The sequence below is a fragment of the Shinella pollutisoli genome, from assembly GCF_024609765.1.
GTDB classification, from domain to species: Bacteria; Pseudomonadota; Alphaproteobacteria; order Rhizobiales; family Rhizobiaceae; genus Shinella; species Shinella pollutisoli.
The window spans coordinates 1-98,147 of sequence record NZ_JANFDG010000022.1 but is presented as its reverse complement, the minus strand read 5'-3'; the positions used below and the strand labels follow the sequence as shown (position 1 = coordinate 98,147).

The 98,147-nt window shown below is 67.8% G+C and carries 90 protein-coding genes and 2 pseudogenes; 38 read left to right on the top strand and 54 right to left on the bottom strand.

Annotation, left to right across the window (positions count from 1 at the left end; translation table 11 throughout):
- Positions 1-109: 109 nt before the first annotated feature.
- From NNZ72_RS17905 to NNZ72_RS17890, 4 genes are all read right to left on the bottom strand, one after another.
- Positions 110-985: a cytochrome c1 gene (locus tag NNZ72_RS17905; RefSeq protein WP_257316797.1), complete on the bottom strand. Its 876-nt coding sequence runs from the start codon at positions 983-985 to the stop codon at positions 110-112.
- 26 nt (positions 986-1,011) lie between these two features.
- On the bottom strand, positions 1,012-2,271 hold the full coding sequence (locus NNZ72_RS17900; RefSeq protein WP_257316796.1) for a cytochrome b: 1,260 nt from the start codon (positions 2,269-2,271) through the stop codon (positions 1,012-1,014).
- A gap of 14 nt (positions 2,272-2,285) precedes the next feature.
- Positions 2,286-2,864, bottom strand: a complete 579-nt coding sequence (gene petA / locus NNZ72_RS17895) for a ubiquinol-cytochrome c reductase iron-sulfur subunit (protein WP_257316795.1) — start codon at positions 2,862-2,864, stop codon at positions 2,286-2,288.
- A 263-nt stretch (positions 2,865-3,127) separates the two neighbouring features.
- Positions 3,128-4,996: an ABC transporter ATP-binding protein gene (locus NNZ72_RS17890; protein WP_257316794.1), complete on the bottom strand. Its 1,869-nt coding sequence runs from the start codon at positions 4,994-4,996 to the stop codon at positions 3,128-3,130.
- A gap of 111 nt (positions 4,997-5,107) precedes the next feature.
- On the opposite strand from NNZ72_RS17890, the pseudogene NNZ72_RS17885 reads away from it, so the two are divergent.
- Positions 5,108-5,415 (top strand): annotated as a pseudogene (locus NNZ72_RS17885) (type II toxin-antitoxin system RelE/ParE family toxin).
- A complete protein-coding gene (locus tag NNZ72_RS17880) occupies positions 5,408-5,698 on the top strand; it encodes an addiction module antidote protein (RefSeq protein ID WP_257316793.1) in 291 nt (96 codons plus the stop codon). Before NNZ72_RS17885 ends, NNZ72_RS17880 begins: the two are co-directional and overlap by 8 nt.
- A 35-nt stretch (positions 5,699-5,733) precedes the next feature.
- Here NNZ72_RS17880 and NNZ72_RS17875 read toward each other — a convergent pair whose 3' ends face one another.
- Positions 5,734-7,587: an ABC transporter ATP-binding protein gene (locus NNZ72_RS17875; RefSeq protein ID WP_257316792.1), complete on the bottom strand. Its 1,854-nt coding sequence runs from the start codon at positions 7,585-7,587 to the stop codon at positions 5,734-5,736.
- A gap of 348 nt (positions 7,588-7,935) precedes the next feature.
- Here NNZ72_RS17875 and NNZ72_RS17870 point away from each other — a divergent pair, with 348 nt between their 5' ends.
- Positions 7,936-8,400: a tRNA (cytidine(34)-2'-O)-methyltransferase gene (locus NNZ72_RS17870; protein ID WP_257316791.1), complete on the top strand. Its 465-nt coding sequence runs from the start codon at positions 7,936-7,938 to the stop codon at positions 8,398-8,400.
- Between the two features lie 6 nt (positions 8,401-8,406).
- On the opposite strand, the gene NNZ72_RS17865 is transcribed toward NNZ72_RS17870, so the two are convergent.
- Complete coding sequence (locus tag NNZ72_RS17865; protein WP_257316790.1) at positions 8,407-9,687, bottom strand: hemolysin family protein; 1,281 nt, start codon at positions 9,685-9,687, stop codon at positions 8,407-8,409.
- Positions 9,688-9,777: 90 nt separating this feature from the next.
- A complete protein-coding gene (locus NNZ72_RS17860; protein ID WP_257316789.1) occupies positions 9,778-10,032 on the bottom strand; it encodes a hypothetical protein in 255 nt (84 codons plus the stop codon).
- Between the two features lie 152 nt (positions 10,033-10,184).
- Between NNZ72_RS17860 and hemF the strand changes: the two genes are divergently transcribed.
- The 3 genes from hemF (at position 10,185) to NNZ72_RS17845 (ending at position 11,782) form a co-directional block, all read left to right on the top strand.
- Positions 10,185-11,096, top strand: a complete 912-nt coding sequence (gene hemF / locus NNZ72_RS17855) for an oxygen-dependent coproporphyrinogen oxidase (protein WP_257316788.1) — start codon at positions 10,185-10,187, stop codon at positions 11,094-11,096.
- Positions 11,097-11,195: 99 nt separating this feature from the next.
- Positions 11,196-11,447, top strand: coding sequence for a hypothetical protein (locus NNZ72_RS17850; RefSeq protein WP_257316787.1), 252 nt, complete (start codon positions 11,196-11,198; stop codon positions 11,445-11,447).
- A 143-nt stretch (positions 11,448-11,590) separates the two neighbouring features.
- Complete coding sequence (locus tag NNZ72_RS17845; RefSeq protein WP_257316786.1) at positions 11,591-11,782, top strand: DUF1059 domain-containing protein; 192 nt, start codon at positions 11,591-11,593, stop codon at positions 11,780-11,782.
- 43 nt (positions 11,783-11,825) lie between these two features.
- Here NNZ72_RS17845 and NNZ72_RS17840 read toward each other — a convergent pair whose 3' ends face one another.
- Genes NNZ72_RS17840 through NNZ72_RS17830 form a run of 3 tightly spaced genes read right to left on the bottom strand, consistent with a single transcriptional unit; the run spans position 11,826 to position 14,328 of the window.
- Positions 11,826-13,085, bottom strand: a complete 1,260-nt coding sequence (locus NNZ72_RS17840; RefSeq protein ID WP_257316785.1) for a CCA tRNA nucleotidyltransferase — start codon at positions 13,083-13,085, stop codon at positions 11,826-11,828.
- Positions 13,082-13,714 carry a CoA pyrophosphatase gene (locus NNZ72_RS17835; protein WP_257316784.1) on the bottom strand — a complete coding sequence of 211 codons (633 nt, stop codon included), beginning with the start codon at positions 13,712-13,714 and terminating at the stop codon, positions 13,082-13,084. The genes NNZ72_RS17840 and NNZ72_RS17835 overlap by 4 nt, the downstream gene beginning before the upstream one ends.
- Complete coding sequence (locus NNZ72_RS17830; RefSeq protein ID WP_257316783.1) at positions 13,711-14,328, bottom strand: DUF1285 domain-containing protein; 618 nt, start codon at positions 14,326-14,328, stop codon at positions 13,711-13,713. The genes NNZ72_RS17835 and NNZ72_RS17830 overlap by 4 nt, the downstream gene beginning before the upstream one ends.
- A gap of 178 nt (positions 14,329-14,506) precedes the next feature.
- On the opposite strand from NNZ72_RS17830, the gene NNZ72_RS17825 reads away from it, so the two are divergent.
- The 5 genes from NNZ72_RS17825 to NNZ72_RS17805 all read left to right on the top strand — a co-directional run bounded on the left by NNZ72_RS17825 (position 14,507) and on the right by NNZ72_RS17805 (position 22,197).
- On the top strand, positions 14,507-15,520 hold the full coding sequence (locus NNZ72_RS17825; protein WP_257316782.1) for an AAA family ATPase: 1,014 nt from the start codon (positions 14,507-14,509) through the stop codon (positions 15,518-15,520).
- Between the two features lie 10 nt (positions 15,521-15,530).
- On the top strand, positions 15,531-16,451 hold the full coding sequence (locus tag NNZ72_RS17820; RefSeq protein WP_257316781.1) for a DUF58 domain-containing protein: 921 nt from the start codon (positions 15,531-15,533) through the stop codon (positions 16,449-16,451).
- Positions 16,448-19,249: a DUF4159 domain-containing protein gene (locus NNZ72_RS17815; protein WP_257316780.1), complete on the top strand. Its 2,802-nt coding sequence runs from the start codon at positions 16,448-16,450 to the stop codon at positions 19,247-19,249. The genes NNZ72_RS17820 and NNZ72_RS17815 overlap by 4 nt, the downstream gene beginning before the upstream one ends.
- A gap of 1 nt (position 19,250) precedes the next feature.
- Positions 19,251-21,323, top strand: coding sequence for a hypothetical protein (locus NNZ72_RS17810; RefSeq protein WP_257316778.1), 2,073 nt, complete (start codon positions 19,251-19,253; stop codon positions 21,321-21,323).
- A 337-nt stretch (positions 21,324-21,660) separates the two neighbouring features.
- On the top strand, positions 21,661-22,197 hold the full coding sequence (locus NNZ72_RS17805) for a glyoxalase superfamily protein (protein WP_257316777.1): 537 nt from the start codon (positions 21,661-21,663) through the stop codon (positions 22,195-22,197).
- 178 nt (positions 22,198-22,375) lie between these two features.
- On the opposite strand, the gene NNZ72_RS17800 is transcribed toward NNZ72_RS17805, so the two are convergent.
- A complete protein-coding gene (locus tag NNZ72_RS17800; protein WP_257316808.1) occupies positions 22,376-22,876 on the bottom strand; it encodes a GNAT family N-acetyltransferase in 501 nt (166 codons plus the stop codon).
- 289 nt (positions 22,877-23,165) lie between these two features.
- Here NNZ72_RS17800 and NNZ72_RS17795 point away from each other — a divergent pair, with 289 nt between their 5' ends.
- Positions 23,166-24,152 carry a glutathione S-transferase family protein gene (locus tag NNZ72_RS17795; RefSeq protein ID WP_257316776.1) on the top strand — a complete coding sequence of 329 codons (987 nt, stop codon included), beginning with the start codon at positions 23,166-23,168 and terminating at the stop codon, positions 24,150-24,152.
- Positions 24,153-24,160: 8 nt separating this feature from the next.
- Here NNZ72_RS17795 and NNZ72_RS17790 read toward each other — a convergent pair whose 3' ends face one another.
- Complete coding sequence (locus NNZ72_RS17790) at positions 24,161-24,661, bottom strand: NUDIX domain-containing protein (protein ID WP_257316774.1); 501 nt, start codon at positions 24,659-24,661, stop codon at positions 24,161-24,163.
- Positions 24,662-24,759: 98 nt separating this feature from the next.
- On the opposite strand from NNZ72_RS17790, the gene NNZ72_RS17785 reads away from it, so the two are divergent.
- From NNZ72_RS17785 to NNZ72_RS17770, 4 genes are all read left to right on the top strand, one after another.
- Positions 24,760-25,662 carry a metallophosphoesterase family protein gene (locus NNZ72_RS17785; protein ID WP_257316773.1) on the top strand — a complete coding sequence of 301 codons (903 nt, stop codon included), beginning with the start codon at positions 24,760-24,762 and terminating at the stop codon, positions 25,660-25,662.
- Positions 25,663-25,767: 105 nt separating this feature from the next.
- Positions 25,768-26,373 carry a hypothetical protein gene (locus NNZ72_RS17780; protein ID WP_371747780.1) on the top strand — a complete coding sequence of 202 codons (606 nt, stop codon included), beginning with the start codon at positions 25,768-25,770 and terminating at the stop codon, positions 26,371-26,373.
- 174 nt (positions 26,374-26,547) lie between these two features.
- Complete coding sequence (locus NNZ72_RS17775) at positions 26,548-27,066, top strand: RNA polymerase sigma factor (RefSeq protein ID WP_257316772.1); 519 nt, start codon at positions 26,548-26,550, stop codon at positions 27,064-27,066.
- A 1-nt stretch (position 27,067) separates the two neighbouring features.
- Complete coding sequence (locus NNZ72_RS17770; RefSeq protein WP_257316771.1) at positions 27,068-27,916, top strand: anti-sigma factor family protein; 849 nt, start codon at positions 27,068-27,070, stop codon at positions 27,914-27,916.
- A 173-nt stretch (positions 27,917-28,089) separates the two neighbouring features.
- Here the strand turns inward: NNZ72_RS17770 and leuA are convergent, their stop codons facing one another.
- Both leuA and NNZ72_RS17760 read right to left on the bottom strand, forming a co-directional pair.
- On the bottom strand, positions 28,090-29,796 hold the full coding sequence (leuA, locus tag NNZ72_RS17765; RefSeq protein WP_257316770.1) for a 2-isopropylmalate synthase: 1,707 nt from the start codon (positions 29,794-29,796) through the stop codon (positions 28,090-28,092).
- A 475-nt stretch (positions 29,797-30,271) separates the two neighbouring features.
- Positions 30,272-30,850 carry an ATP-dependent Clp protease proteolytic subunit gene (locus NNZ72_RS17760; RefSeq protein ID WP_257316769.1) on the bottom strand — a complete coding sequence of 193 codons (579 nt, stop codon included), beginning with the start codon at positions 30,848-30,850 and terminating at the stop codon, positions 30,272-30,274.
- A 229-nt stretch (positions 30,851-31,079) separates the two neighbouring features.
- Between NNZ72_RS17760 and NNZ72_RS17755 the strand changes: the two genes are divergently transcribed.
- Positions 31,080-31,649, top strand: a complete 570-nt coding sequence (locus NNZ72_RS17755) for a HupE/UreJ family protein (RefSeq protein ID WP_257316768.1) — start codon at positions 31,080-31,082, stop codon at positions 31,647-31,649.
- A gap of 3 nt (positions 31,650-31,652) precedes the next feature.
- Here the strand turns inward: NNZ72_RS17755 and NNZ72_RS17750 are convergent, their stop codons facing one another.
- The 4 genes from NNZ72_RS17750 to NNZ72_RS17735 all read right to left on the bottom strand — a co-directional run bounded on the left by NNZ72_RS17750 (position 31,653) and on the right by NNZ72_RS17735 (position 36,894).
- Positions 31,653-32,558: a cation diffusion facilitator family transporter gene (locus NNZ72_RS17750; RefSeq protein WP_257316767.1), complete on the bottom strand. Its 906-nt coding sequence runs from the start codon at positions 32,556-32,558 to the stop codon at positions 31,653-31,655.
- A 156-nt stretch (positions 32,559-32,714) separates the two neighbouring features.
- Positions 32,715-34,007, bottom strand: coding sequence for a calcium-binding protein (locus NNZ72_RS17745; RefSeq protein WP_257316766.1), 1,293 nt, complete (start codon positions 34,005-34,007; stop codon positions 32,715-32,717).
- A 143-nt stretch (positions 34,008-34,150) separates the two neighbouring features.
- Positions 34,151-36,340, bottom strand: coding sequence for an anthranilate synthase (locus tag NNZ72_RS17740; RefSeq protein WP_257316765.1), 2,190 nt, complete (start codon positions 36,338-36,340; stop codon positions 34,151-34,153).
- A 107-nt stretch (positions 36,341-36,447) separates the two neighbouring features.
- Entirely contained in the window at positions 36,448-36,894 is a 447-nt protein-coding gene (locus NNZ72_RS17735; RefSeq protein ID WP_257316764.1) for a hypothetical protein, read from the bottom strand.
- Here NNZ72_RS17735 and NNZ72_RS17730 point away from each other — a divergent pair.
- Positions 36,847-37,332 (top strand): extensin-like domain-containing protein, encoded by a 486-nt coding sequence (locus tag NNZ72_RS17730; RefSeq protein ID WP_257316803.1) that lies wholly within the window; start codon positions 36,847-36,849, stop codon positions 37,330-37,332. The two genes, NNZ72_RS17735 and NNZ72_RS17730, sit on opposite strands and share 48 nt — an antisense overlap.
- A 145-nt stretch (positions 37,333-37,477) precedes the next feature.
- Here NNZ72_RS17730 and NNZ72_RS17725 read toward each other — a convergent pair whose 3' ends face one another.
- From NNZ72_RS17725 to NNZ72_RS17680, 10 genes are all read right to left on the bottom strand, one after another.
- Positions 37,478-39,157: a formate--tetrahydrofolate ligase gene (locus NNZ72_RS17725; protein ID WP_257316763.1), complete on the bottom strand. Its 1,680-nt coding sequence runs from the start codon at positions 39,155-39,157 to the stop codon at positions 37,478-37,480.
- Between the two features lie 171 nt (positions 39,158-39,328).
- Entirely contained in the window at positions 39,329-40,456 is a 1,128-nt protein-coding gene (locus tag NNZ72_RS17720; RefSeq protein ID WP_257316762.1) for a DUF2333 family protein, read from the bottom strand.
- A complete protein-coding gene (locus NNZ72_RS17715; protein ID WP_257316761.1) occupies positions 40,449-41,750 on the bottom strand; it encodes a DUF6638 family protein in 1,302 nt (433 codons plus the stop codon). The genes NNZ72_RS17720 and NNZ72_RS17715 overlap by 8 nt, the downstream gene beginning before the upstream one ends.
- An 18-nt stretch (positions 41,751-41,768) precedes the next feature.
- On the bottom strand, positions 41,769-42,038 hold the full coding sequence (locus tag NNZ72_RS17710) for a type II toxin-antitoxin system RelE family toxin (RefSeq protein ID WP_257316759.1): 270 nt from the start codon (positions 42,036-42,038) through the stop codon (positions 41,769-41,771).
- Positions 42,022-42,255 (bottom strand): type II toxin-antitoxin system RelB family antitoxin, encoded by a 234-nt coding sequence (relB, locus tag NNZ72_RS17705; RefSeq protein WP_257316758.1) that lies wholly within the window; start codon positions 42,253-42,255, stop codon positions 42,022-42,024. The genes NNZ72_RS17710 and relB overlap by 17 nt, the downstream gene beginning before the upstream one ends.
- Before the next feature lie 69 nt (positions 42,256-42,324).
- Positions 42,325-44,235, bottom strand: a complete 1,911-nt coding sequence (locus tag NNZ72_RS17700; RefSeq protein ID WP_257316757.1) for an AAA family ATPase — start codon at positions 44,233-44,235, stop codon at positions 42,325-42,327.
- A gap of 120 nt (positions 44,236-44,355) precedes the next feature.
- Positions 44,356-45,504, bottom strand: a complete 1,149-nt coding sequence (locus NNZ72_RS17695) for a hypothetical protein (RefSeq protein WP_257316756.1) — start codon at positions 45,502-45,504, stop codon at positions 44,356-44,358.
- A 166-nt stretch (positions 45,505-45,670) separates the two neighbouring features.
- A complete protein-coding gene (locus NNZ72_RS17690) occupies positions 45,671-46,759 on the bottom strand; it encodes a GumC domain-containing protein (protein WP_257316755.1) in 1,089 nt (362 codons plus the stop codon).
- Positions 46,760-46,884: 125 nt separating this feature from the next.
- The gene (locus NNZ72_RS17685) at positions 46,885-47,262 is read right to left on the bottom strand and encodes a c-type cytochrome (protein ID WP_257316754.1); all 378 of its coding nucleotides are present in this window, start codon (positions 47,260-47,262) and stop codon (positions 46,885-46,887) included.
- 25 nt (positions 47,263-47,287) lie between these two features.
- The gene (locus NNZ72_RS17680) at positions 47,288-47,875 is read right to left on the bottom strand and encodes a thymidine kinase (RefSeq protein ID WP_257316753.1); all 588 of its coding nucleotides are present in this window, start codon (positions 47,873-47,875) and stop codon (positions 47,288-47,290) included.
- A gap of 241 nt (positions 47,876-48,116) precedes the next feature.
- Between NNZ72_RS17680 and NNZ72_RS17675 the strand changes: the two genes are divergently transcribed.
- From NNZ72_RS17675 to ade, 8 genes are all read left to right on the top strand, one after another.
- Positions 48,117-49,049: a choline ABC transporter substrate-binding protein gene (locus NNZ72_RS17675; protein WP_257316752.1), complete on the top strand. Its 933-nt coding sequence runs from the start codon at positions 48,117-48,119 to the stop codon at positions 49,047-49,049.
- A gap of 70 nt (positions 49,050-49,119) precedes the next feature.
- Positions 49,120-49,995, top strand: coding sequence for a choline ABC transporter permease subunit (choW, locus tag NNZ72_RS17670; RefSeq protein WP_257316751.1), 876 nt, complete (start codon positions 49,120-49,122; stop codon positions 49,993-49,995).
- Positions 49,992-51,032, top strand: coding sequence for a choline ABC transporter ATP-binding protein (choV, locus tag NNZ72_RS17665; protein WP_257316750.1), 1,041 nt, complete (start codon positions 49,992-49,994; stop codon positions 51,030-51,032). The genes choW and choV overlap by 4 nt, the downstream gene beginning before the upstream one ends.
- A 221-nt stretch (positions 51,033-51,253) precedes the next feature.
- Positions 51,254-52,018 carry a HugZ family pyridoxamine 5'-phosphate oxidase gene (locus tag NNZ72_RS17660; RefSeq protein ID WP_257316748.1) on the top strand — a complete coding sequence of 255 codons (765 nt, stop codon included), beginning with the start codon at positions 51,254-51,256 and terminating at the stop codon, positions 52,016-52,018.
- A gap of 165 nt (positions 52,019-52,183) precedes the next feature.
- On the top strand, positions 52,184-52,525 hold the full coding sequence (locus NNZ72_RS17655) for an ArsR/SmtB family transcription factor (RefSeq protein ID WP_257316747.1): 342 nt from the start codon (positions 52,184-52,186) through the stop codon (positions 52,523-52,525).
- Positions 52,526-52,701: 176 nt separating this feature from the next.
- Entirely contained in the window at positions 52,702-54,027 is a 1,326-nt protein-coding gene (aptA, locus tag NNZ72_RS17650; protein WP_257316745.1) for an omega-aminotransferase AptA, read from the top strand.
- A 103-nt stretch (positions 54,028-54,130) separates the two neighbouring features.
- On the top strand, positions 54,131-55,015 hold the full coding sequence (locus tag NNZ72_RS17645) for an aldose 1-epimerase family protein (protein ID WP_257316743.1): 885 nt from the start codon (positions 54,131-54,133) through the stop codon (positions 55,013-55,015).
- Positions 55,012-56,706 (top strand): adenine deaminase, encoded by a 1,695-nt coding sequence (gene ade / locus NNZ72_RS17640; protein ID WP_257316742.1) that lies wholly within the window; start codon positions 55,012-55,014, stop codon positions 56,704-56,706. Before NNZ72_RS17645 ends, ade begins: the two co-directional genes overlap by 4 nt.
- A gap of 4 nt (positions 56,707-56,710) precedes the next feature.
- On the opposite strand, the gene NNZ72_RS17635 is transcribed toward ade, so the two are convergent.
- Genes NNZ72_RS17635 through bglA form a run of 3 tightly spaced genes read right to left on the bottom strand, consistent with a single transcriptional unit; the run spans position 56,711 to position 58,966 of the window.
- A complete protein-coding gene (locus NNZ72_RS17635) occupies positions 56,711-57,007 on the bottom strand; it encodes a type II toxin-antitoxin system RelE/ParE family toxin (RefSeq protein ID WP_257316741.1) in 297 nt (98 codons plus the stop codon).
- A complete protein-coding gene (locus tag NNZ72_RS17630) occupies positions 57,000-57,263 on the bottom strand; it encodes a type II toxin-antitoxin system ParD family antitoxin (protein ID WP_257316740.1) in 264 nt (87 codons plus the stop codon). The genes NNZ72_RS17635 and NNZ72_RS17630 overlap by 8 nt, the downstream gene beginning before the upstream one ends.
- A 59-nt stretch (positions 57,264-57,322) precedes the next feature.
- The gene (gene bglA, locus NNZ72_RS17625; protein WP_257316739.1) at positions 57,323-58,966 is read right to left on the bottom strand and encodes a beta-galactosidase BglA; all 1,644 of its coding nucleotides are present in this window, start codon (positions 58,964-58,966) and stop codon (positions 57,323-57,325) included.
- A gap of 148 nt (positions 58,967-59,114) precedes the next feature.
- Here bglA and NNZ72_RS17620 point away from each other — a divergent pair, with 148 nt between their 5' ends.
- Together NNZ72_RS17620 and NNZ72_RS17615 are read left to right on the top strand one after the other, a co-directional pair.
- Entirely contained in the window at positions 59,115-60,122 is a 1,008-nt protein-coding gene (locus NNZ72_RS17620; protein ID WP_257316738.1) for an Ldh family oxidoreductase, read from the top strand.
- A gap of 10 nt (positions 60,123-60,132) precedes the next feature.
- Positions 60,133-61,047 (top strand): sugar kinase, encoded by a 915-nt coding sequence (locus NNZ72_RS17615; protein WP_257316737.1) that lies wholly within the window; start codon positions 60,133-60,135, stop codon positions 61,045-61,047.
- Positions 61,048-61,338: 291 nt separating this feature from the next.
- Here NNZ72_RS17615 and der read toward each other — a convergent pair whose 3' ends face one another.
- The 3 genes from der to NNZ72_RS17600 all read right to left on the bottom strand — a co-directional run bounded on the left by der (position 61,339) and on the right by NNZ72_RS17600 (position 64,126).
- A complete protein-coding gene (gene der / locus NNZ72_RS17610; protein WP_257316735.1) occupies positions 61,339-62,766 on the bottom strand; it encodes a ribosome biogenesis GTPase Der in 1,428 nt (475 codons plus the stop codon).
- 13 nt (positions 62,767-62,779) lie between these two features.
- Positions 62,780-63,454 carry a tetratricopeptide repeat protein gene (locus tag NNZ72_RS17605; protein ID WP_257316734.1) on the bottom strand — a complete coding sequence of 225 codons (675 nt, stop codon included), beginning with the start codon at positions 63,452-63,454 and terminating at the stop codon, positions 62,780-62,782.
- An 87-nt stretch (positions 63,455-63,541) separates the two neighbouring features.
- A complete protein-coding gene (locus tag NNZ72_RS17600; protein WP_257316732.1) occupies positions 63,542-64,126 on the bottom strand; it encodes an NnrU family protein in 585 nt (194 codons plus the stop codon).
- A gap of 130 nt (positions 64,127-64,256) precedes the next feature.
- Here NNZ72_RS17600 and NNZ72_RS17595 point away from each other — a divergent pair, with 130 nt between their 5' ends.
- Positions 64,257-65,249 (top strand): polysaccharide deacetylase family protein, encoded by a 993-nt coding sequence (locus tag NNZ72_RS17595; RefSeq protein WP_257316731.1) that lies wholly within the window; start codon positions 64,257-64,259, stop codon positions 65,247-65,249.
- A gap of 199 nt (positions 65,250-65,448) precedes the next feature.
- Here the strand turns inward: NNZ72_RS17595 and sbmA are convergent, their stop codons facing one another.
- From sbmA to glpK, 7 genes are all read right to left on the bottom strand, one after another.
- Positions 65,449-66,714, bottom strand: coding sequence for a peptide antibiotic transporter SbmA (gene sbmA, locus NNZ72_RS17590; protein WP_257316730.1), 1,266 nt, complete (start codon positions 66,712-66,714; stop codon positions 65,449-65,451).
- 119 nt (positions 66,715-66,833) lie between these two features.
- A complete protein-coding gene (map, locus tag NNZ72_RS17585) occupies positions 66,834-67,586 on the bottom strand; it encodes a type I methionyl aminopeptidase (protein ID WP_257316728.1) in 753 nt (250 codons plus the stop codon).
- Positions 67,587-67,633: 47 nt separating this feature from the next.
- Positions 67,634-68,686, bottom strand: a complete 1,053-nt coding sequence (locus NNZ72_RS17580) for an LLM class flavin-dependent oxidoreductase (protein WP_257316726.1) — start codon at positions 68,684-68,686, stop codon at positions 67,634-67,636.
- Between the two features lie 210 nt (positions 68,687-68,896).
- Positions 68,897-69,376, bottom strand: coding sequence for an SRPBCC family protein (locus NNZ72_RS17575; protein ID WP_257316725.1), 480 nt, complete (start codon positions 69,374-69,376; stop codon positions 68,897-68,899).
- A gap of 71 nt (positions 69,377-69,447) precedes the next feature.
- Positions 69,448-70,701, bottom strand: coding sequence for an RNA polymerase sigma factor (locus tag NNZ72_RS17570; protein WP_257316724.1), 1,254 nt, complete (start codon positions 70,699-70,701; stop codon positions 69,448-69,450).
- Positions 70,698-71,072, bottom strand: coding sequence for a YciI family protein (locus tag NNZ72_RS17565; RefSeq protein WP_257316723.1), 375 nt, complete (start codon positions 71,070-71,072; stop codon positions 70,698-70,700). Before NNZ72_RS17565 ends, NNZ72_RS17570 begins: the two co-directional genes overlap by 4 nt.
- 79 nt (positions 71,073-71,151) lie before the next feature.
- Complete coding sequence (gene glpK, locus NNZ72_RS17560) at positions 71,152-72,645, bottom strand: glycerol kinase GlpK (protein ID WP_257316722.1); 1,494 nt, start codon at positions 72,643-72,645, stop codon at positions 71,152-71,154.
- 203 nt (positions 72,646-72,848) lie between these two features.
- On the opposite strand from glpK, the gene NNZ72_RS17555 reads away from it, so the two are divergent.
- From NNZ72_RS17555 to guaD, 3 genes are all read left to right on the top strand, one after another.
- Complete coding sequence (locus NNZ72_RS17555) at positions 72,849-73,622, top strand: 3-hydroxybutyrate dehydrogenase (RefSeq protein WP_257316802.1); 774 nt, start codon at positions 72,849-72,851, stop codon at positions 73,620-73,622.
- Positions 73,623-73,692: 70 nt separating this feature from the next.
- Positions 73,693-74,925, top strand: a complete 1,233-nt coding sequence (locus tag NNZ72_RS17550; protein WP_257316721.1) for a urate hydroxylase PuuD — start codon at positions 73,693-73,695, stop codon at positions 74,923-74,925.
- 4 nt (positions 74,926-74,929) lie between these two features.
- Positions 74,930-76,237 carry a guanine deaminase gene (gene guaD / locus NNZ72_RS17545; RefSeq protein ID WP_257316720.1) on the top strand — a complete coding sequence of 436 codons (1,308 nt, stop codon included), beginning with the start codon at positions 74,930-74,932 and terminating at the stop codon, positions 76,235-76,237.
- An 82-nt stretch (positions 76,238-76,319) separates the two neighbouring features.
- Here guaD and NNZ72_RS17540 read toward each other — a convergent pair whose 3' ends face one another.
- From NNZ72_RS17540 to puuE, 4 genes are all read right to left on the bottom strand, one after another.
- Entirely contained in the window at positions 76,320-78,689 is a 2,370-nt protein-coding gene (locus NNZ72_RS17540; RefSeq protein WP_257316719.1) for a cadherin domain-containing protein, read from the bottom strand.
- Between the two features lie 289 nt (positions 78,690-78,978).
- Entirely contained in the window at positions 78,979-79,479 is a 501-nt protein-coding gene (locus NNZ72_RS17535; RefSeq protein WP_257316717.1) for an ureidoglycolate lyase, read from the bottom strand.
- 1 nt (position 79,480) lies between these two features.
- Positions 79,481-79,978, bottom strand: a complete 498-nt coding sequence (uraD, locus tag NNZ72_RS17530) for a 2-oxo-4-hydroxy-4-carboxy-5-ureidoimidazoline decarboxylase (RefSeq protein WP_257316716.1) — start codon at positions 79,976-79,978, stop codon at positions 79,481-79,483.
- A complete protein-coding gene (puuE, locus tag NNZ72_RS17525) occupies positions 79,975-80,904 on the bottom strand; it encodes an allantoinase PuuE (protein ID WP_257316715.1) in 930 nt (309 codons plus the stop codon). The genes uraD and puuE overlap by 4 nt, the downstream gene beginning before the upstream one ends.
- A gap of 141 nt (positions 80,905-81,045) precedes the next feature.
- Between puuE and NNZ72_RS17520 the strand changes: the two genes are divergently transcribed.
- Positions 81,046-81,414: a PRC-barrel domain-containing protein gene (locus NNZ72_RS17520; protein WP_257316801.1), complete on the top strand. Its 369-nt coding sequence runs from the start codon at positions 81,046-81,048 to the stop codon at positions 81,412-81,414.
- A 6-nt stretch (positions 81,415-81,420) separates the two neighbouring features.
- Here NNZ72_RS17520 and NNZ72_RS17515 read toward each other — a convergent pair whose 3' ends face one another.
- Positions 81,421-82,590: an NAD(P)/FAD-dependent oxidoreductase gene (locus NNZ72_RS17515; protein WP_257316714.1), complete on the bottom strand. Its 1,170-nt coding sequence runs from the start codon at positions 82,588-82,590 to the stop codon at positions 81,421-81,423.
- Here NNZ72_RS17515 and mnmC2 point away from each other — a divergent pair.
- Positions 82,589-83,323, top strand: coding sequence for a tRNA (5-methylaminomethyl-2-thiouridine)(34)-methyltransferase MnmC2 (mnmC2, locus tag NNZ72_RS17510; RefSeq protein ID WP_257316713.1), 735 nt, complete (start codon positions 82,589-82,591; stop codon positions 83,321-83,323). The two genes, NNZ72_RS17515 and mnmC2, sit on opposite strands and share 2 nt — an antisense overlap.
- 4 nt (positions 83,324-83,327) lie before the next feature.
- On the opposite strand, the gene NNZ72_RS17500 is transcribed toward mnmC2, so the two are convergent.
- From NNZ72_RS17500 to NNZ72_RS25540, 3 genes are all read right to left on the bottom strand, one after another.
- Positions 83,328-86,909: a PAS-domain containing protein gene (locus tag NNZ72_RS17500; protein ID WP_371747779.1), complete on the bottom strand. Its 3,582-nt coding sequence runs from the start codon at positions 86,907-86,909 to the stop codon at positions 83,328-83,330.
- 139 nt (positions 86,910-87,048) lie between these two features.
- A complete protein-coding gene (locus NNZ72_RS17495) occupies positions 87,049-87,498 on the bottom strand; it encodes a host attachment protein (RefSeq protein ID WP_257316712.1) in 450 nt (149 codons plus the stop codon).
- A gap of 3 nt (positions 87,499-87,501) precedes the next feature.
- Positions 87,502-87,612 carry a cytochrome c3 family protein gene (locus NNZ72_RS25540; RefSeq protein WP_371747781.1) on the bottom strand — a complete coding sequence of 37 codons (111 nt, stop codon included), beginning with the start codon at positions 87,610-87,612 and terminating at the stop codon, positions 87,502-87,504.
- A gap of 319 nt (positions 87,613-87,931) precedes the next feature.
- Here NNZ72_RS25540 and NNZ72_RS17490 point away from each other — a divergent pair, with 319 nt between their 5' ends.
- Entirely contained in the window at positions 87,932-89,296 is a 1,365-nt protein-coding gene (locus tag NNZ72_RS17490) for a DEAD/DEAH box helicase (RefSeq protein WP_257316711.1), read from the top strand.
- A 185-nt stretch (positions 89,297-89,481) separates the two neighbouring features.
- On the opposite strand, the gene NNZ72_RS17485 is transcribed toward NNZ72_RS17490, so the two are convergent.
- The gene (locus NNZ72_RS17485) at positions 89,482-90,372 is read right to left on the bottom strand and encodes a DMT family transporter (protein WP_257316709.1); all 891 of its coding nucleotides are present in this window, start codon (positions 90,370-90,372) and stop codon (positions 89,482-89,484) included.
- A 288-nt stretch (positions 90,373-90,660) separates the two neighbouring features.
- On the opposite strand from NNZ72_RS17485, the gene NNZ72_RS17480 reads away from it, so the two are divergent.
- The 3 genes from NNZ72_RS17480 to NNZ72_RS17470 are packed head-to-tail and all read left to right on the top strand — an operon-like array spanning position 90,661 to position 93,834.
- On the top strand, positions 90,661-92,070 hold the full coding sequence (locus NNZ72_RS17480; protein ID WP_257316708.1) for a circularly permuted type 2 ATP-grasp protein: 1,410 nt from the start codon (positions 90,661-90,663) through the stop codon (positions 92,068-92,070).
- A 4-nt stretch (positions 92,071-92,074) separates the two neighbouring features.
- A complete protein-coding gene (locus NNZ72_RS17475; protein ID WP_257316707.1) occupies positions 92,075-93,016 on the top strand; it encodes an alpha-E domain-containing protein in 942 nt (313 codons plus the stop codon).
- Positions 93,013-93,834, top strand: a complete 822-nt coding sequence (locus NNZ72_RS17470) for a transglutaminase family protein (RefSeq protein ID WP_257316706.1) — start codon at positions 93,013-93,015, stop codon at positions 93,832-93,834. Before NNZ72_RS17475 ends, NNZ72_RS17470 begins: the two co-directional genes overlap by 4 nt.
- Positions 93,835-93,868: 34 nt before the next feature.
- Here NNZ72_RS17470 and NNZ72_RS17465 read toward each other — a convergent pair whose 3' ends face one another.
- The 4 genes and pseudogenes from NNZ72_RS17465 to NNZ72_RS17450 form a co-directional block, all read right to left on the bottom strand.
- Positions 93,869-94,570, bottom strand: coding sequence for a hypothetical protein (locus NNZ72_RS17465; RefSeq protein WP_257316705.1), 702 nt, complete (start codon positions 94,568-94,570; stop codon positions 93,869-93,871).
- A 193-nt stretch (positions 94,571-94,763) separates the two neighbouring features.
- Positions 94,764-96,509, bottom strand: coding sequence for an L-arabinonate dehydratase (gene araD, locus NNZ72_RS17460; RefSeq protein WP_257316704.1), 1,746 nt, complete (start codon positions 96,507-96,509; stop codon positions 94,764-94,766).
- 50 nt (positions 96,510-96,559) lie between these two features.
- Positions 96,560-97,993, bottom strand: a complete 1,434-nt coding sequence (locus NNZ72_RS17455) for an aldehyde dehydrogenase family protein (protein ID WP_257316703.1) — start codon at positions 97,991-97,993, stop codon at positions 96,560-96,562.
- Between the two features lie 18 nt (positions 97,994-98,011).
- Positions 98,012-98,147: pseudogene (locus NNZ72_RS17450) on the bottom strand (GguC protein); the annotation flags it as partial.

Sequence of the window (98,147 nt, the reverse complement as noted above, 5' to 3'; positions counted from 1 at the left end):
CTCGACCACGATGTAGAACTCGTCCAGTCCTCCACCGGAGGTGGAGGTTTACTTTGGTTACAAAAAAGGCGGCCCGGAGGCCGCCTCGATTGCCGAGCGGGAAGGCCGCTCAGTGTTCCTTGCTGGCGTAGACCGACTTCTTGGTGAGGTAGATCAGGCCGGTGAAGATCACCAGGAAGACCATGACCATGAAGCCGGTGCGCTTGCGCTCCTCCAGATGCGGCTCGGCGGCCCACATCAGGAAGGCGGAGACGTCGCGGGCGTACTGGTCGAGCGTCTGCGGCGTGCCGTCGTCGTAGGTCACCTGGTCGTCGGAGATCGGCGGCGCCATGGCCAGCGAGGCCGACCCGGCGAAATACGGGTTGTAATAGGTGCCCTCGGCGACCTCGATATGCGCCGGCGGCTCCTCTTCGTAGCCCGTCAGCAGCGAGTAGATGTAGTCCGGCCCGCCTTCCTGGTACTGCGTGAAAATGTCGAAGACGAACTGCGGGAAGCCGCGGGTGATGCCGCGCGCCTTGGCGATCAGCGAGAAGTCCGGGGGGGCCGCACCGTTGTTGGAGGCGGCGGCCGCCTCGTGGTTCGGATAGGGCGACGGGAAGTGATCGGACGGCACGGCCTTGCGGGTGAACATCTCGCCGTCGCCGTTCGGGCCGTCCTCGACCTCGTAGTTGGCGGCGAAGGCCTTCACCTGCGCTTCCGAGTAGCCGAGGCCTTCCAGCGTGCGGAAGGAGACGAGGCTCATCGAATGGCACGCCGAACAGACTTCCGTATAGACCTTGAGGCCGCGCTGCAGCTGCCCCTTGTCGTATTTCCCGAAGGGGCCGGCGAAGGTCCAGTCCTGCTCCTTCGGATGGTGGAGCGGGTAGTGCGGGGTGGCGTGCTCCGCTTCCGCGCCGGCGGCCTGCTCGTCCTGCGCGGAGGCGAGCGAGAGACCGAGGCCGGCGGCCAGGGCGAGCGAGAGAAGACCTGCAACAAGCTTTTTCATTGTCATTGTTCCTTTCATCGCTCGCTTCAGGCCTTGGCGTTCTTCTGTTCCAGAACCGCTTCCGTGATGGAGTTCGGAATGCGTTTCGGGGTCTCGATCAGGCCGAGGAGCGGCATGATGACGATGAAGAAGCCGAAGTAGTAGAGCGTGCCGAGCTGCGAAAGGATGACGTAGATGCCTTCGGCGGGCTGGGCGCCGAGCCAGCCGAGCATGATGGCGTTCGCCACGAAGATCCAGAAGAACAGCTTGTACCACGGACGGTAGACGGCCGAGCGGACCTTCGATGTGTCGAGCCAGGGCAGGAAGAACAGGATGATGATCGAGCCGAACATCACCAGAACGCCGCCGAGCTTGGAGTCGATCGGGCCGACGTTGAAGGTGATGGCGCGCAGCATCGCGTAGAACGGCAGGTAGTACCATTCCGGAACGATGTGGGCGGGGGTCTTCAGCGGGTCGGCCGGGATGTAGTTGTCCGGATGGCCGAGATAGTTCGGCATGTAGAAGATGAACCAGGCGAAGACGATCAGGAAGACCGAGACGCCGAGCGCGTCCTTGATGGTGGCATAGGGCGTGAAGGCGACCGTGTCGGTCTTCGACTTCACCTCGACGCCGGTCGGGTTGGTCTGGCCGGTGACGTGCAGCGCCCAGATGTGCAGGACGACGACGCCGGCGATCATGAACGGCAGCAGGTAGTGCAGCGAGAAGAAGCGGTTGAGCGTCGGGTTGTCGACCGCGAAGCCGCCGAGCAGGAACTGCTGGATCCACTCGCCGACCCACGGGAAGGCCGAGAAGAAGCCGGTGATGACGGTAGCGCCCCAGAAGGACATCTGGCCCCAGGGCAGCACGTAGCCCATGAAGCCGGTCGCCATCATCAGCAGGTAGATGACGACGCCGAGGATCCAGAGGATCTCGCGCGGCGCCTTGTAGGAGCCGTAGTAGAGGCCGCGGGCGATGTGGAGATAGACCGCGATGAAGAAGAAGGACGCGCCGTTGGCGTGCATGTAGCGCAGCAGCCAGCCGTGGTTCACGTCGCGCATGATCTTCTCGACCGAGTTGAAGGCGACGGTGGTTTCGGCCGCATAGTGCATGGCGAGCACGATGCCGGTGAGGATCTGCACGACCAGCATCACCGACAGCATGGCGCCGAAGGTGTAGGCGTAGTTCAGGTTGCGCGGGACCGGGTAGGAGACGAAGCTGTCATGGATCATGCGCGGCAGAGGCAGGCGCGAATCGACCCATTTTTCGATGCCGGTCGTCGGCTGGTAGGTTGAATGATCAGCACTCATAATCAGTAGTCCCCTCAACCGATCTTGATAACTGTGTCGGAAACGAACGAGAAGGTCGGCACGGGCAGGTTCTCGGGCGCCGGGCCCTTACGGATGCGGCCGGCGGTATCGTAGTGAGAACCGTGACAGGGACAGAACCACCCGCCGAAATCGCCGGCCTGGCCGAGCGGCACGCAGCCGAGATGGGTGCAGGAGCCGATCATGACGATCCAGTTCTCCTTGCCCTCGCCGGCGGAGCGCTCGAGGTCGGTGGCCTGGGCGTCGGGGGCGACGTTGGCGTTGCGGGCGACCGGGTCCTTGAGATCGGAAAGCGCGACGGCCTTGGCCTCCTCGACTTCCTTGTCGGTGCGGTTGCGGATGAAGACCGGCTTGCCGCGCCACTTGGCGGTCAGCGACATGCCCGGCTCGAGGCTGGAGACGTCCACCTCGATCGACGCGAGCGCGAGCGTGGAGGCGTCGGGGCGCATCTGGTCGATGAAGGGCCACGCGAAGGAGCCGACGCCGACGACGCCCGCCATCCCCGTGGTCAGGTAAAGGAAATCGCGGCGAGTGGGCTCGCCCTGGGATTCGCTTAATGTCTCGTGTTCGCTCACGGCTAAACCATCCTCTCACGCAAAGTCTCGCGGAAACCGCAACGCCCCTTGGGAACCGGCAACATCCGGACACAATACGGCCATAGATTCCCCGTCAATCCGGCGCGTTCTAAGCTTGATCGCAAATTATGTCCAGCCTTGGCAAGGGGATGTGGGCACAATGTCGCGGGAAAACGCGCCGTCATCCGCCGAGGCGGCGGATCGCCTTGAACATCAAGCGCTTCGCGGCGAAGGAAGGCAATCGCCGGCAGGGCTTGACAAGCCTATTGCGCGGCCTCCTCGTGACCGAGGAAACCGCCCGACTGGCGCGACCAGAGATCGGCGTAGAGCCCGCCGCGGGCGACGAGCGCGGCGTGCGTCCCCTCCTCGACGATGCGGCCCCTGTCCATGACGATCAGCCGGTCGAGCGCGGCAATGGTCGACAGCCGGTGGGCGATGGCGAGCACGGTCTTGCCGCGCATCAGCCGTTCGAGATTGGCCTGGATCGCCGCCTCCACCTCCGAGTCGAGCGCGGAGGTCGCCTCGTCGAGCACGAGGATCGGCGCGTCCTTCAGCATGACGCGGGCAATGGCGATGCGCTGGCGCTGGCCGCCGGAGAGCTTCACCCCGCGCTCGCCGACATGGGCGTCGTAGCCGGTGCGGCCGCGCTGGTCGGATAGCGCCGCGATGAAATCGTGCGCCTCGGCCCTTTTCGCCGCCTCGATCATCCGCGCCTCGCTCGCATCCGGATTGCCGAAGAGGATGTTGTCGCGGATCGAGCGGTGCAGCAGCGCCGTGTCCTGGCTGACCATGCCGATATTGGCGCGCAGGCTCTCCTGCGTGACGGTGGCGATGTCCTCGCCGCCGACGAGGATGCGCCCGCCTTCGAGGTCGTAGAAGCGCAAGAGCAGGTTGACGAGCGTCGACTTGCCCGCGCCCGAGCGGCCGACGATGCCGACCTTCTCGCCCGGCCGGATCGTCAGCGTCAGGTCGTCGATGACGCCCCCGGGGCGGCCGTAATGGAAGCGGACCTTCTCGAAGCGGATCTCCGGCCGCGTCACGCGCATCTCGGTGGCGTCCGGCCGGTCGACGAGGCCGATCTCCTGCGAGATGAGGTCGGCGGAATTCTGGATCGTGCCGATGTTGCGCATGATGCTGTTGAGCTGCGTCATCAGCCGGCCGAGCAGGAAGTTGAGCCGCAGCACCAGCGCCATGGTGAAGGCGACCGCGCCCGATGAGATGAGCCCGCCGAGCCAGAGATGGATGCACAGCACCGCCATGCCGGCGATCATCAGGCCGGAAAGGAAGGCCATCGAGGCGCGCACGCTGGTGAGCAGCCGCGTGAAGCGCAGGATGGTCGACTGGAAGATGTCGAAGCCGTCGCGGATATAGCGGTCGTTCGCCTCGTCGCGGCCGAACAGTTTCAGCGTCTGGATGTTGGAATAGGCGTCGACCATGCGGCCGTTGATCATCGAGCCTGCCTCGGCGGATTCGCGCGAGTGCTCGCGGATGCGCGGCACGAAATGGCGCGCGAGCACGGCGAAGAGCGTGAGCCAGCCGATGACGACCGCCGCCAGCCGCCAGTCGAGGCCGCCGATCAGCACCAGCGTCGAGACGGTGTAGATCGTCACGAACCAGACGCTCTCCATGAAGGAGGTGATGACGTCGCCCGTCGCCTGGCCGGCCGACCAGACCTTGGTGACGATGCGGCCGGAGAAGTCGTTCTGGAAGAAGGAGAGCGACTGGCGCGCGACATGGACATAGGCCTGCCAGCGCACGAGATTGTAGAAGCCCGGCGTGATGACCTGCTGGTCGACGAGCGCGGTGAGGGACGCGACGACGAAGCGCACGAGGCCGATCAGCACGAGCATCGTCAGGAGCTCGGGCCCGTGCGCCGAAAGCAGGCCGCTCCACCCCGCGCCCGGCTCGACGGTGGCCAGCATGTCGACCACCCGGCCGACGAACCAGAAGGTCGCCGCCTCGATCCCCGCCGTCAGCCCGCCGAGCACCAGCAACGCCACGAAGGGCATCTTCGCCTGCCGCACGTAGAACCAGACGAAGGAAAGAAGCCCGCGCGGCGGCCGGAGATCGTCCCGTCGCGCGAAGGGCTGTATCCAGTTCTCGAACCAGGAGAAGAGCGGGCGGAAGATCATGTCCCCCGATATAGGCTGTTTTTGACGGGGGGCAAATTAAAGATCGGAAAGGTGGGCCCGGGCAATTCGCGCTTGATTTTCGACCATTGTAATATTAAAGTCACAACCTATATGGCGCTCACGATCAAGCAGACCGAGACATTCCGGAAATGGGAGCGCTCGCTTGGCGATGGACGGGCTCGCGCCATGATCGCCGGCGGATCAACCGCCTCGCCTACGGCCTCGTGGGCGACGTCAAGCCGGTTGGCGAGGGCGTCAGCGAGATCCGCATCCACTACGGCCCGGGATACCGCGTCTATTTCACGCTGAAGGGCAATGCGGTCATCCTGTTGCTGTGCGGCGGCGACAAGGGATCGCAGAAACGGGACATCGCCGCTGCAAAGGCGCTCGCCGCCAGACTGGACGACCGACATGACTGAAACGCTGCATGCCTACGACCCCGCCGAAGCCCTGACGTCCGACGAGGCGGCCGACCTCTTCATGAAGGACGCCTTCGAGACCCGGGATGCCGGCTATATCGCTCATGCGCTCGGCGTCGCCGCCCGCGCGCGAGGCATGAGCCGGATTGCCGAGGAGACCGGGCTCGCGCGGGAAGCGCTCTACCGGTCGCTTGCCAATGACGGCAACCCGACGCTCAAGTCGATGCTCGCCGTCATGCAGGCGCTCGGCCTCGAACTGACGTCGAAACGAGCGGGCACGTAAAAAGCCTCCCCGCCGAAAGACGGGAAGGCTTTGTCTCACTCCGCCGCCGCTTCCGCCTCGGCGTCGTCGGCGATGAAGCCGCCGGACTGGCGGGACCAGAGGTCGGCGTAGATGCCGCCCTCAGCGACGAGCTCGGCGTGGGTGCCGGTCTCGTGGATGCGGCCCTTGTCGAGCACGACGAGGCGGTCCATCTCCGTCAGCGTCGAAAGCCGGTGGGCGATGGCGATCACCGTCTTGCCCTCCATCAGGGCGAAGAGGTTCTCCTGGATCGCCGCCTCGACCTCGCTGTCGAGCGCCGAGGTCGCCTCGTCCAGCACCAGGATCGGCGCGTCCTTGAGGAAGACGCGGGCAATCGCGATGCGCTGGCGCTGGCCGCCGGAAAGCTTTACGCCGCGCTCGCCGACCTGCGCGTCGAGGCCGGCGCGGCCCTGCTGGTCGACGAGACCCTCGATGAAGTCCCAGGCGTTCGCCTTCTTCGCCGCCTCGATGATCTCCGCATCGCTCGCCTCCGGCTTGCCGTAGGCGATGTTCTCGCGGATCGAGCGGTGGAGCAGCGAGGTGTCCTGCGTGACGACGCCGATCTGCTCGCGCAGGCTGTCCTGCGTGACGGCGGCGATGTCCTTCCCGTCGATGGTGATGCGGCCCGCCTCCAGGTCGTAGAAGCGTAAGAGCACGTTCATCAGCGTCGTCTTGCCCGCCCCCGAGCGGCCGACGAGGCCGACCTTCTCGCCGGCGCGGATCGCAAGCGACAGGTCCTCGATCACGCCCTTGTTCTTGCCGTAGTGGAAGCGGACGCGGTCGAAGACGATCTCGCCCCCGGCGCGCGGCAGGGCTTCGGCGCCCTTGCGGTCGGTGATGTCGTGCGCCTTGGTCATCATGCCCATGCCGTCATAGACCGTGCCGATGCTCTCGAACAACGCCGTCACCTCCCACATCACCCATTGCGACATGCCGTTGATGCGCATGGAGAGGCCGACGGCGACCGCGACCGCGCCGACCGACACCGTGCCGCCGATCCAGAAATAGATGCCGATGGCCGCCGTCGCGAAGATCGCCAGCACGTTGTTGATGTCGATGGCGATGTTGAACAGCGTGATCTGCCGCATCTGCCGGTAGACGGTGACGAGGAACTCGTCCATGCCGTCGCGCGCATAGGCCTCCTCGCGGCCGGCATGCGAGAACAGCTTGACGGTCGCGATATTGGTGTAGCTGTCGACGATGCGGCCCGTCATCGTCGAGCGGGCGTCCGCCTGCTCGCGCGAGATCCGCATCAGCCTCGGCACGAAGTAGCGCAGGATCAGCACGTAGACGACCAGCCAGACGAGCAGCGGCGTCACCAGCCGGAGGTCCGCCGAGCCGATGATCGCGATCATCGAGACGAAGTAGCTGATGACGTAGACGAAGACGTCGATGATCTTCATCACAGTCTCGCGCACGGCGAGCGCCGTCTGCATCACCTTGGTCGAGACGCGGCCGGCGAACTCGTTGGCGAAGAAGGCCATGCTCTGGCGGATGAGATAGCGGTGCATCTGCCAGCGGGCGATCATCGGGAAATTGCCGGCGAGCGCCTGGTGCATGGTGAGCGTGTGCAGCGCGCCGAAGCCCGGGATGACGAGGAGCAGCAGCACCGCCATCCAGACGAGCGTGGTGCCCTCCCGTTCGAGGAACGTGGCCGGATCGCTGCCCGAGAGCCAGTCGATGATGTTGCCGAGGAACTGGAACAGCACGACCTCGGCGACGCCGAGCACCATCGAGCAGACGCCGAGCAGCGCAAGCCAGGGTGCGGCCGGACGCGTGTAGTGCCACAGGAAGGGGAACAGCCCCTTGGGCGGCAGCCGCGGCGCCTCGGAAGGATAGGGATTCAAACGTCTTTCGAACCAGCCGAACATTGGCTTTCTCCGTGAAATGCGGGGCGGAACCGGCGCGGACGGCGCCAATCGGGCGCGAGCGGATCGGGTTCCGGAATGAAGGCCGCGTGTCGAACATGCGTCACGCGGGCGTGCTGAAAAGGAAATCCTGCAAGGAACAGGTCGGCGAAGCGCCTAGGCGAGAAGGGGCGTGATTCCGGCCGGAAGGCGCATCCGAATCGATATATCCATCGTGAACCTCCCTTTTTCTCGCGTTGCAGATGGCTCTGGTTAGCCCGAAACGGACGAATTGACCAGACACTTCGTCGCACATTCCTCGCTCGGACGCGGCCTGTTGCCTTCCGACCACAGATCGATTAGGCGGCGCTCATGCACTCGCTCCGCATCGCCCTCTACCAGCCCGACATCGCCGGCAACACCGGCACGATCCTGCGTTTCGCCGCCTGCCTCGGGCTTGCCGTCGACGTCATCGAGCCCGCCGGCTTCGACCTCTCCGACCGCAGCCTGAAGCGCGCCGGCATGGATTATCTGACGACCGTGGCGCTGACGCGGCATGTGAGCTGGGAGCGTTTCGAGGACTGGCGCGCAGAGAGCGGCCGGCGGCTGGTGCTCGCCTCGACGAAGGCGGCGACCCGCTACACCGACTACGGCTTCCGGCCGGACGACGTCCTGCTCTTCGGCCGCGAGAGCGCCGGCGTGCCGGAGGCCGTGCACGCGCGGGCAGACGGCCGGGTGCTGATCCCGATGGTGGAGGGCCAGCGCTCGATCAACGTCGCGCTGTCGGCGGCGATGATCGCCGGCGAGGCGCTGCGCCAGACCGACGGCTTCCCCTGAGGAGGCTCAGCCGAGCCGGGCAGCGAGCAGCTTGTCGACGCGGCGGCCGTCCATGTCGACCACCTCGAAGCGCCAGCCCTGCGTCTCGACGATGTCGCCGGTCTTGGGCAGCTTCTGCAGCGCCTCGATGACGAGGCCGGCGGCGGTCTGGTAGCCGCGGCGGCCGGGCAGCGAAAGCCCGAGCCGGTCCGCCATCTCGTCGATTGGCATCGAGCCGGCGATCAGCCACGAGCCGTCCTCGCGCTGGACCGCATACTCGTCGTCGCCCTCCTCGATATCGGCGCGGAAGACGCCGGCGATCGCCTCCAGCACGTCGGCGGGCGTGATGACCCCTTCGAAATGGCCGTATTCGTCGTGCACCAGCATCATCGGCACCGGCGCGTCGCGCAGCGTCTCCAGCACGCGCATGGCGTCGAGCGTGTCGGGCACGATCGGCGCGGGCCGCACGAAGGTGCGGATGTCGAAGGGCTGGCCGGAGAGGATGGCGGACAGGATCTCCCGCTTCTGGACGATGCCGACGATGGTCTCCGGTCCGCCGTCGGCGACCGGCATGCGCGAATGCGGGCTCTCGACGAGCTGGGCGTGGATCTCCTCGATGCTGTCGCCGAGGTCGATCCAGTCGACGTCGTTGCGCGGCGTCATCAGCCCGCGCGCCTCGCGGTCGGAAAAGCGCATGACGCCGGCGATCATCAGCTTCTCGCCGCCCTCGATGACGCCGGCCGCCTCGGCCTCCGCGACGATGGTCTTGATCTCCTCGTCGGTGACGACGCTTTCGGAGACCTCGTGCTGGCCGAGAAGACGGAAGATCAGCCGCGTCGAGGCGTCGAGCACCCAGACCGCCGGCGCGCCGACGCGCGAAAGCAGCGACATGGTCGGCGCCACGAGGACGGCGAAGCGCTCCGGGTTGCGCAGCGCAATCTGCTTGGGCACCAGCTCGCCGATCACGACCGAGAGATAGGTGATGACGGAGATGACGATGCCGTAGCCGAGCGGATCGGCGAGCCAGTCCGGCACGCCCTGCGCAAACAGGATGTCTCGCAGCCGGCCACCCAGCGCCGCACCGGAGAAGGCGCCGGCGAGGATGCCGATGAGCGTGATGCCGATCTGGACGGTGGAGAGGAATTTTCCGGGATCCTCCGCGAGCTTCAGCGCGGAGGCGGCGCCCCGCACGCCCTGCGCGGCGAGCGTCTTCAGCCGCGGCTTGCGCGAGGAGACGATGGAAAGCTCGGAAAGGGCGAAGACCCCGTTGAACAGGATGAGGAAGACAGCGATCGCGAGTTCGAACAAGGGTTCTGAGCCGCGCTTCTGACCCGCAACGGCGCCTTTCTGTTGTTGGCGATGGCCGCAAGATAGAAAACGGCCGGACCGGCGTCAATATCAGTCGGCGCTCGGCAGTCGCCGCATGGTGAATTCGATGACGCCGCCGTCGAGCGCGCGCCAGCTTTCGACCTCGGTCCAGTAGGCGGCCTTCGGCCATTGCTCGAACCATTCGCGCGCCTTGGCGCGGGCCGCCTCCCGGTCGAGGCGGAAGGTCTCGCGCACGAAGCTGCCGCCGTCCGGCTTGCCGAGCCGGTGGCGCTCGATCCGGCGGCGGAGGCCGGTGAGCGGCGGAGGACCTGGAACGCGCGCCATCTGGATTTCCCTGCGGCAAGACCGACCGATGCCGCAAAGATAGGGCCTTGCCGCCCGCTTTGCGAGTCCCGCCGGCGGTTGCCAAACGGCGCAAAGTTGGGAACTGTGGCGAAAATGCGATTCGAGAACACGCTGCCGGAGGCGGGAAACCCATGGAACGACCGGACCTGCCGAAAGGCCTGCCCGAGGATATCGAGGACAAGAAGGCGCGGGCGCGGGCCTGGTTCGAGCAGCTCCGCGACGTGATCTGCGCCGCCTTCGAGGCGACCGAGGACGATCTCGAAGGCCCCCTCTCCGACCAGCCTCCCGGCCGCTTCGAGGCGAGCGACTGGCAGCGCGAGGGCGGAGAAGGCGGCGGCGGGCGCATGTCGATGATGGCCGGCCGGGTCTTCGAGAAGGTCGGCGTCCACACCTCCACCGTCCACGGCGCGTTCTCGCCGGAGTTCCGCCGGCAGATCCCGGGCGCGGAGGAGGATCCGCGCTTCTGGGCCTCGGGCATCTCGCTGATCGCGCATCCCGTCAATCCGAACGTGCCGGCCGTGCACATGAACACTCGCATGGTGGTGACCACCAGCCGTTGGTTCGGCGGCGGCGCGGACCTGACGCCGGTGCTCGACCGCCGCCGCACGATGGAGGACCCGGACACCGCGCTCTTCCACAAGGCGATGGAGATCGCCTGCAACCGCCATGCCGTCGCCGACCACGCGCGCTTCAGGCAATGGTGCGACGAATATTTCTTCCTCAAGCACCGCAACGAGCCGCGCGGCACCGGCGGCATCTTCTACGACTGGCTGCACTCGCCCGAGGAGCTTGGCGGCTGGGAAGCGGACTTCGCCTTCACGCAGGACGTCGGCCGCGCCTTCGCCATGGTCTATCCGCGCATCGTGCGCGCCAACTTCAACCAGGACTGGACGGAGGAGGACCGCGACGAGCAGCTCGTGCGCCGCGGCCGCTACGTCGAGTTCAACCTGCTCTACGACCGCGGCACGATCTTCGGGCTGAAGACCGGCGGCAACGTCGACTCGATCCTCTCCTCCCTTCCCCCGGTGGTGCGCTGGCCCTAACAACTCCGGCCTGCGAGCTTCCGTCGCAGCCTTGTGATTTGGGCGGCGGGCCGCCTTCGTGCTAGATTGCCTGAGCAGGATTTGCACGAGGGAGGTATCATGATGATACATGCGGCAAACGATGCGGCGCATGCGGGCCTTGACCGCAACGCGGACGATTTCCTCGACCGCTTCGCCGAGACGATCCGGGCCGAAAGCGGCGTCGATCTTCCCCATGCCTATTTCGTCGAGGAGGCCCGGCGGCTGCTTGCCGGCGGCGCGGGCCATTCGCCGGCGGACCATCACACCCGGCCGGAGCAGTTCCGCTCCTCCGCCTGCTTCGACGCCTGGGCCCGCGCCGACGCGGCCTGAGGCCGTTTCCATGGCGACGTCCGAACCGCGTTCGGCGGAACGCGGAGGCGTCTTCCTCGTTTCCGACGAGGCCGGCCCGCCGATTTGGTCCGGGCCGCCCGGTCTGCTATACTGGAATTCGTTGAAACGACAGGAGATAGGTCATGAGGCTTTTTGAATGCGGTTCACTCGTCCCGGGATGCGAATGGCACACGCGAGCCAATGACGACGCGGAGATCGTGCGCCGGGTCGTCGAGCACATGCGCACCGCGCACGGCGAGACCATCATCCGGGAAAACATGATCGACAACATCAAGGCGCGCATCACCGACGAGAAGAACGCCAACGCGGCCTGACGCAATTCCGGCGACAGCGCGGAACGCGGTTTTGCAGGAATTGCTAAGATTTATCCGCCAGCGCCTTCAGCCGGGCAAGGAGACTTGCCCGGTCCTCACGGAAGTTCCCCGCAAGCCACGCATCCTCGACCTCGGCCAGTAGCCGCCCCACCGCGGGGCCGGCCGGCACGCCGGCGGCGATCACGTCCGCGCCCGAAAGCGGAAAGGCCGGCCGCTGCCACCCTCCCGCCTTTTCCAGCAGCCGCCCGCACAGTCCCACCAGCGCCAGCGCCTCCGGCTCGGCCTCCGCCCGCTCGCGCGCCCGGGCGAGCATCAGCCTGAGCCGCGCCGAAAGGCCCTGCGGCCCGTGCCGGTAGAGAAGCTGCTCGAAGACCGCGTCGGTGAGCCTGCCGCCGATCTCCGGCGCGCCCGCCCAGGCATCGAGGAAATGCGCCTCCGCCCGCGACAGCCTGAGACGCCGGGCGAGCGCCTTCAGCCGCTCCTCGTCGCGCGGCACGATGGCGGCGAGCCTCAGCAGCGGGTCCGGCTTCCAGCCGAAGGCCTGCTCGGCGGAGACGAGGCCGGGGATCGCGTCGATCCCCCATTTCTCCGTCTCCGGCAGGATCTCCGTCAGCACGCCCGTCTGCCGCATCCAGAGCAGCGCCCGGCCGGGATCGGGGGCGGAAAGCAGCTTCTTCGTCTCCGACCAGACGCGCTCCGCCGAGAGCTTCGCAAGACTGCCCTTCGCCCGGGCACAGGCCCGCAGCCCCTCCGCGTCCGGCCGCCCGCCGCCATAGAGCGCGAAGAAGCGGAAGAAGCGCAGGATGCGCAGGTGGTCCTCGGCGATCCGCCTGTCCGCGTCGCCGATGAAGCGCACGGTGCGCGTCTCGATGTCCCGGAGGCCGCCGACGAGGTCGATCACCGTGCCGTCGGCCGCGGCGTAGAGCGCGTTGATGGTGAGGTCGCGCCGCTCGGCGTCCTCCTGCCAGTCGGTGCCGAAGGCGACCTCGGCGCGGCGCCCGTCGGTCGCGACGTCGCGGCGCAGCGTCGTCACCTCGAAGGGCTTGTGGTCGGCGACCAGCGTGACGGTGCCGTGCTCGATGCCGGTCGGCACCGCCCGGACGCCGGCGGCGGTCGCCCGCGCGACAACGACGTCGGGCGTCAGCGTCGTGGCGATGTCCACGTCGGCGACGGGAAGCCCCATCAGGCTGTTGCGCACCGCGCCGCCCGCCACCCGTCCCTCCCCGCCCTCGGCGTTGAGCAGCGCGAGCACGCGCCGGAGCGCCGGATCGGTGAACCAGGCCTCGTCAGCGACCGATGTCATGCATAGAGCCTTTCGTAGATCACCCGCACGATGCCGGCGGTGATGCCCCAGATGTTCCGCCCCTCGTAGGGCATGCGATAATAGTGCCGCTCGCCGCCGAGCCAGATGCCGCTGCCGGTCTCGTGGTTCCTCGGATCCATGAGAAAGGAGAGCGGCACCTCGAAGACCGAGGCCACCTCCGCCGGGTTGGGTTGAAGCGTGAAGCCCGGCCGCACGACGGCGAGCACCGGCGTGATCGAGAAGCCGGAGAGCGCCTTGTACTGCGGCAGCCGGCCGACCGGCTCGACGAAGGCGCGGTCGAGGCTGATCTCCTCCTCCGCCTCGCGCAGTGCCGCCGTCTCCGCGTCGCCGTCCTCTTCGTCGACCGCGCCGCCCGGAAAGGCGATCTGGCCGGAATGCTTGCGCAGGCTCGCCGTGCGCTGGGTGAAGATCACCCGCGCCTCCTCGCCGGCGTCGACGACCGGCACGAGCACGGCGGCGTCCTTCAGGTGCATGCCTTCGAGATGCGGGATGGTCGCGGGGTTGAGCAGGCCGTCGCCGTGATCGTGCCAGGCAACGTCGGCGAGCGTGCGCGTCTGCGCCTGCGCCCGGCGACGGAACTCCTCGGCGCTGTAGGGCGATGCACTCATCGCGACAGCGCGTCCAGCTCGGCCGCCGGCATGATCGGGAAGACCATCCCGCCCGAGCGCACGGCAAACATCTCGACGCCGTCGATCTCGACCGTCTCGCCGAGCGCCACCAGCTCGTACATCACCGCGCGCGAGACCAGCGCTTCCAGCCGGCCGCGCACGAGGAGATAAGGCTTCAGCTCGGCGTTCCCGCCCTCGATGACGAAGCGCAGCGGGTGCTCCGGCCCGGCCGCCACCACGTCGCCGACATTGGTGCGGAAGGTGAGCACCCTCTCCTCCCCCGCCCCGCCCGCGTCCATCTCGACGGCAAGGAAGGGCGCGTCGACGACGCGGATGCCGACCTTCTCGACCGGCGTCACCAGATAGGTGCGCCCGTCCTCGTCCTTGCGCAGCACGGTGGAGAAGAGCCTCACCAGCGGCGCCCGGCCGATCGGCGTGCCGAGGTAGAACCAGGTGCCGTCGGCGCGGATCTCCATGTCGATGTCGCCGCAGAACGGCGGGTTCCAGCGCTCGACCGGCGGCAGGCCGCGCCCGCCCGTCTCGGCGGCGGCCCGCGAGATCAGCGCGGCAAGGCCGGCCGCGTCGCCGCTGTCGCGAAATTCGCTCGTTGCCATTGTTCCGTCCCGGTTGGCCCCTATCTCCCTCGGGGAATGGGGCATGATCGTTCCTGCCCTCACGAGATAGTCATTTCGCGGTCGCTTGTCAGCCACGAGCGGGCTAATAAGGTTGCAAGAGAGACGGACGGACACGGCAAGACCGCGATTCGCCCCCGAACCGGCACTGGAGACAGCCATGGGCGTTGCCAATTCCCCCGACACGGGCGTGGACGAGAAGGCGGTCATCGCCGCCGCCGAGAGCGCGCTCGCCGACATCGCCGCGATCCGCCGCGAGGTCGCCCGCGTCATCTTCGGTCAGGAAAGCGTGGTGGAGCAGACGCTGCTCGCCGTCCTCTCCGGGGGACATGCGCTGCTCGTCGGCGTGCCGGGGCTCGCCAAGACCAAGCTCGTCGTCACGCTCGGCACCGTGCTCGGCCTTTCGGCGAACCGCATCCAGTTCACGCCCGACCTGATGCCCTCCGACATCCTCGGCTCGGAGGTGATGGATCAGGACGAGAACGGCCGGCGCTCCTTCCGCTTCGTGCCCGGGCCGATCTTCACCCAGCTGCTGATGGCCGACGAGATCAACCGCGCCTCGCCGCGCACGCAATCGGCGCTGCTGCAGGCGATGCAGGAATACCACGTGACGGTCGCGGGCGCCCGCAACGACCTGCCGAAACCCTTCCACGTGCTCGCCACCCAGAACCCGCTGGAGCAGGAGGGCACCTATCCGCTGCCCGAGGCCCAGCTCGACCGCTTCCTGCTGCAGGTCGACGTCAACTATCCCGAGCTCGCCGCCGAACGGCAGATCCTGCTCGAGACCACCGGTGTGCGCGAGGCCGAGGCGAGCCCGGCCATCGACGCCGCGCGCCTCATCGAGATCCAGACCCTGATCCGCCGCATGCCGGTGAGCGAGACGGTTCTCGACGCGATCCTGGCGCTGGTGCGCTCCGCCCGCCCCGGCAACGGCGTCGCCTCCACCGACAGGCACGTCGCCTGGGGCCCCGGCCCGCGCGCCGGCCAGGCGATGATGCTGTGCGCGCGCGCCCGCGCGCTCTACGACGGCCGCCTCGCGCCCTCGGTCGACGACGTCATGGCGCTCGCCGAGCCGGTGCTGCAGCATCGCATGGCGCTCACCTTCGGCGCGCGCGCGGAAGGCATGTCGGTGCGCGACGTCATCGCCGATCTCGTCCGCCAGGCCGGCGGCTGACGGAGGTCCCATGGCGCCCGTCGGAGAGACCGTAAAGCCGACACCGACGCGCGAAGTGCTTTCGCGCGCCCAGGCCCGCGCCGCCCTCATTCCCGACTGCATGGTCGAGGCCCGCCGCCTCGCCAACACCGTCATCGCCGGCTGGCACGGCCGCCGCAAGCGCGGCATCGGCGAGAACTTCTGGCAGTTCCGCCCCTATGTCGACGGCGAGAGCCTGACCAATGTCGACTGGCGCCGCTCGGCCCGCGACGACCACACCTATGTGCGCGACCGCGAATGGGAGGCGGCCCACACCGTCTGGATCTGGGCCGACCTCTCCCCCTCGATGATGTACAAGTCGACGCTCGCGCTCGTCTCGAAGGAGAGCCGGGCGCTGGTGCTGATGCTGGCGCTCGCGGAAATCCTCGCCCGCTCCGGCGAGCGCATCGGCTGCCCCGGCATCATGGAACCGATCGCCGCGCGCAACGCCGCCGAACGGCTCGCCACCGCGCTCATGCACCACGCCGCAACCGGCGGCCTGCCCGACACGCGCATGATCCGCGGCAACAGCGACATCGTCCTCTTCGGCGATTTCCTCGATCCGGTGGACGACGTGATGGCGCGGCTCGGCCCGCTCGCCCGCCGCGGGCTCGGCGGCCATGTCGTCGCCGTCACCGACCCGGCGGAAGAGGTCTTCCCCTATGCCGGCCGCACCGAGTTCACCGATCCGGAGACCGGCGAGCGGATCACCGCCGGCCGCGCCGAGACGCTGAAGGACGACTACGCCCGCGCCTGGGCCGCCAACCGCACGGCGCTCGCCGACAATCTCCGCCATCTCGGCTGGAGCTTCGTTCCCCACCGCACCGACCGGCTCGCCTCGGAGGCGCTGGTTGCCGTCCACATGTATCTCTCCGGCATGCCGGCAACGCTTGCACGGGAGCCGGGACGATGAGCGCCTTCGCCTTCGCCGCCCCCGCAGTGCTCGCCGCCCTCGTGCTGCTGCCGGCGATCTGGTGGCTGCTCCGCCTCACGCCGCCGAAGCCGCTGACGGAGGTCTTTCCGCCCTTCGCCATCCTCGCCGCGATCCTCAAGCGCGAAGAGACGCCGGCGAGGAGCCCCTGGTGGCTGACGCTCGTCCGCATGCTGATGGCCGCCGCCGTCATCTTCGCCATCGCCGACCCGGTCTTCAACCCGCGCGCCAACACGCTCGCCTCCGGCGGCCCGCTGGTGCTGGTGATCGACAACACATGGGCGTCGGCTACCGACTGGCAGCGCCGTGTCGACACCGCCGCCGCGCTGATCGACGATGCCGAGGGCCGCGACCTGCCGATCTCCCTCGTCTTCACCGCCGAGCGCCAGCACGACGCCGGCCCGGTCGATGCGGCAAGCGCCCGCAACCGCCTCGCCGCCGCCGAGCCGCGCCCGCTGCCCGCCGACCGCACCCAGGCGCTCGCCGCACTCCGCACCGCGCTCGACGGCACGCCCCCCGGCACGCTCGCCTTCCTCAGCGACGGCATGGCGGCCGGCGAAGACGACGACACGCTTTCCGCCCTGCAGGCGCTGAATCCCGCCGACTTCCGCCTCGTCACCGGCGACGGGCTCGCCACCGTCGCGGCCACCGCGGCCGTCAACGGCGCGGATGCGCTCTCCGTCACCGTCACCCGCCTCGAAGCCGGCGCGGCGCGCAGCCTGCCGCTCACCGCGCATGACGCGCGCGGCCGCCCGGTCGCCGCCGGCACGGCGGATTTCGCCGCCGGCGAGACGGTGGCGACCGGCACCATCGCCGCCCCCTTCGAGCTGCGCAACGATTTCGCCCGCGTGAGCCTCGACGGTGTCGCCAACGCCGGCGGCACCTACCTGCTCGACGACGGCTTCCGCCGCCGCCGCGTCGCCTTCCTTTCCGGCGAGGTGGTCGACCCGAGCCAGCCGCTCTTGTCGCCGCTGCACTACATCACCCGCGCGCTTGCCCCCTACGCCGACCTGATCGAGCCGAGCGTCGCCGACCTCTCGGTGGCCGTGCCGGAGCTTCTCGACCAGAACCCCTCCGTGCTGATCATGGCCGACATCGGCCGCCTGCCGGAGGAGGCGCAGGACCGCGTGCGCCGCTTCATCGAGGCGGGCGGCATGCTGATCCGCTTCGCCGGCCCGCGCCTTGCCGCCGCCCCCGCCGACGATCCGCTGGTGCCGGTGCAGCTCAGGAAAGGCGAACGCGCGCTCGGCGGCGCGCTCTCCTGGTCGGAGCCGCAGCCGCTTTCGGCCTATCCCGCGTCGAGCCCCTTCGCCGGCATGCGCGCGCCCGACGGCATCCTGATCAAGCGGCAGGTGCTCGCCGAGCCGACGCCGGACCTTGCCGAGCGCACCTGGGCGAACCTCGCCGACGGCACGCCGCTGGTGACGACCGGCCCGCTCGGCAACGGCCGCCTCGTGCTCTTCCACGTCAGCGCCGAGACCGCCTGGTCGAACCTGCCGCTCTCCGGCGATTTCGTCGAGATGCTGCGGCGCACCGTCCAGCTCTCGCGCGGCGGCGGCGTCGCCTCGCAGGCCGGCGGCGCGGAGCAGCAGGCGCTGCCCCCCTACCGGCTGCTGACGGTGAACGGCACGCTCGCCGCCGCGACGGGCGAGGCGAAACCCCTTGCCGCGGACGCCGCCGGCACCATCGCCACCTTCGACAACCCGCCCGGCCTTTACGGCACCGAGGACGGCTACGTCGCCCACAATCTCCTGCCGCCGGGAAGCGCCATCCGCCCGCTCGCCGTGCCGGAGGGAGTGACGGTCCTGCGCGAGGCGCTCGCCGGCAAGGCCGCCTGGTCGCTGAAGCCGGAGCTCTTCACGCTCGCCGCCCTGCTGCTGCTCGCCGATTGCCTCGTCGTGCTCTTCATGGGCGGGGCCTTCGTCGCCGCCCGCCGCCGGCCGCTGCGCGGCAGCGCCGCCGCCGTGCTTCTCGCCGTCATGGTGCTCTCGCTCGCCGCCGCCCCGGCGCTCGCCGACGACGCCAAGCCCGGCGACGAGGCGATCCTGTCGCGGCTCGACACGACGCATCTCGCCTATGTCGTCACCGGCGAGACGGAGGTCGACCGCATCTCCGAGCGCGGGCTGGCCGGCCTCACCGAATTCCTCACCTACCGCACGACGCTGGAGCCCGGCGAGCCGGTCGGCATCGACATTTCCGCCGACGAGCTCTCGCTCTACCCGATCATCTACTGGCCGGTGAGCGCCACCGCCGCCATGCCGTCGAGCGCGGCGATCAGCCGGATCGACGCCTATATGCGGGGCGGCGGCACCGTGCTCTTCGACACGCGCGACCAGTTCGTCGCGCTCGACGGCAGTGCGGCGAGCGCCAACACCGAGCGCCTGCAGGCGATCCTCGCCACGCTCGACATCCCGCCGCTGGAGCCGGTTCCGGCCGACCACGTGCTGACCAAGGCCTTCTATCTGCTCAACGATTTCCCCGGCCGCTATGCCGGCGGCCCGCTTTGGATCGAAGCCCAGCTCGACCGGGCCGAGGACCCCTCCCGCCCGGCGCGGGCCGGCGACGGCGTCTCGCCGATCATGATCACCGGCAACGACTTCGCCGGCGCCTGGGCGATCGACGCCAACGGCGCCGCACTCCTGCCGACCGTCCCCCCGGACGAGCGGCAGCGCAACCACGCCTTCCGCGCCGGCGTCAACATCATGATGTACATGCTCACCGGCAACTACAAGGCCGACCAGGTGCATGTGCCCGCCCTCCTCGAACGGCTGGGGCAGTAGCATGACCGTCACCTTCGCCCCCCTCCTGCCTTGGATCGCCGTCGCGCTGATCGCCGCCTTCGGCCTTGTCGTCGCCGCCCTCGGCCTCTGGCGGGGCCTGAGAGGAGCGGCCGTGCGCGCTCTGGCGCTCGCCCTCCTCGTCGCCACGCTTGCCAATCCCGTGCTGATGCGCGAGGACCGCGAGGCGCTGACCACCATCGTGCCCGTCGTCGTCGACCGCAGCCAGAGCCAGGCGAGCGACGGGCGCACCGCGCAGGCAGACGCCGCGCTGGAAGGCCTGAAGGAACGGCTCGCGCACTATCCGCGCATCGAGCCGCGCATCGTCGAGGCCGGCGACGACGGCACCTCCGACACGCCCTCGACGCGCCTGTTCGAGGCGCTGTCGGCGGCGATCGCCGACGTGCCGCGCTCGCGCATCGGCGGGGCGATCCTGATCACCGACGGGCAGGTGCACGATATCCCGGACGCGAGCGCCTTCTCCGGCTTCGACGCGCCGGTGCATGCGCTCGTCACCGGGCGGCCGGACGAGTTCGACCGCCGCATCGAGGTCGTCAGCGCGCCGCGCTTCGGCATCGTCGGCGAGCCGCAGGAACTGACCTTCCGCGTCGTCGACGACGGCGCCTCGCCCGGCGGCGCGGCGCGCGTCACCGTGCGCCTCAACGGCAACGAGATCGCCGCGGAGACGGCCGCGCCCGGCACCACGCAGCCGCTCGGCTTCACCGTGCCGCGCGGCGGCAACAACATCCTCGAATTCGAGGTGGAGGCGGTGGACGGCGAGATCACCACGGTCAACAACCGCGCCGTCCACGTCATCGAGGGCATCCGCGAGAACCTGCGCGTGCTGCTCGTCTCCGGCGAGCCGCATGCCGGCGAGCGCGCCTGGCGCAACCTCCTGAAGTCCGACACGGCGATCGACCTCGTCCACTTCACCATCCTGCGGCCGCCGGAAAAGCAGGACGGCACGCCGATCCACGAGCTGTCGCTGATCGCCTTCCCGACCCGCGAGCTCTTCGTCGACAAGATCGGCGAATTCGACCTGATCATCTTCGACCGCTACCAGCACCGCGGCGTGCTGCCGATCCTCTACTACGACAACATCGCCCAATATGTGGAGAACGGCGGCGCGCTGCTGATCGCCGCCGGCCCCGAGCATGCGGGCGACGATTCCATCGCCGGCACGCCGCTTGCCGCCGTGCTGCCGGCCACACCGACCGGCGCGATGAACGTTACCGCCTTCTATCCGCGCCTCTCCGAGCTCGGCCAAAAACACCCCGTCACCCGCGGGCTGGAAGGGGCCGGCGAGGAGCCGCCGCACTGGGGCCGCTGGTTCCGCACCGTCGACGTCGCGCGGCCGGAGGGCAATGTCGTGATGGAGGCGAACGGCGGCAAGCCGCTGCTCGTCCTCAACCGCGCCGGCAAGGGCCGCGTCGCCATGCTGCTCTCCGACCAGGGCTGGCTGTGGGCGCGCGGCTTCGAGGGCGGCGGCCCGCACGTCTCGCTCTACCGCCGCACCGCCCACTGGCTGATGCAGGAGCCGGCGCTGGAGGAAGAGGCGCTGACGGCGCGCGCCTTCGGCCGCACGCTGCAGATCGACCGCCAGACGATCGGCGACGCGCCGGGCAAGGCGACGCTGAAGCTGCCCTCCGGCGGCACCGAGGAGGTGACGCTGGAGCCGTTCCAGCCCGGCCTCTACCGCGCCGAGATCCGTACCGCCGAGACCGGGCTCTACGAGATCACCAATGACGACCTTTCCGCCCTCGTCCATGTCGGCGCCGTCGACGCGCCGGAATTCAAGGCGACCGTCTCGACGACGCAATCCCTGAAGCCGCTCGCCGATGCGACCAGGGGCACCGTGCGCCGGCTTGCGGGCGAGGACGGCGAGGCCGTCTCGCTGCCGCCGCTCCTGCCGGTCTCCGGCAAGGTGCGCGCCGCCGATCCGAACCGCCTGTCGCTCAGCCTGACCGACGAGACGGTGCTGAAGGGCATCGATTCGCTCCCCCTCTTCGCCGGCTTCGCCGGCGTCGGCCTGCTGCTGCTCGCCTTCTCCGCGACGTGGTATCGCGAGGGGCGCTGAGGGGAGCCCCTCATCCGGCCTGCCGGCCACCTTCTCCCCGCAAGCGGGGAGAAGGAAACGGGTCGCATCGTTTTCCCGGATCATCGCCGCCTCGCAGGGCAGGTCCCCTCTCCCCGCTTGCGGGGAGAGGGTTAGGGCGAGGGGCGAACCACATTTCCCACTGGCGCCCTGCCTTCCCTTCCGCTATCGTCCCCGCACGGCCGGAGGCGGCCGGCAGCCCGCGCCGCAAGGCATGGCGAACGCCTCCTCACACGCTTTCCTCGACCGTTCACCGTTGGGCGAAGACGTCGGCAATGCGGGCACTGACGACAATTTCGCCGGAACGAGAGGAACGGACATGCGCGACCATCGCGATGCCAAGGCCATGGCGAAGACCCTGCGGGAAACGCTCGCCGCCCGCAACACCGACATCACCCACAGCGAAGCCCTGGAAATCGTCGCCCGCCAGTTCGGCGTCGACACCTGGAACATCCTGTCCGCGAGGATCGAGGCGAAACCCGCACCGGCCGGCATCGCCTTCGAGCAGGCGGTGCCGATCGTGCGCATCTTCGACGTGGCGAAGGCGCACGAATTCTACCTCGGCTTCCTCGGCTTTTCCGTCGACTGGGAGCACCGCTACGGCGACAACTTCCCGCTCTACACCCAGGTCTCGCGCGGCGGCCTCAGGCTGCACCTTTCGGAACATGCGGGCGACGCCACGCCGGGCGGCTGCATGGTCGTCTACATGAAGGGCATCCGCGCCTTCCAGAAGGAGCTGATCGAAAAGAACTACCGCTACATGAAGCCGGGGCTGGAGGACGAAGGCATGCGGCTGGAGGTGACGGTGACCGACCCCTTCCAGAACCGCATCCGCTTCATGGAGCTGAAGGGGTGAAAATGCCCCTCATCCGCCTGCCGGCACCTTCTCCCCGTAAACGGGGAGAAGGGAAACGCGGCGGTGGCTTCCCGTTGGAAAACGGCACGTCATATCCCTTCTCCCCGTTTACGGGGAGAAGGTCGCGGCAGCGGGATGAGGGGCAGCTTCATCCGGACCGCTCTCCGGCTCGCCTGCGTCACTCCCGCCACCCGATGACGCCCTTCAGCCTTGCATGGACATCCGCGGCAAACGGCATGACGAGCACCCGGGCGGGATCGACCGGCCCGGGAAAGAGGAGCGCCTTCCAGGCCACCGTCTCGAAACCGAGCGGCCCGTAATAGGGCGGGTCGCCGACGAGGATCACCGCTTCCGAGCCCTTGCGCCGGGCGGCCTCCGCGGCGATCCGCACCAGCTCCCGGCCGATGCCGCGGTTCTTGTGCGAGGGCCGGACCGCGAGCGGCCCGAGCAGGTGCCCCGCGACGCCGCCGGCGAGGATCGGCGTCATGCGCACGGAGGCGATCGTCTCGCCGTCGTCGGTGCAGATGAAGGAGAGCGAGCGGTCGTGCGGTCCCTGCTCGCGGATGCGCGCGGCGGCGCGCACATGCCGGCCGGGGCCGAAGGCTTCCTCGTTGATGATTTCGATTGCCGCGTCGTGGGAGGCGTCTTCCGTCAGATAAACGAGATCGTGCTTGAGCATGTTCATGAGCATGGGGAACCGGATACGAAACGATGGATGCGGGTGATCGCGCCGCGAGGGGCGCGGGCGTGGAGCATCAGCGTCGTCGTGGGTTTCCCGTGTGGAACATGTCGTCTCTTCCCCCGGACCGGCCGCCTTCGCGCGGTCCATGTCCTGCGCCGATAGCAGAATTTCCGCCCCTGTCAAAGCGCAAAACGCACTGTTCACGAAAATGCGCCTGTCCCGGCCGCCGTCCTGCGCTATCTTCCGGGGCACGACAACACCGCCGGACGGCGGGAAGGAGAAGATCATGGGCATGCTCGTTGACGGCGTCTGGCAGGACGTCTGGTACGACACGGCATCGACGAAGGGCCACTTCAAGCGCTCCGCCGCGCAGTTCCGCAACTGGGTGACGCCGGACGGCTCGGCCGGGCCGAGCGGCGAAGGCGGCTTCGCCGCGGAGGCCGGGCGCTACCATCTCTACGTCTCGCTCGCCTGTCCCTGGGCCCACCGCACGCTGATCTTCCGCAAGCTGAAGGCGCTCGAGGACCTGATCCCGGTCTCCGTCGTCGATCCGCTGATGCTGTCGAAGGGCTGGGAGTTCAAGGGCGAGAATGGCGGCACGGTCGATCACCTCTTCGGCGCCAAGACGCTCGCCGACGTCTATCTCGAGGACGACCCGCACTATACCGGCCGCGTGACGGTGCCCGTGCTGTGGGACAGGAAGCAGAGCCGCATCGTCTCCAACGAATCGGCGGAGATCATCCGCATGTTCAATTCCGCCTTCGACCGCATCACCGGCTCGCGCGAGGATTTCTATCCGGCGGCACTCCGCGCCGAGATCGACGCGCTGAACGACCGGATCTACGACGCGGTCAACAACGGCGTCTACAAGGCCGGCTTCGCCACGACTCAGGGAGCCTACGAGGAGAACGTCACGAAACTCTTCGCCATGCTGGACGAGCTGGAGGAGCGGCTTTCCCACCGGCGCTATCTCACCGGCGACCGCATCACCGAGGCCGACTGGCGGCTGTTCACGACGCTCGTGCGCTTCGACCCGGTCTATGTCGGCCATTTCAAGTGCAACCTGCGCCGGATCGCCGACTATCCGAACCTCTCCGGCTACCTGCGCGACCTCTACCAGGTGCCGGGCGTCGCCGGGACGGTGAACTTCGATCACATCAAGCAGCACTATTACCGCAGCCACACGATGATCAACCCGACCGGCGTGGTCCCCCTGGGCCCGATCCTCGACCTCGACGCGCCGCACGGCCGCGGCCGGCTGGCGGCCGCCTGACGGGCCGCCTACCAGACGTCGGCGAAGGGCACGCGCCCGGCGATCTCGTCGAGGCGTCGGCGCGTCGCCTGCGTGGCGTCGGCCGGCAGGGCGTCGGGCGCGAAGAAGCCGGTCTCGACGATCTCGCGGTCCGGCGGGCGCGGCGCCACCTGGCGCACGCCGTCGCAACGGTAGAGCAGCACGTGGTCGCGCTTGCTGATCTTGCGGTTGAAATAGACGTGCAGCAGGCGCGGCGGCGCGCCGAGTGCGAGGTTGCCCTCCTCGCGCATTTCCTTGGCGAGCGCCTCGCCCGCGGTCTCCCAGCGCTCGATGCCGCCGCCGGGCAGGTACCAGCCGGGCACGTAGCTGTGGCGGACGAGGAAGATCCGGCCCGCCTCGTCGAAACAGGCCGCCCGCACGCCCATGGTCATGCCGCGGGCGACGGCGAAATAGGAGTGCAGCACGCGCGTCGCAAGGCGCGCGAGCAGCGATCGTCTCAGGGCGGCGGTTTCCGCAGTGTCCGGCTCCATCGCCGCACTTGGCCGCAAGTGCCGCGGCAAATCAAGGCCGTCCCCGCGAAACCCAAGGGAATCGTTTCCTCCCGCCGGCTAATGCTCTAAGGAAAGGCATGTTCAGACTTGCCCATATCTCGGACGTCCACCTCGGGCCGCTTCCCGCCGTCACGCTCCTGGAGCTCTTCTCGAAACGCATCACCGGCTTCGTCAACTGGCACCGCAACCGCCGCCGGCATCTCTTCGCCAACACGCTCGACATCGTGCTGGAGGACCTGGAGCGGCGCGACCCGGACCATCTGGCGATCACCGGCGATCTCGTCAACCTCGCCACGCCGCTGGAGATCGCCGCGGTCAAGCTCTGGCTGCCGGAGGTGGGCACGCCGGAGAACGTCTCGATCGTGCCGGGCAACCACGACGCCTATGTGCGCGGCGCCTACGACAAGTCGACCCGCGCCTGGTACCCCTACATGCGCGGCGACGCGGCCCCCGCGGAGTGGCGCGAGGACATGCACGTCTTTCCCTATCTGCGCGTGCGCGGCCCGGTGGCGCTGATCGGCTGCTCCACGGCGGTCGCCACGCCCCCCTTCGCCGCCAGCGGCTATTTCGGTCCCCGCCAGGCGCGCGAGACGGTGAACCTCTTGCGGGCGGCGGGCGAGGCCGGGCTCTTCCGCGTCGTCATGATCCATCATCCGCCGATCCACGGCGCGACGTCGCTGCACAAGCGCATGATCGGCATCCGCCGCTTCGCCGCCACCATCTCCACCGGCGGCGCCGAGCTGGTGCTGCACGGCCATACCCACCTCGACACTATCCACTGGCTGCCCGGCCAGGAAAAGCCGGTGCCGGTCGTCGGCATCGCCTCGGCCTCGCAGGGGCCTGGCGGCCACAAGCCGCCCGCCGGCTACAACATCTTCGACATTTCCGGCGCGCCCGGCCGCTGGAACGTCATGCGCGAGCGCTTCGCGCTGACGCCGGACGGCCTCGCGCTCTCGCTCGCCGAGACGACCCGCTTCTGAGCCTCTCCGAATAAACCCGGCGGATGATCCGTAACGGCTCACAGAGCGTCAAGCCGCTCGAGCCGCGCGCCTTCGGCCGCCGATCTTCGCAAAGGGGGACCATTCATGACGATGCCTCGCCACACCATGCTGCTGACGGCCTGCGCGACGCTCGCGCTGGCGGCGATGCCGCTGGCCGCCGCCCGCGCCGCGGACGCCGACACCACCACGCCGCCCGTCGCCACCGAGACGACGACCGAATGCACCGACGGCAGGATCTGGAACGACGAGAAGAAGGAATGCGTCGAGCCGGAGGCGCTGGCGCCGGCCGAGGGCGCGACCGGGGAGGAAGAGAAGGAATCGCGCCGCCGGATCGACGACATCCTCTACGAGGCCGCGCGCGAATTCGCCTATGCCGGCCAGCACGGGAACGCCATCCGCGCGCTCAGGGCCGCCTCCGACCAGGAAGACCCGCGCATCCTCAACTACATGGGCTACAACAGCCGCAAGCTCGGCGACATGGCGCTCGGCATGGACTACTACCGCCGCGCGCTGGAGAAGGACGAGAACTACATCCTCGCCCGCTCCTACATGGGCCAAGCGCTCCTCGAACAGGGGGACGTCGAGGGCGCCCGCGTCCAGCTCGTCGAGATCCGCGACCGCGGCGGCGAAGGCACCTGGGCCTATCGCGCCCTCCTCGAATCGCTCGGCGGGACGCGGGCGACCTATTGATCCGCCGGCCCGCCGCCGGGCAAAGCGGCGCGCCGGCTGGCCGGCAGCACGGGAAACTGCGCTGCCGGGCGGCTTCGCGCTTGCGGACCCGGGGAAGAATGTTTCATATCATGGCTCGCCGCCCGTCCGGGGTGCGAATAGAGTTTTGATCCAGAACGTCTCCCTGGGAAAGCAATGCGTCCGACGGCAGAAACGAATGAGTTCCGGCGAGAATTGGTCAGTCTGCTGCCGAAGTTGCGCCGCTTCGCCATGACGCTCACGCGCAACAGCAACGACGCGGACGATCTCGTGCAGGAAGCGTGCGAGCGGGCCATAACGCGAAGCCATCTGTGGAACGGTGAAGGCCGGCTGGAAAGCTGGGTTTATGCCATGACGCGCAACCTCTGGGTGGACGAGATCCGCAAGCGAAAGGTCCGCACAGGGTCGGGGACGGTAGACGTCGGCGAGCAGGACAACCTGCATGTCGAGGCGTCGGCCGACAAGGCGGTCTATGCCAAGCAATTGCACAAGCTGATCATGACCATGCCGGAGGGGCTTTCGAGCGTCTTCCTGCTGGTGAACGTCGAGGGGCACAGCTACCGGGAGGCCGCGGATATCCTCGGGATACCGATCGGCACCGTGATGAGCCGGCTCTCGGCGGCGCGCATCCGGCTCGCGGCCATGATCGCAGAACAGACGGAAAGGAGGGCCTGACGTGGAAAGCACACAGGGTCTCCCGCTCGAAGTACGGCTGTCGGCCTATCTGGACGGACAGCTGCCGGAAGCGGAAATGGACGAGATCGACGGCATCCTGGCGAAGGACGACGAGGCCCGCACGGTATTCGAGAAGCTGAAGCGCGGAAGCGAGTTCGGCGCGCGCGCCTTCGACAGGCTCCTGCAGGAGCCGGTGCCGCTCGAGTTGGTGCGCGGCATCAGGCAGGCCGGCCAGGCGGACGACGACGACACGCCGGCCGGCATCGCCGCCATCCCGGCCGCCGCGGGCGCGCCGCGCCGGCGGGTTACGGGCTACTGGCCGCGCACGGTCGCCGCCTCGCTGGCGCTCTTTGCCGCCGGCGGCGCGCTCGGCTATCTGGTCGGCGAGCGGCACGACGCGAGCGCGCCGCTGAACCTCGCCGCCGCCCGCACCTGGCTCGACGACATCGTCGACTACCACCGCATCTATTCGCGCCAGACGCGCCACCTCGTCGAGGTGCCGGCAAGCGAAGGCGCCCATATCGCCGAATGGCTCTCGCAGAGCACCGGCGTCGCCTTCACGCTGCCCGACCTCTCGGGCCAGAAGCTCACCTTCGAGGGCGCGCGCCTGCTGGTCGCCGGCGGCAAGCCGACCGCCCAGCTCATCTATCGCGACGCGGAGGGGGAGATCTTCGCCATCTGTTTCCTGCAGAGCGACATGGCCGGCGGCGAGACGGGGCTGACGGAGACGATGCGCAACGACCTCGGCCTCGTCTCCTGGCAGAAGGGCAACGCCGCCTACGTCGTCGTCGGCCCCTCCGCCGACCCCGACCTGCAGCGGCTGGCGGAGACGGTGTTCTCGACGATCTGAGGGGGCCGCCCCTCATCCCGCTGCCGCGACCTTCTCCCCGTAAACGGGGAGAAGGGGACCGAGGCAAGGGCTTCCTCAAATCCGGAAAATAGTGCGGCATATCCCTTCTCCCCGTTTACGGGGAGAAGGTGCCGGCAGGCGGATGAGGGGCAGCGCCGTCCCTCCCACCAAAATCATCCCCGCGCCTCAAGCACCCGGTTCGCCGCCGAGACGATCGCTTCCAGCGACGCGGTGACGATGTTGGTGTTGATGCCGACGCCGAACAGCTTTCCGCCCGGATGCTCGACCTCGACATAGGCGATCGCCGCCGCGTTGGAGCCCTGCTGCAGCGAGTGCTCCGAATAGTCGACGACCGACATCGGCACGCCGAGATAGATCGACAGCGCGTTGATGAAGCCGTCGATCGGCCCCGTTCCCGTGCCCTCGATGCGCTTGACCTCGCCGCCGTCGGTGATCTCGGCGGCGACGATGCGCACGCCCTTGCGCTCCGGATCGGGATAGGTGTGGTGGTCGACGAAGCGCAGCCGCGTGCCGGGCTGCGTCACGTAGCGCTCCATGAAGCGCGCATGGATGCGCTTCGAGGGAAGCTCCACGCCCTCCTCGTCGGTGATGCGCTGGATGTCCTCGCGGAATTCGACCTGCAGGTTGCGCGGCAGGTTGATGCCGTAGTCCTGCTGCAGGATATAGGCGATGCCGCCCTTGCCGGACTGCGAGTTGATACGGATGATCGCCTCGTAGGAGCGGCCGACGTCGCGCGGGTCGATCGGCAGGTAGGGGACCTCCCACAGCGGCTTGTTGGCCGTCCTGATCGCCTTCATGCCCTTGTTGATCGCGTCCTGGTGCGAGCCCGAGAAGGCGGTGTAGACCAGCTCGCCGACGTAAGGGTGGCGCTCGGGGATCGTCATCTCGTTGGAATATTCGTAGACGGCCTTGATGCGCTCGATGTCGGAGCAGTCCAGCATCGGGTCGACGCCCTGCGTGTACATGTTGAGCGCCAGCGTGACGATGTCGACGTTGCCGGTGCGCTCGCCGTTGCCGAACAGCGTGCCCTCGACGCGGTCGGCACCCGCCATCAGCCCGAGCTCGGTCGCGGCGATGCCGGTGCCGCGGTCGTTGTGCGGGTGCAGCGAGACGATCAGGCTCTCGCGGTTGTCGAGGTTGCGGCACATCCACTCGATCTGGTCGGCATAGACGTTGGGCGTCGCCATCTCGACGGTGGACGGCAGGTTGAGGATCAGCTTGTTTTCGGCCGTCGGCTTGACGATCTCGGCGACCGCGTTGCAGATCTCCAGCGCCACCTCCAGCTCGGTGCCGGTGAAGCTCTCCGGCGAATATTCGAAGCGGTAGTCGCCGCCGGCCTTCGCCGCCATGTCCATGATCATCCGGGCGGCGTCGGTGGCGATCTGCTTGATGCCGGCGACGTCCTTGCCGAAGACCACGCGGCGCTGCAGCTCGCTGGTGGAATTGTAGAAGTGGATGATCGGCTTGTGCGCGCCCTCCAGCGCCTCGAAGGTGCGGGTGATCAGCTCCGGCCGGCACTGCACCAGGACCTGCAGCGACACGTCCTCCGGCACGTCGCCTTCCTCGATGCACCAGCGGGCGAAGTCGAAGTCGGTCTGCGAGGCCGAGGGGAAGCCGATCTCGATCTCCTTGAAGCCCATGTCGAGGAGCAGGCGGAACATGCGCGCCTTGCGGTCGTGGCCCATCGGGTTGACGAGCGACTGGTTGCCGTCGCGCAGATCCACCGAACACCAGATCGGCGCCTTGGCGATGGTCTTGCCCGGCCACGTGCGATCCGGGAGGTTCACCTGCGGATAGGGCTGGTACTTGATGGCGGCTTCAGGCATGCCCTGCCTGCGGGGATGGATATTCGCAGTCATCGCGTCTTCTCTTCGTTTTCCCGGCGTTCGCGACAGCGTCTTAGCGCAACGGACGGCGCTTGGCGACGGCGAATGCTGGCCGCTGGGGCCGGAACAAGCTGGAAAGATGGGTGTACGAGGAGCTATGGCCTGACGGGCTTTTCGGCCGCCGGGCGCTCCTCAGCGGACCCGGCAACCGCGCGTAAGGCCGAGAAGGAGAAGCGAGGTGAAGCCGCGCGAACGCTCGCGGACAGCGGTGCTGCCGCGGGAAACCCGTTCGATGATCTGTGCGCCGGTCTTCAACATGGGTGGGCTTATAGCGGGGGCCGCGGGAAAGCGCAAGGCCGATGCGGCGGATTCGGAAGGTGCCGCCTCTCATCCCCCTGCCGGGACCTCTCCCCGCAAGCGGGGAGAAGGAGGAAAACGGCGCGCCCACCGTTCCTCGCCCCGTTTCACGGGGAGAGGATGCCGGCAGGCAGGTGCGGTGCGAACCGCCTCAGATGTCCGCCTGCGACGTGACGATGCGCGAGACGAGGCCGTAGGCCTTCGCCTCGTCGGCCGAGAGCCAGTAGTCGCGGTCCGTGTCCTTGGCGATCTTCTCGATCGGCTGGCCGGTGGCGTCGGCGAAGATCTTGTTCAGCCGCTCGTTCATCTTGATGATCTCGCGCGCCTGGATCTCGATGTCGGAGGCCATGCCGCGCGTGCCGCCGGACGGCTGGTGCAGGAGGAAGCGGGTGTTCGGCAGGCAGAGGCGGCGCTCCTTCGGCGCGGCGACGTAGATGAGGGCGCCTGCGGAGGCCACCCAGCCGGTGCCGATCATCCAGACCTTCGGCTTGATGAACTTGATCATGTCGTGGATCGAATCGCCCGATTCGACGTGACCGCCCGGCGAGTTGACGTAGATGCGGATGTCGTCGTCGCTGGCGGCGGCGAGCGCCACGAGCTGCGAGCACACCTTCTGCGCCAGTTCCTGGTTGATCGGACCGTAGATGAAGATCGAACGCGACTTGAAAAGGTTCGCCTCCGTTTCCTTGCCCAGCGGCAGTTCCGTTTTCTTTTCGTCCTCGTCGCTCATCCAAAGTCTCCGTAATGATCCTTGTCGCTGTCAGATAATGCGACTCAGGCGCCAAGACAATGCAACAAAACCGCCGCCCGGCGATAGAGCGCGCCCGCCGCCCGCGCAAACAGGGTAAACGGCGACGCCGCGATTGCATATGGACAGGTCCGGCTCCGCCGATCAGGATACGGCCGTCACAGGAAAACGCCGGCCGTCTCCCAAGGGCCCGGCGGAACAGGGGAACATCATGATCAGACGCATCGCGCTGGCTTTCGCCGCGCTCGCCGCCACGACGGCTCCGGCCTTCGCCCATCTCGACCCGCAGGCGCACGGCTCGCTGCTTGCGGGCTTCACCCATCCGCTCGCCGGCCTCGACCACCTGCTGGCGATGGTCGCCGTCGGCCTGTGGGCCGCGCAGGCCGGCGGGCGCGCGCGTCTCCTCGTGCCGGCCGCCTTCGTCACCACCATGGCCGCCGGCTTCGCCCTTGCGGTCTCGGGCGTCGGCCTGCCCTTCGTCGAGCCGGCGATCCTCGCCTCGGTCGTGGCGCTCGGCCTCCTCGTCGCCATGGCCGTGCGGCTCGACCTCGCCCTTTCGGCGGCCGTCGTCGGCGTCTTCGCGCTGTTCCACGGCCATGCCCACGGGGCGGAGCTCGGCGCGGCGGGCGCGGCCGCCTTCGGGCTCGGCTTCGCCGTCGCCACGGCGCTGCTGCATGCCGCCGGCATCGGCCTCGGGCTTGCCGTCGCCCGCCTGCCGCTCGCCACCCGTCTCCTCGGCGGGCTGACGGCCGGGACCGGCCTCGCGCTCGCCTTCGGCTGACGCTTACCCGGACGGCGCGACGCGGACGCGCTCGCCGTGCGCCTTCTCGGTGTCCGGCTCGACATGGATGGCGATCTGGGCGCCCGACTGGACGATGCGGATCGCATCCTCCAGCCGGTCGCAGATGTCGTGCGCCTCGCCCACCGGCATGGCGGCCGGCACGACGAGATGGAAATCGACGAAGGTCGCGGCCCCTGCGCGCCGCGTCTTGAGGTCGTGCACGCCGAGCGAGCCGTCCGCATGGGCAGCGATCGCCGCCTTGATCGCCTCCGCCTCGGCGGGCTCGACCGCATGGTCCATCAGCCCGTCGACGGAGTGCGCAATGACCTTCCAGCCCTGGTAGAGGATGTGGAGGGCGACGGCGACGGCAAGCAGCGGATCGAGCACCGCATAGCCCGTGGCGATCGCCGCAAGAAGACCGACGAGCACGCCCGCCGACGTCACCACGTCGGACAGGATGTGCTGCCCGTCGGCGGCAAGCGCCGGCGAACGGTGGCGCCGCCCCGCCCGGATCAGCACGACGGCCCAGACGGCATTGACGACGCCGGCGAGGACGTTGATGGCGAGGCCCATGACCGGCGCGTCGAGCGGCTTCGGATCCAGCACCGCCGGCACCGCCTCCACGACGATCAGCAGCGCGGCGACGACGATCAGCACCCCTTCCAGCACCGCCGAGAGATACTCCGCCTTGTGGTGGCCGAACGGATGGGTGCGGTCGGCGGGCTTGGCGGCGTAGCTGATCGCCACGAAGGCGACGACGGCCGCCACCACGTTCACCGACGATTCCAGCCCGTCGGAGAGCAGCGCCACCGAGCCCGTCACCCACCAGGCGACGAGCTTCAGCCCCATCACGCCGAGCGACAGCGGAATGCCCCAGAGCGCCAGCCGCCGGACCGTATTGCCGTTCATCACCGTCTCCCGTGCGGATGCAACCGAGTTGCAAAAGCCGCGCCCTTCAACGCAAAACCGCGCGCACGGGAGCGTGCACGCGGTTTTCTTCTCGGGTTTTCTATGGACCGGATCGGCGCCTTTGTCAAAGCGTCGCCGCGCCGCGCGCCGTCCTTGCTAGAGCAGGAAGTCCGCCTTGGCGAAGGTGAGCGAGGCGTCGACCTTGATGGCGAAATCGGCCTTGCCGTCGCCATCGACGTCGCCGGAGACGAAGGTGTCGCCGCCCTTCTTCTGGTAGCGCAGCTCGCCCGCCTTGCCGTGGAATTTCTCCGAGCCGATGAAGGTGAAGGCCTGGTTGCCGCGGGCCGTCGCGTCGGCATCGATCGCCTTGAGGTCGATCCTGTCGCCCTGCTTGCGCGCGAAGTCGTAGATGGTATCGCGGCCGGACGCCGAGACCGTCGAATCCTTGACCGACTTGAAGACGAACGTGTCCCTGCCGCTGCCGCCATGCAGCTTGTCGGCGCCCGCGCCGCCGTAAAGCTTGTCGTTGCCGGCCTCGCCCTTCAGCAGGTCCCTGCCGCTGCCGCCCCAGAGCCTGTCATGGCCGGTGCCGCCGTGGATCCTGTCGTTGCCGGTGCCGCCGTCGAGCACATCGCCGCCCGTACCGCCGCTCAGCTTGTCGCTGCCGGTGCCGCCATAGAGCCGGTCGCTTCCCGCGCCGCCCTTCAGCGTGTCGCCGCCGCCGCCGCCCTTGAGGGTGTTCTTGCCGGCATTGCCGGTCATCACGTTGGCAAGCCCGTTGCCGATGCCGTTGAGCGCCTTCGTTCCGGTCAGCGTCAGGTTCTCGACATGGGCGGAAAGCGCATGGGAGACGGAGGCCCGCACCAGGTCGGTGCCGTCCTTGACATGCTCCAGGACCACGTCGCGCTTGTTGTCGACGAGGAACGTGTCGTTGCCCTCACCACCGATCATCATGTCCTCGCCGCGGCCGCCGTCGAGCGTGTCGTGCCCGTTGCCGCCGCGAAGCGTGTCGTTGCCCGCATAGCCCAGCAGGTAATCCTTCCCGTCCGAGCCGTTGATCTGGTCATTCCCCTGGAAGACCAGGGCGGCCACATAGGCGTCGGCATACCCTCCGGTGAAATAGGAGGAATCCAGCGCTATTCCGCTGATCTCGTGGGAACCGGCATGATATTGCTCCGGATTGCCGTCGTAGTCGTGATAATGCCAGCTGTGCGCGAAGCGGTTGACCTCTCCCAAAAAGGAATCGAGCTGGTAATAGGGGCCGTCGCCCTCGGGGTTGTCCCCGATGAAGAAATCGAACACTCCGCCAAGACTGTTGGAATGCCCCTCGTCGGCATCCCCGTATTCGAAGGTGAAGCCGGTTTCGTGATAAGAATCGACGCCGTAATGGGAGGAATAGTCGTCGACGATCCTGTCGAGATCGAGGATATTGAACGACAGCGTCCGCATATCCTTTCCGTAGGAAGATTCATAGACCGCCATCAACATCCCCCGATAAAGTAACTTTCAATATTCTTTCAGCATATGAATGATTCAGTATATCCGTCAACGCGGAACGTCATGCCCCCGCTCTCGCCGCGGGGGCTGCATCGTCAGGCCGCCTTCACCTTCGCCTTCTTCGACAGGTGGGCGACCACGTTCTCGATCATCCGCATCCCCGCGTCCTGGCCGAGCGTCATGATCGATTCCGGATGGAACTGCACGGCGGCGACCGGTTCGCTCGTATGCTCGATGCCCATGATCGTGCCGTCCTCGCTCTCCGCCGTGATCACGAAGTCGCGCGGCAGCGTCGAGGGATCGGCGAAGATCGAGTGGTAGCGGCCGACCGTCACCTCGCGGCCGAGGCCGGAGAAGACGATGCCGGGCTCCAGCACGCGGATGCGCGAGGGCTTGCCGTGCATGGGGACGGCGAGCTGGCGCAGCTCCCCGCCATAGGCCTCGGCGAGCGCCTGCAGCCCGAGGCAGACGCCGAAGATCGGCAGCTTTCGCGCCCGCGCCTTCCTGATCGTCGCGGTGCAGTCGAAATCCTTAGGGTTGCCGGGGCCGGGCGAGAGCACGACGAGGTCCGGCTCGATGCGGTCGAACACCTCCTCGGCGACCGGCGTGCGCACCGTCGTCACCGTTGCCCCCGTCTGGCGGAAGTAGTTGGCGAGCGTGTGGACGAAGCTGTCCTCGTGGTCGACGAGCAGGATCTTGACGCCCGCCCCCACGGCGGCGACGTCGCGTTTGGAGGCGCCGGCGTTGCCGGCCTTGGCGTCACGGATGGCGGCGATCATGGCGGAGGCCTTCAGTTCGGTTTCGGCTTCTTCTTCCTGCGGGTTGGAATCGTAGAGCAGCGTGGCGCCCGCGCGCACCTCGGCGATCCCCTCCTTGATGCGGATGGTCCTGAGCGTCAGCCCCGTGTTCATGTCGCCGTTGAAGCCGACCATGCCGATCGCGCCGCCGTACCAGGCGCGCGGGCTCTTCTCGTGCGCCTCGATGAAGCGCATCGCCCAGAGCTTCGGCGCGCCGGTGACGGTGACGGCCCAGGCATGCGACAGGAAGCCGTCGAAGGCGTCCATGTCGTCGCGAAGCCGCCCCTCGATGTGGTCGACCGTGTGGATGAGGCGCGAGTACATCTCGATCTGCCGCCGGCCGATGACCTTGACCGAGCCCGGTTCGCAGACCCGGCTCTTGTCGTTGCGGTCGACGTCGGAGCACATGGTGAGCTCAGATTCGTCCTTCTTCGAGTTGAGCAGCTTCAGGATCTGCTCCGAGTCGGCGATCGGGTCGTCGCCGCGCTTGATCGTGCCGGAGATCGGGCAGGTCTCGATGCGCCGGCCGGAGACGCGCACGAACATCTCCGGCGAGGCGCCGACGAGATATTCCTGGTTGCCGAGATTGATGAAGAAGGAATAGGGCGACGGGTTGATGGCCTTGAGGCGTTTTGAGATCTCCGACGGCCTGCTCTCGCAGCGCTCGTAGAATTTCTGGCCCGGCACCACCTCGAACAGGTCGCCGCGGCGGAAGCTCTCCTTGGCCTTTATCACGAGCTCGGCATATTCGCCCGGCCGGTGGTCGCCATGCGGCGGGATGATGTCGACGGTGCGGAAGGGGTCCGGCGCGATCGCCTCCGCCCTGCCCTCGGTCGACAGGCCGTCGCGCGAGAAATCGTAGCGGTCGATCCAGGCCTTGGCGGCATAGTGGTCGACGACGAGGATCTCGTCGGGCAGGAACAGCACCATGTCGCGCTGGTCGTCGGGGCGCGTGAGCTTCAGGTCGATCGCGTCGAACTGGAAGGCGAGGTCGTAGCCGAAGGCGCCGTAGAGGCCGAGGCTCGAATCCTCCGCCGAATGGAAGAGGTCGGTCACCGCGCGCAGCACCGTGAAGACCGTCGGCATCTTCGAGCGCTCCTCCTCGGTGAACACCCGGTCCGGCGCCCTCACCGTAAGATCGAGCCGCGTCGCGCTCCGCGCGCCGAGGTCGAGCTCCGGCACGGCCGCGAGCCGCTCGGCGATGAAGGAGAGCAGCACCTCGCCGCGCCCGTTATGGGCCTCGATCCAGACCGAGCGGCCGAAGGAGGAGATGGAAAGCGGCGGATCGACGATCGCCGTGTCCCACCGGGTATAGCGGCCGGGATACTCGTAGTTGGAGGAGAAGACCGCGCCGCGCCGCTCGTCGAGCCGGTCGACATAGCCGGAGATCGCGTTCTCGTAGTCGGCCGCGCGCCGGCGGCGGGTGACGGTGATGCCGCCCCGCGTCTCGTAGGCTTCCGCGCCGTCTTCCAGGATTCTCGTGGCCATTCCGCACTCTCTCCGTTTCAGGCCCGGTTTTTTTTCGCGCGGCCGAAAATGAAAAAAGCCGCCTCGAAATCTCCGGGCGGCTTGTCGTCTTACTCACGCATGACTGGTCAAGGCCGCCTTCCGCGCGCCCACCACCAGCCGGCCATGAGGATCGTCGTGTTCATGGCCGGAATTGTTAGCGTGAAGCGCGCTCCCGCGCAAGGCCGTTCGGCGGCAACCAAACGGGCCCGCCGCGCGTTTCGTCCGGAAACAAGCCGGAGACCGACCCCATCGACGCCAAGCCGCCCATCATCCTCCTTGCCGCCCTCATCGCGCTGTCCGGCGCGAGCGCCCTGCCGGACACCGGGCCGCTCCCCCTGCCGCGCCCCGCGGAGAAGGCCGGGGACGAAACGCCGGCCGAGCCGGAAAAGCCCGCCGAGGCCCTGCCGCAGGAAAGCGCGGAGGATTTCGAGGCCTGCCGCGCCAAGCTTGCCGCCGCCGGCGCCCGCTTCGAGACGCTTCCCGCGCTGCGCGAGGGGCCGGCCTGCGGCATCGAGCGGCCAATCGCGCTCCAAGCGCTTGCAGGCGACGTCGCGGTCGAGCCGCCCGCGACGCTGCGCTGCGAGACGGCGCTGCAGCTTGCCCGCTGGATGGAGAAGACGGTGAAGCCGGCACTTGCCGTCGCCATGCCCGGTGAGACGATCGCCGGCCTGCGGCAGGCCTCGGGCTATGTCTGCCGCAACCGCAACAATACCGAGGAGGGCAAGATTTCCGAGCACGCCTTCGGCAATGCCGTCGATATCGCCGGCTTCACGCTGAAGAGCGGCAAGACGATCGACATCCGCCCCGCCGAGCGCGATTCCACGCTGGACGGTGCCTTCCAGCGGGCGATCACCGAGGCCGCCTGCCTCTACTTCACCACCGTGCTCGATCCCGGCAGCGACGCCGCGCACGAGAACCACCTGCATCTCGACGTGAAGGAACGCCGCGGCGGCTACCGCTATTGCTGGTGATGCCCGCTCCGCCCCTCATCCGGCCTGCCGGCCACCTTCTCCCCGCAGGCGGGGAGAAGGAAAGATGCCGTATCGGCGTCCGGGATCTCTCCCGTTTTGCGGGGCACGTCCCTTTTCCCCGCACGCAGGGCAAGGAGCGGACGGATCAGAACAGCCCCTCGATATGGCCGTCCGGATTGAGGAAGATCTTCTCCGACGACGGCACCTTGGGCAGGCCCGGCATGGTCATGATCTCGCCGGTGATGACGACGACGAAGCCCGCGCCCGCCGAAAGCCGCACCTCGCGCACCGGCACCGTGTGGCCGGACGGCGCACCGCGCAGGTTCGGGTCGGTCGAGAAGGAATATTGCGTCTTCGCCATGCAGATCGGCAGTTCGCCGTAGCCCTGCTCCTCCCAGACGCGAAGCTGGTCGCGCACCGTCTTGTCGGCGATCACCTCGCCGGCATGGTAGATGTCCTTGGCGATGGTCTCGATCTTCTGGAACAGCGGCATGTCGTCGGCATAGAGCGGCGAGAACTGCGACAGGCCGGATTCGGCGAGTTCCACCACCTTCTGCGCCAGGTCGACGATGCCGGCCGAGCCCTCCGCCCAGTGCCGGCAGAGGATCGCCTCCGTGCCCATGGTCGCGACATAGTCCTTGATCGCCTGGATCTCGGCCTCGGTGTCGGAGACGAAATGGTTGATGGCGACGATCACCGGCACGCCGAACTTCTTGACGTTCTGGATGTGCCGGCCGAGATTGGCGCAGCCCTTGCGGATCGCCTCGACGTCCTCGCGGCCGAGGTCCTCCTTCTTCACCCCGCCGTTCATCTTCATCGCCCGGGCGGTGGCGACGATGACGGCCGCATCGGGCTTCAGCCCCGCCTTGCGGCACTTGATGTCGAAGAATTTTTCCGCGCCGAGGTCGGCGCCGAAGCCGGCCTCCGTCACGACATAGTCGGCGAGCTTCAGCGCCGTCGTGGTGGCGACGACGGAGTTGCAGCCGTGGGCGATGTTGGCGAAGGGACCGCCGTGCACGAAGGCCGGGTTGTTCTCCAGCGTCTGCACGAGGTTCGGCTGCATGGCGTCCTTGAGCAGCACCGTCATCGCCCCGTCCGCCTTGAGGTCGCGGGCGAAGACCGGCGACTTATCGCGGCGGTAGCCGACGATGATGTTGCCGAGCCGCCGCTCGAGGTCCTTGAGGTCGGTGGAAAGACAGAGGATCGCCATCACCTCCGAGGCGACGGTGATGTCGAACCCGGTCTCGCGCGGAAAGCCGTTCGCCACCCCACCCATCGAGCAGACGATCTGGCGCAGCGCCCGGTCGTTCATGTCCATGACCCGGCGCCAGGCGATGCGGCGGATGTCGATGCCCTGCTCGTTGCCCCAGTAGATGTGGTTGTCGATCAGCGCCGAGAGCAGGTTGTGCGCCGAGGTGATGGCGTGGAAGTCGCCGGTGAAGTGGAGGTTCATGTCCTCCATCGGCACGACCTGGGCATAGCCGCCGCCGGCCGCCCCGCCCTTGACGCCGAAGCAGGGGCCGAGCGAGGCCTCGCGGATGCAGGTGATCGCCTTCTTGCCGATGCGGTTGAGGCCGTCGCCGAGGCCGACGGTCGTCGTCGTCTTGCCCTCGCCGGCGGGCGTCGGGTTGATCGCCGTGACGAGGATCAGCTTGCCGTTCGGCCGCTCCGTGAGCGAGGCGATGAACTCCGCGCCGACCTTGGCCTTGTCGTGGCCGTAGGGCAGAAGGTGTTCGGCGGGAATGCCCAGCTTCGCGCCGATCTCCAGGATCGGCTTCTTCTTCGCGGCGCGGGCGATTTCGATATCGGATTTTACGTCGGCCATGCGGTCTCGCTCCCTCAGCGTGGCGACCGCGCCCCAATCTCCCCCCGGATGCGTGGCCGCTTCTCGTTATGCGTTCATTGCACGCCGATTGAGCGTCAAGCCGTCAGGCTTGGTGCGCCGGAACTTGCCGCCGATTCGACCGGAAACGACATCGCCGGGCAAAAATACGTCCTATCGTGCGAGCACGTCGCGAATTTCGACGAGGTTGGAGCGCACCCTGAGGATGTAGAAGCCCATCGTCGCCAGATGCGTCGGCATGATCCAGCCGTCCTCGCGACCGTTGGAGATGATGACCGGCTGGATGCGCAGCGCCGCGGAAAGCTGCTTCAGCGTCTCGCTCCAGAGCTGGGAGATACCGCGCTGGGTGATGACGGAATCGAAATCCGCCCCCGCCGCCGACAGCACGCCGTAGTAGCCGTAGAGCTGGCCGTAGGCGAACCAGAAGCGGTCGTCCGCCCGCATGTCGAACCAGCCGCCGTTGTGGAATTCCGAGCGCTCGCGGATGATCGCCGAGGTGTTGCCGATGTCGTTGGCGATACGGTCGAGGAACTCGATGAAATTGTCCGACCGGCTGTCGAAGGTCGCCTCGCACTTGGCGAGCGAGACGTTGAAGGCGCGCAAATCCCGCATCGCCGCACGGTAGAAGCTCGGCGTCGGCGTCTTCGGGCCGAACGGGCTCCAGCCGAAATACCAGGTCTCCTCGTCGAACTGCATGTTGCCGCGCGCGGCCTGGAGGTTGTTGTTGATGCCGGAGGTGCCGCGCACGCGGCCGAGCGAATCGACGAGCTCCACCGTCGTGCGGCGGACGGCCTGGTTGATGCCGCGCTGGAACGAGGCCTTGTTGTCGAGCCAGGGCGTGTTGTCCCAGTCGGCGCCAAAGAAGCCGAGCTTGTAGAGCAGCATGGAGGAAATCCATGCGTTCTTGTTGACGTTGAGGTCGATGAGGTCGGCCGTCACGTCGACGATGGCCGAGGTCTGGCAGGTGTTGGCGGGCGCCGTCTGCCCCGCCGCCGCCTTCACCGGCTGGCCGGCGTCGTTCTTGCGGGCGGCGAGGTTGTAGGCGTTCACGTATTCGGGATCGAAGCCGCTCCAGACCTGGGTGTTCCAGATGAAATAGCCGTAGCCTATCACCAGCACGAGAAGGCCGATGCCGATCGGCCCCTTGATGATCCAGCTTCGCCCCCGGTACCAGTTGGCGACGGTGACGAAGGGCCACAATATCCAGGCGACCACCAGCCCGATGCCGCGGCCGATCGCCGAGAAGACGCGCTGCACGAAGGCGACGATCGGGTCAAGCATTGGGATTGTCCTCTCTGATGCCGAAGAGTTTCCTGCGGAAGGCAGCCTTGTCCTGCAGATAGGTCCGCGTCAATGTCGCGACAACATAGGCGCGGAACTTTTCGCTGAACTGCTCGTAGGCCGCGTAGAATCCCTGCTTGTCGAAGACGAAGCGGGAGACGAAGTCATGAGGAACCATCTGCGAGAGCAGCCGGTTGACGAGCCACTGGTCCGGATGGTCGGGCGCGGCGCGCACGATGAGGAAACGCCGCTCCGGCGCCACCTCGGTGATCTTGATCTCGCCGGTCGCAGCCACGGTGCGCATCGCCTCCTGCAGGAAGGGATAGGTGCCCTCCTCGGCCACGAGCCCGGCATTGCGGTGCATCCAGGTCTGCAGCCAGATGCGGTCGGCCCTGTCGAGGTCGACCGTCGGATCGGTGCGGTTGACGAGGCCGGCGATGGTCATCTCGGCGCGGTGCTGGTAGAGGCCGGAGGGTTCGACCCAGGAGGCGCGCGGCAGCTCCAGCCGCTTCGTGCTCGCCAGGAAATCGAAGATGCGCCGGTGGTCGTCAAGGGCGATATAGCTCACCTGCCAGGGCCGCGAGCGGCGGAAGCCGGGGGCGGCCGGATCGCAGATCACCGTCGTCGTCTTCTCGTCGAGGAAGACGTAGACGCCGCCGAAATGGTTCGCCCAATAGGCCTCGTGGCGGAAGACGAGCTGGTCGGGTACGAGCGCGTTCTGGCGGATGTCGCCGGTCTGCTTCGCAAGCTCCACCATGCGGTTCAGCATCGCATCGTCGGCCCAGGCGTTGGGCACGGTCGTCAGCCGGTCGACGAGGCTCCTGAGCTCCCCGGCCTTGCCGAGCATGTCCTCCGCCGAGAGCACGCGGAAGCGCACCTCGTTGATCGAGAGCAGGTCGTCGATGTCGTCCACCACGGAGACGGAATCCTCGATCTCGCCGTAGAGCGCGTCGCGGATGGTGATGGCGTTGATCGCCCGCGCATTGGCCTCGAAGAACTCGTGCATCAGCGCGGCGGTGTTGGAGAAGCTCGTGTGCACGACCGGCAGGTTCACCTGCTCCGGCGTCATGACGATGAAGCGGCGGTTCACCCGGTTCGGATCGAGATAGTCGCGGTCGCCGAGCTCGTCGGCGATCTCCGGCGAGAAGCCGGTCATGTCGATGCGGAAGCGGGAAAGCGCGGTGCGGCGGATGCCGAAGCCGTCGAGCGCCTTGTTGTAGCGCTCGATCAGATGCGGCTCCTCGATCGGCAGCAGCCGGCCGTAGATCAGTTCGGCTTCGAGGAGGCGTTTCATGCCGACGCACCTTGGGCTTCACGAATAGATTTCACGCCGATGCCCTACCCGAACGACGACCACGACAAGCCTGCTGTCCTGAATGTCACAAATGATCCTGAAATCGCCGACGCGATAGCGCCAGTAGCTCCCCAGCCGGGCGCCCTGCAGCGCGCTTCCCAAGTGCCGCGGATCCTGCATGGGCGCAAGCCGCTTGACGAGAAAGTCGCGGACGCGCTTCGCCTCGGCATGGCCGAGCTTGTCGAGCTGCTTCTTCGCCCCTTCGGTGATCTCAATCTCCCAGGCCAAGCTCCTTCTCGACCTCCTCCAGCGTATAGATGCGGCTCTCGCCGCGCCGCACGCGTTCCAGCTCCCGCTCGGCGAGGTAGATATCTTCCAGATCTTCCAAGTGCTGCTCGATCGCCTCGCGGATATAGTAGGTCGCCGTCCGCCCCGTTCGCGCGGCCAGCGCCTGCAGGCGTTCGTAGGTCTCGTCGGGGAGCCGGATTGCCGTCTGCCGAGCCATCTTCACCCTCCTTGGGATATTTGTATCCCAAACATATAGCACATGCAGCGGTCCATTTCCACGAGACCGCTACCACCGCCCCTCCGCCTTCATCGCCTCCATCTCGCGGATCGCCTTCTCGCGCTGGCGCTCGCGGCGGATGATGTCGGAGACGGCGGCGTCGTCCGACTTGTCGGTGTAGCGGAATTCCGAATCGGCGTAGCGGTTGATCTCCTGCAGGATCATCTCCATGGTGATCGGCCCGCGCAGCGCCTCGATCATCGCCTTCTTCTCGTCGTAGCCCTTGTGCATGAAGGCCTCGGGCGTCGCGAACCACTCGTCCGGCAGGTCCACGTCCATCGCCCGCATCTTGATCGCGTCGGTGATGTTCTTGATGGCGCGGCCGGTGAAGCGCGGCTCGGCGAGCTTGATGCGGTGGAGATAGGCGCCGATGTCCTCCAGCGTCGCGATCTTCCCGTGCTCCTTCTCGAACCGCTCCCAGACGGCGACGAGCCCCTCCTCCTGCGGCCGCGAATGCTGGTCGTAGGAATTGGAGACGGCGCGCTGGATCTCCTGCCCCGTAAACAGCGTATGCGCGCCGAGCGGGATCGAATGGTTCCTGCCGACCAAGAGCGCGAAGATGTCGATATAGTCGTCCTCGGTCTGCGGTCCGTCGACCAGCCAGCGGGCGCCGGCGCGCTGGCGCAGCGCGTCGTCGACGTTCTCCGGATAGTTGGAGAACATGCCGAAGGTGCAGTTGCCGCGCACCACCGTCGAGGCGCCGGCGAAACTCTCCATCAGCACGGCCGTCACCTCGTGCTGGCCGGCCGACGCCCGGTCGTCGGAGCGTTTGGCGGCAACCTGATCGACGTCGTCGATCGTGCCGAAGCCGATCGCCTTCGGGTTCATGACATTGTTGACGAAGTCCTTGCAGTTCTGGCCGGACTTGCCCTGGTAGGAGGAAATCTGGTCGACGCCGAAATTCTCGTAATGGAATGCGTAGCCGGCGATCTCGCAGTAATCGTTGAGCAGGCCGGCGAGCATCTGGATCAGGATGGTCTTGCCGGTGCCCGGCATGCCGTCGCCGATGAAGGTGAAGAGGAAGCCGCCGAGCTCGACGAACGGGTTCATCTGCCGCTCGAAATCGTAGGCGACGAGCATCTTGGCGAGCTTCATCGCCTGGTACTTGGCGATGTGGTTGCCGATGATCTCGTTCGGCTTCTTGAACGTCATGACGAGCGGCTTGCGGCGCCGGCCGGGCGCGACGTCGAAGCCGTCGAGCGTGAAATCGTCCTGATCGATGCGGATATGCGCGGTCTCGAAGCCGGCAAGCCCGGTGAAGCGCGCCCGCCGCCCGATCAGCCCTTCGAGCGCCACCCGCGAGAAGGCCCGCGCACGGGAGACGAGCGCCGCGTCGTCCGGCGCGCCGGCAAGCGTGCGCTCGAGGCCGGCGACCATGCTCTTCAGCGCGTCCTGCGGCGTGTCGAAGACGTAGTCCGGCTCGCCGCCGTCCTCGACGGGCTCGCCCTCGCCCGGCAGCGTCTGGCCGAGATAGGCGGCGAAGGCGAAGGCGGCGACGTAAGCCGAAGCGGCCAGCAGCGCCTTGAATTGGTTCGCATCGTCGCCGGCGAGCGGCGCGGCGAGGTTGCGCGCCTGAAGGCCCTCTAGATTCGTCTGCCGCGAAAAGGCGTCGGAGACGGCGAGCGCCACCTGCAGTCCGCGCCGGGCGCGGTAGAGCACGGCATGCTGCGGCGGCGAGAGCAGCGGGTCGTCGGCGCGCACCGCCTGCACGGTCTTCGCCAGCTCCACCTCGCGCGTGCGCCGGTTGCCCGCGGTCGACACGGTGGAGACGAAGCGCCGGCCGGTGCCGGCGAGCGGCGTGCCGCCCTTGCCGTCGTCGGTCTCGAGGATGACCAGCCGGGTGACGAGGCTCTGCGCCGCCGCCTGATGCTTGGCGATATCGTCCTCGTGGATCGTCGTCAGACCGGCATTGAGGCTCATCGGCGGGGTCCTTTCGATGCTTCGGCGGCGCAAGGACGCCGAGGGATTTTCATGCTCCGTCAGGAGCGGTTCGGCACCGACATCCGGGGATATCGGCAGGAAGCGCGGCGCGGCAGGCCGCTAGCCCTCGCTGATCACCTGGTTTCCGGAAATCACGTGCACCTTGTAGTCGCCGAAGACGCCTTCGACCTCTCCCGCCGCATAGAGCGCCTGGTAGGCGTCGTGCGGCACCAGCGCATGCTTTTCGTAGGCGCTCACCCCCATGCGCGCGGCCTCCAGATCGTCGGTCTCGATGTGGAATTCCTCCTGCGCCGGCGTGGAGCTCCAGAAGCCCTTCCGCGCCGGCCGCTCCGCCTTGGAGAAGACCTCCTGCACCGTCCAGGTGAGCAGCCAGGCATTCTCGCGCTTGCGCACCCGCGAAAGGATCTCGTTCACCCGTGCATTGTTCTCGGTGATGCCGGCCGAATAGAAGGGGCCGAGCACGATGCGGCGCAGCTGCTTGGGATGCAGCGTCGGGAAATCCTTGTCGAGGTTGGTGGCGATGGTCGCCGGCGTCAGCGAATAGGCGGCGTTCTTCAGCGCGAAGTCGTCGAAGCGGCTGGCGAGGTCCGGGTTGAGCAGCCCGCCGACCGGCAGCGGGATCTCCACGTCCGGGTTGAGCTTGCCGTCCGCCGTCACCAGCATGGCGACGACGTTCTCGCTCGAGTCCTCGATCGTCGCCATGTAGACCATCGGCAGCGTCGCGGCGCCGTCGAAGGCACCCCAGCAGACGACGTAGTAGGGCCGCATCGTCTTGGGATTGACGGCGACGCGGATCGTCTCCGGCAGCACGAAGGGCGAGAAGATGTCGCCCTTGCCGATCTGCTCCAGATAGAGCCGCTCGGCCATGCGCGCCTGCAGCGCCGTGGGAAAGGCCTTCTGCCGCAGGATGAAATCCGCCATCTCGGCACGCAGCTGGTCGGCCGCCGGCATGGCGGCAAGGCGCTTTTCCGCGCTCTGCCGGTCGTTCTCGAGTTCCAGCACGTTCTGGAACACGGGAAAGCCGCTTTCGGCGCGCGAGATGCGGAACTGCTCGATGAAGCCGATGCGGTTCTCCCAGCAGGCGAAGGAGGCCTTCAGCCGCGCGAGATAGGGCACGACGATCTCGCCGACGACGCTGTTGCGGTAGAGCGGCGAGTTGCGGTCGGCGAGGAAGATCTCGAGACCGCCCAGCGCGGAGCGGATGGCGGCGAAATACTGGCCCACGGGGCTTTCGGCGGCTATGTTCATTGCATTCGCCCCTCATCCGGCCTGCCGGCCACCTTCTCCCCGTAAACGGGGAGAAGGCAATATGCCGAGCCCGCTTCCCGAACCTCCCCCCTTTCACAGGGCAAGTCCCCTCTCCCCGCTTGCGGGGAGAGGGTTAGGGTGAGGGGCAAATCCAGGCCTGCAGCCATCACGTCTTCACGTAATTCGCGGCATTGTGCTTGTCCATGACCGCCTGGAACCGACGGGCGAAGGCGTCGTCGGCGAGCTTCTTGCGGCGCTGGATGTCCTGGGTGGCGACCATGTTCTTCTCGTGCATTTCGAGGAGGTCGCCGATATGGCGCTGCGCCGCCGAGCCGATGCCGGCCATGGTCTCCTCCGCCGCGGTGTCGACCTGGCTGCCCAGCGTGTTGATCTTGTGCGCCACGTCCTGCTGCGCCGCCGTCTTCAGCGAATCCTCCAGCGCCTTGTAGAGAACGATGCGCTGCTCGGTATCGATGGTGAGCTTGTTGATCAGCGTGTTCTGCGCGGCGATCTGGTTGTTGAGCGAATCGACGAAGGTCTGGAACATCGAGGTGTAGCGTTCCAGCGTCTGGCTCTCGGCGAGCAGCTCCTGCTCCTTGGCCTGCATCTGGTTGTATTCGGTGGCGAGCGCCGAGCGCTCCCCTTCCAGCTCCGTGCGGGTCTTCTGGTCGGTCGAGGCGGCGATGCGGTTCTCGATATCGAGCAGCAGCGGGTTCAGCTCCTCGATGCGCCGCTGCGTCGCCTCGAGATTGGCCATCGTCGTCTTGCGCCGCTCGATCACGCTGACGAGGCTCGCCTCCGAGGTCTTGTAGCGCTGGTCGAGGATCGCCTTCTGCTCCTTGAGGATGCCGACGATCGTGTCGGACTTGGCGAGCAGCTCCTGCAGGTTGCCGGCGAGCGACATGTTGCGCACGCGGTCGGTGCGCAGGCGCTGCATCTTCTGCTTGGAGAAAATGCCGATGAACTTCTCGTAGCCCGTGTAGCTCTTCATGCTCTCGAACTCGGAGCCGAAGATGTTGGTTGCGTCCTCCAGCCCGATGATGAGGTCGGCGATGTTGCCCTCCATCACCTTCTGCTGGTTTATCACGTCCTGGATGCGCGCGTTCTCGATGTCGAAATTGACGTCGCCGAGCCTGGTGTCCGCCTTGGCGAACTGTTCGAGCACGATGCCGGACTGTTCGAGCTTGCCGCGCATCTGGTTGACGACGCTGCGGGTCTTCTCGATCTCCGCGTCGAAGTTCTGAAGTGTGGCCATTGCTTGTCCCCTGTTCTCAACGGCAGACGTGCCCGTTCACCGGTTTATTCCGCTTGCGCGAAACAAGATGTGGGACGGGAGGGCCATGCCGCAAGAGCGCGGGTGCATTTTTGCGGGGAAAGGGCCTAGCCGCCGCCCGGATTCTTCAGATAGGCGATGAGGTCGGCGATGTCCTGCGGCCTCCTCAGGCCGACGAAGGTCATCCTCGTGCCGGGCACCATCGCCTTGGGCGACATGAGGTATTCGGCAAGCAGCCCCTCGTTCCAGACCTTGCCGCCGTCGGCAAACGCCGTCATGGCGGCGGAATAGCCGTAGTCCCCGACCGAGGCGACCGGGCGGCCGACGACGCCGGCAAGCGTCGGCCCCACCTTGTTGACCCGCTCCAGGGTGTGACAGGCCGCGCACTTGCGGAAGACGGCCTTGCCCGCCACCGCATCGCCCTCGGCCAGCGCCGGCACCGCCAGCCCGAGACAGATAAGCCCGGCAGTCCCGATCCGTCGCATCGCCCGTCCCTCCCCGGCCGCCGCGTCAGTCGGCGTCCATCACGTCTTCCCAATGGCGGCGGCAATAGGAAACATATCTGTCGTTGCCGCCGATTTCCACCTGCGCGCCCTGCTTGACCACCTTGCCGTCCGCGCCGAGCCTGGCGACCATCGTCGCCTTGCGGCCGCAATGGCAGATGGTGCGCACCTCGCGCAGCTCGTCGGCGATGGCGAGCAGCGCCTTCGAGCCGGGAAAGAGCTTGCCCTGGAAGTCCGTGCGCAACCCGTAGGCCATGACGGGGATATGCAGCCGGTCGGCGACGCGGGCGAGCTGCCAGACCTGCGCCTCCTCCAGGAACTGCGCCTCGTCGACGAAGACGCAGGCGATCTCGCCCGCCCCGTCCGCGTTCAGCGCCTCGATGAGGGCGTAGAGGTCGTCCTTCCGGTCGAAGGCGATGGCGTCGGAGGAGAGCCCGATGCGCGAGGAGATGCGGCCGGCACCGGCGCGGTCGTCGAAGGCGGCGATCAGGATCGCCGTGCGCATGCCGCGTTCCTGGTAGTTGTAGGACGCCTGAAGCAGGAGCGTGGACTTGCCCGCATTCATCGTCGCATAGCTGAAATAGAGTTTGGCCATGCTTGCTCTTCGCCCGGCCCCGCCCGATTTTCCAGTGGATGCCGGCGGAAAACCACAGAAAACATCGCGGCCCATCCGTTGCGACATCGACGGGCGGATTTGCGAAACCGCAGAAATTAAATCGCACTTTCAAGGGCCTCCGCCCATGCCAAACGGCTTGAAAGCCTTCCGTTTTGGTGATTGGCTAAAACATCATGCCAAAAGGGGAGCAAAAATGAAGACCGCATCGTCAATCAAACGCATGGCTGTCGCAGCCATCTCCGTCGTCGCGCTGGGCGTGGCCGGTGCCTCGGCCCAGGAAGCGGAGAGCTGCGGCAAGGTCCGCTTCTCGGACGTCGGCTGGACGGACATCACCGCCACGACGGCGACCGCCACCACGATCCTGAAGAGCCTCGGCTACGAGACGGAGGTGACCGTGCTCTCCGTGCCCGTCACCTATACCTCGCTCAAGAACAAGGACATCGACGTCTTCCTCGGCAACTGGATGCCGACGATGGAGGCCGACATCGCACCCTTCCGCGAGGACGGCTCGGTCGAGACGGTGCGCGAGAACCTCGAGGGCGCGAAATACACGCTCGCCACCAATGCCAAGGGCGCCGAGCTCGGCATCAAGGACTTCAAGGACATCGCCGCGCACAAGGACGACCTCGACGGCAAGATCTACGGCATCGAGCCGGGCAACGACGGCAACCGCCTGATCATCGACATGGTGTCCGGCAACACGTTCGAGCTCGGCGGCTTCGAGGTGGTCGAATCCTCCGAGCAGGGCATGCTGGCCGAGGTCGCCCGCGCCGAGCAGGAAGGCAAGCCGATCGTCTTCCTCGGCTGGGAGCCGCATCCGATGAACGCCAATTTCAAGCTCACCTATCTCTCCGGCGGCGACGACGTGTTCGGCCCGAACTTCGGCGGCGCGACCGTGCACACCAACGTCCGCCAGGGCTATGTGGCGGAATGCCCGAACGTCGGCCAGTTCCTCAAGAACCTGAAGTTCACGCTCGCCATGGAAAACGAGATCATGGGCAAGATCCTGAACGACGGGCAGGACCCGGAGACGGCCGCGGCCGAATGGCTGAAGGCCAATCCGTCGGCCGTCGAGCCCTGGCTCGAAGGCGTGAAGACCAAGGACGGCAGCGGCGACGCCCTGCCCGCCGTGAAGACGGCGCTCGGCCTCTGATCGACCGGCACGGGCGGCAGGCCCTCGCCTTCCGCCCGCGCCTCGTCAACCTCAAGCTGGGGCTCCTGCCGTGGATTGGCTCACCGTCTCAAAGATTCCGATCGGCCCGTTCGCCAAGGACGCCGTCAGCTGGCTGACGACCCACGGCAAGGGCGTGTTCGATTTCCTCAAGGTCTTCCTGCAGGCCGGCATCGACGTCGTCCTCTTCCTGCTGCAGGCCCCGTGGATCACCAGCGCCGGCGGCAAGTTCGCCTATGCGCTCGTCCTCATCCTGCTCGTCACCGGCGTGAGCTGGTACTTCCGCCGCTCGCTCACGGTCGCCGCCTTCACCTTCTTCGGGCTGCTGCTGATCGTCAACCAGGGCTACTGGAAGGAGACGACGGAGACGCTGGCGCTGGTTCTCGCCGCGACCGGCGTCAGCATGGTCGTCGGCGTGCCGCTCGGCATCGCCGCCGCGCGCCGCCCGTGGTTCTACGCGATCCTGCGCCCCGTGCTCGACCTGATGCAGACGATCCCGACCTTCGTCTACCTGATCCCGGCGCTCATCCTCTTCGGCCTCGGCATGGTGCCGGGCCTGATCGCCACCGTGATCTTCGCCATTCCCGCACCGATCCGCCTCACCCGGCTCGGCATCATCTCGACGCCGCCCGCGCTGGTCGAGGCCGCCCAGGCCTTCGGCGCGACGCCGGGCCAGGTGCTGCGCAAGGTCGAGCTGCCCTTCGCCATGCCGCAGATCATGGCGGGCCTCACCCAGACGATCATGCTGTCGCTCTCCATGGTGGTCATCGCCGCCCTCGTCGGCGCCAAGGGCCTCGGCGTGCCCGTCGTGCGCGCGCTCAACACGGTCAACATCTCCATGGGCTTCGAGGCCGGGCTCTGTATCGTCATCCTGGCGATCATCCTCGACCGCCTGTTCCGCTCCGCCGACGAGGGAGACGCCCAATGACGGACGCCGTCGTCTTCAAGAACGTCGACATCGTCTTCGGCAACGACCCGCAAAAGGCGCTCGCGCTGGTCGACGCCGGCAAGACCCGCGACGAGATCGGCGCGGCGACCGGCCTCGTGCTGGGCGTCGCCGACGCGACGCTGACCATCACCGAGGGCGAGATCCTCGTGCTGATGGGGCTCTCCGGCTCCGGCAAGTCGACGCTGCTGCGCGCCGTCAACGGGCTCGCCCCGGTGGTGCGCGGCGAGGTGGACGTGAGGACCGGCTCCGGCACGCTCAATCCCTACAGGGCCGCCCCCAAGGCGCTGCGCGAGTTCCGCATGCACACCGTCTCGATGGTGTTCCAGCAGTTCGCGCTGCTCCCCTGGCGCACGGTCGCCGACAATGTCGGCTTCGGGCTGGAGCTCGCCGGCATGGCGGAAGCCGAGCGCAAGGCGTGCGTCGCCGAGCAGCTCGAGCTCGTCAACCTGTCGCAATGGGCCGACCGCAAGGTCAACGAGCTCTCCGGCGGCATGCAGCAGCGCGTCGGCCTTGCCCGGGCCTTCGCCACCGGCGCGCCGATCCTGCTGATGGACGAGCCCTTCTCCGCCCTCGACCCGCTGATCCGCACCCGCCTGCAGGACGAGCTCCTCGAATTCCAGCGCCGGCTGAAGAAGACGATCATCTTCGTCAGCCACGACCTCGACGAGGCCTTCCGCATCGGCAACCGCATCGCCATCATGGAGAGCGGCCGGATCATCCAGTGCGGCACGCCGCAAGAGATCGTGAAAAACCCCGCCAACCAGTATGTCGCCGACTTCGTGCAGAACATGAACCCGATCACCATGCTGACGGCGGGCGACGTGATGCGCGCGGGCGCCTCCAACGGCGCGGGCGTGACGGCGACGGCCAGGCGCGACACGCCGCTCGTCGACGTGCTCGACGCCATGGCCCGCCAGCCCGGCAGCATCGGCGTCGTCGACAACGGCGCCGTCGTCGGCACGATCGAGGCGCAGGACATCGTCAGCGGCCTGACACGGCACCGGCGGCGGGGGTAGCGTACCTGTCCCTTCTCCACTCCCGCGGAGCAGACGAACTGCATATGCGGCTTTGCCCCTCACCCTAACCCTCTCCCCCACGCGGGGAGAGGGGACTTGCCCTGCAAAACGGCGCTGGTCGGGGAAAACCATGCGGCAAACCCCTTCTCCCCGCTTGCGGGGAGAAGGTGGCCGACAGGCCGGATGAGGGGCCTGACACGAACGACGAAAGGAGCCCAACCATGGCACAAGAGGACAAGCCGAGCGTCCTGCGCGAGACCGACGACGACGCCCGCCGGCTCGCCCGCACCCTTCTGCGCTCGGCCCGCAGCTGCGCCCTTGCCGTGATCGAGCCGGAGACCGGCTTCCCCTTCGCCAGCCGCACGCTGACCGGCACCGACACGGACGGCGTGTCGGTGATCCTCGTCTCCGCGCTCTCCGCCCATACCACGGCGCTGAGGGCCGATCCGCGCGCCTCGCTGCTCGCCGGCGAGCCGGGCAAGGGCGACCCCCTCGCCCATCCGCGTCTCACCGTCATCGCCCGCGCCGAGGCGGTGGCGCGCGACGCGCCCGCCCATGCCGCGCTGCGCGAGCGCTTCGTCCGCCGCCATCCGAAGGCGAAGCTCTATGTCGACTTTCCCGACTTCGCCTTCTTCCGCCTCGTGCCGGAGCGCGCCTTTCTCAACGGCGGCTTCGGCAAGGCCTTCCTGCTCACCGCCGACGACCTGACGATCCGCTCGCCCGCCCGCGCCGCCCTCGCCGAAATGGAGACGGGCGCCGTCGACCACATGAACAGCGACCACGCCGAGGCGGCGGGCATCTACGCCCGGCACTATTGCGGCGCCAGGGACGGCGACTGGACCATCGTCGGCCTCGACGCCGCCGGCATCGACCTCGCCAGCGGCGACCGGCTGAAGCGCCTGGAATTCGAACGCGAACTGCGGGAAGCCTCGGAACTTCGGGAAGAGCTCGCGCGTTTGCTGCGCAAGGCGCGCGGGCAGAACTGATCCGGGCAGCCATCCGCTTCTCCGTGCATAGGTCGCGACCAATCGCTATGCGTGCATCATACCCCCATTTCTTGCCCTTGATGGCGACGGGTTTGTTTATATGCTTACAAGCGGATCAATTGAAATAGTTGCGATTTGAAGCGGAAATGCCAGAAGGAGTTGCGTATGGAGAAGATCTCAGAGGCGGAGCACGCGCAGGCGGAAGTTGCATCCGATTTCCTCTCGGCCATGGCCAACCCCCGCCGGCTGCTGATCTTGCGGGTTCTCGTCGGGGGTGAAATCGCCGTGGGGGCGCTCGCGAGCCAGGTCGGCCTCAGCCAGTCGGCGCTGTCGCAGCACCTGTCCAAGTTGCGGGCGCAGAACCTCGTCACCACCCGGCGCGACGCCCAGACCATCTACTATTCCAGCAAGTCGGAAGCCGTGCTGACCATCCTCGACGCGCTCGACCGCATCTACGGCAAGGGCGCATCCGCCGGCGCCGCGCAGAAGAAGCTCCGCATCGCCTGAACGCCGCAAGCCGGCCGTTTTCGACGCCCCGGGCCCCGCCCGGGGCGTTTCGCGTTCCGCTTGCGCTTGACGGCCTGCGGCACCTTGATACTTTGACCGCCGGGTAAAAAATCGACGCCCGATCCGCTTTTCCAACCGGGACCGGCCCCCGCATCCAAAAGGCCATGGAGAAGAGCATGTCCAACCGCCTCAACACCCCCAACGACCTGCGCGCATTCTGGATGCCGTTCACGGCCAACCGGCAGTTCAAGAAGGAGCCGCGCCTCTTCGTCGGCGCCAAGGACATGCACTACACCACCCATGACGGCCGCCAGGTGCTCGACGGCACGGCGGGCCTCTGGTGCGTGAACGCCGGCCACTGCCGGCCGAAGATCACCGAGGCGATCCGCGAGCAGGCGGGCGAGCTCGACTACGCGCCGGCCTTCCAGCTCGGCCATCCCAAGGCCTTCGAGCTCGCCAACCGCCTCGTCGACATCGCGCCGGAGGGCATGAACCACGTCCTCTACACCAATTCCGGCTCCGAATCGGTCGAGACCGCGCTGAAGGTGGCCCTCGCCTATCACCGTGCCAAGGGCGACGGTTCCCGCTTCCGCCTGATCGGCCGCGAGCGCGGCTATCACGGCGTCAATTTCGGCGGCATCTCCGTCGGCGGCATCGTCGCCAACAGAAAAATGTTCGGCACGCTGCTGACGGGCGTCGACCACATGCCGCACACCCATTTCCCCGACAGGAACGCCTTCACCCGCGGCGAGCCGGAGCATGGCGGCGACATCGCCAGCGAGCTGCAGCGCATCGTCACGCTGCACGACGCCTCCACCATCGCCGCCGTCATCGTCGAGCCGGTGGCGGGCTCGACCGGCGTGCTCATCCCGCCGAAGGGCTACTTGCAGAAGCTGCGCGAGATCTGCACGCAGCACGGCATTCTGCTCATCTTCGACGAGGTCATCACCGGCTTCGGCCGCCTCGGCACGCCGTTTGCCGCGCAGTATTTCGACGTCAAGCCGGACATCATCACCACCGCCAAGGGGCTGACCAACGGCGTGATCCCGATGGGCGCCGTCTTCGTCACCTCCGAGATCCACGACGCCTTCATGAACGGGCCGGAGCACCTGATCGAGTTCTTCCACGGCTATACCTATTCCGGCAACCCGATCGCCTCGGCCGCCGCGCTGGGCACGCTCGACACCTATCGCGAGGAAGGCCTGCTCACCCGCGCCGCCGAGCTCGCCTCCTACTGGGAGGACGGCCTGCATTCGCTGAAGGACTGCCCGAACGTCATCGACATCCGCAACGTCGGCCTGATCGGCGCCGTCGAGCTCGCCTCCATCCCCGGCGAGCCGACCAAGCGCGCCTTCTCCGCCTTCCTCAAGGCCTACGAGAAGGGCCTGCTCATCCGCACCACCGGCGACATCATCGCGCTGTCGCCGCCGCTGATCGTCGAGAAGCACCATATCGACGAGATGTTCGGCACGCTGCGCGAGGTGCTGAAGAGCAACATCTGAGGCGCCTGCGCCCGCATCGGCAATGGCGGCCCGCGGGCCGCCATTTTCATTTGCCGCAGGAACCGCGCTACACTCCGGCCGGCTCTGCGCAACGGGGGATTCGATGCCGAACATCGTCCGCATTGAGAATGGCTGTCTTGCCGTCGACGTCTCCACGCTCGGCGCGGAGGCGCAGGCGATCTCCACCCGCGACGGCGCGCAATGGCTGTGGAACGGCGACGCCGCCTTCTGGACCGGGCGCTCGCCCGTGCTCTTCCCGATCGTCGGCCGCGCCCCGGACGACACGCTGCTGATCGACGGCAAGCCCCATCCCATGGCGCAGCACGGCTTCGCGCGCCGCAGCGACTTCACGCTTGCCACCGCGACCGGCACCATGTGCCGTCACGAGCTTGCCGCCTCGGACGCCATGCGCGCAGCCTATCCGTTCGAGTTCCTGCTTGCCATCGAGCACCGGCTGGAGGGCCACGCGCTCACCGTCTCGGCGGAGGTGGCAAACCGCGGCGCGGCCGACATGCCCTTCGGCATCGGCTTCCACCCCGCCTTCGTCTGGCCGCTGCCGCGGGCCGCCGGCAGGCCGCACACGGTGCGGCTCGACAACGAGGGCGAGCCGGCGCGCCGGCCGCTGCGCCAGGGCCTGCTCGCCCCCGAGACGGAGCCCTCGCCCTTCCTCGAAGGCCGCCTCCTGCTCGATCCCGGCCTTTTCGTGGCCGACGCGCTGATCTTCCCGGAAGGGGCCGGCCACGGCCTCACCTATGCCGCCGAGGGCGGCCCGGCGCTGCACTTCCGCTTCGAGAACCTGCCGAACCTCGCGCTCTGGACGAAGCCCGGTGCGCCCTTCCTCTGCGTCGAGCCTTGGCACGGCATGGCGGCCGAAGAGGGCGGCCCGCGCGAGCTGAGGGATCGCCCCTTCACCACCATGCTTTCGCCCGGCGCAAGCGCCCGCTTCGCCTTCACCGTGACCTTCCCCACTTCCGGAGAGACGCCATGACCGACCTGGAACGCCGCATCGACCAGGGCACCGGTCGCGAGCCCGCCGACATCGTGCTGAAGGGCGGACAGTTCTTCGACCTCGTCACCGGCGAGCTCGTCGCCTCCGACATCGCGATCTGCGGCGAGTGCATCGTCGGCACCTGCGGCGACTACGAGGGCAAAAGGGAGATCGACATTTCCGGCCGCATCGTCGTGCCCGGCTTCATCGACACGCATCTCCACATCGAATCCTCGCTGGTGACACCGCACGAATTCGACCGCTGCGTGCTGCCCTACGGCGTCACCACGGCGATCTGCGACCCGCACGAGATCGCCAACGTGCTCGGCACGGAGGGCATCCAGTTCTTCCTCGACAGCGCGGCCGAGACGATCATGGACATCCGCGTGCAGCTGTCGAGCTGCGTGCCGGCGACGCATCTGGAGACCTCGGGCGCCGACCTGCCGGTGGAGCGCCTCGTGCCCTTCCGCCATCATCCGAAGGTGATCGGGCTTGCCGAGTTCATGAATTTCCCCGGCGTCATCCACAAGGACCCCGTCTGCCTCGCCAAGCTGGAAGCCTTCCAGGACGGCCATATCGACGGCCACGCGCCGCTGCTGACCGGCAAGGACCTGAACGGCTACCTTGCCGCCGGCATCCGCACCGAGCACGAATGCACCACGGCGGAGGAGGCGCTGGAGAAGATCCGCAAGGGCATGCACATCCTCATCCGCGAGGGCTCCGTCTCGAAGGATCTCGCCGCGCTGATGCCGCTCTTCACCGAGCGGCTCTCGCCCTTCATCGCGCTCTGCACCGACGACCGCAACCCGCTCGACATCGCCGAGCAGGGCCATCTCGACCACATGATCCGCACGGCGGTCGCCCATGGCCGCGCGCCGCTCGCCGTCTACCGCGCCGCCTCGATCTCCGCGGCGAAGGCCTTCGGTCTTCGCGACCGCGGCCTCGTCGCGCCCGGCTGGCGCGCCGACCTCGCGGTCGTCGACACGCTGGAGAGCTGCCGGGCGGAAATGGTCTTCTCCGCCGGCCGCCTGGTGGACGACGCACTCTTCGCCACCCGCAAGCCGGTCGCCCCCGTCGGCCTCGACAGCGTCAGGGCGCGGCCGGTTCATGCGGCGCATTTCGCCGTGCCCGTCACGGAGGGCGAGGTGCCGGTGATCGGCGTGCTGCCGGGAAAGATCATCACCGAGCACCGCCGCTACCGCCTGCCGGCGAAGGGCAACCAGACGGCGGTCGACCTCGCGCGCGACATCGTCAAGGTCGCGGTCATCGAGCGTCACGGCAGGAACGGCAACCATGCCAACGGCTTCGTCCAGGGTTTCGGGCTGAAGAAGGGCGCCATCGCCTCGACCGTCGGCCACGACAGCCACAACATCTGCGTCGTCGGCGTCGACGAGGAGGACATGACGCTCGCCGCCAACCGCCTCGGCGAGATCGGCGGCGGCTTCGTCGTGGCCGAGGGCGGGAGGATCACGGGCGAGATCGCGCTCCCCGTCGCCGGCCTGATGAGCCTCGACCCCTACGAGAGCGTCCGCGACACGCTCCGCCACCTGCGCCAGGCCGCCTTCGCCCTCGGCGCCACGCTGGAGGAGCCCTTCCTCCAGCTCGCCTTCCTGCCGCTCCCCGTCATCCCGCACCTGAAGATCTCCGACAAGGGCATGGTGGACGTCGACCGGTTCGCGCTGATCGGGTGAAGGGCTACGGCTCGAAATCGTCCTCGCCGATGTCGAGACAGCGGCTCAGGACGCGAACCAGCGTCAGCCGACGGGAATCGTGAAGGTGGAACAGGACGTAGTTGCCGATAACGAAACTGCGCAGCCCGCTCGCCAATTCCGGCCGCTCCCGCCCGGATTGGGGATAGACGGCGAGCTTGCGCGCAACGTCGGCAATCCTGTCGAGCAGGCGATCGGCCGCCGCCTCGTTGTCGTCGGCGATATAGTTCCAGATGGCGACAAGGTCGTCCTCCGCCTGAGGAAGGCGGACGATCTCAAGCACGGCGGGCCTTGGCCCGTTCGGTGCGGGCGCGCACCTTGACCGCATCGATGTCGAGCGGCGCGGCCGGCCCGCTTTCCAGGCCCTGGCCGATGGCATTGCGCAGGGTCGCGATCTTCGCCTCCCGCTGCTTCTCCCGATCCTCCAGCAGGCGCAGGCCGTCCCGCACCACCTCGCTCGCGCTGGCGTAGCGGCCGGTCGCGAGTAGATCGCGGATAAAGGTCTCGTAATGCGTGCCGAGCGTATAGCTGGAGGCCATGGCGACAAATACTCCTCGATATCAGTTTATGATACTGCGAGTATCCTACCGCCGCAAGCTCACACCCGCACGCACACCATATCCAGCCCGCCGAGCTCGATCGCCCCGTCCCTGATCTTCGCGCCGAAGCCGGGAACCGGCACGGGTTCGCCGTGCTTCAGACTCTTGGACGGCATGAAGGTGGCCTTCTCGCGGGTGAGGTTGAAGGCGAAGAGCAGCCTCTCGCCCGCCTTCTCGCGCGTGAAGGCGAGGATGTCCTGGTTGGAGGGCAGGAAGGTCATGTCGCCGTCGCGCAGCACCGCATGCGCCCGGCGGAAGGCGAGCGTCTCGCGATAGTGGTTGAGCACGGAGCCGGCCGTCTTCTCCTGCGTGTCGACGGCGATGCGGGCGTGCTCCTCCGGCACCGGCAGCCAGGGCTTCGCCGTGCTGAAGCCGGCATGCGCCGCGTCGTGCTGCCAGGGCATCGGCGTGCGGCATCCGTCGCGCCCCTTGAAGGCCGGCCAGAAGCGGATGCCGTAGGGGTCGCGCAGGTCCTCGAAGGCGAGCTCCGCCTCCGTCAGCCCCAGCTCCTCGCCCTGGTAGAGGCAGATCGAGCCGCGCAGCGTCGCAAGCAGCGTGATGGCGAGCCGCGCCACGCGCTCGCGCTCCTCCGGCGTGCGGATGAAGCGGCTGACGTGGCGATGGACGTCGTGGTTGGAGAAGGCCCAGCAGACCCAGCCGTCCGTCACCGCCTTCTGGAAGTTCTCCACGCATTTGCGCAGGTGGCCGGCGGTGAAATCCGGCCCGAGCAGGTCGAAGGTGTAGCACATGTGCAGCTTGTCGCCGCCGCTCGTGTAGTCGGCGACCGTCTTCAGCGAGCGCGCCCCGTCGCCCACCTCGCCTACCGTCGTGCGGCCCTCGTATTCGTCGAGCACGGCGCGCAGCCGCCTGAGGAAGGCGACGTTCTCCGGCTGCGTCTTGTCGTAGCGGTGGGTCTGCATGCCGTAGGGATTGACCTCCGGCGCGTCGAGGCCGGTCGCCTCCGGGTCAGGCTCGTGCGGCGGGTTGTCCCTGAGCTTCCTGTCGTGGAAGTAGAAGTTCACCGTGTCGAGGCGGAAGCCGTCGACGCCGCGGTCGAGCCAGAAGCGAAGGGTCTTGAGCAGCGCCTCCTGTACCTCACGATTGTGGAAATCGAGGTCCGGCTGCGAGGTGAGGAAATTGTGCATGTAGTACTGCCGGCGCACCCCGTCCCATTCCCAGGCGGGGCCGCCGAAGATCGACAGCCAGTTGTTCGGCGCGGTCCCGTCCGGCTTTGGATCGGCCCAGACATACCAGTCGGCTTTCGGATTGGTGCGGCTCGACCGGCTCTCGACGAACCAGGGGTGCTGGTCGGAGGTGTGCGAGATCACCTGGTCGATGATGATCTTGAGGCCGAGGCGGTGCGCCTCGGCGAGCAGGGCGTCGAAATCGGCGAGCGTGCCGAACATCGGGTCGACGTCGCAATAGTCCGACACGTCGTAGCCCATGTCCGCCATCGGCGACTTGAAGAAGGGCGAGAGCCAGACCGCGTCGACGCCGAGCGAGGCGATGTGGCCGAGCCGCCGGGTGATGCCCTTGAGGTCGCCCATGCCGTCGCCGGACGAATCCTGGAAGGAGCGCGGATAGACCTGGTAGATGACGGCGCCGCGCCACCAGTCGTCGGCTTTTCTTCTGGAAGTCGGCATGCGGGATCGCTCCATGTCCTGTAGTTCTCCGGCGAGATGTATCGCGCAAAGGGCGAGGCGTAAACGGCCGGACGCAGCCTCCCGCGGTTGACGGATGCCAATCGCGTGCCCAAAGATGCCGCCGACTCCGACAGCCGAGGTTGACCGCATGACCGACGACGTCGCCCTCACCCTCGCCGAGGCCTTCGACCTCGCCAGATCCGCCCTCCAGCGCCTCGGCATGAGCGAGCAGGCCGCCAGGGCGCTCTCGCGGGCGACGGTGGACGCGGAGGCCGCGGGACGGCCCGCCGTCGGCTTCGCGCATCTGGCGGACTACCTGAAGGCGCTCGCCGAAGGCCGGATCGACGGGCGCGCCGAGCCGCTCGTCACCGCCCCGGTCCCCGCGGTCATGAAATGCGACGCGATGGGCGGCGTCGCCCAGTATGGCTTCGAGATTGCCCGCGAGGAGCTTGCCGCCAAGGCGAGGACGTTCGGGCTTTCCGTCTTCGCCGCGCACAACAGCTACACGACCGGCGAGCTCGGCTGGTATGCCGGCCGGCTGGCCGAGGACGGCCTGGTGGCCCTGGCCGCGACCAACGCGCCGGCGATGGTCGCCGCAGCCGGCGGCTCCGGACCGGTCTACGGCACCAATCCGCTCGCCTTCGCCGCACCGCTTTCCGACGGACGGATCCTCCTCGTCGACCAGGCGACGAGCGCCACGGCCTTCGTCAACATCCGTGCGGCGGCAGCGCGCGGCGAACCCATCCCCGAGGGCTGGGCGCTCGACGAAGGGGGCCGTCCCACGATCGATCCCCTCGCCGCCCTCAAGGGCGCGCTTCTCGCCTTCGGCGGCGCGCGCGGCGCCAACATCGCGCTGATGGTCGAGGTGCTGGCCGCCGGGCTCACCGGCGCCAACTGGTCGCTGGATGCGCCGGACTTCCTTTCGGGCAGCGCCTCGCCGGGCTGCGGCCTCTTCGTCCTCGCCCTCGCGCCGCAGGTGCTTGCCGAGAACTTCGCCGGTCGCCTGACGGCGCAGGCCGAGCGCCTTTCAAGACACGGCGTCCACGTTCCCGGCCTCGCCCGCACGGAGGCGAAGCGGCAGGCGGAAAGTCGCGGCATCGTCTTGCCCCGCCAACTCTTTGACAGTATTTCCTCTTTCCGGCGCAATCAGCCTTGAGGAACGGGAAATGGCGGGACGGATGCTCGCGATCGGCGAATGCATGGTCGAACTGATGCAGGCGGACGGCGGCCTGATGCGCAAGAGCTTCGCCGGCGACACGTTCAACACCGCCTACTACGCCCGCCAGTATCTTCCCGCCGACTGGTCGGTCGACTATTTCTCAGCCGTCGGCCGCGACACCATCTCCGACGAGATGCTCGCCTTCATGGCCGGCCACGGCATCGGCACAGAGCACGTCGGCCGCATCGAGGGCCGCTCGCCCGGCCTCTACATGATCCACCTGAAGGACGGCGAACGCAGCTTCTCCTACTGGCGCTCGGCCTCCGCGGCAAAGCTGCTCGCCCGCGACGGCGACCGGCTGAGGGCGGCGATCGAGGCCTCCGACCTCGTCGTCTTCTCCGGCATCACGCTGGCGATCCTGCCGCCGGAGGACGTCGACACCCTGCTTGCGGAACTGCGCCGGGCCAAGGCCGCCGGCAAGCGCGTGGTCTTCGACCCGAACATCCGCATGCGCCTGTGGGATGATGCGGCACGCATGCGCGCCGTCGTCACCGAGGGCGCGCGCGCGGCAAGCCTCGTCATGCCGAGCCTCGACGACGAGACCACCCATTTCGGCGACGCGACGGCGGACGACACCATCGCCCGCTACCGCGGCCTTGGCGTCGAGGGCGTGGTGGTGAAGGACGGCGCCAGGGGCGCGACGCTTGCCTTCGGCGGGACGCGCAGCCACGTCCCCTCGGCCGAGGTCAAGGCTATCGTCGACACGACCAGCGCCGGCGACAGCTTCAACGGCGCGTTCCTCGCAAGGCTCGCCACCGGCGCGACGCCCGAGGACGCCGCCCGCTTCGCCGCGGCGGTGGCGGCCGCGGTCATCCAGCATCACGGGGCGCTGGTGGCGAAGGACAAGCTACCGGAAGGTTGAGGGTGTGATACCCCCCTCTGCCCTGCCGGACATCTCCCCCTCAAGGGCAGGGCGCTGTCGCATATCGAATTCCGGGAGTGCCTTCTGCCCCTTCTCCCCAGCGGGGAGAAGGTCGCGGCAGCGGGATGAGGGGGTGAGCGAAGCGAAATACAGCCCGCTTGCCCCCTCATCCGACCCTTCGGGCCACCTTCTCCCCAGCGGGGAGAAGGGGAAAACCGCAGCGTTGCGCCATAAGCAATAGTGGAGGAGATGCCCGGCAGGGCAGAGCGGGTTCTACGCCCCGAAGACGGCTCAATAAATCTTCCGCGTCTTCTTCGGCTTGAACGGGTTCTCCGACGCCTTGAAGTGGATGCGGATCGGCACGCCGGGCAACTGGAAATCGTTGCGCAAGCCGTTCGTCAGGTAGCGCACGTAGGATTCCGGCAGCGCCTCGGGGCGCGTGCAGGAAATCATGAAGCCCGGCGGGCGGGCCTTCACCTGCGTCATGTATTTCAGCTTGAGGCGACGGCCGGAGACGGCCGGCGGCGGATGCTGCACCTGCTGGGCTTCCAGCCAGCGGTTGAGCTTGGCCGTCGAGATGCGGCGGTTCCAGACGCGGTCGGTGTCGATGACGGCCTGCATCAGCTTGTCGAGGCCGCGGCCCGTCTGGCCGGAGACCGGCACGGCGCGGATGCCGCGCGCCTGCGGCAAAAGCCGGTCCGTCTTCTCGCGCAGCTCGGCGAGCACGGCCTGCGGGTCGTCGATCAGGTCCCACTTGTTGAAGGCGAGCACGGCCGCGCGGCCCTCGCGCAGCACGAGGTCGACGATCTGCAGGTCCTGCTTCTCGAAGGGAATGGTCGAATCGAAGACGATCACCACCGTCTCGGCGAAGCGGATGGCGCGCAGCGCATCGGCGACGGAGAGCTTCTCCAGCTTCTCCTGCACCTTGGCCTTGCGGCGCATGCCCGCCGTGTCGAACATCTTGATCGTCCGGCCCTTCCAGTCCCATTCGACGGAGATGCTGTCGCGGGTAATGCCGGCCTCGGGGCCGGTGAGCAGCCGGTCCTCGCCGAGGAAGCGGTTGATCAGCGTCGACTTGCCGGCATTGGGCCGGCCGACGATGGCGACGCGCAGCGGCTTCGTCTCGTCATATTCCGGCTCGTAGTCCTCGTCCTCCTCCACCGCCTCGGCGCGCACGTCGACGTCGGTGACGGCCTCGTCCTCCTTCGGCGGGAAGGCGCGCTCCTCGCCGATCGCCGCGACGATGGCGTCGCGCAGGTCGAGCATGCCCTGGCCGTGCTCGGCGGAGATCGGCGTCGGCTCGCCGAGCCCGAGCGTGAAGGCGTCGTAGAAGCCGCCGTCGGAGCCGCGCGCCTCCGACTTGTTGGCGACCAGCACGACGGGCTTGCCCTTCTTGCGAAGCATCTCGGCCAGCGCCTGGTCGACGGGCGTCAGCCCGGTCTTGGCGTCGACCACGAAGAGCGACAGGTCGGCCTCGTCGATCGCCGCTTCCGTCTGGGCGCGCATGCGGCCCTGCAGCGTCTCGGGCGCCGCCTCTTCCAGGCCGGCGGTGTCGACGATGCGGAATTTCAGGTCGACCAGGCGGGCGTCGCCCGGCCGGCGGTCGCGCGTGACGCCGGGCGTGTCGTCGACGAGCGCGAGCTTCTTGCCCACCAGCCTGTTGAACAGGGTGGACTTGCCGACATTGGGGCGTCCGACAATGGCGACGGTGAAGCTCATCGGAAAGGTCCGTCTACGAGGAGAGCTTGCCGCTCGCCGTCATCAGGTCGAGCAGCATCTGCGCGCGGTTGGCGACGTTGCGCGGGCTTTCCGCATCGGCGAGGATCGCGTCGAACCATTCCTTGGCGCGGGCGTAGTCCTCATGGCGCCAGGCCGAGAGCCCGAGCACCTCGCGCGCGGAATGGCGCAGCGCGCTCTGCGGCGTGGCGAGCTGCTCGGCCTCGGCCGAGACCTGCTCGTAGGTGCCGGTATCGACCAGCAGGAAGGCGGCGCGAAGCCTTGCTGCATCGCGCAGCGCCTGCGGCACGGAACCGTCCTTGGCGATGGCGCTGAAGGCGTTGACCGCGCCCTCGACGTCGCCGCCCTCGGCCTGAAGAGAGGCGGCGCGCATGCGCGCGAGCACCGGATAGGCGCCGAAGCCGTCCTTCTCCAGCGCCGTCAGCGCCGCGAGCGCCTCCTCGTTCTTGCCTTCGCGGGCGAGCGTCAGCGCGGCGAGGAAGCTGTCGCCGGCGGCCGAGGCCTTGCTGTCGCGCCAGGCGTCGTAGCTCACTTTGCCGATCGTCGCGAGCACGATGGCGACGGCGCCGCCGATCAGGATGCGGCCGAAGCGCCGCCAGATCAGGCGCATCTGGTCGGAACGGAGTTCCTCGTTGACCTCACGGATGAAGCTGTCGTCCTGGTTTACCATTCCCTGCCCGGCTTTTTCTTGCGATTGGATGTCGCGCCTTCTACCCCATTTTGGCGGCGTTGTAAGGGGGCAGCGTCGAAAAGGCCCTTACGGCAGCGGCCGGACCCCGATCAGCCATTCGTGCAGCCAGAACACGATCGCGACATAGAGGGCGGCGCCGAGGACGATGGAAACGAGGTCGTGCTTCGCGGAGACGAAGACCGGCAGCGCCGTCTCGCCCGCCGCGATCCGCTTCTTCAGCGTGATGCGCAGCACCACCGCCCAGGCGAGGATGGTGATGAAGACGAGGACGGAATAGGTCTCGCCGTTCGCGAGCAGGTGCGCGAGCGCCCAGATCTTGATGGCGACGAGGATCGGGAACTTCAGCTTCTGGCGGATATGGCCCGCCGGCAGGAAGCCGGCGACGAGACAGATCGAGGCGATCAGCATCAGCGTCAGCGTGATGTGCGCCATGAAGGCCGGCGGGGTGTAGAGAAGCTCGCCGCCCGTATCCCGCGCCTCGATGAAGCCGTAGACGATCATGACGAGGCTTGCGAGCGAGGCGACGCCGTGCAGCACCATCCAGGCCGGCTTGCCGAGCGTGGCGATGCCGGCCGTGCGCAGGCCCGGCGCGAAGGGCCGCACGAGATGGGTGACGAGGAAGAGAACGAGACCGGCGACGAGCAAAGCCATGGAAATGCCCCTTGATGGATGGATCGGCCGAGGCCGCTGGCCCCTGCAATAGCTGACAATTGCCATCCGATCAAAGGATTGCCGCATTCGCGACCGATAGCGGGCCTCACACAAATTGTCGCGGGGACCCATGTCCGGTCGAATCCTCCCTTCCCTCCTTGCCGCCGCCGTCTGCGCCGCGCCCGCCCTCGCGGAGGAGCCGGCGCCGAAGCGCACGCAGCTCGTGATCGTCTCCTTCGACGGCGCGCACGACAACCTGCTCTGGGAGAAGAGCCGGGCGATGGCGAGGCGCACGAACGCGCATTTCACCTATTTCCTCTCCTGCACCTTCTTCTTTCCGAGGGAGGAACGGGCCACATACCAGGCGCCGCAGGAAAAACGCGGCCGCTCGAACGTCGGCTTCGCGCCGGACCGCGAGGACGCGATCCTGAGGCTCGGCGAGATCTGGCTGGCGAAGCTGGAGGGCCACGACCTTGCCAGCCACGCCTGCGGCCATTTCGACGGCGGCAGGTGGAGTGCGGAGGACTGGAAGGCGGAGTTCGCCTTCTTCCGCGCCGCGCTGAAGGACGGCTGGAAGAACCTCGGCGTCGGCGAGCGCGAGCCCGCAGACTGGCAGCGCTTCGCCACCGAGGACATCAAGGGTTTCCGCGCGCCCTATCTGTCCGCCGGTCCCGGCCTGGTCGAGGCGCTCGAGGCCTACGGCTTCCGCTACGACGCGAGCCTCGTCTCGAAGGGCCCCGCCATGCCCGTCGCGACCGGGGATCTCGCCCGCTTCGCCCTGCCGCTGATCCCGGAAGGCGCGTCCGGCAAGCCGGTGATCGCGATGGACTACAATCTCTACGTCCGCCATTCCAGGGGCAAGGAACGCCCGGAGGAGAGCGAGGCCTTCGAGGAACGCACCCTGAAGGCCTATCGCGACGCCTTCGCCGCGCAATACGACGGCGAACGGATCCCCCTCCAGCTCGGCTTCCATTTCGTCGAGATGAACGCCGGCGCCTACTGGCGCGCCCTCGACCGCTTCCTCGCCGAGACCTGCGGCCGCAAGGACGTCGCCTGCGTCAGCTACGCCCAGGCGCTCGACATCCTGGCGAAGGAACGGAAGCCGGACGGCTCCTCCTTCTGACACGCCCAGGGCCATCGCATCTGGAATGACCAGGGCGCTTCCGGCCTCCTTCTCCCCCCGGGGAGAGGTCGCGGCAGCGGGATGAGGGGGCGCCGTAGGCAAGATGCGGCGAACTTGCCCCCTCATCCGGCCCTCCGGGCCACCTTCTCCCGGCGGGGAGAAGGGGAAGCGGCAACGTCGCATTCATATGCAACAGCCCTTATCCCGCCAGTTCCTCGTTGCCGCCGGCCTCGATGAACTGCCGGTCGATGCTCGGCAGCGTCTCGCCCTCGATCGCCGCCTCGAAAGCCTTGAGGCGCTTGTGGATCGACTGCAGCTCGATGATCGTCGACCAGGAGTTGACGAGGTACTGGAACGAGCTCGACACCTGCCCGAAGGCGGTCAGGATCTGCTGCAGGATGCCGTAGGTGATCTTCCCGGCGACGATGGTCGGCACGAGGATGAAGTAGACGAACAGGTTGTCCGCCTGCAGGTAGAACGAGCGGGCGATGTTGAAATAGAGATAGTGGAAGTAGAGGCGGAAATAGTTGCGCCGCACGTTGTCGAACAGCTCGCGCACCGTCGGCGGCTGCGCCTTCGTCGGGTCGTCCTCGCCGTAGACCAGTTCCTTTCGGTAGGCCGCCTCGACGCGCTGGTTGCGGAACTCCAGCCCCGGCAGCTTGATGCCGACGCCGGCGAGCAGCACCGTGCCGAAGGTCGACCAGAGGATCGCCGCCCAGAACAGCGCGTGCGGGATCTCGCCGATGACCGGCAGCGGGCCGATATGGCCGGAGAGCGCGAAGAGCACCGGCAGGAAGGCGATCAGCGTCATCACCGCGTCGATCAGGCTGACGCCGAGGCCCTCGGTGATGCTGGCAAACCGCATCGTGTCTTCCTGCACGCGCTGCGAGGCGCCCTCGATATGGCGCACGCGCGGCCAGAGCGACATGTAGTAGTTGTTCATCGCCGTGCGCCAGCGGAACACGTAGTGGCTGACGAAGAAGCGCGTGATGACGTAGACGAAGACGCTGATGAAGGCGATCTGGCAGAAGATCAGCATCAGGTCGAAGAAGTCCTGCGTGGTGACGTTGCCGGTGCCCTGCAGCGCGTTCTGCAGCGTGTCGCCGAACGGGCGGCGCCAGTTGTTGATGGCGAGCGACACCTGCACGCTGAAATAGGTCGAGAAGATGATGAAGGCCGATCCCCAGATCGACCAGTTCGTCCAGGGGTGATCCTTGGCACGGACCTGCCAGAACGCGCCGAACAGCACGGTGCAGATCAGGAAATAGAGGTAGAACCAGACATTGTCCGGCGTCACGAAATAGCCGAGCCCGATCGGCGGGTTCGTGCCCTCCGGCAGCGGCGGCATGCCGATCGTCGCGCCGAAGCCGGCGCCGACCGAGTACCAGACCGTGATGGCCAGCAGCGTCCAGACGACGAGCGAGGAGAAGAACAGCTTCGGCTGCGGGAAGAAGGAATGGAACAAGGCGCGAAACTCTCGGGTCTGAAGATGACGGCGCACCGCCGGTTCGCGCGAAACTAGACGACTTCCCGCACGGCAACAATCGCCGTGCGTCCGGATTACCGAGATTTAATGCGCATGCCTCAGCCCGGAAGCGTCAGCACCAGGGGGCCGTCGCGGGTGGCGACCACGGTGTGCTCGAACTGCACGGTCGGTGCGCGCGGCTCGCTGTAGAGCGTCCATTCGTCCTTGTCGCCACCCTCCGCCCAGTCGGCGCCGAGCGACAGGAAGGGTTCGACCGTGAAGACGAGGCCTTCCGTCATCCGGCGCGTCTCGCGCGGGTCCGGCCATGTGGCGATCTCGGTCGGCTCCTCGTGCAGCGAGCGGCCGACGCCGTGGCTGGCGAGATTGGCGATCAGCGTGTAGCGGTTCTTGCGCGCGAAGGCACCGATGGCCGTGCCGATGTCGGAGAGCGGCTTGCCGGCCTTCACCTCCTTGAGGCCCGCCCACAGCGCGCGCTTGCCGTCGCGGCAGAGCCGCTCCACCGCGGGCGCCACGCGCCCGACGGCGAAGGAGGCGCCGGTGTCGGCGAAATAGCCGTCGCGCTCGGCCGACACGTCGATGTTGATGAGGTCGCCCTCGCCGATCACCCGCTCGCCCGGAATGCCGTGCGCCACCTCCTCGTTGATGCTGATGCAGGTGGCGCCGGGAAAGGCGTAGCAGCTCTCCGGCGCCGAACGGGCACCCGCGGCGTCGAGCATCCGCCGGCCGATCAGGTCGAGCTCCGCCGTCGTCATGCCGGGGCGCACGGAGGTCGCCATGTGCTGCAGCACGTTGGCGCAGATGCGGCCGATCGCCTGCATGCCGGCGAGGTCGTCTTCGTTTTCGAGGGTCATGTCGGGTCTCTCTTTCCGGCCGTCCATAGCACGCCGGATCGCCGCTGTCAGGCCGGGACGGTCGCCGGCTCGGCGGCAAGCGCCGCGCGCACCAGCGGCGCGACCTTCGTGCCGTAGAGCTCGATGCCGCGCATGATCGCGTCGTGCGGCATCGGGCCGATCGCCATCTGCAGGAGGAAGCGGTCGTTGCGGAAGACGCGGTGATGGGCGACGATCTTCTCGGCCACCGTCTCCGGATCGCCGAGGAAGAGATGGCCGGACGGCCCGGTCGACTGGTCGAACTGCGCCCGGCTCGTCGGCCCCCAGCCGCGCTCGCGGCCGATGCGGTCCATCACCTCCGCCTGCGGCGCGTAGAACGTATCGGCGGCCGCCTGCGTCGTATCGGCGACGAAGCCGTGCACGTTGATGCTGGTCTTCAGCCCCGCCGGATCGTGGCCGGCGCGCCGCGCCGCCTCGCGGTAGAGGTCGAGGAGCGGCGCGTAGCGCGCGGGCGTGCCGCCGATGATGGCGAGCGCCAGCGGCAGGCCGTAGGCACCGGCCCGCGCCACCGACTGCGGCGTGCCGCCGACGGCGATCCAGATCGGCAGTCTCCCGGAAAGCGGCCGCGGATAGACGCCGCGGCCGGCAAGCGGCGGGCGCATCGTGCCGCTCCACGAGACGGTCTCGCGCTCGTTCAGCGCCAGCAGCAGGTCGAGCTTCTCGGCGAAGAGCTGGTCGTAGTCTTCCAGATCATAGCCGAACAGCGGGAAGGATTCGATGAACGAGCCCCGACCCGCCATGATCTCGGCCCGGCCGCCGGAGAGGAGATCGAGCGTCGAGAACTGCTGGAAGACGCGCACCGGATCGTCCGACGACAGCACCGTGACGGCGCTTGAAAGCCGGATGGTCCTCGTCCGCGCCGCGGCGGCCGCCAGGATGACGGCAGGGGCGGAGGCGGCGTAGTCCGGCCGGTGGTGCTCGCCGAGCCCGAAGACGTCGAGGCCGACCTCATCGGCGAGCTCGATTTCTTCCAGCAGGTTCTTCAGGCGCCGCTCGCCCTCCCGCCCTTTGTCCGCAGCGTTGGGATCGACGTCGGCGAAGGTGTAGAGGCCAAGTTCCATGAGGGTTTCCCGTGCGAGGTGCTGCCGCACAGATATGGCGGCGCGGCGGCGCTGGGAAGAGTGGAAATGGAAACGCTGTGTTCGCGGCCTCCGCTGCGCCGGCACCCTCTCCCCGCACACGGGACGAGGAACCGATGCCGGGCCGTTCCCCTCTCCTCACCTGCGGGGAAAAGTTCCACAAGGGACGAGGCAATCACCGCTCCGCGAAGCTCACAGCTCCGCCGCCACCACCTCCAGTTGCGTCGCCACCTGTCCCCAGCCCTCGTGGAAACCCATCTTCTCGTGCTCGGCGCAGTCCTCGGCGCTCCAGTGGCGGGCGATGGCGGTGTAGCGGGTGCGGCCGTTGCCGAGGTCGTCGAGGATCACCTCCGCGCAGAAGAAGGCCTTCTCCGTCGGCTTCCAGTCCGGGCCGAAGGCATCGGTGAAGATCAGCCGCCGGTCCTTCTCGACCTTGAGCAGGACGCCGGTGCTGTCCATGTGGAAGCCGTCCGGCCCCGTCATGACGGTGCGGAACTTGCCGCCGTCCCTGGGCTCGATCTCCACGATCGGCGTCTCGTAGGGCTTCGGCGCGAACCATCGCGTGATCAGCTCGGGCGTCGTCCAGGCCTTGAAGAGCTGCGCCGGTGTGGCGGCGAGGATGCGGGTGAGAACGAGCTCGCGATCGTTGGCAGGGGTGATCATCCGGTCCATGGCATGTCTCCTTCGGTGGGTTCGCTCCAAGGACGCGCGGCCCGCCGTCGATCCGACAGGGGGGGACGAAATTAATCTGCCTCCGCCCGCTCCCGCTGCAGGCCGTCGAGATGCTGGCGGATATGGGCGGCCTCGGCGGGCGTGCGGGCGAGCGCGATGGCGCGGTCGAAGGCCGCGCGCGCCTCCTCCCGGCGGCCGAGCTCCTTGAGCAGCCCGCCGCGCAACCCGTGGAAATGGAAATAGCCGGAGAGCCGTTCCCCCAGCGGCTCGACGAGCGCCAGCGCCGCTTCCGCCCCTTCCAGCCTCCAGACGGCGACGGCGCGGTTGAGCGTCACCACCGGCGAGGGCTGCAGCCGCTCCAGCGTGCGGTAGAGGCGCTCGATCCCGGCCCAGTCCGTCTCCCCGGGCGTCGCGGCGCGGGCGTGCAGCGCGGCGATCGCCGCCTGCACCTGGAACGGCCCCGGCGCGCGGTGGCGCATCGCCTTGTCGATCAGCACCAGCGCCTCGTCGATCAGCGCCCGGTCCCAGAGCGTGCGGTCCTGGTCGTCAAGGAGCACGATCTGCCCGTCCGCGTCGAAGCGGGCGGCGAGGCGCGAATGCTGGATCAGGGTGAGCGCGGTCAACCCCATGATCTCCGGCTCGGCGGGAAAGAGCTTCAGGAGCAGCCGCGAAAGCCGGATCGCCTCCGTCGCGAAGGGTGCGTCCGCCGCCGCGGCCGTGCCGGCCGAATAGCCTTCGTTGAAGACGAGGTAGACCATGGCGGCGACGACGGAAAGACGCTCGGCGCGCGCCGCCGCGTCCGGCGTCTCGAAGGGGATGCCGGCCGCCGCCACCTTCGCCTTGGCCCGGGTGATGCGCTGCTCCATCGCCGCCTCGGAGACGAGGAAGGCGCGGGCGATCTGTTTCACCGACAGGCCGGAGACGATGCGCAGCGCGAGCGCGATCTGCTGCGTCGCCGGCAGGTCGGGATGGCAGCAGACGAAGAGCAGCCTGAGGATGTCGTCGCGGTAATGCGCGCCGTCGAGCCGCTCGGCAAGGTCGTCCTCGGCGTCGCCGAGGTCGGACAGCACCTCCTCCGGCGGCAGCGGCCGCTCGCGGGCGCGCCTGCGCACCCGGTCGATGCCGCTGTTGCGCCCGACGAGGATCAGCCAGGCGGCCGGATCGCGCGGCGGGCCCTTGGCAGGCCAGGTCTTCAGCGCCCGGAGGCAGGCCTCCTGGAACGCCTCCTCGGCGAGGTCGAGATCGCGGAAATAGCGCAGCAGCGCGCCCATGGCCTGCGGCCGGGCGGCGGTGAGCGCGAGATCGATCCAGGCAAGCTCGCTCACTTGGGGCCTCCGCCGGGCTTGAAGAGGCGAAGCGGCCGGATCTCGTAGGCGCCGGTGCCGGGATTGGCGACGGCGAGCTCCTTCGCGAAGGCGATCGCCCCCTCCAGCGTGTCGGCCTCGACGATGAAGAAGCCGAGGAACTGTTCCTTGGTCTCGGCGAAGGGTCCGTCGATGACGAAGCTCTCGCCCGCGCTCTTGCGGACGGTGGTGGCGGCCGTCGTCGGCATCAGCCGGGCGACCGGCCCGAGCCTGCCCGCCTCGGCATATTTCTTCTCCACCGCCGCGAGGTCGCGCATGACCCGGTCGTTCTCGTCCCTGCTCCAGGCCTCGGTGACGGATTCTTCATTGTAGCAAAGCACGGCATATTGCATCGGACACTCCCGTCATTGGATAGACGAATGAGTATCCGCAACGCCGACAGGACGCGACCGGATTTTTTCGGCGAACCGATCAGTTGGCGCTGAGCGTGCGGCGCACCGCGTCCTTCCAGCCGCGTATCTTCGCGCCCCGCGTCTTCTCGTCCATCTCCGGCATGAAGCGCCGGTCGCGCGACCAGGCGGCGGCGAAACCCTCGCGGTCCGGCCAGACGCCGGCGCGGTGGCCGGCGAGCCAGGCCGCACCCAGCGCCGTCGTCTCCAGGATGGTCGGCCGGTCGACGGGGGCGTCGAGGATGTCGGCGAGCCGCTGCATGGTCCAGTCGGACGCGACCATGCCGCCGTCGACGCGCAGCACCGTCTCCTTGCCGTCGTTCCGCCAGTCCTTGTGCATGGCGTCGAGCAGGTCGCGCGTCTGGTAGCAGACGGCCTCCAGCGCCGCGCGGGCGAACTCGGCCGGCCCCGTGTTGCGCGTCATGCCGTAGATCGCCGCGCGCGCATCCGGGTCCCAGTGCGGCGCGCCGAGCCCCGTGAAGGCCGGCACGAGGTAGACGGCCTGCGCCGGGTCGGCCTTGGCCGCGAGGTCCCCTGTGTCGGCGGCCGCCTTGATGACCTTCAGCCCGTCGCGCAGCCACTGCACGGCGGCCCCGGCGATGAAGATCGAGCCCTCCAGCGCATAGGTCGTCTCGCCGTCGAGCCGGTAGGCGATGGTGGTGAGCAGCCGGTTCTTCGAGCGCACCATGTCCGGGCCGGTGTTGAGCAGCGCGAAGCAGCCGGTGCCGTAGGTGGATTTCATCATCCCGGGCGAAAAGCAGGCCTGGCCGATGGTGGCGGCCTGCTGGTCGCCGGCGACGCCGAGGATCGGGATCTCCGCGCCGAACAGCGCCTTCTCCGTCACGCCGAAATCGGCCGCGCAGTCGAGCACCTCCGGCAGCATCGCCCTCGGCACGCGCAGGATGTCGAGAAGCTCGTCGTCCCAGGCGTTCGCCGCGATGTTGTACATCAGCGTGCGGCTGGCGTTCGTGGCGTCCGTCGCGAAGGACTTCCCGCCCGTCAGCCGCCAGATCAGGAAGGTGTCGATCGTGCCGAAGCAGAGCTCGCCCTTGGCGGCGCGCGCCCGTGCACCCTTCACGTTGGAGAGCAGCCACGAGAGCTTGGTGCCGGAGAAATAGGGGTCGAGCAGCAGGCCGGTCTTCCGCGTGAAGGTCCGCTCCAGTTCCTGCCGCTTGAGCTTGTCGCAATAGGCGGCGGTGCGCCTGTCCTGCCAGACGATGGCGTTGTGGATCGCCCTGCCGCTCTCGCGCTCCCAGACGACGACCGTCTCGCGCTGGTTGGTGATGCCGATCGCGGCGATGTTGGCGGCCTTGACGCCCGCCGTCTTCAGCGCGGTCTCGACCGACCAGACGACGCTCTGCCAGATTTCTTCCGGATCATGCTCGACCCAGCCGGAGCGGGGGAAATGCTGCGTGAATTCCTTCTGGCCGGAGCCCGCGACCCTGCGGTTTTCGTCGAAGACGATCGCCCGGCTCGACGTCGTGCCCTGGTCGATCGCGAGAACATATCCGCCCATGCATTCCTCCCCATGGCGCCGGGGCCACCCTCCTGGCCCGACAGAATCTTCAATACGATAACAAAACGAATGTCAAAAGAAAACGAAACGAAAGGGATGCCGCCCTTCCGCCTCCGACTTTAGCGCGGCAAAAACCCGATTGTCATCGCCCGACTTTTGCGCGTAGGCTCACCCCGCGCAACAGGAACGGGAGTGCCTTGAACATGAAAAGCGTCGTCGTCACCGGGTCCACGAGCGGCATCGGCCTTGCGATCGCCACAGCCTTCGCGGAGAGCGGCGCCAACGTGCTCATCAACGGCTTCGGCGACAGGGACGAGATCGAGGCGATCCGCGCCGGGCTCGACGGGCTGGGCAGCGGCCGCGTTCTCTACCATCCGGCCGACATGACGAAGCCGGAGGAGATCGGCGACCTGATCGAGACGGCCGTGGAGGAATTCGACGGCGTCGACGTCCTCGTCAACAATGCCGGCATCCAGCACGTCGAGAAGATCGAGGATTTCCCGGTCGACAAATGGGACCGGATCATCGCCATCAACCTGTCGAGCTCCTTCCACACGATCCGCGCCGCCATCCCGCACATGAAGCGCAAGGGCTTCGGCCGCATCATCAACGTCGCCTCCGCCCACGGCCTCGTCGCCTCGCCCTTCAAGTCCGCCTATGTGGCGGCCAAGCATGGCATCATGGGCCTGACCAAGACCGTGGCGCTGGAGATCGCCGAGAACGGCATCACCGCCAATGCCATCTGCCCCGGCTACGTGCTGACGCCGCTCGTGGAGAAGCAGATCCCCGACACGGCCCGCGCCCGCGGCATCAGCGAGGCGGAGGTGAAGAGCGACGTGATGCTGAAGTTCCAGCCGACCAAGGAGTTCGTCGCGGTCGAGGAGGTGGCGGCGATCGCGCTGTTCCTCGCCAGCGACGCGGCGAAGTCGATCAACGGCACCCATATCTCCGTCGACGGCGGCTGGACCGCGCAGTAGGCGGCGGCCGCTTCGCCCCTTCCCTCGCCCGCGGATTTCTCGCAATGTGCGGGAAACAGGGAACCGCCCGATGTACGAATATGCCATAGCCTGGGAGTGGCTGACCTTCGCCGTGCGCTGGCTGCACGTCGTCACCGCCATCGCCTGGATCGGCTCCTCCTTCTATTTCATCGCCCTCGACCTCGGCCTGGTGAAGCGGTCGCACCTGCCGCCCGGCGCCCACGGCGAGGAATGGCAGGTGCACGGTGGCGGCTTCTATCACATCCAGAAATACCTGGTGGCGCCGGCGGCGATGCCGGAGCATCTCACCTGGTTCAAGTGGGAGAGCTATGCGACGTGGCTCTCCGGCTTCGCGCTCCTCTGTCTCGTCTACTACGGCGGCGCGGAGCTGTTCCTGATCGACCGCGGCGTGCTCGACGTGCCGGCCCCGGCGGCGGTCGCGATCTCGCTCGCCTCGCTTGCCGTCGGCTGGCTTCTCTACGACCTCCTCTGCAGGTCGCCGCTCGGCAGGAACACCTGGGGCCTGATGGCGCTTCTCTACGCCGTGCTCGTCGCCATGGCCTGGGGCTACACGCAGCTCTTCACCGGCCGCGCCGCCTTCCTGCATCTCGGCGCCTTCACGGCGACGATCATGTCGGCCAACGTCTTCTTCGTCATCATCCCCAACCAGAAGATCGTCGTCGCCGACCTGATCGCCGGCCGCACGCCCGACCCGCGGCTCGGCGGCGAGGCCAAGCAGCGCTCGCTGCACAACAACTACCTGACGCTGCCCGTCATCTTCTTCATGCTGTCGAACCACTATCCGCTCGCCTTCGCGACGGCCTTCAACTGGGTCATCGCCGCCCTCGTCTTCCTGATGGGCGTCACCATCCGCCACTGGTTCAACATCACCCACGCCCGCAAGGGCCGGCCGACCTGGACCTGGCTTGCGACGGCGCTCCTCTTCGTCCTGATCATCTGGCTTTCCACCGCGCCGAAGGTGCTGACCGGCGAGACGGCGGACGCGGGCCTTTCCCCGGCCGCCGGACGCTTCGCGGCGAACGGCCATTTCCCGGCCGTGCGCGACCTCGTCTCCGCCCGCTGCTCGATGTGCCACGCGGCCGAGCCGGTGTGGGAGGGCCTGCGCGCCGCGCCGAAGGACGTGATCCTCGAAAGCGACGCGGACATCGCCCGGCATGCCCGCGAGATCTATCTCCAGGCCGGCCGCAGCCGCGCCATGCCGCCCGGCAACCTCACCGGCATGACAGCCGGGGAGCGCGCGCTCGTCGCCGCCTGGTTCGAGACCGCCGTGGAAGGAGGCTGATCCCATGACCGCAATGCTCGTCCGCGCCCGCCTCCTCTCCTTCCTGCGCCGTCCGCAGGCGGTCGACGACCGTAGCAGCTACCGCTACGAGGAGGACGGCGGCCTGCTCGTCGAGGACGGCAGAATCGTTGCCTTCGGCCCCTATGCGGACGTGCGCGCCGGCGCATCCGGCGACGTGGAGGAGATCGACCACCGCCCGCATCTCGTGCTCCCCGGCCTCGTCGACACGCACCTGCATTTCCCCCAGATGCAGGTGATCGGCGCCTATGCCGCCGACCTCCTCGAATGGCTGAACACCCACACGTTCCCCGAAGAATGCCGCTTCGTCGAAAGCGCGCACGCCGCCCGCATCGCCCGGCATTTCTACGACGAGCTGATCCGCCACGGCACGACGACGGCGGCGGCCTTCTGCTCCGTGCACAAGGCCTCGGCCGATGCCTATTTCGCCGAAGCGCTCGCCCGCGGTATGTGCATGGTCGGCGGCAAGGTAATGATGGACCGCAACGCCCCGCAGGGCCTCACCGACACGCCCGGGACCGGCTATGACGAGACGCGCGCGGTGATCGCCGAGTGGCACGGCAAGGGCCGCAACCACGTCGCCATCACGCCCCGCTTCGCCATCACCTCGACGCCCGCGCAGATGGATGCGGCGGCGGCGCTCGCCCGCGAGTTCCCGGACCTGCACATCCAGACCCATCTTTCGGAGAACCACGACGAGATCCGCCTCACGGCCGAGCTCTATCCGGACGCCCTCGACTATACCGACGTCTACGCCCGCTACGGCCTGCTCGGCCCGAAAAGCCTGTTCGGCCACTGCATCCATCTCTCCGAGCGCGAGGCGGACGCGATGAGCGAGGCGGGCGCCGTCGCCGTCCACTGCCCGACCTCCAACCTCTTCCTCGGCTCCGGCCTCTTCGCGCTCAAGGCCTTCATGCGGCGAGAGAAGCCGCTGCGCGTCGGCCTCGCCACGGACGTCGGCGGCGGCACGAGCTATTCGATGCTGAAGACGCTGGACGAGGCCTACAAGATCCAGCAGCTCTTGGGCGAGCGGCTGAACCCGCTGGAGAGCTTCCACCACATGACGCTCGGCAATGCCGAGGCGCTCTCGCTCGCCGACCGGATCGGCACGCTGGAACCGGGCACCGACGCCGACTTCGTCGTGCTCGACGCCGCCGCCACGCCCGCCATGGCGCTGCGGATGGAGGTCGTCCGCTCGCTCGCCGACGAGCTCTTCCTGCTCCAGACGCTCGGCGACGACCGCGCCGTGCGCGAGACCTACGTGGCCGGCAGGGCGATGAAGAGCCGGCTTTGAACGAGACGGGCCGCAGCACCCGTTGGATGCTGCGGCCCTACATTCGCAACAGCCACCGTCACGCCGGCAGCCCGAAAGACGATCAGAGCAGGAAGTCGCTCTGCGAGAGCGTGTGGTGTCCGGACAGGTTCACCGCAAAGTCGGCCTTGCCGTCGCCATCCAGATCCGCCTCGATGACCGTCTTGCCACCGTCGATCCGATAGGCAAGCTCGCCCGCCTTGCTGCTGAAGTCGTCATCACCGATGAAGGAGAACTTCTGCGTGCCCGAGACCGTGCTGTCGGCATCGAAGCCCGAGAGGTCAATGCGGTCGCCGGCTTTGCCGTTGAAGTCGTAGATCGTATCACGCCCGGAAGCCTTCACCGTCGATTCGCCGGCGGCGAGGAAGATGAAGGTATCGGAACCCGAGCCGCCATAGAGCTTGTCGGCGCCGTTGCCGCCATAGAGCCTGTCGGCACCGCTTTCGCCCTTGAGGATGTCGTTGCCTGCGCCGCCCTTCAGCAGATCGCTGCCGGAACCGCCGTAGAGCTTGTCGTTGCCGAAGCCGCCGGTCAGCGAATCCGAGCCGGACTCGCCATAGAGCACGTCGTTGCCGGTGCCACCATCGAGCGTGTCGTTGCCATTCCCGCCATAAAGCTTGTCATCGCCGCTGCCACCGTAGAGCTTGTCGGCCCCACGGTCGCCGTACAGCCTATCCTTGCCCGCACCGCCATAAAGGGTGTCTCTGCCGGAGTCGCCATAAAGCGTGTCATTGCCCGAGTCGCCGTAGAGCTTGTCGGCACCGCTACCGCCGAAAAGCTTATCCGTGCCGCTGCCGCCCCGAACGGTATCATTGCCCGAGCTGCCATAAAGCGTGTCGCTACCCGAGTCGCCGTAGAGCTTGTCGTTACCGCTGCCGCCGGAGATCTTGTCGTTGCCGGTGCCGCCACGCAGCGTGTCGTTGCCACCGAAGCCATAGAGCTTGTCGTTGCCGCTGCCGCCGGAGATCTTGTCGACGCCCTTGCCGCCGTAAAGCTTGTTGGCGCCCTTCGTTCCGACCACGACGTCAACGACGTCCGTAACGCCGATATTGACCGTGCGGGTGGTGCTCAGGCCGCCGTTGTCGGTCGCGACCAGCGTCACGCTGTGGTTCCTCAGCGTCTCGTAGTCGAGTTCCTTGGCGACGACGAGGTTGTTGCCGACGATCTTGAAGCTCTTCGAGGAGCCCGCCGCCAGGCTATAGCTGACTTTGTCGCCCGCATCGACGTCCGATGCCGAGATCTTGCCGACGACGGTTCCGACCTTGACGTTCTCCTTGACCTTGGTCTTCGAGATCTTGAGGTCGAACGGCTTCTCGTTGACGTCCGTCACATCGATGGTGAACGTCTTGATGGACTTGTTGCCATCCGCGTCGCTCACTTCCACTTCGATGTCGTGCGACTTCGCCGTCTCGTAATCCGCACCCTTCTTGACGACCAGCTTGTTGCCGCTGATCGCGAAGAAGTCGCTGGCCTTGGCGAGCTTGTAGGTCAGGGCATTCGAGTTGCCGTCGGGATCGACCGCGGAAAGCAGGCCCACGACGGCCCCGACCGCTGCATTCTCTGCGACGCTCGTCTTGGAAAGTGCAAGGTTACCCGGCGTGGTGGCGATGTTGACTTCTACACCATCATCGAAGAGGACGAGTTCGATGTTCGTCAGCGTTGCGGTCCACTCCTCACCGATCACGGAGAAGCTCGCGCCGTTGTTGACGATGTCGAAATCGGCGATCTTGCCGTCGACGACGAACTTGTCTGCATCGCCTCCGGTACCGCCGTCGACAACGTCGTTACCGCCGCGACCCTCGATGACGTCGTCGCCGGTCGTACCGACATATATGTCGTCGCCGGTCGTGCCGATGAAATGCTGATTGTATGTTGCAAGGAAAGCGTAGATGTTCGCGACGTTGCCCGCCGTGGAACCGGCGCCCGCAATCCAAGTCATCAACGCATTCACCGCATTGAAACCCGGGTCGTTGAGATCGGTGGAGAGATTCGTACCGTCACCACGTGCGATATCGATATCGAGATCCGTGATCACCAGTCCCGGTGCTACTCCGCTCGCCAGCCCGGTGGTTCCGCCGGATGTGGCTGGCAGATTGGTAGTGCCCTCGACATAAGTGCCGAAATTGATTTTGTCGATGGTGCCGTCATAGGCGCCGTGCTGACCATAGCGGTAGGAATACCCGAAGTTGTCCGTCTCGCCTCCGCCCAGAGCTTCCATCAGCACGTAGTTGGAGCCGTCGACAAGAGACGCGCCATAGCGATACCCGGCCTGAACGCCCCCGGAGGTAACGCCAGGGGTCGCACCGAAGAAGGTTCTCGTGCTGGATCCCAGGTCCTGGAAATAGGTGTTGAGAAATGTGTTGTAGTTGAACACTTCACCGGTGGCGGGAGCCAATGCCGAGGCATCTATGACGATAGTTTTTCTTTCGGCCATGTCGCGGTCTCCTAAACTGATCGGGAGGTCCGGCCCTCGGCCTCCCATGCCAATCTCCTCGCCGACCGATGGCCGGCGCCCGGCGTGGCTCCGCGTCAAGGCTCCCGAAGACACGGCAATAGCCTTCCGCACCGCCTTCGGCGGTCGGTTTCAGTCTTCGGATTTGCGGTTTGACGAGAAAAGCCAGCCCTGCGGTTCGTTTAGGAAACATGAACCATGGAGTCAAGATAAAAAACTAGACCTTTTCGCGAAAGTTATATTCGGGCCGGCAATGCCCGCAATGCGGGTCTCAGGGGCCGTCGATGACGAAGGGTTTCTCGAAGAAATGCTCCTCCAGATTGACGCCGCCGCCGAGGCGGTCGACGACGAGGAAGTCGCTCGGAGCGCCGACCGCGATCAGCGGATGGTGCCAGACGTTGCGGCGGTAGTTGACGCCCTGCCTGCCGCCGGCGCGGAAGACCTGCGGGCGGCCGGGCCGGCCGCCCTCGTCCTCGGAAACCACCACCAGCCAGGGCCGGTCGTCGATCGGCGAGAAGCTCTGGCTGCCGAAGGGATGGCGCTCCATCATGTCCACCCGGTAGGGAAAGGCGCGCGGGCTGCCGCGGAAGATGTTGACGATCACCCGCGCGTCCTCGCCCACGGCCTCCGCCTCGGCGAGCGCATGGTAGCGCTCGGTCGTGCCGCCGTTGATGAGCCGCATCGAGGCGGGATCGGCCTCGATCACGATGCCGAAGGGAGCGAAGGCCTCCCGCGTCAGCGGGCGGATCGCAAGCCGCTCGAGATCCTGCATGTCATTCTCCGGGGATGAGGGCCTGCAGACGCAGGCGCGCGATGCGCTCCACCTCCGCCTTGGCCGTTTCGAATTCCTGCTCGGCGTCGTTGCCGATGCGCCGCTCGAAGGCGGCGAGGATGTCGTCCTTCGTCAGCCCCTTCACCGCGATGATGAAGGAAAAGCCGAATGTCTCCGTGTAGGCCGCGTTGAGCGCGGTGAAGCGCGCATGCTCCTGCGGCGTCAGCCGGTCGAGGCCTGCGCCTGCCTGCTCCCTGCGGCTGTCCTCGGTGAGATTGCCGGCGATCGCCAGCCTTCCGGCGAGGTCCGGATGGGCGCGGAGCACGCCGTGCTGCTCCTCGCGCGAGGCCGCGCGGAATTCGGCGACGAGCGCCGCATGGATGCCGTCGGCCGTCAGCGGCGGGACGATCCGGCCGGCGTCGAGCGCGCGCTCGGCGATGAAGGGCGAATGCTCGAAGACGCCGCCGAAGCGGGCGAGGAAATCCCGCCGGTCGATCATGCGGCACCCTGCCTGTCCGGATGATGGCGCTCGATCCAGTGGCGGGCGATGTCGATGCGCCGCGGCACCCAGACCTTCTCGTGGCCGAGCACGTAGTCGACGAAGCGGGCGAGCGCCGCCGTCCGGCCCGGCCGGCCGACGAGCCGGCAGTGGAGGCCGACGTTCAGCATCTTCGGGCTGCCTTCCCTGCCCTCCTGGTAGAGCACGTCGAAGGCGTCCTTGAGATAGGCGAAGAACTGATCGCCCGAGTTGAAGCCCTGCGCGGTCGCGAACCGCATGTCGTTGGTTTCGAGCGTGTAGGGGATGATCAGGAAAGGCCTGCCGTCGAGGCCCGGCACGAAATAGGGCAGGTCGTCGGCATAGGAATCGGAGGAATAGACGAAGCCGCCCTCCTCCATGACGAGCCGCAGCGTGTTGGCGGACGGCTTGCCCTGGTACATGCCGAGCGGGTGCGATCCCGTCAGTTCCTTGTGCAGCCGCACGGCCTCGCCGATGTGGCGGCGTTCCTCCTCCTCGGGGCAATCCCTGTATTCCAGCCAGCGGTAGCCGTGGCTGGCGATCTCCCAGCCCACCTCCTTCATGGCGGCGACGGCCTCCGGATTGCGCGCCATGGCGAGCGTCACGCCGTAGACGGTAACGGGAACGCCGCGTCCGGTGAAGAGACGCCACAGCCGCCAGAAGCCGGCGCGCGACCCGTATTCGTAGATCGATTCCATGTTGAGGTTGCGCTGGCCTGGCCAAGGCTGCGCGCCGACGATCTCCGACAGCAGGCATTCGGAGGCCGGGTCGCCGTCGAGGATGCAGCTCTCGCCGCCTTCCTCGTAGTTGACGACGAACTGGACGGCGATGCGCGCGTCGCCCGGCCAGCGCACGACGGGCGGATTGCGGCCGTAGCCGACGAGGTCGCGCGGATAGGTCCCTGCCATGTAGCCTCCTCCGGTTTCGCCCGAACGGTAGCATCCACGGACGGAAAGTCGAGTTGAATCTGACGCATAGGCCGCAACGCGGAACCATCGCAGGGCGGCCGCGTTTTCCTCCCATCGCAACGCAAGGAGAACCTCATGGTCATGCAGGACGCAAACATCCACGAGACCCACGACCTCATCGCCAGCGACAAGGTCGAGGGCACCAGCGTCTACGGCGCCGACGGCAAGCACATCGGTTCCGTCGAACGCGTCATTCTCGAAAAGCGCAGCGGCCGCGTCGCCTATGCTGTGCTGAGCTTCGGCGGCTTCCTCGGCATCGGCCACGATCACTACCCGCTGCCCTGGGGCAAGCTGAACTATGACGAAAGCCTCGGCGGCTACCGCGTCGACGTGACGAAGGAGCAGGTCGAGAACGCTCCGCATTACGAAAGCGGCGCGGAATACGAGTGGAACCGCCGCAACGGCAAGCTGATCAACGACTACTACGGCGTTCCGCCCTACTGGATGTAAGGCGGATCAGCCCCGGTCCGCTTCGAGAAGGTGGGCCTCGACCCGGAAGGAGGGCGGCACGTCTGCGGGCGTTCCGCCCTCCAACCCGTTCACGACCGCGCGCGCCAGCGCATGGGCGAGCCCGAAGCTCACCTTGAAGCCGCCGGTCATCAGGTGGATGCGGGCATGGTCCGGATGACGGCCGACCATCGGATCGCGGCCGATCGCCTTCGGCCTCAGGCCCGCCCAGCGCTCGGCAACGGGCGCATCGCCGAGAAGCGGCGCCATCGCCCGCGCCCGCGCGATCAGGTCGTCCAGCTGCGCGTCCGTGGCAAAGGGATCGTCGAAACGATTCTCGCTGGTGCTGCCCACGGCAGCGAATCCGCCGTCGTGCGGCACGATGTAGAGCCCGTCGCTGAAGAGCACCGGCAGGGCCGGATCGATATCCGCCCTGAGCAGCGCCGCCTGCCCCTTCACCGCCATGCCGACCGGCCGTTTCGGCGGCGGGCCGAGCGCCGAGACGAGGTCGAAGCTTGCAACTCCCGCCGCCAGCACGCAGTCGCCGAAGGCGAGCCTGCCGCCGTCCGCGAAATGCGCGACGCCCGCCGCCGGATCGAACCGGACAAGCGCCGTTCCCTCGCGCACGGAAACGTTCGGCAGACGGGCGAGGCCTGCCGCGAGCGCGGCGGCGAGGCCGCGCGGCGAGAGGCGGGCGGAAAGCCGGTCCCGCACCAGCCCGTTCTCCATCGCTGCGGCCGCGGGCCAACCCGCGACGGGCGCAGCGTCCAGCACCTCGAAGGAGAACGGCCCCCAGACCGCCTCGGCGTCCCGCGCATGGCCGAGCGCGATGTCGCGGTGGTGCGGGCGCGGCAGCGGCATCAGCCGACCGCATCGCCGGTAACCGGCCGAAAGCCCGGTCTCGGCCTCCAGCACCGCGATCTCCCGCTCGAGAGAAACGAGCGCGTCGAACTGGAAGGCCTTCTTGGCGTTCCAGTGGTCCGGCAGATGCGGCATCAGTGCGCCGAGCAGCCCGCCGCTCGCCCCGGCACCGATGCGCGCACGCTCGACGAGGCACACGGAAAGGCCGCGGCGCCCGGCGAAGAGCGCCGTCCACAGCCCCATGACGCCGCCGCCAACGACGAGCACGTCCACGGCCGGTTGACCGGCGGCCTTCGCGCGACTATCGGCATTCGCCATGGCTGAGCAAGATCCTGAAACGACGGAAGAGACCGGGGCGCCCCTCGAGTGGCCCCTCGATTGGCATGAGGGCGATATGCCCTATTCCCGCGCCTTTGACGACCACTTTTATTGTCGCAGCGACGGCCGGCTGGAATGCGGCCATGTCTTCCTCGCCGGCAACGACCTGCCTGCCCGCTGGCAGCGGCCGGGCCCGTTCCGCATCGGCGAGCTCGGCTTCGGCACCGGCCTCAATCTCTGCGAGACCTGGCGGCAATGGCGCATAACCGCGCCCGAGGGCGCGCGCCTGCATTTCACGTCCTTCGAGCGCTTCCCGATGGCGCGGGCCGACATCGCGCGGGCGCTGTCGCGCTGGCCGGAGATCGCCCGGGAACGCGCCGCGCTCGTCGAACGGTGGCCAGACGCGCCCGCCGGCCGGGTGGAGATCGCGCTCGACGAGCACGTGCGCCTGACGGTCGTCTGCGGCGCGGCGCTCGACGGCCTCGCCCGCGAGGCGGAGGCCTTCGACGCCTGGTATCTCGACGGCTTCGCGCCGTCGCGCAATCCGGACATGTGGTCGGCCGCGCTGATGGCCGAGGTCTTCCGCCTCGCCGTCCCGGGCGGGCGCTTCGCGACCTATGCGGCGGCAGGGTTCGTGCGCCGCAATCTCGCCGCGGCGGGGTTTGCGGTGGAGCGGCGGCCCGGGTTCGCGGGCAAGCGCGAGATGCTGTGCGGGGCGCGGCCCGCCGCCTGAGCGCTCAGATGCCCTGGCCGGCGAGCACGGCCGCCTTTTCCCGCTTCAGCCAGCGGGTCAGCTTCTCCTCCAGCCGGTCGATGCTGATCGGCTTGGTCAGGTGGTCGTCCATGCCGGCGGCCCGGCAGGCCTCCCGGTCCTCGTCCAGCGCATGGGCCGTCACGGCGATGATCGGCACGCGGCTGCCGCTGCCGCTTTCGATCTCGCGGATCGCGCGGCTCGCCTGCAGCCCGTTCATCACCGGCATGGAGATGTCCATCAGGACGACGCGCGGCCGGTCCGACCGGAACGCCTCGACGGCCTCCGCACCGTTGCCGACGAGCCGGAAGCTGAGGCCGAGGCCTTCGAGAAGCTGCGTGAAGAGGATCTGGTTGACCTCGTTGTCCTCGGCGACGAGCACGTCGCAGCCGGCGGCCGCCTGCGGCGCGGCATGGGCCGCCGGCGGCCTGAGCGGCAGGACGTTGTTGTCGGAAGGGGCACGGGCGGGCTGAGCGGTCTTGTGCCCGCGCGCGGCGCGCACCACCTCGGCGACGGTCTCGCGCAGCAGGTTGGCGCGCACCGGCTTCATCAGATGCGCCTGGATGTCGTGCGAGGCGAGCAGCCGGTCGCCCGCCGGCAGGTTCATCGAGGTCAGCACCACGAGCGAGACGTCGGCCGTCGCCGGGCTCTGCCTCAGCGTGCGCACGAAGGCGTCGCCGCCCGGCTGGTGGTCGAAGATGACCGCATCGACCCTGACGCCGACGTCGGCGGCCGCGGCGAGCACCGCGAGCGCCTCGGCGAACGAGCCGACCGCCGTCGCGTCGAAGCCCCAGTCGCCGAGAAGATCGTGGGCGGCCTTGCGCGCGACCGGATGCGGATCGACGACGAGGACGCGCGCGCCCGGCACCGGTGCCGCCGCAAGGCGCGGCGGCAGCGCGGCGCTCGCCAGCGCCATCGGCAGGCGCACGGTGAAGACCGATCCCGCGCCCACCTCGCTTTCGGCCGAAAGCGTGCCGCCGAAGAGCCGCGTCAGCCCGTCGGTGATGGCAAGGCCGAGCCCCGTGCCCTCGTGCCGGCGCGTGGAGGACGTGTCGACCTGGGAGAACTTCTCGAAGATGGAGGCCATCTTGTCGGCGGGGATGCCGGCGCCGGTGTCCTCGACGCGGATGACGACCTCCACCCGCCCGTCGTCGAGCGGGCCCGCCGCAAGCTCGATCAGCACATGGCCGCGGTCGGTGAACTTCACGGCGTTGCCGACGAGGTTGGTGACGATCTGGCGGAAGCGCCCGGCGTCGCCCATGACGGCCGCGGGCATCTGCGCCGCTCCCCTGACGACGAGCTCGATGTCCTTCTCCGCCGCCTTGGCCGAAAGCAGCGTGGCGACGTCCTCGATCGCCTCCACCGGGCTGAAGGCGACGTCGCGCAGCACCATCTGGCCGGCGTCGATCTTGGAGAAGTCGAGGATGTCGTTGATGATCGTCAGAAGCGCGTTGCCCGACTTCACCATGATGTCGATGAAGGTCTTCTGGCGCGTATCGAGGCTGGACTTCGCAAGCAGCTCCGCCATGCCGAGCACGCCGTTCATCGGCGTGCGGATCTCGTGGCTCATGTTGGCGAGGAACTCGGACTTCGCCTTGTCGGCCGTCTCGGCGCGCACGACCAGCCGGCGCAGTTCCTCCTCGCGGTTCTTGAGGTCGGTGATGTCGGTGAAGACGAGCACGTTGCGGCCGCGGCTCGTCGGCGTCACGTCGAGCCGCACCCAGCGCTCGCGGCCGCTGAAGAGCGTCAGCGAGACGGTCTCGCCGGTGAGCAGGACGGTGTCGAACTCCTCCGCCTCGACGAGCCGTTCGCCGACATAGCCGCAGACGCCGCGGTCGATGCAGTCCTGCAGGATGTCGGAGACCGCCGTGCCCGGCTGCAGGAGGTGCGGCGGCATGGCGATCATGTTCGACAGCGCCTCGTTGGAGAGCACCACCCGGCCGTCCTCGATGATGAGCAGGCCCTGGCTCATGGAGGAGACGGCATCCTTGACGAGGCTGCCGACCTCCTCGAGGGCGCTGCGCGTCTCCAGCACCTCGCGCTCGCGCTCGCGCCGCTCGGTGATGTCGATATAGGTGAGCAGGCAGCGGCCGCCCGAAATGGGCGCGCCCGCCTCGATCAGGGTGCGGCCGTTGGCATAGGCGACCTCCCGCACCGGCAGCGCGCCGGCGCGGATGCTGCAGAGCCGCTCTTCGAAGCATTGCCCGCCGCAGGGCGCCTCGCCCTCCCCGCAGGTGCCGCCCTGCTGCTCCTGGAAGCGCAGAAGCTCGCCGAAGGGCCGGCCCTTCATCGCCGGCAGCGCGCCGGCCCAGAGCGTCTGGAAGGCGCCGTTGACCAGCTCGATCGTGCCCATCTCGTCAACGACGACGATGCCGACGGGCAGCGATTCGACGATGCTTTCGAGGTCGGACCGGATCGACTCGGCCTCGCGCCGCGCCTCGATCAGCTGGTCCTCCCGCTTGCGCAGGACCGTCGTGTCGGTGACGGAGCCGATCAGATAGTGCCTCTCGTCGAGCGTCGTGACGCGGGAGATCCGCGAGATCGTCGGCACCAGCGTGCCGTCCGGCCGGCGGAAGCTCGTTTCGGTCTGCAGGAGCTTGCCGGTGTCGAGCACCGACTGGTTGTAGGCCTGCAGCTCCCTTCCCTGCCCCGGATAGCTCTCCGTCGGCGTCCGGCCGATGAGGTCGTCGGCGGTCCGGCCGGTCAGGTCCATGAAGGCGCGGTTGGCGAAGACCAGCCGCATCGCCTCGTCGCGCACGAAGCTCGCCACCGGCAGCTCGTCCAGCAGCGCGCGGTAGAGGCTGATCTCCTGCGAATGCTCGCGCAGGCGCCCCTCGTGCTCCTTGAGCGCCGTCACGTCCACCCGCAACGCCACCAGCGTCCTGTCCGGCCGCCTCTGGGTGACGAGGCGCATCCAGCCCGTGGGCGTGCGGCTGACGCTTTCGAAAAGCGGCAGCTCGTAATGCTCGAGCCGCGCCGCGATCCAGGCCGCGCGCGGCTCGTCCGGCGCGCCGCAGGTCTCCAGGTCGTAGAGCGCGTCCACGATCTCCCGCAGCTCGACCGGCCCCTCCGCCCGCGCGCCGACGAGCTGGCGATAGAAGTCGCGCATGCTCGCATTGGCGTAGCGCAGGCGGTTCCCGGCGTCGAACACCGCCACGCCCGCCCCCATCGCATCGAGCGCCTCCTCGACGGCGCTGCCGGGGGATTCCGCGCGGGGATTCGCATTGGCGGCGGCGGGGACGAACAGGCCGGTCAGCACCGTGCAGTCGCCGGAAAGGCGCTCGCGCCTGAGCAGGACGTCGAAGCCGTCGTCGTGGCGGACCTGCTCGCCGCCGCCGAAGATCAGGCAGCGGCGCTCGCGCTCGTCGATGTCGTGAAAACCCGGCGCCATGCCCGCGTCGGCGGCGCAAAGACCGGTCATGTCGTCCGGCTCGCGGCCGAAGAGACGGGCATAGGCCGCGTTGACCACGAGATAGCGCAGGTCGCCCGTCTTCGCATAGGCCGGATGCGGATGCTCCCGGACGCGCGCTGAGATGGCTGCCAGCAATTCGTCTTGTCTTTCAACCACGCCAGGCATTCCCGAAAGGGACCACGGAAGGGAATTCTACCCCTCCGGGAGTACCATCGATGGCTGAACGGATGGTTAAGGTTTCGTTGCGGATACCGGCCGCCCTCCCGTAGCGGGACGGCGGCCGGGCGCGGGCCGGTCAGGCCTCGAACATGATGGCGCGCACGGAAGCGATCAGCTTGTCCGTCGGCAGGTTGGTGAAGTTCTTGTCGATCTCGGCGGCCGTCAGCGTGCGGGTGCGTTCCGACAGCTTGGCGCGCAGGTCGCCGAGCGTCTGCGGCGCGGCGCAGAGCACCAGCCGGTCGAAGTTCCCGTCGGCGGCGTAGCCGTCGATGCGCTCGGCGACCTCGGCGGCGAACTTCTGCTGCTCCTCGCGCACCGGATCGCTCGAATATTCCATCGCCGAGCGGCCGTAGCCGACCGAGGAATGGCTGCGGCCGGGCTTGTCCGCCATGATGTCCTGCGCCTTCTTGACCTCGCAGCTGAAGACTTCCTGCTCGGGGTTCTGTTGTCCGTCCTTGAGCAGGTTGACGCCCTTGAGCAGGCGGGCCTGGTTGCCGTCGGCGGCGAGAATCCATGTAGAGGTCATGTTTCACTCCCGTAGCGAGGTTGCTGTTCGTTGTGCGGGGAAAAATCCGCGACGCAAGCATCCGACAGGATTGTGGCAGGATGCGCATTGACCCAACGCAACAGGCCCGGACAGGTTCCTGCGTCAGCCCCCGCGAAAACTGCCGCTTGACTTTTGCCCGTGAAAGGACGACATGAGCCTCGCAAGCGTCGCCCTTCGGCCGCCGCGTGAGCGAGCCCAGCGATTTCCCGGAACGGGACGCGAAGAAGGAAAAGCGCAAGAGACAGACCTGCCATGGACGGCGGGCTGCGCTGACGACGGCAACCAACCACAAGTTCCCAATTCACGCGGGGTTCTTGACGCCAGACGAAACCGGACGCGCATGGTGCGCGCCGGCCCGAAGCAGTTTTCTGTGCTCGGGAAAGTCGTCCGGCGCCCCGAAAGGTATGACATTTTGACCACGTTCCACGACCTCGGCCTCTCGAAGACCATCGTCGCCACGCTTTCCGCCCTCGGCTTCGCCAAGGCGACTCCCATTCAGGAAAAGGCCATCCCGCTCGTCCTCGAAGGCTCCGACCTGATCGGCCTCGCCCAGACCGGCACCGGCAAGACCGCCGCCTTCGGCCTGCCGATGATCGAGAAGCTGATGGCAGACAGCCGCCGGCCCGACCCGCGCAACATCCGCGCCCTCATCCTCGCGCCGACCCGCGAGCTGGTGAACCAGATCGCCGACAACCTGCGCGACTTCGTCAAGAAGACGCCGCTGCGCGTCGTCACCGTCGTCGGCGGCGCCTCGATCAACAAGCAGACGGAAATGCTGTCGCGCGGCACCGACATCCTCGTCGCCACGCCCGGCCGCCTGCTCGACCTCGTCGCCCGCAAGGCCGTGACGCTGACGCAGGCGCGCTATCTCGTCCTCGATGAGGCCGACCAGATGCTCGACCTCGGCTTCATCCACGACCTGCGCAAGATCTCCAGGCTCGTGCCGAAGAACCGCCAGACGCTGCTCTTCTCCGCGACCATGCCGAAGCTGATCGCCGAGCTCGCCGGCGAATACCTCGTCAACCCGAAGAAGGTCGAGGTGACGCCCCCCGGCAAGGCCGCCGACAAGGTCGAGCAGTACGTCCACTTCGTGCCCGGCAAGGACCAGAAGACGCAGATCCTCAAGCAGACGCTCACCGCCAATCCGGACGGCCTGTCGCTCGTCTTCTCGCGTACCAAGCACGGCGCCGAGAAGCTGATGAAGCATCTCGATCAGGTCGGCTTCAAGGCCGCCTCGATCCACGGCAACAAGAGCCAGGGCCAGCGCGAGCGCGCGCTCAAGGCCTTCCGTGACGGCGAGGTGCGCGTGCTCGTCGCCACCGACGTCGCCGCCCGCGGCATCGATATCCCCGGCGTCACCCACGTCTACAACTACGACCTGCCGGAAGTGCCGGACGCCTATGTCCACCGCATCGGCCGTACCGCCCGCAACGGCCGCGACGGCATCGCGATTGCCTTCTGCGCGCCGGACGAGGCGCACCTGCTGCGCGACATCGAGAGGCTGATGGGCATCTCGATTTCGGTCGCGAGCGGCGAGGCCCCGGTCGCCATGCCCGGCCCCGGCGGCAAGTCGCGCAAGGGCCGCGGCGGCCAGCGTCCGCCGCGCCAGGCGCAGACCCAGCAGGCAAAGGGCGAGCGCGCCCACGGCCGCCCGCAGCAGAAGCAGGGCGAACGCCAGAACCGCAACCACGGTGGCGGCAACGGCCAGCCCGCCCGCCCGCACCGCAGCCGCCGCCCCCGGCCGGAAGGCCAGGGCCAGCGCCGCGAGCAGGCGTGACGCGATAGACCGTCTGCGATTGCGACGGGCCAGCGGCCCCTCATCCCGCTGCCGCGATCTTCTCCCCGCAAGCGGGGAGAAGGGATATGCCGCGCCGTTTTCCTAATTTCCCGGAAACCTTCGTCAAGTTCCCTTCTCCCCGCTTGCGGGGAGAAGGGCCGGCAGGCGGATGAGGGGCGCCTATCTCACTCCGCGGGCGGCGCCGGCTGGCCCTTGCGGTTGGTGAGGTAGACGCCGATGACGACGATCACCGTGCCGAGGATCATCGGCAGCGTCAGCGCCTCGCCGAAGATGGCTGCGGCCTGGAGCGCCGCGATCGGCGGCACGAGATAGATGAGGGACGCCGCCCGCGATACCTGCCCGCGCCGGATGAGGTAGAGAAGCAGCAGGATCGCCCCCATCGAGATGCCGAGCACCGACCAGGCGAGCAAGGCGAGGAAGCCGATCCCCCAGTCGACATGGAAGGTCTCCAGCGCCAGCGCGAAAGGCAGCGTGACGATCAGCGCGCCGCCGTATTGCAGCGTGGCGATGGCGCGGATGTCGCCGGTGTGCAGGTGCTGCTTCTGGTAGATCGTGCCGTAGGTGACGGCCGCCATGCCGAGCACGTTGACGAGGACGGCGAAGACCGGGACGGCTTCCGGCCCGCCGCCGAAGAGTTTCGGCAGGACGGCGATCATGACGCCGAGGAAGCCGAGGCAAATCCCCGCCTTCTGCGCCCCCGACAGCCGCTCGCCGATGAAGAAGGGGGCGGCGAGCGCCGTCATCAGCGGCTGGAGGGCGGCGATGATCGAGGAGAGCGCCGCCGGCACGCCCTCGCCGATCGCCCACCAGACGGCGCCGAGATAGGCGCCGTGCAGGAAGGCGCCCGAGACGACGGCATGCACGATCGTGCGCATGTCGCGCGGCCATGGAGCGCGGGCGGAAAGACAGAGGCCGGCAAACAGCACCGCGGCCGCCACGTAGCGGATGACGAGGAAGGTCAGCGGTTCCGAGACGATCGCGCCGAACTTGGCGACGACCCAGCCCGTCGACCAGAGCAGGACGAAGATGGCCGGAGCCAGGCGATCGAGGGACATGGGCGCTCCGCGCTTCGACAATCGGTGCGCGAGCGATAGGCGCGCCGTCGCCCGTGGTCAAAGCAATTCTCCTGAACCTTAGGTTCAGCGCCGGGCGGGCCTGCCCAAAGCTTGGGCATCTGCCGCCGGGACGGTCGGCGCGCCCGCGCCCGAATCGCGCCGGAATCGCTCTTCCGGGCGCTTCCGCCCCCTCCCAAAGCGGTATGAGAAATCTTCGCCGGCGATTGTCATGGTTCTTGCATTGCCTCTAACGTTGTACTCAAATGGCGAAAAATGGGGAACACGCCTTTGGCATTCGATGAAATGATGAGTGCGGACTCCGGTCCGCGGCAGCCCTATCAGAACTACCATGAATGGTACGCCGCGCAGGACAGGAACGGCCTGATCGCAAAATCGAGGGAAGCCGAGAACCTCTTCCGCAAGACCGGCATCACCTTCGCAGTCTACGGCCACGCCGACTCCGCCGAGAAGCTCATCCCCTTCGACATCATCCCCCGCATCATCTCCGGCCGCGAATGGCGCCGCCTCGCCCAGGGCATCGAGCAGCGGGTGATCGCGCTCAACGCCTTCCTCGACGACATCTACCACAAGCAGGAGATCATCAAGGCCGGCCGCATCCCCTATGAGCTGATCGCCCGCAACGTCGCCTTCCTGCCGCAGATGATCGGCTTCAAGCCGCCGGGCGGCGTCTATACCCACATCGTCGGCACCGATATCGTGCGCACCGGCGAGGACCAGTTCTACGTGCTGGAGGACAATGCCCGCACGCCGTCCGGCGTTTCCTACATGCTGGAGAACCGGGAGACGATGATGCAGATGTTCCCGGAGCTCTTCCACCAGAACCGCGTGCGGCCGGTGGAGGACTATCCGAAGCTGCTCCGCCAGAGCCTCGCCTCGCTCGCCCCGCCCGGCTGTTCCGGCAAGCCGCGGGTCGCCGTGCTCACCCCCGGCATCTTCAACTCCGCCTATTACGAGCACGCCTTCCTCGCCGACAACATGGGCGTGGAGCTGGTCGAGGGCTCGGATCTGCGCGTCATCGACGGCCGGGTGAAGATGCGCACGACGCGCGGCTACGAGGCGATCGACGTGCTCTACCGCCGCGTCGACGACGACTTCCTCGATCCCTTGACCTTCCGCCCGGATTCCTGCCTCGGCATCCCCGGCATCATGGACGTCTACAAGGCCGGCAACATCACCATCGCCAACGCGCCTGGCACCGGCATCTCCGACGACAAGGCGATCTATTCCTACATGCCGGAGATCGTCGAGTTCTATACCGGCCGCAAGGCGCTCCTGGAAAATGTGCCGACCTGGCGCTGCTCGGAGGCCGACAGCCTGAAATACGTGCTGGAGCATCTCGAAGAGCTGGTGGTGAAGGAGGTGCACGGCTCGGGGGGCTACGGCATGCTGGTCGGCCCCACCGCCAGCCGCAAGGAGCGCGCCGCCTTCGCGGAAAAGCTCCGGGCGCGGCCGGGCAACTACATCGCCCAGCCGACGCTGTCGCTCTCCACCGTGCCGATCCTCGTCAACAAGGGTATCGCGCCACGGCACGTCGACCTCCGGCCCTACGTGCTCGTCTCCGACAAGGTGCAGATCATCCCCGGCGGGCTCACCCGCGTGGCGCTGAAGGAAGGCTCGCTGGTGGTCAATTCCAGCCAGGGCGGCGGCACCAAGGACACCTGGGTGCTGGAGGACTGACGCGATGCTCGGACGGACCGCAAACGGCCTCTACTGGATGTTCCGCTACATCGAGCGCGGCGAGAACATCGCCCGCCTCATCGACGCGGGGCTGCGCGTCGCGCTGACCCGCACCGGTCCGAGCGACGACGACTGGGACGGCGTGCTGCAGAGTGCGGGCGTGCGCGCGGATTTCGACGCCGTCCACGGCACGCTCACCAGCGCCGACGCCATCGACTACCTGCTGCGCGACCACGCCAACCCGTCGAGCGTGATGTCCTGCATCGAGGCGGCGCGCAACAACGCCCGCATGGTGCGCACGGCGCTGACCCGCGAGACCTGGGAGGCGACGAACGAATGCTGGATCGAGCTGAAGCGCATGCTCGCCAAGCGCGTGCGCGCCGCCGACATGCCGGAGGTGATCGACACGATCAAGCGCCGCACCGGCCTCATCCGCGGCGCCTTCCACGGCACGATGCTGCGCGACGACGTCTACAACTTCGCCCGCATCGGCTCCTCGATCGAGCGGGCCGACAACACCGCCCGCATCCTCGACGTGAAATATTACGTGCTCTTGCCGGCGATCTCCCATGTCGGCTCCTCGCTCGACAACCTGCAATGGGAATCGATCCTGCGCTCGGTCTCGGCGCACCGCTCCTACAGCTGGGTCTATGACGGCGACTACACCGCCTCCAACATCGCCGACTTCCTGATCCTCAACGAGCGCATGCCGCGCTCGCTCGCCTACAGCTACGACAAGATCGTCAGCAATCTCGGCTATCTCGCCGAGCTCTACGGCGAGACCCACGCCGCCCACGAGACCGCCTCGACGACGCTGACGCTGCTTCGAAGCCTCAGCATCGGCGAGATCATGGAACAGGGGCTCCACGAGTTCATCGAGGAGTTCATCGCCCACAACAACCGGCTCGGCGGAGAGATCTCCGAGGGCTACAGGTTCTACCGATGAGACTGAAGATCAGCCACACGACCGAATATCGCTACGCCGATCCCGTGCAGTATTCGCTGCAGCGGCTGCGGCTGACGCCGAGGAACCAGCCCGGCCAGATCGTCCGCGACTGGCGGACGACCGTGCACGGCGCTCATGTCGAGGTCGGCTATACCGATCATTTCGGCAACCATGTCGACCTCGTCAGCACCGACGCCGAGCAGGTGGTAATCCGCATCGTCGCCGAGGGCGAGGTGGAGACGGAGGACCGCGCCGGCGTCTTCGGCCCGCACCAGGGCTATGTGCCGCTCTGGCTCTATCTGCGCGAGACGCCGCTGACCAGGGCGGGCAGGCTCGTGCGCGAGCTGGCACGCGCGGCGAGCGGCGACAACGAGCTCGCCCGCATGCATGCGCTGATGGCGGCGATCCACCTCGCCGTCGCCTACCGCCCCGGCGAAACCGCCGCCGACACGACCGCCGAGCAGGCGCTGGAGAAGCGGCAGGGCGTGTGCCAGGACCACGCCCACATTTTCCTCGCCGCCGCCCGCCATCTCGGCATCCCCGCCCGCTACGTCTCCGGCTACCTCTTGATGGAGGAGGCCGAGCAGACGGCGAGCCATGCCTGGGCGGAGGTCCATCTCGAAGGCCTCGGCTGGGTCGGCTTCGACGCCGCCAATAAGATCTGCCCCGACGAGCGCTACGTGCGGCTCGCCACCGGCCTCGACTACAAGGACGCGGCCCCCGTCTCCGGCATGGTGACCGGCCGCACCGACGAGACGCTCGCCGTCTCCATCAAGGTGGAACCGGGCGGCCAGAGCCAGTCGCAGAGCCAGGGGTGACGGCGGCAGCCGCAACCGGCCGCCGCCGCGCGCCTCAGCGGGACGCCGTCTCCAGGAGCCGGCAGAGCTTCACCAGCGCCGCATCGTAGCCGCCGCTGCCGATATCCCGACAGCGCTTGACGAGCTGCGTGCGCTCGCTGCCCGAGAGCTGCGAGAAAGCGCGCAGGACATCGCGGTCGGCCGGGTCGGCCGGATCGCCGTGCCGGTCGTCGTCGCCGGGCGTGCGCGGAACGCGGCGATCCGGGCTGGCGACGGTGTCCTCGTCTCCGAGACCGACGCCCACATCGGCATCGAGGAGGCTGCGGCCGCCGACCGTCGCGCCGACATTGGCTCCAAGCCCGTCCGCACCGCCGACCTTCGCGTTCACATTCGCGTCGACGAGGCCGCTCTCACCGCCGACCTTCGCCGTGGTCCGGGCCTTCACGCCGTCCTGGCCGCCGAGGCCCGCCTTCACGTCGACATCGGCGAGCCCGCGCGAGCCGCCGACATTGGCTTTCGCGTCCGCGTTCAGGCCGTTCCTGCCGCCGACGCTGGCGCCGACATCCGCATCGACGAGCCCCTTGCTGCCGCCGACCCTCGCATCGACGCCGGCCTTTATGCCGCCGACATTCACCCCGACGCCGAGACCCAGGCCGCCGCGCTTGTCGGCCGCCTGCACCGGCATGGCAAGAACCGCCGCCGCCAGCACGACTGCGGGGAACCTGGAGAACGCTACCCGTTTTGATGGTCCGTACATGGAAAACCTCCCATCCAGCGACCGGTCCGGAAGTGGACCGGTATCGCAGAACGAAGGTCGGACGGCGGCCGGCAGTTCCGCCCGCGCGCCGCCGTTCCGGCACGACGGTAAAGGAACTCCTGCGACGCACCGGACCGATGTGCCGTCATGAAACGGCAGCGGGCGCGGCACGCGGGGCCGCGCCCGGAAGGGATCAATGGCTGTCGCGGTCGTTCGGGATCTGCGAACCGCGGGCGCCGACGAGGAAGTCGAGGTCGGCGCCGGTATCGGCCTGCATCACGGTCTTGACGTAGAGGCCGCCGTAGCCGCCGTTGAGCGGCTTCACCGGATTGACCCAGGCCGCGCGGCGGCGGTCGAGCTCTTCCTGCGGGACCTTCAGCTCCAGCCGGCGGGCGGGGATGTCGACCTCGATGATGTCGCCGTTCTCGACCAGCGCCAGCGGGCCGCCGTCGGCGGCCTCGGGTGCCGTGTGCAGGATGACGGTGCCGTAGGCGGTGCCGGACATGCGCGCGTCCGAGATGCGGATCATGTCGGTGATGCCCTTCTTCAGCACCTTGGGCGGAAGCCCCATGTTGCCGACCTCGGCCATGCCGGGATAGCCCTTCGGACCGCAATATTTCAGCACCATGATGCAGGTCTCGTCGATGTCGAGATCGTCGCGGTTGATGCGGGCGTGGTAGTCCTCGATGCTCTCGAAGACGACGGCGCGGCCGGTGTGCCGCATCAGGTGCGGCGAGGCGGCCGACGGCTTCAGCACCGCGCCCTTGGGCGCGAGGTTGCCGCGCAGCACGGCGATGCCGCCCGAACCCGTCAGCGCCCGCTCGACCGGAACGATGACGTCGTCGTTGTAGTTGACCGCGTCCCTGACGCCGTTCCAGATCGTGTCGCCGGTGACGGTGAGCGCGTCCTTGTGCAGGAGGCCCATCTCGCCGACCGCCTTGATGACCACCGGCAGGCCGCCGGCATAGTAGAACTCCTCCATCAGGTACTTGCCGGAGGGCTGCAGATTGACGATGGTCGGCACGTCGCGGCCGAGCCGGTCCCAGTCGTCGAGCGAGAGCTCCACGCCGATACGGCCGGCGAGCGCCAGGAGATGCAGCACCGCATTGGTCGAGCCGCCGACGGCGCCGTTGACGCGAATCGCGTTCTCGAAGGCCTGCTTGGTCAGGATGTCGGAGGGCTTCAGGTCCTCCTTGACCATGTCGACGATGCGCCGGCCGGTGAGCTGGGAAATCACGTTGCGGCGGGCGTCCACAGCGGGGATCGCCGCGTTGCCGGGCAGCGTCATGCCGAGCGCTTCCGCCATCGAGGCCATGGTGGAGGCCGTGCCCATGGTCATGCAGCTTCCGGCCGAGCGCGCCATGCCCTGCTCGGCGTCCATGAACTCCTCCAGCGTCATCTCGCCGGACTTCACCATTTCCGAGAACTGCCAGACGGCCGTGCCGGAGCCGACGTCCTTGCCGCGCCACTTGCCGTTCAGCATCGGCCCGCCGGAGACGAGGATCGCCGGGATGTCGACGGAGGCGGCCCCCATCAGGAGGCTCGGCGTTGTCTTGTCGCAGCCGCCGAGCAGCACGACGCCGTCGATCGGGTTGCCGCGGATCGCCTCCTCGACGTCCATGGCCGCGAGGTTGCGGAACATCATGGCGGTGGGGCGCAGCGTGCTTTCGCCGCAGGAGAAGACCGGGAACTCGACCGGAAAGCCGCCCGCCTCGTAGACGCCGCGCTTCACCCGCTCGGCAAGGTCGCGCAGATGCGCGTTGCAGGGCGTGAGCTCCGACCAGGTGTTGCAGATGCCGATGATCGGCCGCCCGTCGAACGTATCGGCCGGCAGGCCCTGGTTCTTCATCCAGGAGCGGTGCATGATGGCGTTCTTGCCGGTGCCGCCGAACCATTCGTACGACCGCAGCTTACGCGGCCATTCAGCTTTCTTCTTCATCGTCTCAGTCCTCGAAGGGACCGCCCGGACACAGCCGGACGGCCTTTGTCTCACGCCAGCGTGTAGGCGGTCTTGACGGTTGTGTAGAACTCTGCGGCATGGCGGCCCTGCTCGCGCGGGCCGTGGGAGGAGCCCTTGCGGCCGCCGAAGGGCACGTGGAAGTCGACGCCGGCCGTCGGCAGGTTGACCACCACCATGCCGGCCTCCGCGTTGCACTTGAAATGCGTGGCATGCTTCAGGCTCGTCGTGGCGATGCCCGACGAAAGCCCGAACGGCGTGTCGTTGGCGACCGCCAGCGCTTCGTCATAGTCCCTGACCCGGATCACCGCGGCGACCGGCCCGAAGATCTCCTCGCGGGCGATCCGCATCGCGTTCGTCGCCTCGGTGAAGAGCGCGGGGGCAAGATAGAAGCCGGGCGTGCCGCGCGTCAGCAGTTTGCCGCCGAAGGCGAGCCTCGCGCCCTCCTTTCGGCCGATCTCGATATAGTCGGTGTCCTGCTTCAGCTGGCTCTCGTCCACCACCGGGCCGACATGGGTGCCGGCCTTCAGCGCATCGTCGACGACGAGGCCCTTCAGTCGCTCGGCAACGGCGGCGACGAAGCGGTCGTGGATGCCTTCCGTCACGATCACCCGCGAGGCGGCCGTGCAGCGCTGGCCGGTGGAGAAAAAGGCTGAGTTGACCGTCGCCTCGACGGCGACATCGAGGTCGGCGTCGTCCAGCACGACGAACGGGTTCTTGCCGCCCATCTCCAGCTGGAACTTGCGGTTATGCTCGATCGAGGCGGCGGCCACACGTTTTCCCGTGCCGGTCGAGCCGGTAAACGTGATGGCGTCGACGTCGGGGCTGTCGAGGATCGTCTGGCCGACGACCGAGCCCTTGCCCATGACGAGGTTGAGCACGCCCTTCGGCAGGCCGGCGCGCACGAGGATGTCGACGATCGCGTGAGCGCAGCCCGGCACGAGGTCGGCCGGCTTGAAGACGACGGTGTTGCCATAGGCGAGCGCAGGCGCGATCTTCCAGGCGGGGATGGCGATCGGGAAGTTCCAGGGCGTGATGATGCCGACGACGCCGACCGGCTCGCGGGTGATCTCGACGCCGATCCCGGGCCGGACCGAAGGCAGCACCTCGCCGGCAAGCCGCAGCGTCTCACCGGCGAAGAAGTCGAAGATCTGCCCGGCGCGCACCGTCTCGCCGATGCCCTCGGCCAGCGTCTTGCCCTCCTCGCGCGACAAGAGCCGGCCGAGCTCGTCCTTGCGGGCGAGGATCTCGTCGGCGGTCTTCCTCAGGATCGCGTGGCGCTCCAGGATGCCGGAGCGCGACCAGGCCGGGAAGGCGGCCTTGGCCGCGGCGATCGCCGCCGCCGTGTCCCCGGCCGAGGCGCGGGCATATTCCCCTACCACGTCGTTCGTGTCCGACGGGTTGACGTTCCTCACCGCATCGCTGCCGACCCATTCGCCGGCAATCAGGTTCTGGTGGATGGTCATGGCCTCAAGCCTCCTGTCCTACAACTGGCGGATTTCGATCGTCTCCTCCGGCGCCACGGCCAGCGGATTCCTGAGCGGCAGGCCGAAGCCCTCGGCGCCGATCTCGAACACGTCGCCCGCCTCGGTGCGCACGCCGTCGCCGAAGGACAGCGTC

Coding starts and splice junctions, on each gene's coding strand:
- NNZ72_RS17890 (WP_257316794.1), bottom strand. CDS start 4,996: ATGATCTTCCGCCCGCTCTTCTCCTGGTTCGAGAACTGGATACAGCCC.
- NNZ72_RS17680 (WP_257316753.1), bottom strand. CDS start 47,875: ATGGCCAAACTCTATTTCAGCTATGCGACGATGAATGCGGGCAAGTCC.
- NNZ72_RS17660 (WP_257316748.1), top strand. CDS start 51,254: ATGGCACAAGAGGACAAGCCGAGCGTCCTGCGCGAGACCGACGACGAC.
- araD (WP_257316704.1), bottom strand. CDS start 96,509: ATGAAGAAGAAAGCTGAATGGCCGCGTAAGCTGCGGTCGTACGAATGG.
- glpK (WP_257316722.1), bottom strand. CDS start 72,645: ATGGGCGGATATGTTCTCGCGATCGACCAGGGCACGACGTCGAGCCGG.
- NNZ72_RS17825 (WP_257316782.1), top strand. CDS start 14,507: ATGGGCGTTGCCAATTCCCCCGACACGGGCGTGGACGAGAAGGCGGTC.
- NNZ72_RS17455 (WP_257316703.1), bottom strand. CDS start 97,993: ATGACCATCCACCAGAACCTGATTGCCGGCGAATGGGTCGGCAGCGAT.
- NNZ72_RS17850 (WP_257316787.1), top strand. CDS start 11,196: ATGATGATACATGCGGCAAACGATGCGGCGCATGCGGGCCTTGACCGC.
- NNZ72_RS17870 (WP_257316791.1), top strand. CDS start 7,936: ATGCACTCGCTCCGCATCGCCCTCTACCAGCCCGACATCGCCGGCAAC.
- NNZ72_RS17600 (WP_257316732.1), bottom strand. CDS start 64,126: ATGGCTTTGCTCGTCGCCGGTCTCGTTCTCTTCCTCGTCACCCATCTC.
- puuE (WP_257316715.1), bottom strand. CDS start 80,904: ATGGCAGGGACCTATCCGCGCGACCTCGTCGGCTACGGCCGCAATCCG.
- NNZ72_RS17905 (WP_257316797.1), bottom strand. CDS start 985: ATGAAAAAGCTTGTTGCAGGTCTTCTCTCGCTCGCCCTGGCCGCCGGC.
- NNZ72_RS17810 (WP_257316778.1), top strand. CDS start 19,251: ATGACCGTCACCTTCGCCCCCCTCCTGCCTTGGATCGCCGTCGCGCTG.
- NNZ72_RS17475 (WP_257316707.1), top strand. CDS start 92,075: ATGCTCGGACGGACCGCAAACGGCCTCTACTGGATGTTCCGCTACATC.
- uraD (WP_257316716.1), bottom strand. CDS start 79,978: ATGATCGACCGGCGGGATTTCCTCGCCCGCTTCGGCGGCGTCTTCGAG.
- NNZ72_RS17875 (WP_257316792.1), bottom strand. CDS start 7,587: ATGTTCGGCTGGTTCGAAAGACGTTTGAATCCCTATCCTTCCGAGGCG.
- NNZ72_RS17575 (WP_257316725.1), bottom strand. CDS start 69,376: ATGGACCGGATGATCACCCCTGCCAACGATCGCGAGCTCGTTCTCACC.
- aptA (WP_257316745.1), top strand. CDS start 52,702: ATGTCCAACCGCCTCAACACCCCCAACGACCTGCGCGCATTCTGGATG.
- NNZ72_RS17720 (WP_257316762.1), bottom strand. CDS start 40,456: ATGCTTGACCCGATCGTCGCCTTCGTGCAGCGCGTCTTCTCGGCGATC.
- NNZ72_RS17860 (WP_257316789.1), bottom strand. CDS start 10,032: ATGGCGCGCGTTCCAGGTCCTCCGCCGCTCACCGGCCTCCGCCGCCGG.
- NNZ72_RS17555 (WP_257316802.1), top strand. CDS start 72,849: ATGAAAAGCGTCGTCGTCACCGGGTCCACGAGCGGCATCGGCCTTGCG.
- NNZ72_RS17840 (WP_257316785.1), bottom strand. CDS start 13,085: ATGACATCGGTCGCTGACGAGGCCTGGTTCACCGATCCGGCGCTCCGG.
- NNZ72_RS17695 (WP_257316756.1), bottom strand. CDS start 45,504: ATGAACATAGCCGCCGAAAGCCCCGTGGGCCAGTATTTCGCCGCCATC.
- NNZ72_RS17630 (WP_257316740.1), bottom strand. CDS start 57,263: ATGGCCTCCAGCTATACGCTCGGCACGCATTACGAGACCTTTATCCGC.
- NNZ72_RS17550 (WP_257316721.1), top strand. CDS start 73,693: ATGTACGAATATGCCATAGCCTGGGAGTGGCTGACCTTCGCCGTGCGC.
- ade (WP_257316742.1), top strand. CDS start 55,012: ATGACCGACCTGGAACGCCGCATCGACCAGGGCACCGGTCGCGAGCCC.
- NNZ72_RS17495 (WP_257316712.1), bottom strand. CDS start 87,498: ATGACCTCTACATGGATTCTCGCCGCCGACGGCAACCAGGCCCGCCTG.
- NNZ72_RS17465 (WP_257316705.1), bottom strand. CDS start 94,570: ATGTACGGACCATCAAAACGGGTAGCGTTCTCCAGGTTCCCCGCAGTC.
- guaD (WP_257316720.1), top strand. CDS start 74,930: ATGACCGCAATGCTCGTCCGCGCCCGCCTCCTCTCCTTCCTGCGCCGT.
- bglA (WP_257316739.1), bottom strand. CDS start 58,966: ATGCCGACTTCCAGAAGAAAAGCCGACGACTGGTGGCGCGGCGCCGTC.
- NNZ72_RS17690 (WP_257316755.1), bottom strand. CDS start 46,759: ATGGCCACACTTCAGAACTTCGACGCGGAGATCGAGAAGACCCGCAGC.
- NNZ72_RS17620 (WP_257316738.1), top strand. CDS start 59,115: ATGACCGACGACGTCGCCCTCACCCTCGCCGAGGCCTTCGACCTCGCC.
- NNZ72_RS17655 (WP_257316747.1), top strand. CDS start 52,184: ATGGAGAAGATCTCAGAGGCGGAGCACGCGCAGGCGGAAGTTGCATCC.
- NNZ72_RS17880 (WP_257316793.1), top strand. CDS start 5,408: ATGACTGAAACGCTGCATGCCTACGACCCCGCCGAAGCCCTGACGTCC.
- NNZ72_RS17685 (WP_257316754.1), bottom strand. CDS start 47,262: ATGCGACGGATCGGGACTGCCGGGCTTATCTGTCTCGGGCTGGCGGTG.
- choV (WP_257316750.1), top strand. CDS start 49,992: ATGACGGACGCCGTCGTCTTCAAGAACGTCGACATCGTCTTCGGCAAC.
- NNZ72_RS17605 (WP_257316734.1), bottom strand. CDS start 63,454: ATGGTAAACCAGGACGACAGCTTCATCCGTGAGGTCAACGAGGAACTC.
- NNZ72_RS17565 (WP_257316723.1), bottom strand. CDS start 71,072: ATGCAATATGCCGTGCTTTGCTACAATGAAGAATCCGTCACCGAGGCC.
- NNZ72_RS17785 (WP_257316773.1), top strand. CDS start 24,760: ATGTTCAGACTTGCCCATATCTCGGACGTCCACCTCGGGCCGCTTCCC.
- NNZ72_RS17725 (WP_257316763.1), bottom strand. CDS start 39,157: ATGGCCGACGTAAAATCCGATATCGAAATCGCCCGCGCCGCGAAGAAG.
- NNZ72_RS17780 (WP_371747780.1), top strand. CDS start 25,768: ATGACGATGCCTCGCCACACCATGCTGCTGACGGCCTGCGCGACGCTC.
- NNZ72_RS17580 (WP_257316726.1), bottom strand. CDS start 68,686: ATGGAACTTGGCCTCTACACCTTCGCCGACGTCGATCCCAACGCTGCG.
- NNZ72_RS17750 (WP_257316767.1), bottom strand. CDS start 32,558: ATGAACGGCAATACGGTCCGGCGGCTGGCGCTCTGGGGCATTCCGCTG.
- leuA (WP_257316770.1), bottom strand. CDS start 29,796: ATGACTGCGAATATCCATCCCCGCAGGCAGGGCATGCCTGAAGCCGCC.
- NNZ72_RS17815 (WP_257316780.1), top strand. CDS start 16,448: ATGAGCGCCTTCGCCTTCGCCGCCCCCGCAGTGCTCGCCGCCCTCGTG.
- NNZ72_RS17805 (WP_257316777.1), top strand. CDS start 21,661: ATGCGCGACCATCGCGATGCCAAGGCCATGGCGAAGACCCTGCGGGAA.
- NNZ72_RS17900 (WP_257316796.1), bottom strand. CDS start 2,271: ATGAGTGCTGATCATTCAACCTACCAGCCGACGACCGGCATCGAAAAA.
- NNZ72_RS17830 (WP_257316783.1), bottom strand. CDS start 14,328: ATGGCAACGAGCGAATTTCGCGACAGCGGCGACGCGGCCGGCCTTGCC.
- NNZ72_RS17470 (WP_257316706.1), top strand. CDS start 93,013: ATGAGACTGAAGATCAGCCACACGACCGAATATCGCTACGCCGATCCC.
- NNZ72_RS17595 (WP_257316731.1), top strand. CDS start 64,257: ATGTCCGGTCGAATCCTCCCTTCCCTCCTTGCCGCCGCCGTCTGCGCC.
- NNZ72_RS17760 (WP_257316769.1), bottom strand. CDS start 30,850: ATGAGCGACGAGGACGAAAAGAAAACGGAACTGCCGCTGGGCAAGGAA.
- NNZ72_RS17540 (WP_257316719.1), bottom strand. CDS start 78,689: ATGGCCGAAAGAAAAACTATCGTCATAGATGCCTCGGCATTGGCTCCC.
- NNZ72_RS17755 (WP_257316768.1), top strand. CDS start 31,080: ATGATCAGACGCATCGCGCTGGCTTTCGCCGCGCTCGCCGCCACGACG.
- map (WP_257316728.1), bottom strand. CDS start 67,586: ATGACCCTCGAAAACGAAGACGACCTCGCCGGCATGCAGGCGATCGGC.
- NNZ72_RS17485 (WP_257316709.1), bottom strand. CDS start 90,372: ATGTCCCTCGATCGCCTGGCTCCGGCCATCTTCGTCCTGCTCTGGTCG.
- NNZ72_RS17615 (WP_257316737.1), top strand. CDS start 60,133: ATGGCGGGACGGATGCTCGCGATCGGCGAATGCATGGTCGAACTGATG.
- NNZ72_RS17715 (WP_257316761.1), bottom strand. CDS start 41,750: ATGAAACGCCTCCTCGAAGCCGAACTGATCTACGGCCGGCTGCTGCCG.
- der (WP_257316735.1), bottom strand. CDS start 62,766: ATGAGCTTCACCGTCGCCATTGTCGGACGCCCCAATGTCGGCAAGTCC.
- NNZ72_RS17795 (WP_257316776.1), top strand. CDS start 23,166: ATGGGCATGCTCGTTGACGGCGTCTGGCAGGACGTCTGGTACGACACG.
- NNZ72_RS17515 (WP_257316714.1), bottom strand. CDS start 82,590: ATGGCGAATGCCGATAGTCGCGCGAAGGCCGCCGGTCAACCGGCCGTG.
- NNZ72_RS17745 (WP_257316766.1), bottom strand. CDS start 34,007: ATGCGGACGCTGTCGTTCAATATCCTCGATCTCGACAGGATCGTCGAC.
- NNZ72_RS17520 (WP_257316801.1), top strand. CDS start 81,046: ATGCAGGACGCAAACATCCACGAGACCCACGACCTCATCGCCAGCGAC.
- NNZ72_RS17535 (WP_257316717.1), bottom strand. CDS start 79,479: ATGCAGGATCTCGAGCGGCTTGCGATCCGCCCGCTGACGCGGGAGGCC.
- NNZ72_RS17675 (WP_257316752.1), top strand. CDS start 48,117: ATGGCTGTCGCAGCCATCTCCGTCGTCGCGCTGGGCGTGGCCGGTGCC.
- NNZ72_RS17790 (WP_257316774.1), bottom strand. CDS start 24,661: ATGGAGCCGGACACTGCGGAAACCGCCGCCCTGAGACGATCGCTGCTC.
- hemF (WP_257316788.1), top strand. CDS start 10,185: ATGGAACGACCGGACCTGCCGAAAGGCCTGCCCGAGGATATCGAGGAC.
- NNZ72_RS17740 (WP_257316765.1), bottom strand. CDS start 36,340: ATGGCCACGAGAATCCTGGAAGACGGCGCGGAAGCCTACGAGACGCGG.
- NNZ72_RS17845 (WP_257316786.1), top strand. CDS start 11,591: ATGAGGCTTTTTGAATGCGGTTCACTCGTCCCGGGATGCGAATGGCAC.
- mnmC2 (WP_257316713.1), top strand. CDS start 82,589: ATGGCTGAGCAAGATCCTGAAACGACGGAAGAGACCGGGGCGCCCCTC.
- NNZ72_RS17775 (WP_257316772.1), top strand. CDS start 26,548: ATGCGTCCGACGGCAGAAACGAATGAGTTCCGGCGAGAATTGGTCAGT.
- NNZ72_RS17820 (WP_257316781.1), top strand. CDS start 15,531: ATGGCGCCCGTCGGAGAGACCGTAAAGCCGACACCGACGCGCGAAGTG.
- NNZ72_RS17645 (WP_257316743.1), top strand. CDS start 54,131: ATGCCGAACATCGTCCGCATTGAGAATGGCTGTCTTGCCGTCGACGTC.
- NNZ72_RS17700 (WP_257316757.1), bottom strand. CDS start 44,235: ATGAGCCTCAATGCCGGTCTGACGACGATCCACGAGGACGATATCGCC.
- NNZ72_RS17835 (WP_257316784.1), bottom strand. CDS start 13,714: ATGAGTGCATCGCCCTACAGCGCCGAGGAGTTCCGTCGCCGGGCGCAG.
- relB (WP_257316758.1), bottom strand. CDS start 42,255: ATGGCTCGGCAGACGGCAATCCGGCTCCCCGACGAGACCTACGAACGC.
- NNZ72_RS17800 (WP_257316808.1), bottom strand. CDS start 22,876: ATGCTCAAGCACGATCTCGTTTATCTGACGGAAGACGCCTCCCACGAC.